At 58.8% G+C, this 115343-nt stretch carries 112 protein-coding genes (2 of these 112 running past the window's edge); 74 read left to right on the top strand and 38 right to left on the bottom strand.

Features of this window, described 5'->3' with window-relative positions; all coding sequences use genetic code 11:
• The 8 genes from GH784_RS06615 to GH784_RS06580 form a co-directional block, all read left to right on the top strand.
• Positions 1-932, top strand: partial view of a D-altritol 5-dehydrogenase gene (locus GH784_RS06615; RefSeq protein WP_065705505.1) — the 3' portion only. The gene continues 79 nt to the left of window position 1, outside the view; 932 of the gene's 1011 nt are visible here — the last part of the coding sequence; its start codon lies beyond the left edge, outside the window; its stop codon occupies positions 930-932.
• A gap of 116 nt (positions 933-1048) precedes the next feature.
• Positions 1049-2062: a LacI family DNA-binding transcriptional regulator gene (locus GH784_RS06610; RefSeq protein WP_019566487.1), complete on the top strand. Its 1014-nt coding sequence runs from the start codon at positions 1049-1051 to the stop codon at positions 2060-2062.
• A gap of 262 nt (positions 2063-2324) precedes the next feature.
• On the top strand, positions 2325-3683 hold the full coding sequence (locus tag GH784_RS06605; protein WP_153793287.1) for an NAD(P)H-dependent oxidoreductase: 1359 nt from the start codon (positions 2325-2327) through the stop codon (positions 3681-3683).
• A 17-nt stretch (positions 3684-3700) separates the two neighbouring features.
• A complete protein-coding gene (locus GH784_RS06600; RefSeq protein WP_065705507.1) occupies positions 3701-4003 on the top strand; it encodes a putative quinol monooxygenase in 303 nt (100 codons plus the stop codon).
• Between the two features lie 12 nt (positions 4004-4015).
• Positions 4016-4918: an NAD(P)-dependent oxidoreductase gene (locus GH784_RS06595; protein WP_065705267.1), complete on the top strand. Its 903-nt coding sequence runs from the start codon at positions 4016-4018 to the stop codon at positions 4916-4918.
• 21 nt (positions 4919-4939) lie between these two features.
• On the top strand, positions 4940-5935 hold the full coding sequence (locus tag GH784_RS06590; protein ID WP_065705269.1) for a DctP family TRAP transporter solute-binding subunit: 996 nt from the start codon (positions 4940-4942) through the stop codon (positions 5933-5935).
• Positions 5936-5990: 55 nt separating this feature from the next.
• Positions 5991-6539: a TRAP transporter small permease gene (locus GH784_RS06585; protein ID WP_065705271.1), complete on the top strand. Its 549-nt coding sequence runs from the start codon at positions 5991-5993 to the stop codon at positions 6537-6539.
• Entirely contained in the window at positions 6536-7816 is a 1281-nt protein-coding gene (locus GH784_RS06580; RefSeq protein WP_153793286.1) for a TRAP transporter large permease, read from the top strand. Before GH784_RS06585 ends, GH784_RS06580 begins: the two co-directional genes overlap by 4 nt.
• Positions 7817-7840: 24 nt before the next feature.
• Here GH784_RS06580 and GH784_RS06575 read toward each other — a convergent pair whose 3' ends face one another.
• Both GH784_RS06575 and GH784_RS06570 read right to left on the bottom strand, forming a co-directional pair.
• Positions 7841-8737 (bottom strand): LysR substrate-binding domain-containing protein, encoded by an 897-nt coding sequence (locus tag GH784_RS06575; RefSeq protein ID WP_111804076.1) that lies wholly within the window; start codon positions 8735-8737, stop codon positions 7841-7843.
• 88 nt (positions 8738-8825) lie between these two features.
• Entirely contained in the window at positions 8826-10022 is a 1197-nt protein-coding gene (locus tag GH784_RS06570) for an MFS transporter (protein ID WP_003517947.1), read from the bottom strand.
• Between the two features lie 123 nt (positions 10023-10145).
• Between GH784_RS06570 and GH784_RS06565 the strand changes: the two genes are divergently transcribed.
• Positions 10146-11000, top strand: coding sequence for an AraC family transcriptional regulator (locus tag GH784_RS06565; RefSeq protein WP_113291887.1), 855 nt, complete (start codon positions 10146-10148; stop codon positions 10998-11000).
• Here the strand turns inward: GH784_RS06565 and GH784_RS06560 are convergent.
• Entirely contained in the window at positions 10997-11887 is an 891-nt protein-coding gene (locus GH784_RS06560; protein ID WP_013761428.1) for a helix-turn-helix domain-containing protein, read from the bottom strand. The genes GH784_RS06565 and GH784_RS06560 overlap by 4 nt on opposite strands.
• 93 nt (positions 11888-11980) lie before the next feature.
• On the opposite strand from GH784_RS06560, the gene GH784_RS06555 reads away from it, so the two are divergent.
• From GH784_RS06555 to GH784_RS06530, 6 genes are all read left to right on the top strand, one after another.
• A complete protein-coding gene (locus GH784_RS06555; RefSeq protein WP_153793285.1) occupies positions 11981-13252 on the top strand; it encodes an ABC transporter substrate-binding protein in 1272 nt (423 codons plus the stop codon).
• A 78-nt stretch (positions 13253-13330) separates the two neighbouring features.
• Entirely contained in the window at positions 13331-14191 is an 861-nt protein-coding gene (locus GH784_RS06550; RefSeq protein ID WP_013761426.1) for a carbohydrate ABC transporter permease, read from the top strand.
• Positions 14188-15024, top strand: a complete 837-nt coding sequence (locus GH784_RS06545) for a carbohydrate ABC transporter permease (RefSeq protein ID WP_153793284.1) — start codon at positions 14188-14190, stop codon at positions 15022-15024. Before GH784_RS06550 ends, GH784_RS06545 begins: the two co-directional genes overlap by 4 nt.
• Before the next feature lie 13 nt (positions 15025-15037).
• Positions 15038-16123 (top strand): ABC transporter ATP-binding protein, encoded by a 1086-nt coding sequence (locus GH784_RS06540; protein WP_153793283.1) that lies wholly within the window; start codon positions 15038-15040, stop codon positions 16121-16123.
• A 37-nt stretch (positions 16124-16160) separates the two neighbouring features.
• Positions 16161-18164, top strand: coding sequence for an aldo/keto reductase (locus tag GH784_RS06535; RefSeq protein ID WP_153793282.1), 2004 nt, complete (start codon positions 16161-16163; stop codon positions 18162-18164).
• Between the two features lie 352 nt (positions 18165-18516).
• Complete coding sequence (locus GH784_RS06530; RefSeq protein WP_111828462.1) at positions 18517-19749, top strand: M24 family metallopeptidase; 1233 nt, start codon at positions 18517-18519, stop codon at positions 19747-19749.
• Positions 19750-19761: 12 nt separating this feature from the next.
• Here the strand turns inward: GH784_RS06530 and GH784_RS06525 are convergent, their stop codons facing one another.
• The 3 genes from GH784_RS06525 to GH784_RS06515 form a co-directional block, all read right to left on the bottom strand.
• Positions 19762-20079: a cupin domain-containing protein gene (locus GH784_RS06525; protein WP_003517929.1), complete on the bottom strand. Its 318-nt coding sequence runs from the start codon at positions 20077-20079 to the stop codon at positions 19762-19764.
• Positions 20080-20120: 41 nt separating this feature from the next.
• On the bottom strand, positions 20121-20858 hold the full coding sequence (locus GH784_RS06520) for a FadR/GntR family transcriptional regulator (protein ID WP_003517927.1): 738 nt from the start codon (positions 20856-20858) through the stop codon (positions 20121-20123).
• 134 nt (positions 20859-20992) lie between these two features.
• On the bottom strand, positions 20993-21790 hold the full coding sequence (locus tag GH784_RS06515) for an NAD-dependent epimerase/dehydratase family protein (protein WP_153793281.1): 798 nt from the start codon (positions 21788-21790) through the stop codon (positions 20993-20995).
• 175 nt (positions 21791-21965) lie between these two features.
• Between GH784_RS06515 and kduI the strand changes: the two genes are divergently transcribed.
• From kduI to GH784_RS06475, 8 genes are all read left to right on the top strand, one after another.
• Entirely contained in the window at positions 21966-22790 is an 825-nt protein-coding gene (gene kduI / locus GH784_RS06510; protein ID WP_153793280.1) for a 5-dehydro-4-deoxy-D-glucuronate isomerase, read from the top strand.
• Positions 22787-23530 (top strand): 2-dehydro-3-deoxy-D-gluconate 5-dehydrogenase KduD, encoded by a 744-nt coding sequence (gene kduD / locus GH784_RS06505; protein ID WP_111828461.1) that lies wholly within the window; start codon positions 22787-22789, stop codon positions 23528-23530. The genes kduI and kduD overlap by 4 nt, the downstream gene beginning before the upstream one ends.
• A gap of 113 nt (positions 23531-23643) precedes the next feature.
• Positions 23644-24555: a 5-dehydro-4-deoxyglucarate dehydratase gene (gene kdgD / locus GH784_RS06500; RefSeq protein ID WP_003517921.1), complete on the top strand. Its 912-nt coding sequence runs from the start codon at positions 23644-23646 to the stop codon at positions 24553-24555.
• A gap of 24 nt (positions 24556-24579) precedes the next feature.
• A complete protein-coding gene (locus GH784_RS06495; RefSeq protein WP_111789101.1) occupies positions 24580-25716 on the top strand; it encodes a D-galactarolactone cycloisomerase in 1137 nt (378 codons plus the stop codon).
• Entirely contained in the window at positions 25713-26591 is an 879-nt protein-coding gene (locus tag GH784_RS06490; protein WP_111789102.1) for an amidohydrolase family protein, read from the top strand. The genes GH784_RS06495 and GH784_RS06490 overlap by 4 nt, the downstream gene beginning before the upstream one ends.
• Positions 26592-26737: 146 nt before the next feature.
• Positions 26738-27715: a TRAP transporter substrate-binding protein gene (locus GH784_RS06485; RefSeq protein WP_003517915.1), complete on the top strand. Its 978-nt coding sequence runs from the start codon at positions 26738-26740 to the stop codon at positions 27713-27715.
• 77 nt (positions 27716-27792) lie between these two features.
• Complete coding sequence (locus GH784_RS06480; protein WP_013761414.1) at positions 27793-28314, top strand: TRAP transporter small permease; 522 nt, start codon at positions 27793-27795, stop codon at positions 28312-28314.
• Complete coding sequence (locus GH784_RS06475) at positions 28315-29595, top strand: TRAP transporter large permease (protein WP_003517912.1); 1281 nt, start codon at positions 28315-28317, stop codon at positions 29593-29595. It begins immediately after the preceding gene.
• A 29-nt stretch (positions 29596-29624) separates the two neighbouring features.
• Here GH784_RS06475 and GH784_RS06470 read toward each other — a convergent pair whose 3' ends face one another.
• Positions 29625-30551, bottom strand: coding sequence for an AraC family transcriptional regulator (locus GH784_RS06470; protein ID WP_076846094.1), 927 nt, complete (start codon positions 30549-30551; stop codon positions 29625-29627).
• A 211-nt stretch (positions 30552-30762) separates the two neighbouring features.
• Here GH784_RS06470 and GH784_RS06465 point away from each other — a divergent pair, with 211 nt between their 5' ends.
• From GH784_RS06465 to GH784_RS06440, 6 genes are all read left to right on the top strand, one after another.
• Complete coding sequence (locus GH784_RS06465; RefSeq protein WP_003517909.1) at positions 30763-31644, top strand: carbohydrate ABC transporter permease; 882 nt, start codon at positions 30763-30765, stop codon at positions 31642-31644.
• A 4-nt stretch (positions 31645-31648) separates the two neighbouring features.
• Positions 31649-32533: a carbohydrate ABC transporter permease gene (locus GH784_RS06460; protein ID WP_019566471.1), complete on the top strand. Its 885-nt coding sequence runs from the start codon at positions 31649-31651 to the stop codon at positions 32531-32533.
• 2 nt (positions 32534-32535) lie between these two features.
• Positions 32536-33636, top strand: a complete 1101-nt coding sequence (locus tag GH784_RS06455) for an ABC transporter ATP-binding protein (protein ID WP_153793279.1) — start codon at positions 32536-32538, stop codon at positions 33634-33636.
• A gap of 43 nt (positions 33637-33679) precedes the next feature.
• Positions 33680-34954, top strand: a complete 1275-nt coding sequence (locus GH784_RS06450; RefSeq protein WP_111828459.1) for an ABC transporter substrate-binding protein — start codon at positions 33680-33682, stop codon at positions 34952-34954.
• A gap of 112 nt (positions 34955-35066) precedes the next feature.
• Positions 35067-36638: a polygalacturonase PglA gene (gene pglA / locus GH784_RS06445; protein ID WP_111828458.1), complete on the top strand. Its 1572-nt coding sequence runs from the start codon at positions 35067-35069 to the stop codon at positions 36636-36638.
• Positions 36625-37719: a glycoside hydrolase family 88/105 protein gene (locus GH784_RS06440; RefSeq protein ID WP_035199329.1), complete on the top strand. Its 1095-nt coding sequence runs from the start codon at positions 36625-36627 to the stop codon at positions 37717-37719. The genes pglA and GH784_RS06440 overlap by 14 nt, the downstream gene beginning before the upstream one ends.
• 45 nt (positions 37720-37764) lie before the next feature.
• On the opposite strand, the gene GH784_RS06435 is transcribed toward GH784_RS06440, so the two are convergent.
• Both GH784_RS06435 and GH784_RS06430 read right to left on the bottom strand, forming a co-directional pair.
• Complete coding sequence (locus tag GH784_RS06435) at positions 37765-39027, bottom strand: ATP-binding protein (RefSeq protein WP_035199328.1); 1263 nt, start codon at positions 39025-39027, stop codon at positions 37765-37767.
• Positions 39024-39785 carry a response regulator gene (locus GH784_RS06430; RefSeq protein WP_065705509.1) on the bottom strand — a complete coding sequence of 254 codons (762 nt, stop codon included), beginning with the start codon at positions 39783-39785 and terminating at the stop codon, positions 39024-39026. The genes GH784_RS06435 and GH784_RS06430 overlap by 4 nt, the downstream gene beginning before the upstream one ends.
• Positions 39786-39958: 173 nt before the next feature.
• On the opposite strand from GH784_RS06430, the gene GH784_RS06425 reads away from it, so the two are divergent.
• The 4 genes from GH784_RS06425 (at position 39959) to GH784_RS06410 (ending at position 44240) form a co-directional block, all read left to right on the top strand.
• Positions 39959-40609, top strand: a complete 651-nt coding sequence (locus GH784_RS06425; RefSeq protein WP_035200549.1) for a hypothetical protein — start codon at positions 39959-39961, stop codon at positions 40607-40609.
• Between the two features lie 126 nt (positions 40610-40735).
• Complete coding sequence (locus GH784_RS06420; protein ID WP_111828468.1) at positions 40736-41032, top strand: hypothetical protein; 297 nt, start codon at positions 40736-40738, stop codon at positions 41030-41032.
• Positions 41033-41054: 22 nt separating this feature from the next.
• Positions 41055-42278 carry an efflux RND transporter periplasmic adaptor subunit gene (locus GH784_RS06415; protein ID WP_035199327.1) on the top strand — a complete coding sequence of 408 codons (1224 nt, stop codon included), beginning with the start codon at positions 41055-41057 and terminating at the stop codon, positions 42276-42278.
• 3 nt (positions 42279-42281) lie between these two features.
• The gene (locus tag GH784_RS06410; protein WP_035199326.1) at positions 42282-44240 is read left to right on the top strand and encodes a MacB family efflux pump subunit; all 1959 of its coding nucleotides are present in this window, start codon (positions 42282-42284) and stop codon (positions 44238-44240) included.
• Positions 44241-44257: 17 nt separating this feature from the next.
• On the opposite strand, the gene GH784_RS06405 is transcribed toward GH784_RS06410, so the two are convergent.
• Entirely contained in the window at positions 44258-44494 is a 237-nt protein-coding gene (locus GH784_RS06405) for an acyl carrier protein (RefSeq protein ID WP_003517889.1), read from the bottom strand.
• 309 nt (positions 44495-44803) lie between these two features.
• Here GH784_RS06405 and GH784_RS06400 point away from each other — a divergent pair, with 309 nt between their 5' ends.
• Positions 44804-45901: an acyltransferase family protein gene (locus tag GH784_RS06400; RefSeq protein ID WP_019566461.1), complete on the top strand. Its 1098-nt coding sequence runs from the start codon at positions 44804-44806 to the stop codon at positions 45899-45901.
• A gap of 268 nt (positions 45902-46169) precedes the next feature.
• Here the strand turns inward: GH784_RS06400 and GH784_RS06395 are convergent, their stop codons facing one another.
• The 13 genes from GH784_RS06395 to GH784_RS06335 all read right to left on the bottom strand — a co-directional run bounded on the left by GH784_RS06395 (position 46170) and on the right by GH784_RS06335 (position 55079).
• Entirely contained in the window at positions 46170-46481 is a 312-nt protein-coding gene (locus tag GH784_RS06395; RefSeq protein ID WP_003517885.1) for a hypothetical protein, read from the bottom strand.
• A 13-nt stretch (positions 46482-46494) separates the two neighbouring features.
• On the bottom strand, positions 46495-46788 hold the full coding sequence (locus GH784_RS06390) for a hypothetical protein (RefSeq protein WP_013761399.1): 294 nt from the start codon (positions 46786-46788) through the stop codon (positions 46495-46497).
• A gap of 639 nt (positions 46789-47427) precedes the next feature.
• Positions 47428-47568 (bottom strand): hypothetical protein, encoded by a 141-nt coding sequence (locus GH784_RS27105; RefSeq protein ID WP_003517881.1) that lies wholly within the window; start codon positions 47566-47568, stop codon positions 47428-47430.
• A gap of 90 nt (positions 47569-47658) precedes the next feature.
• A complete protein-coding gene (locus tag GH784_RS06385; protein ID WP_025595953.1) occupies positions 47659-47943 on the bottom strand; it encodes a hypothetical protein in 285 nt (94 codons plus the stop codon).
• Between the two features lie 147 nt (positions 47944-48090).
• Positions 48091-48306, bottom strand: a complete 216-nt coding sequence (locus GH784_RS06380; protein WP_003517878.1) for a hypothetical protein — start codon at positions 48304-48306, stop codon at positions 48091-48093.
• Between the two features lie 30 nt (positions 48307-48336).
• The gene (gene rpsU, locus GH784_RS06375) at positions 48337-48573 is read right to left on the bottom strand and encodes a 30S ribosomal protein S21 (protein WP_003517876.1); all 237 of its coding nucleotides are present in this window, start codon (positions 48571-48573) and stop codon (positions 48337-48339) included.
• Positions 48574-48600: 27 nt separating this feature from the next.
• On the bottom strand, positions 48601-48891 hold the full coding sequence (locus GH784_RS06370) for a hypothetical protein (RefSeq protein WP_003517874.1): 291 nt from the start codon (positions 48889-48891) through the stop codon (positions 48601-48603).
• A 109-nt stretch (positions 48892-49000) separates the two neighbouring features.
• On the bottom strand, positions 49001-49210 hold the full coding sequence (locus tag GH784_RS06365) for a cold-shock protein (RefSeq protein WP_003517872.1): 210 nt from the start codon (positions 49208-49210) through the stop codon (positions 49001-49003).
• Positions 49211-49689: 479 nt separating this feature from the next.
• Positions 49690-50925, bottom strand: a complete 1236-nt coding sequence (locus GH784_RS06355; protein WP_035199324.1) for a Gfo/Idh/MocA family protein — start codon at positions 50923-50925, stop codon at positions 49690-49692.
• 20 nt (positions 50926-50945) lie between these two features.
• Entirely contained in the window at positions 50946-51767 is an 822-nt protein-coding gene (locus tag GH784_RS06350) for a sugar phosphate isomerase/epimerase family protein (RefSeq protein ID WP_013761396.1), read from the bottom strand.
• Positions 51768-51818: 51 nt separating this feature from the next.
• Positions 51819-52982 carry a dihydrodipicolinate synthase family protein gene (locus GH784_RS06345; RefSeq protein WP_035199323.1) on the bottom strand — a complete coding sequence of 388 codons (1164 nt, stop codon included), beginning with the start codon at positions 52980-52982 and terminating at the stop codon, positions 51819-51821.
• Between the two features lie 10 nt (positions 52983-52992).
• Positions 52993-54135 (bottom strand): Gfo/Idh/MocA family protein, encoded by a 1143-nt coding sequence (locus tag GH784_RS06340; RefSeq protein WP_003517858.1) that lies wholly within the window; start codon positions 54133-54135, stop codon positions 52993-52995.
• 245 nt (positions 54136-54380) lie between these two features.
• Positions 54381-55079, bottom strand: a complete 699-nt coding sequence (locus GH784_RS06335) for a TetR/AcrR family transcriptional regulator (RefSeq protein WP_003517856.1) — start codon at positions 55077-55079, stop codon at positions 54381-54383.
• Between the two features lie 119 nt (positions 55080-55198).
• Here GH784_RS06335 and GH784_RS06330 point away from each other — a divergent pair, with 119 nt between their 5' ends.
• The 4 genes from GH784_RS06330 to GH784_RS06315 all read left to right on the top strand — a co-directional run bounded on the left by GH784_RS06330 (position 55199) and on the right by GH784_RS06315 (position 59481).
• The gene (locus tag GH784_RS06330; protein WP_065705308.1) at positions 55199-56488 is read left to right on the top strand and encodes an ABC transporter substrate-binding protein; all 1290 of its coding nucleotides are present in this window, start codon (positions 55199-55201) and stop codon (positions 56486-56488) included.
• 6 nt (positions 56489-56494) lie between these two features.
• On the top strand, positions 56495-57448 hold the full coding sequence (locus GH784_RS06325) for a carbohydrate ABC transporter permease (RefSeq protein WP_003517854.1): 954 nt from the start codon (positions 56495-56497) through the stop codon (positions 57446-57448).
• Entirely contained in the window at positions 57441-58316 is an 876-nt protein-coding gene (locus GH784_RS06320) for a carbohydrate ABC transporter permease (protein ID WP_013761392.1), read from the top strand. Before GH784_RS06325 ends, GH784_RS06320 begins: the two co-directional genes overlap by 8 nt.
• A gap of 88 nt (positions 58317-58404) precedes the next feature.
• Complete coding sequence (locus GH784_RS06315; RefSeq protein WP_003517850.1) at positions 58405-59481, top strand: ABC transporter ATP-binding protein; 1077 nt, start codon at positions 58405-58407, stop codon at positions 59479-59481.
• Positions 59482-59695: 214 nt separating this feature from the next.
• Here GH784_RS06315 and GH784_RS06310 read toward each other — a convergent pair whose 3' ends face one another.
• From GH784_RS06310 to GH784_RS06295, 4 genes are read right to left on the bottom strand one after another with little or no spacing between them, the layout of a single operon-like run.
• Entirely contained in the window at positions 59696-60472 is a 777-nt protein-coding gene (locus GH784_RS06310; RefSeq protein WP_111828457.1) for a sugar phosphate isomerase/epimerase family protein, read from the bottom strand.
• Positions 60469-61485: a hydroxyacid dehydrogenase gene (locus GH784_RS06305; RefSeq protein ID WP_065705313.1), complete on the bottom strand. Its 1017-nt coding sequence runs from the start codon at positions 61483-61485 to the stop codon at positions 60469-60471. Before GH784_RS06305 ends, GH784_RS06310 begins: the two co-directional genes overlap by 4 nt.
• The gene (locus GH784_RS06300) at positions 61482-63359 is read right to left on the bottom strand and encodes a DUF2264 domain-containing protein (protein ID WP_111828456.1); all 1878 of its coding nucleotides are present in this window, start codon (positions 63357-63359) and stop codon (positions 61482-61484) included. The genes GH784_RS06305 and GH784_RS06300 overlap by 4 nt, the downstream gene beginning before the upstream one ends.
• Positions 63352-64416: a LacI family DNA-binding transcriptional regulator gene (locus GH784_RS06295; protein WP_003517845.1), complete on the bottom strand. Its 1065-nt coding sequence runs from the start codon at positions 64414-64416 to the stop codon at positions 63352-63354. The genes GH784_RS06300 and GH784_RS06295 overlap by 8 nt, the downstream gene beginning before the upstream one ends.
• Positions 64417-64528: 112 nt before the next feature.
• Here GH784_RS06295 and GH784_RS06290 point away from each other — a divergent pair, with 112 nt between their 5' ends.
• The 7 genes from GH784_RS06290 to GH784_RS06260 all read left to right on the top strand — a co-directional run bounded on the left by GH784_RS06290 (position 64529) and on the right by GH784_RS06260 (position 72765).
• The gene (locus GH784_RS06290) at positions 64529-65821 is read left to right on the top strand and encodes an ABC transporter substrate-binding protein (protein WP_153793278.1); all 1293 of its coding nucleotides are present in this window, start codon (positions 64529-64531) and stop codon (positions 65819-65821) included.
• A 169-nt stretch (positions 65822-65990) separates the two neighbouring features.
• A complete protein-coding gene (locus tag GH784_RS06285) occupies positions 65991-66920 on the top strand; it encodes an ArsR/SmtB family transcription factor (RefSeq protein WP_019566450.1) in 930 nt (309 codons plus the stop codon).
• Between the two features lie 123 nt (positions 66921-67043).
• Positions 67044-68555: an arabinosylfuranosidase ArfA gene (gene arfA / locus GH784_RS06280; protein WP_013761387.1), complete on the top strand. Its 1512-nt coding sequence runs from the start codon at positions 67044-67046 to the stop codon at positions 68553-68555.
• A 7-nt stretch (positions 68556-68562) separates the two neighbouring features.
• Positions 68563-69636, top strand: coding sequence for an ABC transporter ATP-binding protein (locus tag GH784_RS06275; RefSeq protein WP_003517841.1), 1074 nt, complete (start codon positions 68563-68565; stop codon positions 69634-69636).
• A gap of 78 nt (positions 69637-69714) precedes the next feature.
• The gene (locus GH784_RS06270) at positions 69715-70989 is read left to right on the top strand and encodes an extracellular solute-binding protein (RefSeq protein WP_025595973.1); all 1275 of its coding nucleotides are present in this window, start codon (positions 69715-69717) and stop codon (positions 70987-70989) included.
• Positions 70990-71056: 67 nt separating this feature from the next.
• The gene (locus GH784_RS06265) at positions 71057-71941 is read left to right on the top strand and encodes a carbohydrate ABC transporter permease (RefSeq protein WP_003517835.1); all 885 of its coding nucleotides are present in this window, start codon (positions 71057-71059) and stop codon (positions 71939-71941) included.
• Positions 71938-72765, top strand: a complete 828-nt coding sequence (locus GH784_RS06260) for a carbohydrate ABC transporter permease (RefSeq protein WP_003517833.1) — start codon at positions 71938-71940, stop codon at positions 72763-72765. Before GH784_RS06265 ends, GH784_RS06260 begins: the two co-directional genes overlap by 4 nt.
• A 25-nt stretch (positions 72766-72790) precedes the next feature.
• Here the strand turns inward: GH784_RS06260 and GH784_RS06255 are convergent, their stop codons facing one another.
• The 10 genes from GH784_RS06255 to GH784_RS06210 all read right to left on the bottom strand — a co-directional run bounded on the left by GH784_RS06255 (position 72791) and on the right by GH784_RS06210 (position 82570).
• A complete protein-coding gene (locus GH784_RS06255) occupies positions 72791-73525 on the bottom strand; it encodes an ABC transporter ATP-binding protein (RefSeq protein ID WP_111828453.1) in 735 nt (244 codons plus the stop codon).
• Positions 73522-74391, bottom strand: coding sequence for an ABC transporter permease (locus tag GH784_RS06250; protein WP_003517829.1), 870 nt, complete (start codon positions 74389-74391; stop codon positions 73522-73524). The genes GH784_RS06255 and GH784_RS06250 overlap by 4 nt, the downstream gene beginning before the upstream one ends.
• Positions 74388-75383 (bottom strand): aliphatic sulfonate ABC transporter substrate-binding protein, encoded by a 996-nt coding sequence (locus tag GH784_RS06245; protein ID WP_003517827.1) that lies wholly within the window; start codon positions 75381-75383, stop codon positions 74388-74390. Before GH784_RS06245 ends, GH784_RS06250 begins: the two co-directional genes overlap by 4 nt.
• Before the next feature lie 149 nt (positions 75384-75532).
• Positions 75533-76861: an LLM class flavin-dependent oxidoreductase gene (locus GH784_RS06240; protein WP_111828452.1), complete on the bottom strand. Its 1329-nt coding sequence runs from the start codon at positions 76859-76861 to the stop codon at positions 75533-75535.
• A 453-nt stretch (positions 76862-77314) separates the two neighbouring features.
• On the bottom strand, positions 77315-78436 hold the full coding sequence (locus tag GH784_RS06235) for a sn-glycerol-3-phosphate import ATP-binding protein UgpC (protein WP_111828467.1): 1122 nt from the start codon (positions 78434-78436) through the stop codon (positions 77315-77317).
• 41 nt (positions 78437-78477) lie between these two features.
• The gene (locus tag GH784_RS06230) at positions 78478-79365 is read right to left on the bottom strand and encodes an ABC transporter permease subunit (RefSeq protein ID WP_003517820.1); all 888 of its coding nucleotides are present in this window, start codon (positions 79363-79365) and stop codon (positions 78478-78480) included.
• 10 nt (positions 79366-79375) lie between these two features.
• Positions 79376-80266 carry a carbohydrate ABC transporter permease gene (locus tag GH784_RS06225; protein ID WP_003517818.1) on the bottom strand — a complete coding sequence of 297 codons (891 nt, stop codon included), beginning with the start codon at positions 80264-80266 and terminating at the stop codon, positions 79376-79378.
• 75 nt (positions 80267-80341) lie between these two features.
• Positions 80342-81685 (bottom strand): extracellular solute-binding protein, encoded by a 1344-nt coding sequence (locus GH784_RS06220; RefSeq protein ID WP_003517816.1) that lies wholly within the window; start codon positions 81683-81685, stop codon positions 80342-80344.
• 260 nt (positions 81686-81945) lie between these two features.
• Positions 81946-82419 (bottom strand): VOC family protein, encoded by a 474-nt coding sequence (locus GH784_RS06215; protein WP_323131469.1) that lies wholly within the window; start codon positions 82417-82419, stop codon positions 81946-81948.
• Complete coding sequence (locus GH784_RS06210) at positions 82385-82570, bottom strand: hypothetical protein (RefSeq protein ID WP_076844795.1); 186 nt, start codon at positions 82568-82570, stop codon at positions 82385-82387. Before GH784_RS06210 ends, GH784_RS06215 begins: the two co-directional genes overlap by 35 nt.
• Before the next feature lie 294 nt (positions 82571-82864).
• On the opposite strand from GH784_RS06210, the gene GH784_RS06205 reads away from it, so the two are divergent.
• The 23 genes from GH784_RS06205 to chrA all read left to right on the top strand — a co-directional run bounded on the left by GH784_RS06205 (position 82865) and on the right by chrA (position 107529).
• Positions 82865-84649 (top strand): methyl-accepting chemotaxis protein, encoded by a 1785-nt coding sequence (locus tag GH784_RS06205; protein ID WP_003517811.1) that lies wholly within the window; start codon positions 82865-82867, stop codon positions 84647-84649.
• Positions 84650-84845: 196 nt separating this feature from the next.
• Entirely contained in the window at positions 84846-85739 is an 894-nt protein-coding gene (locus GH784_RS06200) for a lytic transglycosylase domain-containing protein (RefSeq protein ID WP_323131468.1), read from the top strand.
• Positions 85740-85886: 147 nt separating this feature from the next.
• Entirely contained in the window at positions 85887-86300 is a 414-nt protein-coding gene (locus tag GH784_RS06195) for a hypothetical protein (protein ID WP_019566437.1), read from the top strand.
• Positions 86301-86409: 109 nt separating this feature from the next.
• Complete coding sequence (locus GH784_RS06190) at positions 86410-88284, top strand: sigma-54-dependent Fis family transcriptional regulator (RefSeq protein ID WP_112523272.1); 1875 nt, start codon at positions 86410-86412, stop codon at positions 88282-88284.
• A 176-nt stretch (positions 88285-88460) separates the two neighbouring features.
• A complete protein-coding gene (locus GH784_RS06185; protein WP_013761375.1) occupies positions 88461-89534 on the top strand; it encodes a 2,3-butanediol dehydrogenase in 1074 nt (357 codons plus the stop codon).
• 66 nt (positions 89535-89600) lie between these two features.
• Complete coding sequence (locus GH784_RS06180; protein ID WP_153793276.1) at positions 89601-91400, top strand: NAD(P)/FAD-dependent oxidoreductase; 1800 nt, start codon at positions 89601-89603, stop codon at positions 91398-91400.
• Between the two features lie 199 nt (positions 91401-91599).
• Positions 91600-92580 (top strand): 3'-5' exonuclease, encoded by a 981-nt coding sequence (locus GH784_RS06175; protein ID WP_019566434.1) that lies wholly within the window; start codon positions 91600-91602, stop codon positions 92578-92580.
• Between the two features lie 166 nt (positions 92581-92746).
• A complete protein-coding gene (locus GH784_RS06170; protein WP_003517798.1) occupies positions 92747-93499 on the top strand; it encodes a GntR family transcriptional regulator in 753 nt (250 codons plus the stop codon).
• A complete protein-coding gene (locus tag GH784_RS06165) occupies positions 93496-94281 on the top strand; it encodes a transporter substrate-binding domain-containing protein (protein ID WP_019566433.1) in 786 nt (261 codons plus the stop codon). Before GH784_RS06170 ends, GH784_RS06165 begins: the two co-directional genes overlap by 4 nt.
• A gap of 72 nt (positions 94282-94353) precedes the next feature.
• Positions 94354-95025 carry an amino acid ABC transporter permease gene (locus tag GH784_RS06160; RefSeq protein WP_003517793.1) on the top strand — a complete coding sequence of 224 codons (672 nt, stop codon included), beginning with the start codon at positions 94354-94356 and terminating at the stop codon, positions 95023-95025.
• On the top strand, positions 95022-95681 hold the full coding sequence (locus GH784_RS06155; RefSeq protein WP_019566432.1) for an amino acid ABC transporter permease: 660 nt from the start codon (positions 95022-95024) through the stop codon (positions 95679-95681). Before GH784_RS06160 ends, GH784_RS06155 begins: the two co-directional genes overlap by 4 nt.
• Positions 95659-96384, top strand: coding sequence for an amino acid ABC transporter ATP-binding protein (locus GH784_RS06150; RefSeq protein ID WP_019566431.1), 726 nt, complete (start codon positions 95659-95661; stop codon positions 96382-96384). The genes GH784_RS06155 and GH784_RS06150 overlap by 23 nt, the downstream gene beginning before the upstream one ends.
• A gap of 313 nt (positions 96385-96697) precedes the next feature.
• Positions 96698-97783, top strand: a complete 1086-nt coding sequence (locus GH784_RS06145; RefSeq protein WP_019566430.1) for an ABC transporter ATP-binding protein — start codon at positions 96698-96700, stop codon at positions 97781-97783.
• Between the two features lie 29 nt (positions 97784-97812).
• Positions 97813-99102, top strand: a complete 1290-nt coding sequence (locus GH784_RS06140; RefSeq protein ID WP_003517786.1) for an ABC transporter substrate-binding protein — start codon at positions 97813-97815, stop codon at positions 99100-99102.
• 75 nt (positions 99103-99177) lie between these two features.
• Positions 99178-100089, top strand: a complete 912-nt coding sequence (locus GH784_RS06135; RefSeq protein ID WP_019566429.1) for an ABC transporter permease — start codon at positions 99178-99180, stop codon at positions 100087-100089.
• A gap of 3 nt (positions 100090-100092) precedes the next feature.
• A complete protein-coding gene (locus GH784_RS06130) occupies positions 100093-100908 on the top strand; it encodes an ABC transporter permease (RefSeq protein WP_003517782.1) in 816 nt (271 codons plus the stop codon).
• Between the two features lie 14 nt (positions 100909-100922).
• Positions 100923-101681 (top strand): aspartate/glutamate racemase family protein, encoded by a 759-nt coding sequence (locus tag GH784_RS06125; RefSeq protein ID WP_038493729.1) that lies wholly within the window; start codon positions 100923-100925, stop codon positions 101679-101681.
• 198 nt (positions 101682-101879) lie between these two features.
• On the top strand, positions 101880-102425 hold the full coding sequence (locus GH784_RS06120) for an RNA polymerase sigma factor (protein WP_019566427.1): 546 nt from the start codon (positions 101880-101882) through the stop codon (positions 102423-102425).
• Between the two features lie 20 nt (positions 102426-102445).
• Positions 102446-102859: a hypothetical protein gene (locus GH784_RS06115; RefSeq protein WP_246670449.1), complete on the top strand. Its 414-nt coding sequence runs from the start codon at positions 102446-102448 to the stop codon at positions 102857-102859.
• Positions 102856-103305, top strand: a complete 450-nt coding sequence (locus tag GH784_RS06110; protein WP_003517770.1) for a periplasmic heavy metal sensor — start codon at positions 102856-102858, stop codon at positions 103303-103305. Before GH784_RS06115 ends, GH784_RS06110 begins: the two co-directional genes overlap by 4 nt.
• Before the next feature lie 43 nt (positions 103306-103348).
• Positions 103349-104899 (top strand): DUF1800 domain-containing protein, encoded by a 1551-nt coding sequence (locus tag GH784_RS06105; protein ID WP_111828447.1) that lies wholly within the window; start codon positions 103349-103351, stop codon positions 104897-104899.
• A 2-nt stretch (positions 104900-104901) separates the two neighbouring features.
• On the top strand, positions 104902-106128 hold the full coding sequence (locus GH784_RS06100) for a DUF1501 domain-containing protein (RefSeq protein ID WP_025595996.1): 1227 nt from the start codon (positions 104902-104904) through the stop codon (positions 106126-106128).
• 171 nt (positions 106129-106299) lie between these two features.
• Positions 106300-107529, top strand: coding sequence for a chromate efflux transporter (gene chrA, locus GH784_RS06095; RefSeq protein ID WP_323131467.1), 1230 nt, complete (start codon positions 106300-106302; stop codon positions 107527-107529).
• Here chrA and GH784_RS06090 read toward each other — a convergent pair.
• Entirely contained in the window at positions 107524-108414 is an 891-nt protein-coding gene (locus GH784_RS06090; protein ID WP_111828445.1) for a LysR substrate-binding domain-containing protein, read from the bottom strand. The two genes, chrA and GH784_RS06090, sit on opposite strands and share 6 nt — an antisense overlap.
• Before the next feature lie 133 nt (positions 108415-108547).
• On the opposite strand from GH784_RS06090, the gene ampC reads away from it, so the two are divergent.
• The 6 genes from ampC to GH784_RS06060 form a co-directional block, all read left to right on the top strand.
• Positions 108548-109705: a class C beta-lactamase gene (gene ampC, locus GH784_RS06085; RefSeq protein WP_111828444.1), complete on the top strand. Its 1158-nt coding sequence runs from the start codon at positions 108548-108550 to the stop codon at positions 109703-109705.
• 191 nt (positions 109706-109896) lie between these two features.
• On the top strand, positions 109897-110709 hold the full coding sequence (locus GH784_RS06080) for a FadR/GntR family transcriptional regulator (RefSeq protein WP_111828443.1): 813 nt from the start codon (positions 109897-109899) through the stop codon (positions 110707-110709).
• 78 nt (positions 110710-110787) lie between these two features.
• Entirely contained in the window at positions 110788-112296 is a 1509-nt protein-coding gene (locus GH784_RS06075; protein WP_019566419.1) for an ABC transporter substrate-binding protein, read from the top strand.
• A gap of 67 nt (positions 112297-112363) precedes the next feature.
• On the top strand, positions 112364-113311 hold the full coding sequence (locus GH784_RS06070) for an ABC transporter permease (protein ID WP_003499573.1): 948 nt from the start codon (positions 112364-112366) through the stop codon (positions 113309-113311).
• 11 nt (positions 113312-113322) lie between these two features.
• Positions 113323-114195 carry an ABC transporter permease gene (locus GH784_RS06065; RefSeq protein ID WP_013761355.1) on the top strand — a complete coding sequence of 291 codons (873 nt, stop codon included), beginning with the start codon at positions 113323-113325 and terminating at the stop codon, positions 114193-114195.
• A 22-nt stretch (positions 114196-114217) separates the two neighbouring features.
• Positions 114218-115343: the 5' portion of a gamma-glutamyltransferase family protein gene (locus GH784_RS06060; protein ID WP_025596001.1), read on the top strand. Its footprint extends 659 nt past the window's final position; only the first 1126 of its 1785 coding nucleotides appear in the window; its start codon is at positions 114218-114220; the stop codon falls past the right edge of the window.

The following is a 115343-nucleotide window of genomic DNA, read 5'->3' as shown; positions in this document are numbered from 1 at the left end:
CCCTTGTCCGGGTCAAGGCTTCGGGGCTGTGCCATACCGATATCGACGTGCTGCATGCGCGTTACGGTGACGGTGCCTTTCCCGTCATTCCCGGCCATGAATATGCCGGTGAAGTCGCGGCGGTGGCGGCAGACGTCACAGGCATCAAGGTCGGCGACAGGGTTGTCGTCGATCCCAATCTGCCCTGCGGCACCTGCCCCAGTTGCAGGAAAGGGCTTACCAACCTTTGCAGCACGCTGAAGGCCTATGGCGTTTCCCACAATGGCGGTTTTGCGGAATTCAGCGTGGTGCGCGCCGACCAACTGCATGGCATAGGTTCCATGCCCTATCACGTGGCAGCACTTGCCGAACCGCTCGCCTGCGTCGTCAACGGCATGCAGAGCGCGGGTATTGGCGAGAGTGGGTCGGTGCCGGGCAATGCGCTTGTTTTTGGCGCCGGCCCCATCGGCCTGCTGCTCGCCCTGTCGCTGAAATCACGCGGCATCGCGACGGTGACGATTGCTGACATCAACGAAAGCAGGCTGGACTTCGCTGAAAGTCTTGGACTTCAGACGGCGGTTTCCGGGTCTGAGGCGCTGCTGCGGCAACAGAAGGCGTTCGATTTCGTGGCGGATGCGACCGGCATCGCAGCTGTTGCGGAAGCAATGATCCCGCTGGTCGCGGATGGCGGCACGGCGCTGTTTTTCGGTGTCTGCGCGCCGGATGCCCGTATCTCGGTTGCGCCTTTCGAAATCTTCCGGCGGCAGCTGAAGCTTGTCGGCTCACATTCGCTGAACCGCAACATACCGCAGGCGCTTGCCATTCTGGAAACGGATGGCGATGTCATGGCGCGGCTGGTGTCGCACCGGCTGCCGCTTTCGGATATGCTGCCGTTCTTTATGAAAAAGCCGTCCGATCCGGCCACGATGAAAGTGCAATTTGCAGCCGAATGATCGTTTGGCCGTTGATAACCGTATTCGACCGGCTTTTCGTGCGAAGGCCGGTCGATATAGAGTACCACATGTAATATTTCATGGGGGCAAGCACTTTGGCCAAATCTATCAGGACGATGGAAGAGTTCTCGGAATTCGTCGGCCTTTCCCGCCCGACTGTTTCGAAATACTTCAATGATCCGGCCTCGGTCCGCAAGAAGACGCGGGATGCCATCGAGGATGCGCTGAAGAAGTCGGGCTTCCGACCGAATATCTTCGCCGTCAACCTCAACCGCCGCCGCTCCAATATCATCGGCATCATCATTCCCAACTCAACCGACCCGTTCTACATGGCGCTGACGAGCCGTATCGAACTCATCGCCAACGAGGCGGGGTTCCTTGCCTTCGTGCTGTCGTCCGACGGCAAGGCGGAAATCGAGGATCGGGCCATCCGCACCTTCAAGTCGATGAATGTCGCGGGCGCCATCATCGCTCCGCTCGGCGTCAAGTCCCATCGCGCCACGCTAGAGCAGCTGGCGGCCAGCATACCGATCGTCTATGTCGATTCTCCACTCGACGAAACCTCGGCCTTCGTCGGCACCGACAACCGCCAGAGCGTCGGGCTGATGGTGGATTATCTCTGCCGTTCGGGCGAGCCGCCCTGTTTCTTCGACATGCCGCAGGTCAATACCAACGCCGCAACGCGCCGCACGGCCTATGAGGAGGCGATGCAGCGTCTTGGTTTCGAGCCGCATGTCATCGGTGTTCCCGGCACCGTAACCTGGGATTTCGAGCGTTTCGCCTTTGATGAAGCGACCCGGTTACTGGATGGGGCAGGGCATTTGCCCTCCCGCACTATTTTATGCGCCAATGACCGTATCGCCTTCGGCGTCATCGCCGCCGCCTTCCAGAAGGGCATCAGGGTCGGCCATGGCACGGATTACGATCTCAGGGTAGCCGGCCATGACGATCATCCGCTTTCGCGTTATGCCTGCCCGCCGATTACTACGGTGGCGCAAAATTACAACGAGATCGGCAGGCTATCGATCGAACTTCTGCTGCAGAAGTTGAACGAGGAGGCGGATGACACGACACGGATGCGCGAGCGCATTCTCCTCAGTGCCGATCTGATGCTGCGCAAATCGGCTTGATAGTTTGTTAGAAAAATTAAAAGAAAAATCTGTTTTTCTAAATAGAACTAATATTTGAACGCTCCTACTCTGTTCCCAGGGTTGCTTTGGGAGGCGACCGCGGGAGCCGGCGCAAGTGTGTGCCGGGATCCGGGAGGAACGCAGAAACGTCATGTCTTCGGTGCCGCGAGGGTTAACCCTTCGTAGCCTCGGTATCGCATGGCCTTCGCCGGGCTGACTGGGCACTCTCGCCAGCAATTTCCCCAGCGAAGGATGTCAAAACATGAATCTCTATTCTCTTCTGTCGCAGCGCGCAGCCGGTGGCAAGCCCGTCAGGGTGGGTCTCATCGGTGCCGGCAAGTTCGGTTCCATGGTTCTGGCGCAGGCGCAGCGCATCGCCGGTTTCCACATGGTCGCCGTCGCTGATCTCAATGTCGGCAAGGCGCGGGAATCGTTTGACCGCGTCGGCTGGCCGAAGGAGCGTTATGACGCGACGAGCTGCGCCGATGCGCTGAAGAGCGGCAAGACCTATGTGACCGACGATGTGAACGAACTGTTCGCCTGCGGCGAGATTGAATGCGTGATCGAGGCGACCGGCCATCCGCTGGCTGGCGCGCGCCATGCGCTCGGAGCCATCGACCACAACAAACATGTCGTCATGGTCAATGTGGAAGCCGATGTGATGGTCGGGCCGATCCTGGCCGAAAAGGCGAGGGCCAAGGGTCTTATCTACTCCATGGCTTACGGTGACCAGCCGGCCCTGATCTGCGAATTGGTCGATTGGGCACGCGCCACCGGCTTCGAGGTCGTTTCCGCCGGCAAGGGGATGAATTTCGAGCCGCGTTACCGGTATTCGACGCCTGATACGGTCTGGAGCTACTTCGGCTGGACTGACGAGGAAGTGGCCAAGGGCGACTTCAATCCGAAAATGTACAATTCATTTACCGACGGCACCAAGGCGGCCATCGAAATGGCGGCGGTCGCAAACGGCACGGGGCTGGATTGCCCGGATGACGGTCTGGCCTTCCCGCCCGCAGGCCTGCATGATCTCGCCCGCGTCTTTCGCCCTGCTGCCGATGGCGGCCGCATGTCGCGTTCCGGTCTCGTGGATATTGCCGCAAGCCAGGAGCCGGATGGTCGCGAGGTGTTTAATAACATCCGTTACGGCGTTTTCGTCACCTTCAAGGCGCATAACGAATATGCCCGCGCCTGCTTCAAGCAATATGGACTGCTGACCGATCCTTCGGGCTGGTACGCCTCTATGTGGCGTCCGTTCCACATCATCGGTCTCGAAACTTCGATAAGCGTGCTTTCGGCCGTACTGCGCAATGAGGCCACCGGTTGCTCGAAGGAGTTCCGCGGCGATGCGGTCGCGACGGCCAAGAAGGACATGCAGCCCGGCGAAATGCTTGATGGCGAGGGCGGTTACGCGGTTTGGGCCAATGCCATCCCTGCCACCCGCAGCCTCGACATCAAGGCGCTGCCGATCGGCCTTGCCCATAATGTCAAGCTGAAGCGCGCCATCAAGAAGGACCAGATCGTCAGCTTCGACGATGTGGAACTGGTGCGCGACCTGGATGTGGTGAAGCTTCGCCAAGACATGGAAAACCAGTTCCGTCCGCAAAAAGATGCTGCGGCGTGATGGACGGAGAACGGGACATGCCGAATGGAGCTTTCGTGGTAATCGCGGAATTCCGGGTCAAGCCTGATGCGATGGATGCCTTTCTTAACGCAGCGCAAGATGATGCCACCCATTCGGTTCAGGATGAACCGGGTTGCCGGCAATTCGATGTGGTGCGGCCGGAGACGGGAAACAATGTGGTGTTCTACGAGGTCTATGACGACAGACAGGCTTTCGACGATCATCTGAAAACACCCCATCTCGACCGGTTTCGCGAGGCGTTTCCCGCCCTCATCGAAGAAGAGTTGCCGGTGCGTTTCCTCAACCGGCAATGGCTTTGAAGGATGGAAAAAATGCAGGACATCCGCGAAATCGCTGTCATCGGAACGGGCATCATGGGTGCACCCATGGCGGCGCGTCTGGCTGAGGCCGGTTTCCCGGTCAGGGCCTGGAACCGCAGCGCTGAAAAAGTCTCCATTCTGGTTGAAAAAGGTGTTGAGCCGGTTGCGACAGCTGGCGCGGCGGTGGCGCAGGCGGATGTCGTGCTTTGCATGCTGAGTTCAGGCCCGGTCTGCGACGAGGTTCTGCTCGGGGCGTCGGGTGTCATTTCAGCGATGAAACCCGGCGCGTTCCTTCTTGTAATGAGTTCCATTCCCGTCGACAGCGCACGGGAACAGGCGGAGGCGGCAAAGGCTCATGGCGTCGCTTATGTCGACGCACCGGTTTCCGGCGGTGAAAAGGGGGCGACTGAGGGAACGCTCGCCATCATGGCCGGCGGTGAGCAGCGGGATGTGGACGCATTGCGGCCACTCCTCAATTGCCTCGGCCGCGTCACCCATGTCGGTCCGGTGGGCTGCGGTTCATTGGCCAAGCTGGCCAACCAGCTGATCGTCGCCTCGACGATCTGCGCCGTAGCGGAAGCTTTGACGCTGGTTGAAGCGGGGGGAGCCGACCCGGCGCAGGTGCGCCAGGCTTTGCTTGGCGGTTTTGCCGAGTCCACCGTCTTCCGCCAGCACGGCAAACGCATGGTGGAAGGCGATTTCCACCCCGGCGGGCCGGCGAAATATCAGCTGAAGGATACGTCCACGGCGCTGGCTTTCGCCAAGAGCCGTGGCCTGAAATTACCGGTCGGCGAGGAGGTTGACCGGCTGTTCCGCTCCATGGTCGAGCATGGCGCGGGCGAGCTTGATCACAGCGGTGTGATCCTTGAAGTTAAACGCATGAATGCGTTCGGAGGAACGCTCGAAACTGTTTAGAGACAACAACGGGAGGAACACATGAAAATTTCAAAACTTTACGGGCTGGCTCTCGCCGCCACCATGCTGGTTGCATCGATCGCACAGGCGGAAACGCTCACGCTTTCGACGCCGGATCCGGACAATTCCGAAATTACGCTCGCGGCCAACAAGTTCGCCGAGCTGGTGTCCGCCAAGACAAATGGCGAAGTCACCGTCAAGGTCTTCGCGAACGGCTCGCTTTACGGCGGTGATCCATCGGGCGCCGTCAAGCAGCTGGCGGGCGGATCGCTCGACATGCTGCTTCTGGCGACATCGCTTTATGCGAATTTCGACCCGCGTTTTTCGGCGATTTCCATTCCCTATCTTTTTGACGATGAAGAACAGCTTCGCACCTATCTGGAAGGTGAGCAGGGCAAGGAGTTGATTGCCGGACTAGAAAAGATCGGCATCAAGGCGGTGGATCTGTGGCCGCGCCCCTTCCGCCAGATGACCAATTCCAAGCGCCCGATAACCTCGCCGGATGATCTCAAGGGTTTGAAGTTCCGCGTTCCCAACAATCCGCTCTGGGTGGAATTCTTCAAGAAGATGGGCGCCGCACCGACGCCGCTCGCCTTTGCCGAGGTTTATAACGCCTTGCAGTTGAAGGTCGTCGACGGGCAGGAAAACCCTATCAACGTCCCATTGTCGGCGAAATTCTACGAGGTGCAGAAATACGTCTCGATCACCAACCATATGGGTGACGGCTGGGTTCTGGGAATCAGCCCCGCCAAGTTCAACGCCCTGAGCGATGCGCATAAGGCGGCCGTTGAGGAGGCGGCGAAGGAAGCGGAAGTGTGGAAGGTGCAAAACGACGCCTCGAGCGCGGAAGCGACGATCACCGAACTGCAGAAACACGGAATGGAGATCAATCGCCTGACGCTGGAGCAGCAGAGGGCGTTCGTGGAAGTCTCGAAGGGCCTCTATCCCGTCTTTGCCGGACTGGTGAAGGATCAGGCTTTCTTTGACAAGACCATTACCGCCGTCGGCAAGAAGTAAGTCAATCAGGTCTTCCGGGCCGGCGCGCAGTCGGTCCGGTTGGGAGGACAGGTTTATGGACGAAACGTCATCATTTTTCGGCAGGGTCATCAGATTGGCGACCGACGTGCTGGCCGGTCTGGCCGCTATCGGGGTTCTGGCCGTCGTGCTTCTGCAGGTGTCGACCCGAATGTGGGGCACTCCGGTCTCGTGGACCGAGGAAGCTACACGGTATCTTTTCATATGGATGGTGTTCCTGGGGGTGGCGGGTAGCTTCCGTACCGCCGACATGGCGCGGGTAACGGTGTTCATCGCGCTTATGCCGGCCTTTGTCCGCAGCCTCGCGCTGCTCATCTACGTTCTGTCCTCGGTCGTCTTTTTTAGCCTGATGATCTGGACGGGCTGGACGCTGGTGCGCCAGCAATATGTGATGAATGAAGCCGCCGCCACGCTTGCCACGCCGATGTGGATGATCGGCGTCATCATTCCGCTTAGCGCCGCTCTCGGCATTGCCGCCATCGTGGAATCCCTGCGTCAACATCGCGATCGCATTGAACTGCCGCAGGGCTCGCAGCCTCTTGCCGAAGCCGATCTGGTCGTTGGAAATATGGAGAAACGGCCATGAGCCTGACGCTGCTTGGACTTTTCCTGCTGATGAGCGCCTTCGGCGTTCCACTTGCCGTCGCACTTGGACTTGCCAGTGTGGCCTCCATCGCGCTTTATACGTCGATGCCGATGGACCTTCTGGCGCAAACCATGTTTTCCGGCATGAACTCTTTCCTTCTCGTCGCCGTGCCGCTTTTCATTCTCGTCGGCGTTCTGATGGAACGGGGCAAGGTCGCCGAACGACTGTTTGACTTCGCAGAGGCGATTGTCGGCTGGCTTCCCGGCGGTCTCGGCCATGTCAATGTCGCCTCGTCGGTGATTTTCGGCGGTGTCTCCGGTTCGTCCGTCGCCGATATTGCCTCAATCGGCGCGATCGAAATCAAGGCCATGGAGCGTCACGGTTTTCCGAAGGGATATGCCGTCGGGCTGACGCTCTGCACCTCCACGCTTTCCTCGATCATCCCGCCTTCGATCCTCATCGTCATCGCCGGCTCGGTTGCTAACGCCTCCATCGGAACCCTGCTCGTGGCAGGGCTGGTGCCGGGATTGTTCCTCGCATTCGTGTTCATGGTGTATAATCACATCTATGCGGTGCGAAACGGGTTCAATCCGCCCACGCCGTTCAATGTCCGCCGTGTGGTGACGACCGGTCTTGCGGCCATCCTGCCGATGCTTACGCCGGTGATCCTGCTGATTGGAATTGTCGACGGCTATTTCACGCCGACGGAAGCGGCCGGCATTGCCGTTGTATACACGCTGTTTCTGTCGGTCATCCTTTACCGGACGATCCCATTTTCGGCGCTACTCGGCATCTTCATGGACACGGCGCGGACATCCGGTTCGATCCTCTTCATCGCGGCGACGGCGAAACTGGCGGCTTGGGTCTTCACCTTTGACGGCTTGCCGGCACAGGTTGCGGTTTTCCTTGGTCATATCAGCACCGGCCCGACCATGGCGATGGTTCTGATCTTCCTGTTCCTGATCATCGTCGGCATGTTCATGGATGCGATTGCCGCGATGTTCATGATGATCCCGGTGCTTATGCCGCCAGCCGTCTTGCTTGGGGTCGATCCGATCCACTTCCTGATCGTCATGGTCATCACCCTGACGCTTGGGCTTGTCACACCTCCGGTTGGTGTATGCCTATTTGCGGTGGCGCAGGTGGCGAAAATGTCCATCGAGGATGTGATCAAGGGCTCGCTTGCGCCGATGTCCATCCTGGTCGCGGCAATCTTGGCCCTGGTGCTGTTCCCGGCTCTGACGCTTGGGCCCATCAGGCTGATGGGTCTTTACTGACGCAGAAACGTTTAGCCTGAAGCATCAGACAACGCGACGGGCACGCCACTCGTCGCGTTGTTTTCGCATCCACTCCAGAAACAGCGTCACTTTTCTCTGACGCAGGTGGGAATGCGGGCAAACGATCCATTGCGTGACGAGCTTGATGCGGGGCGCATCGGCCACGGCCGGGATCAGCATTCCGCGTTGCAGTTCCTGCTCCATCATCAACGTGCTTTCCAGCGCCACGCCGATGCCCAGAACGGCGGCGTCGATGGCCATGTGGCTACGATCGAACAGAACGCGACGCCAGCGCTTTTCAGCCGTCACGCCGGAAAGCGGGAACCAGTGGTTCCATTGCGCCTGCGCCTTGACCGAGTGGATAAGCCGCTGGTTCTGCAAATCTTCAGGCAGGAATGTACCGGCACCGGGCATGTCCGGTGAACAGACCGGCAGGAACTCCTCCTCCACGAGCCCTTCCACAAACAGGCCCGGCCAGCGGCCATCGCCATGGCGCAGCTCTATGTCGACAAGCTCCTGCGAAAAATCTGTCGGCTCGTTGGTGCCGTCGAGGCGCACTTCCAGTTCGGGATGCTCCTCCAGAAAGGAGCCGAGACGCGGCAGCAGCCATTTGTTGGAAATGGTCGGGGTTGCCCTGATTGTCAGCGTGGTCACCGAGCGGAAGCCGCGAATACTGTCGGTGGCATCGGTGATCTGCTCGATCTGTGCGGTGATCATCGAGAAGTACCGCTCGCCCGCCTCCGTCAGCGTCACCTTGCGGCCGGTCCGCGCCATCAGCGTCGTGCCAAGCTGGCCTTCGAGCAACTGGATCTGCTGGGAAACGGCTGAAGGCGTAACGCTCAGCTCTTCCGCCGCCCGCGAAATGCTGCCCGCCCTTGCCGCAGCATGAAAGACGAGGATCGATTTTATCGGTATCTGCATGTGGCTGGTCTTCGCTCAACGAATTACGGCAGTCACCGTGATTATCACAGGTGACTGCCGTGACGAAACGCTTGAGAGCGAAGGGTCTTTACCGGTGGCTTGGCAACTTTGGCAAAAGCACGGTCAACAGGCCGAGCAGCGGCAGGTAGGAGCAGATGCGATAGACGAACTCGATGCCTTCCTTATCCGCATAGATCCCGAGAACCGCGGCTCCGATGCCACCGAAGCCAAAGGCGAAACCGAAGAACATGCCGGCGATGAGGCCAACGCGCCCTGGTACCAGTTCCTGCGCGAACACGACGATTGCCGAGAAGGCGGAGGAGAAGACGAAGCCGATGACGACGACGAGAACGGTCGTCCAGAACAGGTTCGCATAGGGCAGCATCAGCGCGAAGGGAATGACGCCGAGGATCGAGAACCAGATGACGACGCGCGAGCCGAAGCGGTCGCCGATCGGGCCACCGAAGAAAACGCCCGCCGCAGAAGCGCCAAGGAAGAGAAACAGCAGAACCTGCGCATCCTGCACGCCCAGCCCGAACTTCTCGATGGTGTAGAAGGTGAAATAGCTGGAAAGGCTGGCGAGATAGGCGTTCTTGGTGGCGGTCAAAACCACCAGCACGGCAAGCGTCATCATCACGGTGCCGCGTGCCAGCGGAAGTGCGCGGCTGGCCGGAGCCTTGCCGACATTCGCGCGGCGGTGGCGGGTATACCAGACGCCGACCCAGGACAAGACGGCAAAGCCCATCAGCGCGATCAGTGAGAACCAGCTGAGGCTGGCTTGACCGAACGGGATGACGATGAAGGCGGCCAGCAGCGGGCCGATGGCCGTGCCTGTATTGCCACCAACCTGGAAGAAGGACTGTGCCAGACCGTGGCGACCACCAGATGCCAGACGGGCAACGCGGGACGCCTCCGGATGGAAGATCGCCGAGCCGACACCGATCAGGCAGGCGCCGATTACGAGCACCTCGAAGCTGTGAGCGAATGCGAGCGTGATGAGGCCGGCACAGGTGGAGAGCATGGCGACTGGCAGGGAGAAAGGCATGGGCCAGCGATCGGTCACCATGCCGACGACCGGCTGCAACAGCGATGCCGTGACCTGAAAGGCGAAGGTGAGCAGCCCGATCTGCATGAAGTCGAGCGCATAATTGGCCTTGAGCAGCGGATAAAGCGACGTCAGCAGCGATTGCATGATGTCGTTGAGCATGTGGCAGAAGCTGGCGGCTGCAATGATTGAAAACGCCGTGCGTTGCGGGCTGAACCCGGTGCTGGTGACGGTGGCCATGATGTATCCTCTCCAGATTCCCCGCGAGAGACGGGAAACGTGTCTTTATTTCTTCCCGCTTTTATTCATATTGTTTCTGGCCTGCTTTCGTGTTCTGGACGAGTTTCTTTGTGAATGGGCCAAATGGCAAAAATCAAATCGCTAAAACCCGCCCGTCTGGCGGTTGACGACCATGAACGCAGCCTGAAATTGATCGACGGCACCAACGAGCCGGTGCTGGCGCTTCACCGTGCCTATCCGACAGGACACCGTACCCCTGTCCACAGCCATGGCCGGGTGCAGATATGGTGCGCACGCCAGGGCGTCGTGCTGGTCAGCACCGCCGCCGGGCGCTGGATGATACCGCCCGGTCACGGGCTTATCATTCCAGCCGGGCTGAAACACGAGGCTGAGATCATCTCAACGGTGGAGATGCATTCAATCTACGTTCACCCCGATCTGTTTCAAGCCGAGGCCCCAAGGGTGGTGGAAATTACCGCCCTTGCCTCCAGCCTGATTTCGGAATTGCTGGGCGAGGAGTTGCAACCTGCCGCTTTTCACCGGCAGGGACTGGTGCGGGCGCTTCTGCTTGATGAGGTAAACCGTCTGCCGGAACGCCCGCTCGGATTACCCTTTCCCGATAATTCGCGTCTTGCCGGTCTTTGCCGCGAGTTCCTGAAAAAGCCTGTGGCCAGAGTGGAAATCGATGACTGGGCCGCCGCCATGGGCATGAGCCGGCGCTCCTTTACGCGGTTATTTCGTAAAGAGTTGGGGGTGAGTTTTGTCACCTGGCGTCAGCAGGCCTGCATTTTTGCGTCTCTGCCAAGGCTTGCCGCGGGCGAGGCGGTGACCAATGTGGCGCTGGATGCCGGTTATGAAAATATTCCGGCTTTCACCACCATGTTCCGGCGAATGCTCGGCAATTCGCCCCGCGCCTATCGCAAGGCGGCAGATCAGCGCAGTGCCGGCTACTCCGATTTTGAAGAGGCGGAAAATTAAGCCGCCGTCGCGCGCATGTCGCGGCGGAAATCGGAAGGCGACATGCCGGCGATCTGACGAAACGCCTTGTTGAAGGCGCTGACGGAGCCGAAGCCACTTTCCATGGCAATCTGCAGAATATTGTCCTTGCCGTTCATCAGCATCGCCTGGGCGCGAGAAAGCCTGAGCAAGGTCAGGTATTTGATCAGCGTCATGCCGGTGGATTTGCGAAACAGGTTCATCGCATATTTCGGATGAAGCGAGGCGGCGCGGGCAATTTCGGTCGCGTCGATGTCGTCTAGAAAATTGGCGGCAATGAAATCGCACATGCGCACCACGCCGATTGAGGGCGCCATGCTCTCGTCGTTCTCTTCCCGTTTGCCGCTGACGGCGGAGGATATGACGGTATAGGGTTCGAGGAACATGCGCTCCACCCGCAGCAGCAATTCCTCCACCGCGTGCTGCGCCTTGGCCGGATCACCCGACGTAACGTAACGGAACCAGCGGCCGAAATTTTCCTCGTCGGCCCGGTCCGTCTGCGCACTCACCATCGTTGCGCCGCCCATCAGCAGGCTGGAAACCGCAGCCGGCAGCCGCATGCGGAAAAAATGGACGAGCGGAAGATGCGCGCCCGCATAAATCGAATCATCGGAGGAACGGTCCATCTGGTGCGGCTGGCCGCCCCAGAAAATGCACATCTGGCCGGCATCGAGCGAAAGGTCGTGGTCGCCCATCCGGTAATGTACGGATCCCGACATCACATAGTTCACCTCCACCTGCGCATGCCAGTGCGGCCTGAGCATGATGGGCGGGTGGTTGTAAAAAAGCTGGAGCGTGGTCGGCATGCCTTCGATGCTGCTTGCACCCGGCTGGTAGAAGGCTCTTTCGGCAATCTTACTTTCCGCCAAATCGATGTTCCCTTTGTACGAGACAGATTTCCTGCCGCCGGTAATGTGCCCATGTTCGCTAAAGAACGGCAATTGAAAAAAGGGAGGTTTTCAATGTGCTTTAAATTTCTTGGCGCGTCGACGGCTCTGGTGCTCCTTGCGGCACCGGTAATGGCGCAATCCGAGACCGTAACCATCTGGAGCTGGAATGTCGCCGCATCGGCGCTTAAGTCCACTGTCGAAGGGTTCAATAAGCAAAATCCTGACATCAAGATTGTTGTTGAAGACCTTGGAAACGATCAGGTTTTCGACAAGACGCTGGCGGCTTGCGCAGCGGGTGGCGACGGCCTCCCGGATATTGTAACGGTCGAAAATTTCGAGGCGGAACTGTTCTGGAGCCGGTTCCCGGATTGTTTCACGGATTTGACTGCACTTGGCTATACGCCTGAAAAACAGGCGCTTTTTCCTGACTTCAAGCGCACGGAACTGGAGGTCGATGGCGTAGCTTATGCGGTGCCTTGGGATTCGGGTCCGGTGGCCGTTTTTTACCGGCGCGATTTCTACGAAAAGGCTGCTGTCGATCCGGCCACCATCAAAAGCTGGGATGATTTCATCGCGGCTGGCAAGAAGGTCATGACCGCCAATCCGGGCACCGTGATGGCGCAGGCCGATTTCAACGGCGACAGCGAGTGGTTCCGCATGATCGCCAACGAGCAGGGATGCGGTTACTTTTCGACCGACGGCCAGAACATCACCATCAACAAACCTGCCTGTGTCGCGACGCTTGAAAAGATCAAGCAGATGAAGGATGCCGGCATCATCACGGCTGCAATCTGGGATGAGAAGATTCAGGCCAATACTGCCGGCAAGGCCGCGAGCCAGATGTATGGCGCCTGGTATGAAGGCACGGTTCGCTCCGGCTCTCCCGGTCTTTCGGGCAAGTGGGGTGTCTATATGATGCCGAGCCTTACGCCTGACGGTCCGCATGCAGCCAATCTCGGTGGCTCTTCGCTGGCGATAAGTTCGGCGTCCAAGCAAAAGGAAGCCGCCTGGAAGTACATCGACTACGCGCTGACCACCAATGAGGGGCAGGTGACGATGTTGAAGTCCTTCGGCCTCGTTCCCTCGCTTCTCTCCGCCATCGATGATCCTTTCGTCAAGGAAAAGCAGCCCTATTGGGGTGGGCAGGCGGTCTGGACCGATATTCTGGCGACTCTGCCGAAAATCGTGCCCAGCCGTGGTACCGCGTTCCAGTCGGATGCAGATGCGATCTACAAGGCGACGCAGACCAAATATTTCGCGGGTGGTTATCCCGATGCGAAAGCAGCTCTTGACGATGCCGCAAAGCAGATCGAAACGGCCACGGGGCTGCCGGTCGCGGAATGAAGTTCTCGGATGGCCGGCCTTGCGGTTTAGCAGGACCGGCCTCTCCAAGCTTTCCAACCATCGCATCTGGAGGTCGTCATGCCGTCAAGGAACAGGATCGCTTATGCGTTCCTTGCGCCCTATCTTCTGATTTTCGCGACGTTCTGGGTCTGGCCGATCGTCAGCTCGTTCATGCTGTCGTTTCAGAACACCCGCATCAATCCCTGGCGGTTTGCGCCCTCCATGAACTGGGGGAGGCTGGTCTCCGATCCGGCGTTTTATAACGCGCTCTACAATACGCTGATCATTCTGGTCATTCAGGTGCCTGTCATGATCGCGCTTGCGACCGTCATGGCGGTACTTCTGAACTCGCCACTGTTGAAGGTACGCCCGCTTTACCGTTTTGCCTTCTTCGCACCCGTCGTCGTCGGAGAAGTCGCTTATGCAGCAGTCTTCCGGCTGATGTTCAGTGCCGATTTCGGCATCATCAACAAGCTCATCACTTCCGTTGGCCTTTCGCCCATCTCGTGGTTCGACAATGCCAATGCGGCCATGGCGCTGGTCATCATCGCCGTAACATGGCGCTGGGCGGGGTATAACGCCATCATCATTCTGGCCGGCCTGCAATCCATCCCCGGCGATGTCTATGAGGCGGCGACACTGGACAAGGTGAACAAGCGGCAGCAGTTCTTCCACATCACACTGCCGCTTTTGAAACCCATCATCCTTTTCTGCGTGGTCCTGTCCGTCATCGGCACCATGCAGCTTTTTGCCGAGCCTTTCCTCATCACCAACAGGGGTGGTCCGGGCGGCGGTACGGAAACGCTGGGCCTGTTCCTTTACCGGCAGGGCTTCACTTCGCTCAATTTCGGCTACGCCTCGGCCATCGCCTACACCATGGCGGCGCTCGCCATCGCCATTTCGCTTCTTAATCTCTGGGTCGGGAGGGAGCCGAAATGAGATCGAAATCCAGATCGCTTCTCTGGCAGAAGATCGCGCTGCATGCGACGCTGACGCCGCTTGCCCTCATCTGGCTATTTCCGCTGTGGATGATGCTCGTGTTCTCGACAATGCCTGATTTTGGCATTTTCAGCCCCGACATCGTGCTCGTCCCGTCCACCAATTTCATCGAGAACTTCAAAAACCTTCAGGCGGATACCAACTTCCTGCGGGCGATGTTCATATCGATCACCGTTGCGGTCATCTATACGGTCCTCTCGGTGTTTCTGACCTCTATGGCGGGCTGGGCACTGGCGCGCTATCGTTTTGCGGGACGCTCGGTGGTGATCGCCATCATTCTCGGCACCATCACCTTGCCTTTTGCAGTTGTCGTCATTCCCCAATTCATCATGGTTGCGCGCGAATTCAAGCTCGCCAACACCTGGGTGGCACTCATCGTGCCGCCACTGTTTAACTCGCTCGGCGTGCTGTTCATGCGGCAATCCTTTTCCATGATGCCAACGGAGCTTTTCGATGCGGCAAGGGTCGAGGGCGTCAAGGAATGGCAGATATTCCTGCGCATTGCCCTGCCACTGGCGCGCCCCACCATGGCGGCGCTGTCGATCATCCTCTTCCTCGCTTCCTGGAATAATTATCTCTGGCCGCTGCTGATCAACTCCCGCCCGGAAATGATGACCGCACCCGTTGCACTTGGCACCCTCATCGGGCTCACCAAAGTGTCATGGGGCGGCATCATGGCCGGTGCAGTTCTGCTTACCGCACCCATTCTCATCGTTTTCGTGGCTTTGCAGCGCCACTTCATCGCCGGCATTTCCGCCGGGGCAGTCAAGTAAGGGGAGAGACCGCATGGCGGAACTTTCGCTCAAGAATGTCGTCAAGCGCTACGGTGCGCTGAAAGTCATCCATGGTGCAGATCTCGATATTGCCAATGGCGAGTTCGTGGTCTTCGTCGGCCCGTCCGGCTGTGGCAAATCAACGCTTCTGCGTATGATCGCGGGGCTGGAGGATATATCGGACGGCGATATCAGTATCGGCGGCAGAACGGTCAACGATGCCGATCCGGCCGATCGCGGCATCGCCATGGTGTTTCAATCCTATGCGCTTTATCCGCACATGACGGTTGCCGAAAACCTGTCCTTCGGCCTGAGGATGAACGGTAATCCCAGGGCCGACACGGAAAAGCGTGTCAGCCGCGCCGCCGAAATCCTGCAGATCAACGAGTTGATGGAACGCCGGCCAAAGCAGCTTTCCGGCGGGCAGCGGCAGCGTGTCGCCATCGGCCGCGCCATCGTGCGCGAACCGCAGGTCTTTCTGTTCGACGAGCCCTTGTCGAACCTCGATGCGGAACTTCGGGTGCAGATGAGGGTGGAAATCTCGCGGCTGCACAAGCAGCTTGGCACCACGATGATCTATGTCACCCACGACCAGACCGAGGCGATGACGCTGGCCGACAAGATCGTGGTTTTGAGGGCGGGCAATATCGAACAGGTCGGTGCCCCGCTCGATCTTTATGACGACCCTGCCAACCGTTTCGTTGCCGGTTTCGTCGGTTCGCCGAAGATGAATTTTCTGGAGGCGACCGTCATCGGTACAGGTGGACAAAGCGTTACGCTGTCGCTCGACAGCGATCCTGCCGTGCGGCTGACCCTGCCGATCAAGGACCGGCTCGATGAGGGAAGCAAGGTCTCGCTCGGTATCCGGCCCGAACATTTTGCCGATGTCGGGCAGGGCGATGCCGATCTCACCGTTCACGTCGATGTCGCCGAGCACCTCGGCAATACCAGCTATGTCTATGCCCGTACGGAAGGCGGTGAGCAACTTGTCATCGAGCGGCCGGAATCGCGAGACGTCGCCAATCGTGACCGGCTGACGGTCGGTCTTTCCGCCCGCAAGGCATTTCTTTTCGACAGTCAGGGCAATCGCCTGCGCTGAACCCTTTCCCAAGCACGCAAGTCAAGACGAGGATTTCATGACGACCGACCAACCGATCCGCTGGGGCATTATCGGCCCGGGCACCATCGCCAAGACCTTTGCGGACGGCATTGCCCATTCCCGCACGGGTAAGCTCGAGGCTATCGCCACCCGCAATCCGGACAAGCCCGGCCTTGCTGACGCCTTTCCCGGCGCGCGCATCATCCATGGTTACGATGCGCTGCTTTCCGATCCCCATATCGACGCCGTCTATATCGCCACGCCCCATACCGGCCATGCGGAATGGGCGATCAAGGCGATCCGTGCGGGCAAAAACGTGCTGGTGGAAAAGCCCATCGCGCTTTCCGCCTATGACGCCGATGCCATTTTCCACGAAGCGAAAAAGGCTGATGTCTTTGCGGGCGAGGCCTATATGTACCGCCTTCATCCGCAGACGGCAAAACTGGTGGAGTTGATCACGAACCGTGCCGTTGGCGATATCCGCATCATCCGCTCCAGTTTCGGTTTCAACATGGGGTCTTTCCGTGCCGATCATCGTCTGTTTTCCAATGAGACGGCAGGCGGCGGCATTCTCGATGTCGGCGGTTATCCCGTATCCATGGTGCGGCTGATTGCCGGTGCAGTCGATGCAAAACCCTTTGCTGAACCCGAAAAGATTGTAGGTGCGGCCCATCTCGGCCAGTCGGGCGTCGATGAATGGGCTTCGGCCGTTCTGAAATTTTCGAACGGTATCGTTGCCGAAGTCTCGTGCTCGATCATGGCAAGCCAGGACAATGTGCTGCGCATCATCGGTTCGGAAGGCCGCATCGAAGTCAAGGATTTCTGGTTCGCCGCCGGCCACAAGGGTGGCACCGGCCGGATCGATATTTTCAGGGGCGACAAGGTCGAAACCATCGAATTGCCGGAAGACCGCTGGCTCTATTCCTTCGAAGTCGATGCGGCAGGTGAGGCGATAAGGCAGGGCAAGCAGGAATTCGGCGCGCCCGGCATGGGCTGGGCCGACAGTCTCGGCAATCTACGTGTCATGGACCAGTGGCGTGCCGCCGTTGGCCTGGAATACAGCGTCGAAAAAGCAACTTCTCGCATCACGAATATTGCCGGTGGCAAGGTTGTGGCAGGCAATGCGGTTCCGAAGCGGCAGATACCCGGCCTCACCAAACCCGCTTCGGTGGTTGCGCTCGGTTTCGAGTTCTTCCCCAATTTCGCCTCCGCGTCCCTGACGCTCGATGCCTTTTATGAGGCGGGCGGCAATCTGTTCGATACGGCTTATGTCTATGGCGGCGGCAAGACGGAAGCCATATTCGGTGACTGGCACACCAGCCGCAACGTGCCGCGCGAAGAAATCGTGCTGATCGGCAAAGGCGCGCATTCGCCCCTCTGCTATCCGGACATGATCGCCAAGCAGCTCAACCAGTCGCTGGAGCGGCTGAAGACGGATTATGTCGATGTCTATTTCATGCATCGAGACAATCCCGACGTGCCGGTCGGCGAATTTGTCGATGCGATGGATGCCGAAGTCCGGCGTGGTCGCATTCGGGGCATTTTCGGGGGATCGAACTGGACGCGCGAGCGTATGGACGAGGCCACCGCCTATGCGCAAGAGAACGGCAAACAGGCGCCGGGCGCACTTTCCAACAATTTCTCGCTTGCCGAAATGCTCGATCCCATCTGGGCGGGGTGTGTGGCGGCATCGGACGATGAGTGGAAGGCATGGCTCCAATCGCGCCAGATCCCGAATTTCGCCTGGTCGAGCCAGGGGCGCGGCTTCTTCACCGACCGGGCGGGGCGGGACAAGCGAGATGACGAGGAAATCGTCCGCGTCTGGTATTCCGACCGCAACTTCGACCGCCGCGACCGGGCGATCGAGCTTGCCCGGAAACTCGGCCGCCATCCGATCCACATCGCGCTCGCTTATGTCATCGCCCAGCCTTTCCCGGTCATTCCGCTGATCGGGCCGCGCACCATTGCCGAACTGGAGGACAGCCTTTCTGCGCTGGATATCAAATTGACGGCTGAGCAGGTTAAGTGGCTGGAGGCGTGACGCGACACGAGGCGGCGGGTTTTCCGCGGTCTCCGGATGGACGATTAAGTCGGCTACCTCTCCTGCGTCATGCCGGGCTTGACCCGGCATCCGGCTACGGTGTGTCAGCGCCGTGGCCGGAGCCTTTTGCAATCAAGGGATTGACCGTGCTGGACCCCGGACCTCGTCAGGGTGACGGAATGCGGATGCTGTGGTGGTGCTAAAGCACTGTTCTATAGGAGGACTATCCCCAACCTCCTACCTTATCTTGTTTTCCTGCTTCTTTCTCTCAGCAGCCGCTGATAAATCGGAATCTTGATATAATTGCGCCCGCCTGAAAACACGGCGGGTGAAACAATCTACCGGGGTTCTTATGGGCGATATCGATCGAGGCCGTGCGCAGCAGTTGATGGGTGAGGCGGGCATGGATGCGCTGGTGCTTTTCCAGCCCGAAGCCTTCCGTTATGCGGTTGGAGCACATGCCGGTGTTGCGACGATGTGGGGCAGGGCGGGGTCGGCGATTGCGCTTGTGCCAGCCGATGCTGCGTCCGGGCTTGCCGCCGTCGTCAGCGATCACGCCGCACCTCTTGTCGAGAAGGCCGCGCCTGATGTCGATCTGCGCCGGCATCGCATCTGGATCGATATGGTCGATATGTCGGGTGTCGAAAACGTCTCGCAGGTAGACGGTGCCTATCGCCGAAACAATTCCGGCGGACAGAGGCCGGAGACATTCGATCGCGCCGCCTGCTTTGTTTTGCTAGCCGACCTTCTGCAGGAACGCGGGCTGTCTGCGGCGCGCATCGGTGCCGATCTCGAATTCATGCCGGCCGCCGATTTTTCGGCTCTTCGTGAGGCGACGCCCGCTGTGACCTGGGTTGATGGTTCGACAGTGCTGAAACGTCTGCGTGCGGTGAAATCCGTGCGCGAGATTGAACTTCTCAGGCGGGCCGCAGCGGGCGCTGAGGCCGGGCTGGTCGAGATGGCGGCGGCCGTGCGGCCGGGCGTGGCGCTCAGCCAGCTTTCCAATGCGTGGAAAGCCGGCGCTCAGTCGCATGCCCTGAAGTCGGGTTTTTCGCTGAGCGGTCATTGGGACTATATATCGGTTGGTCCGGTCCTGTCGGATATGACGGCGGTCGTCGCGCCCGGTGCCCTGATCAAGGCCGATGTTGGCACGCTGGTCGATGGTTATTCGTCGGATGGCGCGCGGACGTTTTCATGGGGGCCGGTCTCTCCGCTCGCGGCCAATATTTTCAAGGCGCTGGAGGCAGCTTTTGCCAGCGGGCTGGAAGCGATTCGTCCCGGCAATACATTCGGTGCGGTGCACGCCGCCATGCTGGCTTCGATGCGCAAAGACGGATTCAGCGAATATTATCGCGGTCACTTCGGCCATTCCGTCGGCGGCGGCGTGGGCATCGAGGAATGGCCATTCTTTTCCCATGACAATGAGGAGGTCATTCTTCCGGGCATGGTCGTGGCACTTGAAGCGCCGTTTTACGGCGAAGGTCTGGGCGCGCTAATGATCGAGGACCAGTTCCTCGTTACTACAGCAGGGGCAGAGTGCGTGAACAGCCTGCCACGCACCCTTCGGGATTTGTCCCGGGCCTGAGGCCGGCCAGGTTCAGAGAAAGTCGTCGCGGCGCGGGGTGAAGCAGTCGATCAGCTCGCCCTCTTCCAGGCAGAGGCAGCCGTGCTCGACATGGCCGGGAATGATGAGGCTGTCGCCTTTCTGCAGGTCGTAGGCTTCGCCATCGCGGTAAAAGCGGAAGCTGCCGCTGGCGACATAGGTGGATTGCACATGCGGATGGTTGTGCAGCTTGCCTTCGGCGCCGGTCTTGAAGCGGAACGAAACCACCATCAGCTCCGGCGCTTCGGAAAGCACGGTGCGTTCAACACCATCGTCGGGTGAAACGGTGGGGAATGTCGGAAGCTGCTGCATGTCGTTCTCCTCGGTCATGCGATGTCGTTCAAGCTTGAAATTCAGCGCGGCGCGCGCAGCATGGCGCGGTAACGCGTCTGACTGCTTTTCAGGTGGTGGCGCATGGCGCTTCTTGCCGCCTCTTCGTCGCCGTCCTGTATAGCAATCAGGATCGCTTCGTGCTCACCGACAAGCCGGTTGAGGTCAGCGGGCGAAAGCACGGTTTCCTTGCCGTTTTCGGCAACGGCGCGGCGCGGAATGAGCGTGGGGCCAAGCACCTGTAGAAACTCGCTGAAGCGCGGATTATTGGTCGCGTCGGCAACAGCCAGGTGAAAAGCGAAGTCGGCCTCTGCTGTCGGAATGCCCTTGGCGGCGCTGGCGCGGAAGGCATCGAAGGCTTCGATGATTTTCTCCTCCTGCGCCGGGGAGCGGCGAACGGCCGCAAGACCGGCGGCATCACCTTCCACGGCGGTGCGCAGTTCGAGCATTTCGATCAGGGACGAGACGCGGGCAAGATCGACATTATGGAACGGCCGTCGCTCGACAGGCGCTGGCTCCAGCACGAAGACGCCCGCACCCTGACGCGGCTCGACCAGCCCGTCGGACCTCAGTGAGGCGATGGCCTCGCGCACCACGGTGCGGCTTACGCCGAATTCCTGCGTCATCTGCGCTTCGGAAGGCAGGCGCTCGCCTGTCTTATAACGGCCCTTGGCGATCTGGCTGCGGAGCTCCTCGGAAACCTTCACCACAAGCGTCTTGGCTTGCGGAGCTGCCGGTTCGGAGGTTATCGCTTTTGTCATTGTCATCGCCGTTCTAAAAAAGGGTGCAGGTTAGCGTCCGGTATTCCTCGATACGTCATTCGCGGTCCGGCTTGCAATCCCGCTGCACGCGCAGGAAAGACCGGTTATCATGCCTGTCGGTCCCGAATGGCATTTCACGTCGCCTTGAAGATCGGATTGTCGATGAAAACGCCGCCCTGAAAACGCGCCACCGCATCTTTAGGGTCTGGTTGCGGTGTTGTCTCGGCAATGTGCTGCCGGAAAGTCTCGGCGTTGTCCTTCGGTTTCCAGCCAAGCCAGCCGAGGTGGGAATTGTCCCACCAGCCCGCGTCATTGGCCGATGTGCCCCAGATGACCGGGCAGCCGAGCACCGGCGCGCGGAAAACCGCCTCGATCAGCGATACGAAATCATCCTGCGAAAACCAGGTCGACAACATACGGTGATTTTGCGGTTCCGGCGTGCATGAGCCGATACGGACCAGCGCCGTTTCCTGGCCGAATTTTTCGAAATACATGCGGGCGAGGCTTTCGCCGAAACATTTGGACACGCCGTAAAGACCGTCCGGCCGGAAGGGAACGTTGGGGCCAAGCCGCTCTGTCTGGGAATAATAACCGATCGTGTGATTGGAGCTGGCGAAGACGATTCGCGGCTGCCCATGGGCGCGGGCCGCCTCATAGAGGTTATAAAGCCCGATGATATTACCGTGAAGGATTTGCTCGAAAGGCCGCTCCACCGATATGCCGCCAAGATGGACGATGCCGTCACAATCGGCGACCATCGCATCGACGGCGCTGGCGTCGGCCAGATCGCATTGCACGCATTCCTCGTTCGGCCCGGCAGGATCGAGCGGCGAAAGATCGGCAAGACGCAATATCTCGGCCATGGGTGCGAGGCGCTTGCGCATGACGCGGCCGAGTTGGCCAGCCGCACCGGTAACAAGAAGCCGTTTCATTGCAATTCTCCCTAAACGAATGGACTGCGGATCATCGAGGCTGCGGGAAACCCCATTCAACGTCTCCGGCGTGGTCGAGATACCCAGGTTCCTCTTGACCTTGTCATACAGATCGTACAAAAAGCGGATAACATATATTATGTCCTATACGCAACAATCATGAAGGATGAGTTTGATGCTGACCGTCGAAACAAGGCAGGCCGTCAACCCGGAATATGCAAAAACGCTCGATACCGATGGGCTTCGCAAGCATTTCCTCGCCAACGACATGTTCCGTTCCGGCGAAATCAGGCTGATCTATACCCATTACGACCGTTTCGTCATGGGCGGCGCGGTGCCTGATGGTGCCCCGCTGATGCTGGACAAGGTCGAGGAAACCAAGACGCCGTCGTTCCTTGACAGGCGCGAGATGGGCATCGTCAATATCGGCGACACCGGCACCGTCAACGCTGGTGGCGAGACGTTTACGCTCAATCGTGGCGACGTTCTGTATCTCGGTGCGGGAAGCGGTGCGGTGACCTTCGATGGCGCGGGCCGGTTCTACGTCACTTCATGCCCGGCGCATCGCAGCCTGCCGGCAAAGCTCGTCAGCCTTGCCGACAGCAAGGAGGTCAAGCTTGGTGCGACCGAGACCTCCAACAAGCGCACAATCAACCAGTTCATCCACCCGCTGGTCATGGAAAGCTGCCAGCTGGTGCTCGGCTATACGACGCTCGAGGACGGCTCCGTCTGGAACACCATTCCGTCGCATATTCATGATCGCCGCATGGAGGCCTATCTCTATTTCGGCATGGATGAAAAGTCGCGCGTTCTGCACCTGATGGGTGAGCCGCAGGAAACGCGGCATCTCTTCATTTCCAACGAAGAGGGTGCCATTTCTCCGCCCTGGTCGATCCATTCCGGCGCTGGCATCGGCTCTTACACGTTCATCTGGGCCATGGCTGGGGACAATGTCGATTATACCGACATGGACTTCATTCAGCCGGGGGATCTGAAATGAAAAATCCCTTTTCGCTTCAAGGGCGTAAGGCGCTGGTGACGGGTGCCAATACGGGGCTTGGTCAAGCAATAGCCGTCGGCCTCGCCGCGGCCGGCGCGGAAGTTGTCTGCGCCGCCCGCCGCGCGCCGGACGAGACGCTGGACATGATCGCGACGAACGGCGGCAAGGCCGCCGCATTGTCGATTGATTTTGCCGATCCACTCGCCGCCAGGGACAGCTTTGCCGACGCCGGTTTCGATATTCTCGTCAACAATGCCGGCATCATTCGCCGCGCCGATTCCGTGGAGTTTTCAGAACTCGACTGGGATGAGGTGATGGACGTCAATCTCAAGGCGCTGTTTTTCACCACGCAGGCCTTCGCCAAGGAATTGCTGGCGAAAGGTCGTCCGGGCAAGGTAGTCAATATCGCCTCGCTACTGTCGTTTCAGGGCGGCATCCGCGTGCCGTCTTATACGGCGGCGAAGCATGGCGTTGCCGGTCTGACCAAGCTTCTGGCAAATGAGTGGGCCGCGAAGGGCATCAACGTCAATGCCATTGCGCCCGGTTACATCGAAACCAACAATACCGAGGCGTTGCGGGCGGATGCTGCCCGCAACAAGGCCATTCTGGAGCGCATCCCGGCAGGCCGCTGGGGGCATTCTGAAGACATCGCCGGGGCGGCGGTTTTCCTCGCCTCGCCGGCGGCCGACTACGTGCATGGCGCCATCCTCAATGTCGATGGTGGCTGGCTGGCGCGCTAATGCGCGCCGGTTTTCAAAATTCATCATATAACTTGTATGATGACTTGTTGACAAATATGCGGCAAGCGGTTTAGGTGGCTTCCAGTCAGTGAACTTGCAGAGGAATACGGATTATGAACCCTGAACAAATCAAGGCGGCGCTTGGCTCCGGCCTGCTCTCCTTCCCGGTAACGCATTTTGATTCCGAGGGTCGTTTTGCGGCCGATAGCTACAGGGCGCATGTCGAATGGCTTGCCGGTTACAAGGCGCCGGTGCTGTTTGCCGCCGGCGGTACGGGCGAGTTCTTCTCGCTAAAGCCGGATGAAATCCCTGCTATCGTTTCGGCTGCCAAGGAAGTGGCCGGTGAAACGGCAATCGTTTCCGGCTGCGGCTACGGCACCGAAGTTGCGGTTGATATCGCACGCTCGGTGGAAAAAGTCGGTGCTGATGGCATCCTGCTTCTGCCGCATTACCTCATCGATGCGCCGCAGGAAGGCCTTTACGCGCACATCAAGAAAATATGCCAGTCGGTCGGCATCGGCGTCATGGTTTATAACCGCGACAATTCGGTGCTTCAGGCGGATACGCTGGCGCGTCTCTGCGATGAGTGCCCGAACCTCGTCGGCTTCAAGGACGGCACCGGTGATATCGGTCTCGTTCGCCAGATCACCGCCAAGATGGGTGACCGCCTGATGTATCTCGGCGGCATGCCGACGGCGGAACTGTTTGCCGAAGCCTATCTCGGCGCCGGTTTCACGACCTATTCCTCGGCCGTCTTCAACTTCGTGCCGGGCCTTGCCAACGAGTTCTATGCGGCGCTGCGGGCCGGCGAGCGCGCCACCTGCGAACGCATCCTGACGGAATTCTTCTATCCGTTCATGGCGATCCGCAATCGCGCCAAGGGTTACGCTGTCTCCGCCATCAAGGCTGGCGTTCGCCTGCAGGGCTTTGATGCGGGTCCGGTGCGCGCGCCGCTGAAGGATCTGACGAATGAGGAAATCGGCATGCTCGATGCCCTGATCGGCACGCACAAGCGCAAGGTGTGATCAAGGTATAACGGGAGGGGAACGATGAAGATCACAGCGGTGCGCACGCATCTGCTCGAACATCGGCTGGCCACGCCGTTTGAAAGCGCATCCATGCGCTTTGACCGGCGTGCCCATGTTCTGGTCGAAATCGAATGCGATGACGGGACCGTCGGCTGGGGCGAATGCCTCGGTCCGGCGCGACCGAACGCCGCCGTGGTTCAGGCCTATTCCGGTTGGCTTATTGGCCAGGATCCCCGCCAGACCGAAAAGATCTGGGCTGTGCTTTACAATGCCCTGCGCGACCAGGGCCAGCGCGGCCTCAGCATTACCGCCCTGTCCGGTATCGATATCGCGCTGTGGGATATCAAGGGAAAGCATTACGGCACCTCCATCTCCATGCTGCTCGGCGGGCGCTGGCGCGAAAGCGTGCGCGCCTATGCCACCGGCAGCTTCAAGCGTGATGGGGTCGACCGCATCTCCGACAATGCCAATGAGATGGCGGAGCGCCGTGCAGAGGGTTTTCACGCCTGCAAGATCAAGATCGGTTTCGGCATCGAGGAGGATCTTGCGGTCATTGCCGCCGTGCGCGAAGCGATCGGGCCGGATATGCGGCTGATGATCGACGCCAATCACGGCTATACCGTTACCGAAGCCATCGCGCTCGGCAATCGTGCGGCTGAATACGGCATCGACTGGTTCGAGGAGCCGGTGGTTCCGGAGCAGCTCGATGCCTATGCTCGCGTGCGGGCGGGCCAACCAATCCCGGTTGCGGGAGGCGAGACCTGGCACGGGCGTTACGGCATGTGGCAGGCGCTTTCCGCCGGTGCCGTGGATATTCTCCAGCCCGACCTCTGCGGCTGCGGCGGCTTTTCCGAAACGCAGAAGATTGCCACGCTTGCCACGCTGCACGGCGTACGCATTGTGCCGCATGTGTGGGGCACGGGCGTGCAGATCGCCGCTGCCCTGCAGTTCATGGCCGCGATGGTGCCCGATCCGGTGCGGGTAAACCCCGTCGAGCCGATCATGGAATTCGATCGGACGCATAATCCGTTCCGTCAGGCCGTGCTGCAACAGCCGATAGAGGCGGTGAACGGTGTCGTCGCCATTCCCGATGGTCCCGGTCTCGGCATCGAGATCAACCGCGACGCACTCGTTGAATTCAGGATGCCACAGCCATGAGCGAACTTGTCAGAAAACTAAGCGGGACACCGCCGCAGCCAGCGTTCCCAAAAGGGGCGGTCGATACTCAGATGCATATGTATCTGCCCGGTTATCCAGCCTTGCCGGGTGGGCCGGGCCTGCCGCCGGGTGCGCTGCCGGGGCCTGAGGATTATCGCCAGCTCATGCAATGGCTCGGCATCGACCGCGTCATCATCACCCAGGGCAACGCCCAACAGCGAGATAACGGCAACACGCTAGCCTGCGTGGCAGAAATGGGCGAGGCAGCCCGCGCGGTGGTGATTATCGATGAGAACACGACTGAAAAGGACATGGAACGACTTGCCGCTGCCGGTGCCGTGGGCGCCCGTATCATGGATTTGCCGGGCGGCGCGGTGAACCTATCGGAACTGGAAGTGGTGGATCAGCGTGCCCATGCGGCCGACTGGATGGTGGCGGTTCAGTTCGACGGCAATGGGCTTCTCGATCATCTGCCGCGTCTTGAAAAAATCCGTTCGCGCTGGGTCTTCGACCACCATGGAAAATTCTTCAGGGGTATCGACACGGATGGCCCGGAAATGGCGGCACTTTTGAAGCTCATCGATCGCGGCAATCTCTGGTTCAAGTTTGCCGGTGTTTATGAAAGTTCGCGCGACGCCTGGCCCTACGAAGATGTTGCAGCCTTTTCGCGCCGTATCGCTGCCCATGCGCCGGAGCGGATCGTCTGGGGGACGAACTGGCCGCACAATTCGGTCCGTGAGACGGCTGCCTATCCGGATGATGCCCGCCTTGCGGAGCTCACACTCGGCTGGCTGCCGGACGATGCGGCCCGTCACCGAGCGCTGGTGGAAAATCCAGAAGCCCTGTTCAAGCTGCCGCCACTCAAGGCGGTGTAGTTTCAATTCGGGATAGTTGGGGAAAGGGAGGTCCCCATCATCCTTTGCAGATGAAAGGTCTTTGCATGCCGGCCCGGATGGGCGTGAAAAATTCGGTCCGTTAGCCTTGGAGGGGTGGGGCCGTTGTTACAACGGAGGAGGAAGAAATGAAAAAGATTGCAAGCATGATGTGCATCGCGATGGGGATCGCGCTGTCAGGCGTTTCCGCCAAGGCGCAGGAAATCACCCTGCGCTCGGCCGATATTCATCCCGACGGTTATCCGACGGTTGAAGCCGTGAAATATATGGGCGAACTTCTGTCGGAACGCTCCAATGGCCGCATCAAGGTGCAGGTCATGAACAATTCGGTTCTCGGCGGTGAGAAGGATACCATCGAGCAGACCCGCTTCGGCGTCATCGACATGAACCGCGTCAACGCTGCGCCTTTCAACAATCTCGTCAAGGAAACCACCGTTCTCGGCCTGCCTTTCCTGTTCCGTTCGACGGAACACATGCACAATACCGTAGACGGCCCGATCGGCGATGAGGTTCTGGCAGCTTTCGAACCGCACGGCCTAATCGGTCTTGCCTTTTACGATTCCGGTGCGCGTTCCTTCTACACAACCAAGAAGCCCATCGAAAAACTGGCGGACCTGAAGGGCCTCAAAATCCGCGTGCAGCAATCGGATCTGTGGATATCGATGATGCAGGCGTTTGGCGCCAACCCTACGCCGATGCCGATGGGCGAGGTTTACTCCTCGCTTGAAACAGGCGTTGTCGATGGTGCGGAAAACAACTGGCCGTCCTACGAATCCGCCCGTCACTATGAAGTGGCGAAGAACTATTCGCTGACGGAACATTCCCTCAATCCGGAAATCCTCGTCATCTCCAAGATTTCCTATGACAAGCTGTCGCCGGAAGATCAGAAGCTGCTGCGTCAGGCAGCCAAGGATTCCGTTGGCAAGATGCGTGAATTGTGGAGTGCGCGCGAAAAGGCCTCGGAAGAAAAGGTGCGCGCCGGTGGCGCCAACGTCATCAAGGTCAACAAGGAAGAATTCGCCGCCGCGATGGGGCCGGTCTACGACAAGTTCGTCACCGATCCGAAAATGAAAGACCTTCTTGAGCGGGTAAAAGCCGTCAAGTGACATAGGAAAAACCGGCTCTGGCAACAGGGCCGGTTTTCTTTTGTCGTCATTGGTCTGAGGTTGGAGGAGGAAGGCAAATGCGAAACTTCATGCGGGCGATCCGCCCATTTCTCGGCGCGCTCAGCCGTGCGTCACTTTACATCGCCGGCGTCGGCATGGTCGCCATGACCCTTATCGTCGGCTGGCAGGTGTTTGCCCGTTATATCCTGAATGATTCACCAAGTTGGTCCGAGCCGCTGTCGCTTCACCTTATGTCATGGTTCATCATGCTGGGGGCGGCGGTGGGCGTGCGTGAAAGCGTGCATCTGGGGCTGGATATTCTGCGCTATATGATGCCGCCGCGCATACAGGCGGCAATGGACCTGACCAGTCTGGCACTGATCTTCTTTTTCGGGGTTGGCATGTGCTGGTACGGAACCGTCCTCTCTGCCGGAACATGGACGGCGACGATCCCTGTTCTTGGATGGCCGGGCGGCATGGATTTCTTCCCGCTGATCGGTGGCGGTTTTCTGATCGCGCTGTTTGCAGCCGAACGCTTTATCGATCTCGTCATCGGCGAGGAAATCGCGGCGGATGTGTTTGTGCAGGAGGCCGCGTAAATGGCTTACACAATCCTCTTCGGTGTCTTCACCCTTCTGATGCTGATCGGTACGCCGATTGCGTTCTGCCTCGGCATTGCCTCCTTCGCCACCGTTCTTTATCTCGGCCTGCCGCCCATCGTGGTCTTCCAGCAGATGAACTCCGGCATGAACGTGTTTGCGATGATGGCGATCCCTTTCTTCATCTTCGCGGGTGACCTCATGGTCCGCGGCGGTATAGCCCATCGTCTGATCCGTTTTGCGGCCGGTCTTGTCGGTCATCTGCGCGGCGGTCTGGGGCAGGTCAACATCGTCGCTTCGACATTGTTCGGCGGCATTTCCGGCTCGGCTGTCGCCGACGCCTCGGCCGTTGGTGGCCTGATGATCCCGCAAATGGCCAAGCGCGGTTATGACCGGGATTACGCCGTCAACGTCACTGTCAACGCCGCCATCATCGCGCTGATGATCCCGCCTTCGCACAATATGATCCTTTATTCGATCGCGGCGGGTGGCAATGTTTCGGTGGCAGATCTCTTCACTGCCGGCATCATTCCAGGCCTGCTGCTTGCTGCGGCCCTGATGGTCACCGCCTATATCGTCGCGCGGCGCAAGGGTTACCCGTCCGAGCCGTTTCCCGGCTTTTCGAAGCTGATGTATTATCTTCTGGCGTCCTTTCCCGGCATTCTGTTGATCGGCATCATCTTCGGCGGCGTTCGTTCGGGTATCTTCACCGCGACGGAGAGTTCCTGCATTGCCGTTCTCTACGCTTTCCTTGTTGCCATGCTTGTCTATCGTGAGCTGGACTGGAGCGGTTTCGTGGAAGCGGTGATGGGGGCGGTTCGTACGACAGCGATGGTTCTGCTCGTCATCGGCACGGCTGCGTCGTTCGGCTGGTTGATGGCGTTCCTGCAGGTGCAGACACTGATGATCGCGACAATCAGCGCAATTTCGGACAATCCGATTATCGTGCTTCTGGTCATCAACGTCATTCTGCTCTTGCTCGGCACTTTCATGGATATGGCACCGATGGTCATCATTTCCACGCCGGTGCTTCTGCCTGTCGTGAAGGCCTTCGGCATCGACCCCGTGCATTTCGGTGTCGTGATGATCCTGAACGCCGGTATCGGTCTCAATACGCCGCCGGTCGGAACGGTGCTCTTCGTGGGATGTGCGGTTGGCGGCATAACGATACGGGAAGCGATGCGAACGATCTGGCCGTTCTTCGGCGCCAGCATAGCCGTGCTGCTCGCCGTCACCTACATTCCGTCGCTTTCACTCTGGCTGCCGTCACTTTTCCGGTAGTTCCAAAGCTTTATCGCAAGAAGGCCCCGCTATGCCGGGGCCTTTTCCATTTCGGTGGCAAGCAGCCTCTGCTGTTCGTGCTCGTCAAACGCCATCAGATTGCCGTGCCTGCTGCGGCGTATCCTGTTCATGTGGTCGCGGGGGCTCAACCCCAATGTGCGCTTGAACATCCGCGAAAAATAATAAGGATCTCCATAACCCACTTCTGCCGCCGTAGCCGCAACTGAAAGCCCGGCTTCAAGAAAATGCATGGCACGTTCCATGCGTTTGAATTCCTGATATTTCCTCGGCGTGCGCCCCACCCGTTTCTGGAACTCACGCAGGAAATAGTCGCGATTATAGGGGGCTGCGTCGGTCGCCCTTGCGGCGATTTCAGGGTCGAGCGGATTGGCGGAAATCATCGTGATCGCTTTCATGACAGCCAGATCCAGGGCTTCGGCACCTTCCGGCTGGAAACTTGGACGGTCGACCCATCCGAGAAATGCATCATCGATAAATGCGATCAGCAACACCATGAACAGGTGATGCTGGCCAAGCGTGACAGAGGAGGGCGGAGCGCTCTGCCGATAGTGGCGCACCAGCGGCTCCAGCAGCGGCCAGCGGCTCAGCGAAAGTTTCGGCTTGAGGTCCATCTGCGCGACAAGGTTGTGGCGACCGTAAATATCCAGCGTGAAATGCTGTGCCACTCCCCGATAGGTGACGGCCTGTTCATTCCAGCCGATAAAATGCTGCCCCCTGAAAATCAGCATGGCGTCGCCAGGCTCCAGCACCCGTGCTTCACCGTCCACGAGATAATGCCCGCGACCCTCCAGGCAGATAATGAGATCGTCCACCTGATTGGATTTGTCGATCTGCCAGGTGCGGGAGTGCTCCATCTTGATCGTGGCGCGCGTGAGATTAAGCGTGAGCGCCGCAGGCGGAACGGACGAGAGAATGCCACCTTCGATTTCGTCCATCTTTTTCCTCATCTTTGTTAATTCACCTTGGCTCGGAAATTTGGTTTTGTCACCTCACAAACTGCTAATGCGCGCCGTATCAATGAGGGAGGAGATCGGCTGCGGCGAGAAATCGCGCCATCATGCGCCCGCCGTCAGCCGTTCCGGGAGAATCACTTGCACGAAATTGTATTCTGTTATCCGCGCCTTTCCGGGGTGGGGGAGGAGCGTCATGAAATCTAATCGCTTCCTCGGGCTGGGATATCTGACGCCCTATATCATCGGACTTCTGGTTTTCACGGCGATCCCGTTTCTGGGTTCCCTGTATCTCAGCTTCACCCGCTACGACCTGATGAGTGACCCCACATGGGCGGGACTGGCCAATTACGAGCGGCTCTTCACCCGTGATCGCACGTTCATGAAATCCCTGAACGTCACCCTGTTTTATGTGTTTCTGACGGTGCCGTTGAAGCTTGCCTTCGCGCTGTTCATCGCAGCGATACTCAATTACAAGCTGCAATTCATCAATTTTTTCCGCACCGCCTTTTACGTTCCGTCCATCCTCGGCGGTTCGATCGCGATTGCGGTGCTGTGGCGCTACATCTTCGCCAGCGAAGGGCTCGCCAACATGGCGCTGGCGGCAATCGGCCTGTCGCCGGTGGACTGGTTTGGCGATCCCGCCAATGCGCTTTTTACAATTACGCTGCTGCGCTGCTGGCAGTTCGGTTCGGCCATGGTGATCTTTCTCGCCGCGCTGCAATCCATCGACAAGTCGCTTTATGAGGCAGCGGCAATCGACGGCGCAGGCAAGGTAAAGACGTTCTTTTTCATCACCCTGCCGCTTCTGACGCCGGTCATCTTTTTCAACCTGATCATGCAGATGGTGCAGGCATTCCAGGAGTTTAACGGGCCTTACATCATCACCCAGGGCGGGCCGTTGAAGTCTACCTATCTGCTGCCTCTCTATATTTACGATGAGGCTTTCAAGAAGTTCAACATGGGCTATGCCTCCGCCATCGCCTGGGTTCTTTTCACCATCATCACCGTGCTGACCCTCGTGGCCTTCTGGTCCTCGAAAAAGTGGGTCTATTACGCCGGCGACAAGCGGAATTGATGCCATGACCGATATCGCAACCTTAAACGACATGCAGGCCGCCCGCCGGGCAAGGCTCCGGCTGTTATCGACCTCTGTCCGGTACACGCTGCTGTTCGCGGTCGGCTTCATCATGCTCTACCCGCTGATCTGGCTGGTCGGCGCAAGCTTCAAGACCAATTCCGAGATCTTTTCCGGTGCAGGTTTCATTCCTGAGACGCCAACACTGGACGGTTACATCCGCGGCTGGGAGACCTCCACGCCCTACACCTTCGGCCGGTTTTTCTGGAATTCGTTCCTGATCATCCTGCCGAAGGTCATCGGAACGGCGATTTCCTGCACCATGGCGGCCTATGCCTTCGCGCGCTTCGATTTTCCGCTGAAGAAAATCCTGTTTGGCTCGGTCATCGCCATCCTGCTTTTGCCCAATGTCGTAACCCGCATTCCGCAATATATCCTGTTCCGTGACCTCGGCTGGCTGGATAGTTTCCTGCCGCTATGGGTTCCCTCGGCACTAGCTGGTGATGCCTTTTTCGTCTTTATGCTTGTGCAGTTCCTGCGCTCGCTGCCCTCGGATATGGAGGAAGCCGCCCGTGTGGATGGCGCCAACAGTCTGCAGACGCTGGTCTACATCGTCGTGCCGATGCTGGCGCCGGCGCTGATCTCGGTCTGCCTTTTCCAGTTCATGTGGACGATGAACGACTTTCTGGGACCGCTGATCTACCTGTCCTCGGTCGATAAATATCCGGTGAGCCTGGCGCTCAAACTCTCCATCGACACCACCGAAGCCTTCGAATGGAACCGCATCCTGGCGATGTCGGTGCTGACGATCGCGCCTGCGCTCGTCGTGTTTTTCGCGGCGCAACGGTATTTCATTGAAGGGATCTCGTCTGGCGGGGTCAAGGGCTGAAAATGGCAAGCGTTCAACTTAAAAATCTCGAAAAAGTCTATGGCGGCAGCTTCCAGGCCGTGCACGGCATCAATCTCGAAATCGAGGACGGCGAGTTCATGGTCTTCGTCGGCCCGTCCGGCTGCGCCAAATCCACCACGCTGCGCATGGTGGCGGGGCTGGAGGAAATCACCGGCGGTGAAATCCTCATCGGAGATCAGCGCGTCAACGACCTGCCGCCCGGCAAGCGCTCCATTGCCATGGTGTTCCAGAACTATGCGCTCTATCCGCATATGAAGGTGCGCGGCAATCTTGCTTTCGGCCTCAAGATTGCCGGTGTTGCCAAGCCCGAGATCGAGAAGGCAATCGACAATGTCGCGCGCATTCTCGAAATCGAGCCCTTGCTGGATCGCCTGCCGAAACAGCTTTCCGGCGGGCAGGCGCAACGTGTTGCTTTGGGCCGTGCCCTCATCAAGAAGCCGGGCGTGTTCCTGTTCGATGAGCCCCTTTCGAATCTCGATGCGAAGCTGCGCGCTTCCATGCGTGTGCGCATTACCGATCTGCATCGCCAGCTGAAGGCGGAGGGCCTGTCTTCGACCGTCGTCTACGTGACGCACGATCAGACGGAAGCCATGACCATGGGCGACCGTATCTGCGTCATGCAGGCCGGGCGCATCATGCAGGTCGCCACGCCGAAGGAACTCTACAACCGGCCCGCCAATCTGTTCGTCGCCGGTTTCATTGGCATGCCGGAAATGAACCTTGTGGATGTGGCGATTGACGGGGCGGAGTTCGTCATCGGTGCGCAACGTCTTCCGATAGGCGACCATCTGGAAAAGCGGCTTTCAGCCAGACCGGCGGACGCCGTCATCGGCATCCGTCCGCAGCATCTTTCGCTTGCCGGTGAGGCCGATGGGCCGGCGCTGCAGGCGAAACTGACCAATGCCGAATTCATGGGGCACGAGGTCTATCTGCATGCCGATCTGGGCGGACAGAAGCTCGTGAGCGTGGTGGGAGCAGCCGAATTCGAGGCGCTTGGGCGCGACGGCATTCTGCGACTGAAGCCGGACCCCGAGAAGCTGCATATTTTCGACAAGGCCGATGGCCGAAATGTCTCGCTGTGAGGAGGGGACGAGCGTGCCTGATTTTTCGAGGAGGAGAAGAACAATGAAGAAGACGACGATGACGAGAACAATGGCGATGCTGGCCGGTGCTGCCTATCTGGCCACGGTGGCTGCGCCTGCGGCGGGTGCCGCGGAACTGCGTATGTCGTGGTGGGGCGGCGAAAGCCGTCATGTCGCCACCCAGAAGGCAATTGCCGCCTGCGGTGAAAAATACGGCCACACGGTCAAAGGTGAGTTTACCGGCTTCGATGGATATCTGGAAAAACTGACCACGCAAATGGCAGGCAAGACGGAGGCTGATATCGTTCAGGTGAACTGGCCATGGCTGCCGCTGTTTTCCAAGAATGGTGAAGGTTTTGCTGATCTGCGTCAGCTGAAACCTCTCGATCTTTCGCAATGGGCCGAGACGGATCTGGAAGCGGGTTCTATGAACGGGGTGCTTCAGGGCCTTTCAGTCTCCACCACCGGCCGCGTGTTTTTTTTCAACGCCACCACCTTTGAGAAGGCTGGTGTTGAAATCCCCAAGACATGGGATGAATTCTTCGCGGCAACAAAAACCATCAAGGAAAAGCTCGGCAAGGATCATTACACCTTCAACGCCGTAAAGGAGACTGCCCAGCTTCTCGTGACACTCGCCGTGGTGCAGAAAACCGGCAAGGATCTGGTCGACCCCAAGACCAACCGTGTCGCCTGGACGCCGGAGGAATTGGCGGAAGGTATCTCGTTCGTCGGCAAGCTGGTGGAAACCGGCTCCATTCGCTCCCAGAAAGAGGAAGCGGCCGATGGCAACGTCAATCTTTATGAAAAGCCGTCCTGGTCCGAAGGCCGTATCGCTGGTTCCTATGAATGGGATTCCACCTATTCGAAATATGCCGATCCCCTGAAGGATGGGCAGGTGCTGAAACCCGTGCCGATGCTGAAGCTCGCCGATGCCGTAACGGAAGGCGTTTATCGCAAGCCTTCCATGGTCTTTTCTATCTCGAAAAACTCGAAGAACCCTGAAGCGGCCGCGCAAATCCTGAACTGCCTGCTGAACGAGCCTGAGGGCATCGATGCGCTTGGCACGTCTCGCGGCCTGCCTGCTTCCAAGGCTGCGGCGCAGCGTCTGGGCGACAAGGGTGAGCCGGAAGTGCGCGCCGCCAACGCCATCGTCATGGCGGCATCTGGACCGGTAGTTTCGCCCTTCAACGAACATCCGGAAATCCGCTCCGGCTTCATCGATACGCTCGAGGAATATGCCTATGGCCAGCTGACGGCGGAAGAGGCGGCTGAGCAGATCATCGATACCACCAATGACGTTCTGGCCAAATTCGATTGACGACAATAGCCCGCCGCCCCTGTGGCGGCGGGCTCTTTATCCGGTTGCTGGGTGACATGGGCATTCCCGCCGATTGTTTTCGCGGGACATGCACGAACAACGAGAAACGAGCATGAACGAACCCTCTATCATCGCGCTTTCGGCGCGAACGGCGGCGCTTTGCCTCGCCGTACCCGGTGCGCGATATCACCTGCCGCAGACGGCATGGCGGCTGACTTCGCAAGATGGTGATCTACGAACCGGAAAAACCGCCACCGTGGTGACGCTGCTGCATGATCTGCGTCCGGATACGCGGTATGTGTTCGAAGCGGATGGGTTCGCAAGCCTGGAGTTCAGGACAGCGCCCTGCGCGGGGCTTGTCGAGGCGATGGCATTTTCGCTGACGCCGGATATTGCGCTTGACGACGAAGCCGGCGCACGCGCCAATGCTCGCGCTCTGGAAGAGGCAGTTGCCGCCGTGCCTGCGGGCGGCACATTGCGAATTGCTGCCGGCCTCTGGACAGCGTTTCCCGTGCGGTTGAAAAGCGACATGACGTTTCATCTTGCGGAAGGGGCCGTGCTGCGCGCACCCTCCACCCGCAAGGGTTGGCCGATCCTGCCTGCCCGCGATGAGACGGGCCGCATGCTCGGCAGTTGGGAAGGGCTACCGGATGCATGTTTCGCTGCGCCGGTCCATGCCATCGGCGCAGACAATCTCGTGATCGAAGGCACAGGCGTCCTCGATGGTTCCGGCGACAGAGGCGACTGGTGGAGTTGGCCGAAAGAAACCCGTGACGGCGCGCGCCGACCGCGCGGCCTGCATCTCGTCTCCTGCCGCAATGTCGGGCTTTTCGGTTTCACCATTCGCAATGCACCGTCCTGGACGGTCCATCCACAGGGGTGCGAGACCCTGAAAGCGGCGGGTCTCACAATCAGCGCTCCGCATAACAGCCCCAATACCGATGGTTTCAACCCGGAAAGCTGTCGCAACGTGACGATATCAGGCGTGCGCTTTTCAGTCGGCGACGATTGCATTGCTGTGAAGGCAGGCAAACGCGGGCCGAACGGCGAGGACGACCATCTGGAGGAAACACGCTGCGTCAGCGTGCGCCATTGCCTGATGGAGCGCGGCCATGGCGGGCTGGTGATCGGCTCGGAAATGTCGGGTGGCGTGCATGACGTAACGGTAGAGGACTGCGACATGGTTGGCACGGATCGCGGCTTGCGTCTCAAGACGCGGCGGGGCCGTGGCGGTCCAGTCAGCAATGTCACCATGCGCCGGGTGTTGCTGGATGGCGTGCAGACCGCGCTTTCCGCCAATGCTCATTACCATTGCGATGCCGATGGGCATGACGGCTGGGTGCAGTCGCGAGACCCTGCACCTGTAGACGTCGGGACTCCGTCTATCGACGGAATTACTGTCGAAGATGTGGAAATCCGCCATCTGGCCCATGCCGCCGGCGTATTTCTCGGTTTAGCGGAGTCCCCAATCCGCAATATCGCCATTCGCAATCTCACCATCGTCTCGCGTGATCCTGCAGCCGTGGCCACACCGCCGATCATGGCCGATGGGGTGCGCCCCATGCTGCATGAGGGGATCGTTTTCGAACAGGCTGAAATCATTTGCGACGATCCTGCGCTGCTGAGCGCCTCTGCCGTTTCCCACTCACAGATTTCAATCGAGAAAACCCATGAAAGCCACTGATTATTTTGATCAATTCACCAGCCGATATAGGCACTACAAGGGCGGAAGCTGGTGTTATGAGGATGGCTGTGTCTATCGGGGTTTGCAGCACCTGTTCGAAGCGACCGGCGAGCGTCGCTGGAACGAACATCTGCATCGTCTGGCTGACACCCAGATAGCGGCAGACGGAGTGCTCGCCGGTTACGATCCGCAGGAATACAATATCGATCACATCCTTGCCGGTCGCATTCTGTTTCCTCTGGCAGCGGAAACGGGCGATCCGCGTTATCTCGCTGCGGCGGAACATCTTGCGGGCCAACTCCGCAGCCATCCGCGTACGGGCTCCGGTAATTACTGGCACAAGAAGCGTTATCCGCATCAGGTCTGGCTGGATGGCCTTTATATGGGACTTCCTTTTCAGATCGAATATGCGCAGGCGACTGGTGACGCCGAACTGATCGACGATGCGCTACAGCAATTCTCAACCGCACTCACGCTGACGGCGGATGCCGGTGGGCTCTATGTCCATGGTTATGACGAAAGCCGCAACCAGCGCTGGGCCGATCCCGTGAGCGGCCAATCCCCGGCCGTATGGGCCCGCGCCGTCGGCTGGCTCGCCATGGCGCTGGTCGATGCGTTGGTGATGTTGCCGGCTGATGGCGCAACGATCGAACTTCGGGAACGCGCGGGCTCACTTCTGGCCGGTATTGTTGCCCGGCAGACTGAAACCGGTCTCTGGATGCAGGTGCTGGACAAACAGGATCTTGCCGGAAACTACGAGGAAACCTCCGCTTCGGCGATGTTCGCCTATGCCTTACTGCGGGCTGCGCGGCTGGGGCTTTTGCAAGGCAAGGAGGCAAATGCGGCTCTTTCGGCGGGCCGGTCCGCGCTTGAGGCCCTGCTTGAGAGACAGCTCAAGGTGGACGAAAAGGGTATCGTCCGTCTCACCGGCATCGTGCATGTCGCGGGCCTTGGCGGTTTCGAGGGCAATTATCGCGATGGGTCTCCGGATTATTACCTGACCGAGCCGGTTGTATCCGATGACGCCAAAGGCGTCGGGCCGCTGATGATGGCCTATGCCGAAAGCCTGCTTTTGGCATGACGGCGCGGTCATCTTAACGGGCACAGGGTGTTTTGTGGCATGAGATCATGCCACTTTTGCCAAGATCACCGTCTGGATCAGGCCCTGTTTTTTGTGGTTCGCGATTGTGATCTTGCCACCGAAGCGCTCGATGATTTCTCTGGCGATGGCTAGACCCAACCCCACCCCAGGGATCGACTTTCGCCGCCCGAGATCGACCCGAAAGAAGGGCTCGAAAACCCGGCCGATCAGTTCCTGCGGAATGCCAGGGCCTTCATCGCGGATTGTAACGACGACCTCGCTTTCGTCCTCGGTTAGATCGATCCGTGCCGTTTTGCCATGGGTGACGGCATTGAGGATGAGGTTGCGCAAGGCTCTTTTAAGCGCAAGTGGAGCGGCCTTGATGATCATGGCGGCTTCCGGTTTCATAAAGTCGAGGGCATCAGCGTAACCGAGATCAGAAAGTTCGCTGACGATTTCGCCGAGAAGCCTGCCGATATCGATCATCTTGACGGTATCCTGGCTCACTTCCTCGCGCACAAGCAGAATGGCGCTATCCGCGATGGCGTTCAGTTCCTCGAGGTCCGCCAGCCATTTGCCCCGCTCTTCGTCGTTTTCGATGAATTCTGCCCGCAGGCGCATGCGGGTCATTGGGGTTCTCAAGTCATGGCCAGCGGCTGCGACGAGACGCATTCGGCTTTCCATTGCCGCCTTCAGGCGGCGGGCGAGTTCGTTCAAGGCTCGCGCCGTGGCGCGGATTTCACCCGGACCTGTTTCCGACAAATGGGGTAGCGAACCATCGGGTCCGATGCTTGCAGCGGCGTTTTCCAGCATGTCGAGGGGGCGGGTGATTTTTCTGGCGGCAAAAATGGAAACAGCAGCACTGCCAAGAATGATCAGCCCGATCCACATGCCGAAAATCTTCCAGCCGCCCGGGGGAGGGCCCATATGCGGAATTTCCGCGACCAGCCACCCGCTTTTTTCCAGCGCTATAGCCGCCACCGGGGCATTACTTCCCGGCGCGCGGATCACAATTGCAGTGCGCGGCTCGCCAACCTGTGCAAGGGCCTTTTCTAGAAACTCCGAAAGCATTCCGTCGAGATCACCTTCAGGCGGCTTCTGTTCGATGCGGAAATAGCCGGGTTGTTGCAGCGAGGGATCGCGTTCGGCCATGGTCACGGCAAAGGCAAGGCTGCGGGCAACGGGCTCGATGGTGGCATCTGGCGGCGGCGGCTGCAATGTCTGATCGGCCACCACAGTTGCAAGCGCGATGACCGCGATGATGGAGACGATCAATAGTGCGGCGATACGGTTTCTGAGCGAGCTCATCGATGCACCGGCAGGGTTCTGACCTGAACCGTCATCTGGTAACCGCCATTGCGAACGGTCTTGAAGATCGGAGCCCGGGCATCGGTTTCGAGCTTCTTGCGCAACCGGCTCATCAACACGTCGACGGAGCGGTCGAACGGTCCCCGGTCCTTGCCCTGCGTGAGATCGAGCAGCTGATCGCGGGAAAGAAGCCGGCCGGGCCTGTCGAGGAAGACTTTCAGCAGATCGAACTCCGCCCCCGTCAGCTCGATCCTCTCACCGCCGGCGTGGATGACGGAGCGCTGTTCCGGATCGGCGGTGAAGTCCGCAAAACCATAAGCGGTGGATGAGCCGCGAGGTACTTCCTGAGGTAATGCGCGGCGCAGCACGGCCTTGATCCGCGCCGTTAGTTCTCGCGGATTGAAAGGTTTGCCAAGATAGTCGTCGGCGCCGATTTCCAGCCCGACGATCCGGTCGACATCCTCCTTGAGCGCTGTCAGGAGAATGACGGGCGTGCGCGGCCGGCGGCCTTGCAGATCACGGCAGATATCGAGGCCGGAACCATCCGGCAGCATCACGTCGAGCACGATGAGATCCGGATCGGAGCAGGCGAACTGTTCTTCGAACTCACGCCTGTCGGCTGCCATCGAAACGCGAAACCCCTGCGAGCCGAGATATTTCGCTAGCAATGTGCGTATCTCCGGATCGTCATCCACGATCAAAATATGTGTCACCGAAACTGTCGCCATATCGTCCAACCTTTTGATGCCACTATACATAAGCGGCGCAAAGAAACGGCGGATTTTTGCAACGAAAGCTTGCTGCGGCCGCTCTGGCAACATTCGGTTACAAATAGGCCGCGCGTGGAACAAGACCCGCAACATTCGGACCAAAGCCGGAAACGCTTAGCTCCTATCGTCTTCTCAGGTTGGAAAACGAAAAGGAAGGTAAGATGAGAAACGCTCTAATCGCCACCGCCGTCGTCGTGACAACTGCTCTTGGCGCTTCGGCCACCTCCCGGGCTGCGGAGCAGGGTGAACCAGTGCCGCAGGCATCGGAACAGGCCGTGCCGCCGCTGGCCAGTCCTGACTTCGGTTCGAATAGTGGTCCGGAGCAAAGGCTGCCGCATGGCCGCAAGATGGCCGGGCCTGAGATGCTACGCCCGGATATGATGGGGCCGGATATATTGGGGTTGGCGACGAAACTTTCGGCAGCGGAAATCTATCTCGGCGTCACACCTGAACAGCTTGGTCCGTGGCGCGCCTATGCCACTGCGCTGATCGATCTTGTTTTGCCCACTTCGGAACTCAAGCCATTGCCGCCGAAGGGACCGGGTGCGACGGGGCTAGAGCCGCGTCTTGCCGGTGAGGAACTGGCCGGCATCACAATGAAAAAGGCAGAACAGGCTAAAGCACTTCAGGACGCAGCGGCTACGCTGAAACCGAAACTTTCGCCGCAGCAGGTGCAGAAGCTTGCTCAACTCGAACGCGCATTGATGCCGCCTCCGCCTCCCGTCCCGCATTATGGCCGTGGACGAGACGGTCGTATCGAGCCTCCGCATGGCGACATGATGCCGCCGCTGCCTCAGGCAGAGCGGGGCTGACGCCACTCTTCAAAGTTTCCTCCTTTAATAGCCCCCCAGCAAAGGAGGAAATCAGCCGGAAACGGCTGAAGCCGGGGGATCGCTCGCCTGCGATCCCCCGCGTGATTTTCAAGCGAGAAGATGATGATGAGATATTTCTACCTGATGCTGGCGACGGTTTTTGGTTTGAGCTTCGTCTGGTCGGTCGCTGCGGCCGGTGACAGGCCGGTGCGAGATCCAGCGGCGAAATCCCGGCAGGAAGAACAGTGGCGCCAACCCGTCTGTGCCAAGGAACGGCGCGAAAATGCACACGGCAAACGTCGTCACGACACCTGCCGCAAGGCATCCGCCAGAAAGTCTGTTGCCGCCTATGAATGGATCGAAGCAGACAACGGCTTCATCCTTGTGAAACACGACATGAGGTCGGTTTCTTCTTTTGAGTAGACCGGCCGGACAGGACAGGACGATGAAAATGGTTTGCAAAGCAGGTGTGGCGCTGACGGTTGTCGCGCTCGCCCTGGGTGGCTACTGGTTTTCGTCACAATATACGCGGGCCGCAACGCCCGGTTATATCACCTCGTCTGTGAAGCGCGGTGATATCGAGCAGACTGTTCTGGCGACTGGAACGCTCAAACCCGTTCGTCTGGTGGCCGTCGGCGCGCAGGCCTCCGGTCGCATCACCGCCGTCAAGGTCGCACTTGGAGATACGGTCAAGGCGGGCGATCTCATTGCCGAGATCGATTCCGTTACCCAGAATAACAGCCTGCGCACGGCGCTGGCAGCGCTTGCCAACGTGAAGGCGCAGCGGGTGGAAAAGCAGGCGACACTTGTTCTCAACCGCCAGAGCCTTGTCCGCCAACAGGAAATGGTGTCGAAAAATGTCGCCTCCCGTGCGGATTTCGAAAGCGCCACTGCAGCGCTCGCAGTCACCCAGGCGCAGATCGAAGCGATCGACGCCCAGATCGAGGAGGCACAGGTCGCTGTCGAAACGGCAAAGGCCAATCTCGGCTATACGAGGATCACCGCGCCCATCGAAGGCACTGTTCTGTCTATCGTCAGTCAGGAAGGGCAGACCGTCAACGCCACGCAGTCCGCGCCGACTATCGTGATCCTAGGCCAGCTCGACCGGATGACGGTGCGCACGGAAATCTCCGAAGCAGATGTGACGCGCGTAAAAGCCAGTTTGCCAGTTTACTTCACGGTGCTGGGTGAGCCGCAACAGCGTTACGACGCGACGCTTACGTCCATTGAACCGGCGCCTGAATCAGTGCGCAGCGACTCCAGCTTCAGCTCCTCGACGTCTTCCTCGACCACATCGTCCTCTTCCAGCACCTCGTCGTCGGAGGCGATCTATTATAATGGCGTGTTCGAAGTGCCGAACCCGGACGGCAAGTTGCGCACCTATATGACGGCGGAGGTCCATATCGTCCTTGGTGAAGCCAAGGACGTGCTAACCGTTCCGGCGGCGGCCCTTGGTAGCAAAGGCGCCAACGATGACTATGCCGTGCGTGTGGTAGACACCGATGGCAGAATTTCCGAACGCAGGGTCCAGATCGGTCTGAACGACAAGGTAACGGCGGAAGTGCGGTCCGGCCTTGCCGAGAACGAGCGCGTGGTGACCGGCGAACTTTCCATCGACACCACCAAAAACGCCGTGCCGGGGCCTGGTGGCCCGCCGATGGGTTTTTGAACAATGGCTGATCCTCTGATTTGCCTTAAATCCGTGCGGCGGGATTATCCGTCCGGTGAAGGTACGATTACCGTACTCAAGAATATCGACCTCATCATCGAGGCCGGCGAGATGGTGGCGATCGTCGGCGCTTCCGGATCGGGCAAGTCGACGCTGATGAATATTCTCGGTTGCCTCGACCGGCCGACCTCAGGGAGCTACAGCATCAGGGGCCGGGAGACGGGCAATCTCGATGCAGACCAGCTTTCGGAATTGCGGCGAGAAAACCTCGGTTTTATTTTCCAGCGTTACCATCTGCTTGTCGAACTGACAGCGCTCGGCAATGTCGAAATTCCGGCGATCTACGCCGGAAAGTCACAAAGCGATCGCAGGAGCGATGCCGCCAGGTTGCTCGGTCGCCTTGGCATGGCGGACCGCCTCGATCATCGTCCGGGCCAGCTTTCCGGCGGCCAGCAGCAACGCGTTTCCATCGCGCGCGCCCTTATGAACGATGCCGAAATCATTCTTGCCGACGAGCCGACCGGTGCGCTCGACAGCGCGAGCGGCGACGAGGTGTTGCGCATCCTCGACGAGCTGCATGCCGAAGGGCGCACTGTCGTTATCGTCACGCACGATATGTCAATTGCACGACGTGCCGAACGGATCATCGAAATCAGCGACGGCGCCATCATTTCCGACCGCAGGGCGGATGCCGCGCCGGTTCGGAAGGATGACGCCAAACCCTCTATGGTTTCCGGCGGGGCCTCCAGTCTCGCTGGTCTCGTATCCTCGCTGCGGGAGGCATTGCGCATGGCGCTCCTGTCGATGCAGGCGCACAAGCTGCGCAGCTTTCTCACCATGCTCGGTATCATCATCGGCATCGCCTCGGTCATCAGCGTCGTGGCGCTGGGGCAGGGGTCACAGCAGCGCGTGCTGCAGAATATCTCAAGCCTCGGCACCAACACGCTGGAAATCTTCGCGGGCAAGGATTTTGGCGACATAAGATCTGGCAAGATCACCACGCTGGTCGTCTCCGACGCCGAGGCACTTGCCAAACAATCCTATGTCGCGGCTGTGACGCCCACGGTCTCGACCTCCAGTACGGTGCGTTTTGGCGCGAAGGAGGCGAATGCGCTTGTGAATGGTGTCAGCGAGCGGTATTTCGTCGCCAAGGGCACGAAGCTGTCACAAGGGCGCTTTTTCGATGCCGCAAGCGTCGCGCAGAAAGCCCAGGAGGTGGTGATTGATGAGAACACCCGCAAATCGTTGTTTGCGGATTTCGACGGCAGCCCCATCGGTCAGGTCATCCTCATCGGCAAGGTGCCGGCCCGCATCGTCGGCATCACGCAGGCGCAGCAGGGCGGTTTCGGTTCAAGCCAGAACCTTTCACTTTATCTGCCCTATACTGCCGTCCAGTCACGCTTTCTCGGCAGCCTGTCGCTGCGCAGCATCACGGTGCAGGTGAGTGACGATATTGACGCCGCAATTGCCGAACAGGCGGTGACGGTTCTTCTCACCCAGCGGCATGGAACGCGGGATTTCTACATTCTCAACACTGACGATATTCGCCAGACCATCACCAGTACAACGCAGACCATGACGCTGCTGGTTGCGGCGATCGCGGTGATTTCGCTTCTGGTCGGCGGCATCGGGGTGATGAACATCATGCTCGTTTCCGTTTCCGAACGTGTATCGGAAATCGGCGTGCGCATGGCAGTCGGCGCACGGCGCAGTGACATACTGCGCCAGTTCCTGATCGAGGCAGTGCTCGTCTGCATCATCGGCGGAACGCTGGGAATTTTGGGCAGCTTCGGCTTCGGGGCGCTTTTCTCCGCCTTCAGCAGCAATTTCGCCATGGTCTATTCCACGGTGTCGATCATTGCTGCCTTCGTCTGCTCGACACTGATAGGCGTCGTTTTCGGCTATCTGCCGGCCCGCAACGCATCGAACCTCGATCCTGTTGCGGCCCTGTCGGCGGGTTGATATCCCGCCGCTGCCGGTCAAGCCTTGTTTTTTTCGATGAAGCGGATGGCGTCGCCAACGGTCAGGATTGTGCTTGCGGCCGAATCGGGGATTTCCACTCCGAATTCTTCCTCGATTTCCATGACAACCTGAACCACTTCGAGGGAATCGGCACCGAGATCGTCGACAAAATTGGCGTCATCGACAACCGTGCCGGGATCTGCGCCAAGCTGGTCAACGATGATTTTTTTAATACGGTCGGCGATGGTGGACATGGTGGGACTCCGCGAAAGTTGTTTGCCGCCGAACAACCCGTTTGAATTTGCGCCCAGGACACTTGCTAAAATCGAAACCGGTTTTTGCGAGGCGTGGTACACAGAGTCAGAAGGTCAAAGCATCGATGGCATTCGGACGTAGCATGCCTTTGACGGCTGCGAAAGAGCGTGGCTCATGGGGAAGTGCCCATAAGAATTCGGGGTATGTTTGACGTTGAACAGTTTTTGACTGGATGCGATGAACCGCTGCGCTGTAAACCTCGTTTTCGTGAAGTAATTATAATCCAGTCCTGTCGAGCATCAACGCCCATGGTCCAGTCTTCCCCGGAACGCTTCATATTGCTCGATGGCATAAGGGGCGTAGCTGCGCTCTTCATCGTGCATCGCCATGCCGAACAGTTTTTCGGGAGAGACGACGCTTCGAGCTATCTCGCCGTCGATTTGTTCTTCGCCTTGAGCGGTTTTGTGCTGGCGCATGCCTACAGCATGAAACTGCGCGAAGGGGCGATTACGCCAGGCTTCTTCATGAAGGCGCGCCTCGCGCGACTTTATCCACTGTATGGGCTGGGGCTGGCGTTGATGGCGTCCTATTTCATCTGCCTCTACCTGTTGGGCCTGCCGACGCCGATCGATGATCTTCATCGCCACATCAATCCGGGCGAACTCGCGATCGCGTTGTTGACCGGGCTTCTTTTTGTTCCGGCACCCTTCACGCTCACATTGAACGGCGCATTGTTTCTGGTGAGCCCGGCATGGTCGCTTTTCAACGAGCTGGTGGTGAATGCGGTTTATGGCCGGTGGGGTGTGCGGGCGACTACGAAACAGACAATCGTGGTGCTGGCTGTCAGCGCCTGCGTCCTTGTCGTGGCGGCTGCTGAGTTTGGGAAGTTGCATGCGGGGTTTCGATGGCACGAAATGTATGCCGGCATGGGAAGGGTGTTTTTCTCGTTTTTCGCAGGCGTGCTGGTTTACCGCTTCCGCAATCGCATAACCGAGCTGAAGCCCATCCAGGCGGCCCTCTGTCTTATGCTGGTCTGCGTCATCCTCGCCGTGCCAATTTCGCGTGAGCTTCGGCCCTTCTTTGATCTCGCGGTGGTTCTGCTCGTCTGGCCGACGGTATTGTTCGTAGCCAGCAGGATAGTGCCGGGTCGCAGGGTGGGAATCTTGTCGACGTTTCTCGGCACAGCTTCCTACGCCGTCTATGTGCTGCATATTCCGCTGCTGGCCTGGACGGATTTTCTGATGCCTGCCGTTGATAGGGAAAACATCGCTTTGCCGGTCGGTGTCGCTTTCCTGATAGGGACGACGTGTCTGTCATGGTACCTGACGGTCCATTTTGATCAGCCAGTGCAGACATGGCTCAAAGGTCGCCTGAGAAAGCGGGCAGGGGTGGGGCAACCGGTGTGATCGCGTCTTGTCGCTGCAGGCTTCAGTAATGCGCGAAGATTGGAGCCGTGATAACAAAGGCCGCGACGAGACTGATGATCGTCAGTTTCGCGGCACGCATGCGGCGCATTCTGCGGCCGCTCCAGTCATACGTCATACTCACCCTCCACGCAGACGCAAACTCTCGGACTGATGTCCGACTAAGTCAGTTTCTCCTGATATATCTCATTTGCCAAGTCATTATTGTTACCAGTGATTTTGGCGAACACCGTCCGCTTCGGGAGGCGCTTCAGGGGAAAAGCCGGATAAGTTGATTGTCTTTGAGTTTCAGGCGGCTTGCCTCATCGGAAGAAATGCAATGCTCTATGTTCTTTCGCAAGTCGTCGGGAACTATCGGCCCGCCTGCCTTCAAAAGCTTTTCGGTCATCGAAAAAAGAATGCCGAACTGGGTCTCGCATTCGGCCGATGTCAGCAGCAGCGGTAGTGACGGAACGGTGTTCGCCGTAAAGACGCTATCTGCCGTATCGTACATGGTGACGAGGTACCAGGTCAGAAATAGCCCCAGCCACAGGCCGGTGCTGACCATGATATATTCGCGCATCTGCTCTCTCCCCTCAATGGCGGTGGTAAAGCAGTGGCAGGCCCTGGATTGCATATCGGGGGAGCGGCTTCCACGGCTTGATGCGGTCGTGTTTCTGCACGCCGAACAGGAAGCGCATTTCGTCGGTGAGGTCTGCCGGATCGGTCAAACCATCCTGATATAATTCAATGACCTTGCGGGCGGCTCTGTTATGGAGCTTTTTGTCATCATCGTCGGAGAGGTGATTAAAACCGATGCTCTCGAGGACCAATTGGAGCATTTCGAGATCTTGAGAGGAGATCAGGCAGTTACGGGGCGCAGAAGACATGATGGCCTCTTTTCTTACTGGTTCAGAAAGCCGAAGCCTCGCGCGCGCCCTTAAAAGGCTGCACGGGACGCTCCAACGCTTTGAAACGATACGCCGGTGCGGTCGATGACCGTTGCCGGTTTTCGGGGGGCATGTGCCTCAACGCGCCCTGGGAAATTCCGCACGGGGCGCTGTAGAAGGGAGGCATGTGCAAATGGGGCTTGAGACGGCAAGGATGCCTGACGGCGGTAACGCCCTTTAAGTACCGATGGGGAAGGGTGCGCTCTTTGCGCGCAATAGGCAAGTTAATTCCACAGCCCTTGACGAGTATGTGACCGGTGCGGCGACATTCTTTATCTCACCAGGGCAGACAACAAAAAAGGCCGGGGCAATATTGCACCGACCTTCCTCATATCGCCATTAACACCAGTGCCAGTACATCCGTGGTCAAAAGTCTAAAGCGACGGAAACAACTGCGAACGACATATCTTGCGCTCACCAGCAGTTGCTGTATGAACCTTATAGAAGAGCAATGTGGCCAAAACAAGTCCGCATTTCCATTACATGTTTTATTTGTCGCGACCCTTTGCGTATCGGGTCGCGGTTTGGCAATTCGTGCCGGGACGTCGCGCTGTTATGAGCGGGATGTCCGGAACAATCCTACTTCTTCTTGCCATCCGCAGTTGTGGAGTTTGCGAACTTGACCTGCGTGCCGGCAGCTGGTGCCGCAGCCGGAGCCTTCGTCTTGTCCTTCTTCGGTTTGCGGACTTCTTTGTTGCTGCGTACTTGACCCTTGGCCATGGTGTCCTCCTGGTATTGAACTGATATTGGATATTGTGTGGTCCGGGGCATGATCGCGCGCCGCAGGCAGGCTGCGGGGCGGTTTCATCGTCAGGGGAAAGGCAGTCCGTTAAGCGGAAGTTTCCCGAAGGGAAGGGTCGGTTTGGAGAGGCGGATACGCCCTGCGTAGAAGGTTCTCCGCACCATGTCGGGCTGGAGGCCAAAATCAGGAAACGCCGCAAAGCCGGAGGATGCGCCGCGATCCTGATCTAGGCGCATGGCTGTTTCTTCGGCGGCACTGAGAAGCAGGCGAAGCGATGCGTTTTCCCGGTAACCCAAACCGCCGGTGCGGACGAGGTTCCGTGAAAGGCTTGATGAATAAAACTCGGAAGACATCTCGTCCTCCTTTCGTTTGGGGGCGAGGACACTCTGCCCTCAAACACCAGCACTCTTCAGCGGATTGCTGACAGGCGAAGCGTGCGCCTGTTGCGTGTCAGGTTCAAGAAGTTTTTCGGAAAGGCGACGTCAAAAAGTGCAACCGGGTTATTTCTTGCCGGATGACTTTTTGGTGCGGGTGGGTGGAGGGGCGGCGATTGCCGCCTCCTGAGCTTCGCGAAGTTGGCGAAGCCGTTCCGTCTTCTTGGCGCGCTGGTCGGATTCGGCGGTTATGATCTGTTTCGCCGCCTTGTCCGTTATGGATGCCTTGTCCTGCGAGGACAGCTTTCCGGGTTTGAAAACAGCCTCTTTAGTCGCGGTCATGGCATTCTCCTTTGCGGAGCGAATTGACAGTTATCGAGCGCGGGCAACCTTTTTGGGAGCAGGAAGCAATCCCTCGCGCTGCAATTTTTTCTTCGCCATCTTGCGGTGGCGGCGCACAGCTTCGGCTTCTTCGCGGATACGCTTTTCCGACGGCTTTTCGTAAGATTCCCGTGCGCGCATCTCACGGAAGATACCCTCGCGCTGCATCCTCTTTTTCAAGACGCGGAGGGCTTGCTCTACATTGTTATCCCTGACGAGTACCTGCAACTTATCTCCTTAACGCAGCCATCGCTGCTATTTTTTGATTCTGATCGTATTCGAATTGATCCAGCTCGATCCCGCAACGCGCGAAGACGAGCCTTCGATTTCCACGGGCCGCGATGAAGACGCAGCCACATCGATTTCATCGAGCGCTATATTACGTTCGAAGTTCTCGTGCTGGAAACGCACCCTGTAGCGAACCGCACCTTGTTGTGTCTCTGGCAGAGCCGTTACGACCCGGCCTGGACCTTTGGGCTGGTTGGCCCCAAGTACGCCCGCCTTCAGAAAGATAGCATCGCCGGAACGATAAGGATTTTTGCGCATGAGAGCCTCCCCATGGCCAAAAAAACAAAAGGCCGGGATTTAACCCGACCTCTCACAATCACTCAGCGCCACTGCTGGTACATGCGTAGCCAGCGGGGCCGATGACAAATCAAGCTGCGCGAAGGTTGTCAGCGGAGCTCTTGCCGGACTTGCGGTCCTGCACGATGTCGTAGGTGATCTTCTGGCCGTCGTTCAGCGAACGCAGACCTGCGCGCTCAACAGCCGAAATGTGAACGAAAACGTCCGTGCCGCCGTTGTCAGGCTGAATGAAGCCGAAGCCCTTGGTGGCGTTGAACCACTTTACAGTACCAGTGTTCATAACGATTTCCTTTCGTAGTAATCGTTGTTGGTTTCCGCGATACCTTGCGGAATTAGATCGATTATTTGAGAGGAAATCCGACGGGAACGTAGAGTCCCAGGAGCGACGTCACAAGCAATTGTCGATTTGCCGAATATAGCCTCAATTTTTGATTTTGCAATGGGCCGATGCGGAAAAATGCGCCATCTGGCGATTGCACTTGTCGGTTCCGATGTCTCTTCCTGCGTCAGCGGCGCGATTTCGGTTTTTTCTCTTCCCTGTTCATATCACGCCCCACCCATTTGAAAAAAAGGATCAGGCTGGTGCCGATGATGATGAGCGGAATGAAGGATTCGAAACTGGACATGATTAACTCTTTCTTCCCCCGATCGTCGTTTTACCGGTATGGAGGAAGCGCGTAATCTGCAGAATGTTATCTGTTCTTTTTTGGCAATTGCGGCCTGCGGACCGACGTTGAAAGCACCGCAGGCCGAAAATATCTAGATGGGCAGGGATTTCACCGCCGCTGCACCACCCTCGCGGGCGCTTTTCAATGCGGCTACGCCGCAGAGCACGGATATGGCGCCGGCGCGCGAACCCGCCCGCTGCCGCAGCCGGTCGTTCGAACCGGGCTTGAAGATCATGTCGCGCATGCGATTGTCGCCGCCATAATGGCCGCCCGGCTCATGCGGCACCCAGATACGCTCGACACCGCCACCGAAACTTTTCACCAGCAGGATTTCGTCGGCGGGGGGCTCAGTCCACGGCTGCTTTTCATATTGGCGCATCTCGATGCGTCCTTTATGGCCGTTAAACGCGATGTGGTGTCCCTCGATCGGCATATAGGTATTGAGCGAATAGGAGACCTGCACGCCGTTCGCATAGCGAATCGAGGCACTCATCGTGTCAGGAATGTCGATCTCCTCGCGAAAGACGCAGGCGTCACGCATATAGCCATCCAAAGTCGACGGGTCCTCGTAAAGCGCGTCCAGGAACGGGTCGGCCCCGAGATCCATGAAATAGTCGCATTCGCCCTTGTGCGGACAGGTACGACAGCGCGTTCCCCGGAACGGTCCGTTCTTACCATAATGCAGCAATTGCCCAAAGCCCTTCACTTCCACCGGGTCGGAATCGAGATACCAGTTCAGAAGATCGAAGTGGTGCGTCGCCTTGTGGACGAACAGGCTGCCTGAATGTTCGGTGAAAGCGTGCCACCGGCGGAAATAATCCGCACCGTGCTGGTTATCGAGATACCAGTGGAAATCTACCGAGGTAACGGTGCCGATCGCGCCGTCGTCGATCAGCTCCTTGATGCGCGCCGCCGTCGGTGAAAAGCGATAATTGAAGGAAACGTCGACACGGCGGCCGCTTTTGGCCTCCGCCGCGCGGATGCGGTCAATCTTTTCCGGGGTGGTGGTCATGGGTTTTTCGCTGATGACATCGGCACCGCCCTCGAGCGCGCGGATAATGATGTCGTCATGAGTATCGTCGGGCGTGCAGACGATTACCAGTTCCGGGCGTTGCTCGGCCATCATCCGGTCGAAGTCGTCATAAAGCGGAGCCGCCGACCCCATCATGGCGCGGGCCCGTTCTGCGCGCATCAGGTTCAGGTCGCAAATGCCGACCAGTTCGACATAGTCGCTCCACCCGGCCAGAAGTTCGCGCCCCCACATGGTGGTGCCACGATTGCCGGTGCCGACCAGTGCATAACGTTTGCGTTTCACCCTTTCAGGCATTTCCTTACTCCCGAACCCAATCAACAAACGGTTTTAAAACGCTCGACGACGGTGGACAGAACCTCGTCCACCGGGCGTGCCTGCCAACGATGCGAAAAAATCTCGACTTCCTGCGGACCGGAAAAGCCGGCGGCCTCGATCATGGCGCGAAATGCCTTCAGGTCAATCACGCCATCGCCCATCATGCCGCGATCGTTGAGCGGATCGGTGGTCGGCACCAGCCAGTCGCAGATATGGTGTGCCAGTATCTGCCCGTTTCGCCCGGCGCGCGCCACCTGTTCCTCCAGCTCCGGGTCCCACCAGACGTGATAGACGTCGATGGCCACACCGGTTCCGGCACCTAGCCGGTCGCAGAGGTCGAGCGACTGTTTCAAAGTGTTGAAGCAGGCGCGGTCGGCGGCATAAAAGGGGTGCAACGGTTCAATGGCGAGCGGCACGCCGGCTGCCCTCGCATAGGGAAGAAGTTCGGCCATGCCGTCCTCCACCATCTGCCGTGCACCTTTCAAGTCTCGAGAACCGGCGGGCAGGCCGCCCACGACAAGCACTAGGCAATCTGCCTTCATGGCGGCGGCTTCGTCCACGGCGCGTTTATTGTCCTCAATGGCGCGGCTGCGGCCTTCTGCATCGGGGGCGGGGAAAAAGCCGCCCCGGCAATGGCCGCTGAGACGAAGGCCGTTCTGCTCGACAATGCGTGCTGCTTCAGCAAGGCCTGCAGCGTGAACCTGCTCGCGCCAAGGAGAGATGGTGGTGATGCCATGCGCAAGGCATGCATCCACGATTGCCCCGAAGGAACGTCCCTGCCGCACGGTAGCAAAATTTATTGAAAGGCCCTCAACGCCCATAACGGTACTCCTCCCTTTTGCGAAGGCCTCCAGCCACCTTCGCTCTCGCGCTTAACCAATGCCTCTGACAGCCAGAAACTGCTTCATGCGATGCGTCGCCACATCCGGTTCGGCAAGCACATTGGCCTTGTCCGCCAGCCGGAAAAGCTCGGCGAAATGCCGCGTGGAGCGGGCGCTTTCCTGCCCGCCAACCATGGTGAAATGGTCCTGCAAGCCGTTGAGATAGGCGAGAAACACCACGCCGGTTTTGTAAAAGCGGGTCGGCGCCTTGAAGATATGGCGCGAAAGAGCCACCGTTGGCTCCAGAATGTCGAAGAATTCATTATCCGCACCGCGCTTCAGGCTGGCGAGCGCCTTGGATGCCGCCGGAGCAATGGCATCGAAAATGCCGAGCAACGCGTCCGAATGACCTTTTTCGTCACCGGCGATCAGTTCGGCATAATTGAAGTCGTCGCCGGTATACATGCGAACACCAGCGGGCAGGCGGCGGCGCATGACGATTTCCTTTTCCTTGGATAGAAGCGAAATCTTGATGCCGTCGATCTTGTCTGCATTCTCCTCGATCATGGCAAGGCAGGTGTCCATCGCCGCCATATGGTCGCGGGCACCCCAGTAGCCCTCAAGCGCAGGATCGAACATTTCTCCCAGCCAGTGGATAACCACCTTGTTCTCGGCACGGGAAAGAACCCTGGCATAGGCCTCGAGATAATCGTCCGGGGAGCGGGCGGCAGCGGTGAGCGCCCGGCTTGCCATCAGGATCACGCGACCGCCTTCTCCCTGAACAAAATCAAGCTGTTCCAGGTAGGAGTCGATAATCTGCTTCAGGTCATATCCGCCGCCGTCAAGATGATCCGTGCCGACGCCGCAGGCGATCAGCGCATCCTTGCGGGTGGCCGCTTCCTTCAGCGAACGGGAGATCAGTTCCTGCGCCTGCGGCCACGCCAGTCCCATGCCGCGCTGGGCCGTATCCATGGCCTCCGCAACACCCAGGCCGAGGTCCCAAAGGCGGTGACGGAAGCGCAGGGTAGCGTCCCAGTCGATGGCGGGCGTCAACCATGGATCGTTGTCGGCGAGGGGATCGGCCACCACATGGGCGGCAGCGAAGGCGACTCGATTGAAATCCGCCGCACTTCGTTTCTCGATGGCGACCGGCGCGCCTGATAGCCTGTAGACCTCGATGCTGCGGTCGTCCTTTGGAAGCTTGAGTTCGCTCACTGTCGCCTCCTCAGGAAAGTGCGGGAACGTCGAGCCAGCGGCGTTCCTTCCATGATCTCAGCCCCAGTTCGGCCAATTGCACGCCCTTCACGCCCTCCATCAGCCCATAGGGCCATGGGTCGTTGTCGACGAGGTGACGCACGAACATTTCCCACTGCGCCTTGAAACCGTTGTCATAAGTGACGTTGTCAGGCACTTCCTGCCAGGTCTTGTAGAAGTCGATGGTCTGGGGCTGGTCAGGGTTCCACACCGGTTTCGGCGTATTGGTGCGGTGCTGGGTCCAGCATTTGGTGAGACCCGCTACGGCCGAACCATGCGTGCCATCAACCTGAAACGTGACGAGATCGTCGCGGCGCACACGCACCGCCCAGGAAGAGTTGATATGGGCGATGGCGCCGCCTTCCAACTCGAAGGTGGCGTAGGCGGCATCGTCGGCATCCGCCGCATAGGCGTGGCCCTGTTCATCGAAACGCTCGGGGATATGGGTGGCGCCGAGGCAACTTACGGATTTCACCGGTCCGAATAGATTATCGAGCACATAACGCCAGTGGCACAGCATATCGAGGATGATACCGCCGCCGTCCTTCAGGCGGTAATTCCACGAAGGACGCTGCGCCGGCTGCCAATCGCCTTCGAAAACCCAATAGCCGAACTCGCCGCGCACCGAGAGGATCTTGCCGAAAAAGCCGCTGTCACGCAGCATCGCCAGCTTGCGAAGGCCGGGCAGGAACAGCTTGTCCTGCACCACGCCGTGTTTGATACCGGCGCTTTCGGCCAGTCTGGCAATTGCCAGCGCCTCTGCCACGCTGTCGGAAATCGGCTTTTCGCAATAGACGTTCTTGCCCGCCTTGATGGCTTTTTCGAGCAGGCTGCCACGCATCTGCGTCGTGCCGGCGTCGAAGAAAAGCGTGTCATCCGGGTTCGCAAGGGCGGCGTCGATGTCGGTCGTCCAGCGCGCGACATTGTGCTTTTTAGCGATTTCCTCGATTTTCGCACCGTTTCGGCCGACCAGAATGGGGTCGAGCATGACCTTTTCGCCGCTCTTCAAAACCACGCCGCCCTGATCGCGAATGGCGAGAACGGAGCGCACGAGGTGCTGGTTGTAACCCATGCGGCCGGTGATGCCGTGCATGATGACGCCGATACGTTTCATGAATTTCCTCCCAAGGCGGCCTTTTCCCGAAAGCCGCTTCCGTCAAACATGGCAATTTGTAACCATTTGGTTATTTGTGGTCGTGAAGGATGCGATCTGTCAAGGTGTTTTTGGCAGGAAATTCACATGCACTTGCGGCGGCAGAAATCACGGGTTTGTGCCGCGCCGCAAAAGGAAAAGACGCGCTTCGCGGATGCGAATTGCGCGTCGTCGCTGTTGTTAAAGGGAAATTCGGTTTTTACGGCTCAGACCGGCCGCACCGCAGCAAGCAGGGTATCGACGATATGCTGGCCCCAGCGTTCAAGTTCGGCGGGGTCGGTCAGGTCGCGCTGGAAGATCGTCGACAGCGTGAATCGGTTCGAAAGATAAAAGGCGCCGAGCGAGGCGATCGTCAGATAGACGTCGATCGGATCGAGACCGTCACGGAATTCGCCAGTATCGCGGCCGCGCCGCAGCACGTCCTCAAGCTCGGAAATGAAGTTCGAATGCATCGCCGCAATCGTAGCGGATTGCCTGAGATATCGGGCTTTATTGAGGTTTTCTGTTGCGAGAATGCTCAGAAATTCCGGGTGATCCAGAAAATAATGCCAGGTGAAAAGCGCAAGTTCCCGCAAGCCTTCCGAAGGCGCCTTGCGGGTCAGGTCCAGCCGCCGTTCGGTGTGGCGGATGTGGCGATAGGCGTCCTCCAGAACGGCGAGATAAAGCGCGTCCTTGTCGCCAAAATAATGGTAGATCATCCGCTTGTTGGTGCCGGCACGCCGCGCCACGACATCGATTCTCGCGCCCGCCAGGCCCTTTGCGGCCACCTCGCGGCGGGCGGCTTCAAGAATGGCGGCGCGTGTTCTCTCCGGGTTTCGCACCTGTGCCGCCCCGCGTTTGCGCTTGGGGGCAGGCGTTTCCTCGACGGCCGGATCGGGCAGCTGGTTTTTCGTCGTTTCGTCCATCTTAGCACCCGCTTGACAATGTTGGCGATCGGTGTTCCCATGTAACCAATTAGTTATAAAACGGCAATAGTCGTTTACCCCCATCATTAATTTGGCAGTCAATTAGGGAGGAGTTGCCAATGCCCGTGATGCTTCACAGGAGAAGTGTGCTTTCAGCAGGGCTTGCGGCCCTTTCACTCGCAACATTGGGAGGTGGCTCGGCGCAGGCTCAGGCCGCGCGGCTGCGTATGTTGTGGTGGGGATCGCAGGAGCGTGCGGATCGCACCAACAAGGCGATCGCCGCATATAAGCAAATCAAGCCGGATCTCGATATTGCCGGGGAATTTGCCGGCTGGAGCGACTACTGGCCGCGCCTTGCCACGCAGGTGGCAGGCCGCAACGCGCCTGATCTGATCCAGATGGATTATCGCTACATCTTCGAATATGGCCGGCGCGGCGCCCTTGCTCCCCTTGATGACTATATTGGCAAGGGCCTGAAGATAGAAGATTTCGGCAAGATGAACATCGACTCCGGTCGGGTCGACGGCAAGCTTTACGGGGTTAATCTTGGCGTGAATTCCAGCGCTGTCTTCTTCGACAAGGCGGCCTGGGAAAAATCCGGCGCGACCCCGCCAGCGATCGGGCAGACCTGGGAAGAGTTTGCCGAAAACGCCGCCAAGCTCAGCAAGAACAAGCCCAAGCCCGGCTATTACGCCACGGCCGATGCCAGCGGCGTCGAGCCGAGCTTCGAGAACTGGCTGCGTCAGAACGGCAAATCACTCTACACACAGGATGGCGGTATCGGTTTTGATCCGACCGACGCGACCAAATGGTTCACCATGTGGGCGGATTTGCGCAAGAGCGGTGCATGCGTGCCGGCCGATATTCAGGCGCTCGACCAGTTGAATATTGAAACCAACGCGCTGACGACGGGCAAGGCGGCAACGGCATTTGCCCATTCCAACCAGTTTGTCGGTTATCAGGCACTCAACAAAGCAAAGCTGGCGATTACCTCCTATCCGAAAAGCAAGAAGGATGGTCCTTCCGGTCACTACCTGAAACCATCCATGCTCATCAGCGTCGCCAATGGCAGTGCCGGCATCGAGCAGGCGGTCGGTTTCATCAACTTTCTCGTTGCCGAACCACAGGGCGTCGATGTTCTGGGTGTGGAGCGCGGCGTTCCGGCGTCGGAATCGATGCGTAACGCGCTGACCGCCAAGCTCGATGCCGTCAGCAAGAGCATGGTGGAATATATTGCCGAGATTACCCCCGGCGTTGGCGATCTGCCGCCGGCACCCCCTCCGGGTGCAGGCGAATTCGCCTTCGTCCTGAAACGTACAGCGGAAGAGATCGGCTTTGGCAAGATTTCGGCGGCTGAGGGTGGTGACCGGCTCGTCAAGGAATCCGAAACCGTCATTAAACGGAAGTGATGGCAGATGGCCTTTCGATCTGAAACTCTCGTGGAGGAGAGCCGTGGCGCGGCTCTCCCGAAGCGGGCAGGCGTGAAGCGGCTTTTGGACCGCAACGTTCACGCGTACCTGTTTCTCCTGCCGTGGCTGATCGGTTTCTTCGGTCTCACCCTCGGGCCTGCGCTGGTGTCGCTTTATCTGTCCTTCACCAATTATGACCTGCTTCAATCCCCGGACTGGGTGGGGGCGGCCAATTATGTGCGCATCGCCACTGCCGACCCTAAATTCGCCGCCGCCATGCAGGTCACCTTTACCTATGTGCTGCTTTCGGTGCCGTTGAAGCTGATCTTTGCGCTGCTGGTGGCGCTCGCCTTCAATCGCGGCATAAAGGGGCTCACGCTTTACCGGGCGATCTTCTATCTGCCGTCGCTGCTCGGTTCCAGCGTGGCGATCGCTGTTCTCTGGCGGCAGCTTTTCGCGTCAGATGGCCTCGTCAACATGGTCCTGTGGCAGGTTTTCGGTTATGAGGGGCCGAGCTGGATTTCCAATCCGGACTACTCGCTCTACACGCTGGTGATCCTGTCCGTCTGGCAGTTCGGCTCGCCAATGATCATCTTCCTCGCAGGGCTCCGGCAAATCCCGCAGGATATGTACGAGGCCGCCGATATCGACGGCGCGAGCAAGATGCGGCAGTTCTTCCGTATTACGCTGCCGCTGTTGACGCCGGTGATCTTCTTCAACGCCGTGATCCAGACGATCGATGCCTTCAAGGCCTTCACGCCCGCCTTCATCATTTCCGAAGGCACGGGCGGGCCGATCAACTCGACGCTGTTCTACACGCTCTATCTCTATCAGGAAGCCTTCGGTTTCTTCCGCATGGGATATGCCTCGGCGCTTGCCTGGATTCTTGTGATCATCATCGCGCTGTTCACGGCCTTCTCGTTCCTCAGCGCGAAATACTGGGTGCATTACGATGACTGACGCTGTTACCGCTCCCCGGCCGGGACAAGGCCCGCAACGCTCACCGCTAATGTCGGTTTTGCTGCATGCGGCGCTGATCCTTGCCTCCTTTGCGATGCTTTATCCGATCCTGTGGATGATTTCGGGTTCGTTCCGCCCGCAGGACGAGCTGTTCGGTTCCTCCTCGCTCATTCCTTCGTCGGTTGATTTCGGCGGCTATATTCGCGGCTGGACCGGGCTTCAGGTCAGTTTCGGGCAATTCTTCTGGAACTCGTTCTTCATCTCGGTGCTCGCCACCATCGGCAACGTCGTTGGCTGCTCACTTGCCGCCTTCGCTTTCGCCCGCCTGCGGTTCGGTGGGCGCAATTTCTGGTTCGCGCTGATGCTCGGCACCTTGATGCTGCCCTATCACGTTGTGCTCATCCCGCAATATATCCTGTTTCTGGAAATGGGTTGGGTGAATACGTCGCTTCCGCTGATCGTGCCGAAATATTTGGCAACCGACGCCTTCTTCATCTTCCTGATGGTGCAGTTCTTCCGGGGTATTCCGCGTGAGCTTGATGAGGCAGCGGTGATGGACGGTTGCTCGCCCTTCCGCATCTACTGGAAGATCATGCTGCCCCTCTCTCTGCCGGTTCTGGCAACGGCCGCGATCTTTTCCTTTATCTGGACCTGGGACGATTTCTTCGGTCCGTTGATCTATCTGAACGACATCAACACCTACACCGTGCAGCTCGGCCTCAGATCCTTCGTGGATTCCACCGGCAGCTCGGATTGGACGTCGCTTTTCGCCATGTCCAACCTGTCGCTGGTACCGGTCTTCCTGTTCTTCCTGTTCTTCCAGCGGCTGCTGATTGAAGGCATCGCTACCACCGGAATGAAACGCTGAACGGACGAAACGGGACCGAAAACGAATTGCAGAACATCAACACCGTCGCGGCTGCCTTGTCTGCAGCGCGACGGTCGGGAGAAACAGCATGGCAAGCAGCATTACTCTGGAAAAAATCGTCAAGCGGTTCGGCGCCTTTCCGGTCGTCCACGGCATCGATCTCAAGATCGAGCCGGGCGAGTTCACCGTTTTCGTTGGCCCCTCGGGCTGTGGCAAATCCACGCTTCTGCGCATGATCGCCGGTCTGGAGGAAATCTCCGAGGGTGATCTTCGCATCGATGGCGAAAGGGTCAACGAAACAGCCGCTTCCAAGCGCGGTATCGCCATGGTGTTCCAGTCCTATGCGCTTTATCCGCATATGAGCGTTTACAAGAACCTCGCTTTCGGGCTGGAGACGGCGGGTTACAAGAAACCGGAAGTCGAGGCGCGGGTGCAGAAAGCTGCCGATATCCTGCAGATCGGCCCGTTGTTACAGCGCAAGCCGAAGGCGCTTTCTGGTGGCCAGCGCCAGCGTGTCGCCATCGGTCGGGCTATCGTCCGCGAGCCGAAAATCTTTTTGTTCGATGAACCCCTGTCCAACCTCGATGCGGAACTGCGCGTGCAGATGCGTGTCGAAATTGCCAAGCTGCACCAGACGCTCGGCAGCACCATGATCTATGTGACGCATGACCAGGTGGAGGCCATGACGATGGCCGACAAGATCGTGGTCCTGCGTGACGGCCGCATCATGCAGGTCGGCCGCCCGCTTGATCTCTACAACAATCCGGCCAACCAGTTTGTGGCGGGTTTCATCGGTTCGCCAAAGATGAACTTCCTTTCCGCGAAAGTGGCTTCAGGCGACAGCTCCAACCGTACCATTGAGGTCGCCGGCCAGCGCATTCTGCTCGAAAAGCCGGTCGCGGCTGAGGAAGGCGAGCCACTCACTTTCGGCATTCGTCCCGAACACGTAAACCCACAGGCGCAATCGGCCTCGCTTGGCGATGCGTCCATCCAGCTCGTTGAACATCTCGGCGGCTCGACGGTGGTTTATACCAGCACCCCAGATGGCCAGCCCGCCACCCTGCTGCTGGACGGCCAGCGCCATATCCGCATCGGCGAGACCATTCCCTTTGCGTTTGATCTGGCGAAGACGCATCTGTTCGGGGCAGATGGGCGGCGAATATAAGAGGAAAAACCGGGGGGAGGAACAGACCTTCCCTTATTCCTGTGCGTGTCACAGGAGTCCAGCTGACGCGTCTGCGCGGCGAGGAAATCAATCAGCCCAAAGACTTGGGCTGGCTGGTTCCCTATAGGGGATACAGGGATGAGGGCAGCGGGCGGTTGTGATGGATAGCGAATTTTAGTCCGCCGCGTCGGTTTTCGATAAAAAACAAGCGGTTCTAAGAGCCGGCGAGAATCCCGCTCAGCACCGCCGCATCTTCCGAGAACTGGGCGGCGTTGTCACCTTTGACGAACTCCAGCATCGCATAAGCCGGTTCCATCCAGTCGCTTGCTGGCAAGGCATCAACGCAAGCCCGCCAATAGTCCGCGCGCTCGCCGAGCGGCAGGCGGCTGGCATCGGTGAGCCACGCGAAGACGTGCAGGTGGCAGATGCGCGAGCCGAGCGCGGATATTTCCGCAAGGGCGTCATCCAGCGGTAGACCTGGGGCTGGCTGCCAGTAAAAGAACAGGTTAGGCATCGGCAAATCCTGCATGAGCTGCAAGGCCGAGGTCAGCGTGTCGGTCAGCGAATTGGGGTGATATTCGAGGCCGATTGTCATTCCGTGGTCGTCTGCCCGCCGGGAAAGTGCCGCCAACGCGTCGGTCGCCGCACGGCGTTCCTCTGGTGAATAATCCGCGGATGGGCGTTTGCGGCTGCCGGGCCAGATGCGGATATGGCCGGTGCCGAGCGCTTTCGCGGTTTCCAGAACTGCGGTCACATCCTCCGGCGCAAAATCCGGTGCGAAAATGTAGGATCCGTAGGAAGAGACGGTAAGACCGGCTTTCACCGTACGCGCCGCCACATCCCTTGCATTTTCTAGGTCGCCAGGTGGCACATGGATATCGGCACCCCATTCTATCGCCTTGATGCCATTTGCGACGGCAAGGTCAATCACGGCCTGCTGCGTCATGGACCTGAAGGTGACAGAGCAGAGGCCCGGCTCGAAAATTCTCATGCGATCAGTTCCAGATGTTCCGGACGTACCTGCTGTTGCAATGGTTCTGCGCGGCAGAAGCGTTCGATCTCGGCAATCGCCATGTCGCCGAGCCGGGCGCGTTCGAGGCCGACGGCGCCGGCGATATGCGGCGTCAGGAACACGTTCGGAAGGCTGTAAAAGGGCGAATCCGGTGACGGCACTTCCGGATCGGTCACGTCGATGACGGCCTCTATGCGTCCGGTTTTCAGTTCCGCCAGCAGAGCGTCTTCATCCACCAGCGCGCCGCGGGCCGTGTTGATCAAGGTCGCTCCGTCCTTCATCAGGGCAAGCGCGTCGGCGCCGATCATATGCCGGGTTTGCGGCAGGGATGGCGCGTGCAGGGAAATGACATCGCTTACCGCCATAAGCTCGCGGAGCGATACGAGACGCACACCGAGCTTTTGTGCCTCCACCGCGCTTAAAAACGGGTCGAAAAGGATGAGATCGAGATCGAAGGGCTGAAGCAGATTGATGACCCGACGTCCGATGCGTGACGCCCCGACAATGCCGACGGTCAGGCCGAGATTGCCGATGACCTGCGACTGCAGGCGGTCGACGTTTCGCCGTGCGCGATCCTCTCCGTAGATGCGCCGGAAACCGAAGGTACGCTTGCCGGAAAGCAGGATCATTGCCAGCGTAAACTCCGCGACCGGCTGCGCATTCGCCTCGGCCGCGCTGCACACCGTAACGTTTCGTTCGAAAACCGCCTGGGACAGGAAGTATTTCACCGTCCCGGCGGCATGTGAAATCAACCGAAGGTTCGGCATCATTGCCAGTTCCCGCATGTCGATCTCGGGACAACCCCAGCCAGTCAGAAGAATATCTGTTCTCTCCAACTGCGCAGTCACAGCTGGGTCGTGAAAATCGGAGATCGGCCGGGTATCGAGGATGTCGACGCTCTGCGACAGCTTTTCAAGCGCCTGTGGCGTCAGCACATGCTGCGTCCGCTCCGGGTCCATGGCAAGGCTGAGACGCGGACGCGGGCTTATCATTGCGGTTCTCCCGCCGCCGCCATGCTGCTTACCGGAACACCGCGCTCAACAAACAGGCGGTCAAGCGCTTCCATGTCCGGAAGTGCGGGAACTGTCGCCAAAGCTGTTTCGCTTTCAGGTCCCGCCAGTCCCACAAAGACGGCGCAGGCGAGCAGGGTTTTGCCCGCTGGAATGTCGCCCCGCAATTGCGGCACAGTGGTTTTGGCATTGATGAGATTGGTATTGGGCAGCGCCTTCAGCGCCACGCCCTGGCGGGATGCGCTGGAGCCGAGATCGATGATGGCGGATATGTCGGTGCCGCAATCGGCCGTTGCCCGGCCGCTGTCTTCGATCACCGCATCGCGGTCGCCATCGTTGCGGTTTATCGCAAAGCCGCCTTCGGTGACAAAAAGTGGCCGCGCGGAAGTAATCCGGTGCAACCGGATATGCCACTCTCCCGCGGCAACCAGCGTCGTTTCGACCTCGACATCGGGGAATGGGTTCCAAGTCGCTCGAAGATTGGTGCCAGCCAAGAGCACAGTGCGGTTGGTTTCGCGCACCCGGTAGTGGCGGCCATCTTCGGAAAAGGCCAGCATATTGTCGAAACCATTGGTCTTGAAACCGCGCTCGTCCACTTCCACGCCGAAAGCGTAACGCGAGGAATATGCGAATTTGGCGTATTTCTCCGGCCCGCCGCGCATGGACAGGTTTTCCTGCCCACTCGTCAGCGCCGTGACGTTACTCTTACTGCGCATCATCACCATGCCGGGATGAACGAGCGGCCGTGGTTTTGTGGATGTGTCTGGCAGCTTTTCCTCCGCCTGCCAGAAGGGGTGGCTTTCCGGCAAGGCGAGCGGCAGGAAAGCCTTGAAGGCCCAATAGGGTGAACCCGCCGAATTATAGCTTTCCGACATGGTCAGTTGCGGATAGGCGTAACCGATGGAAAGCACGCCGTCGCGGTCGGCAATCGGCTTTCCCGCCCACCAGCGCAGATGTTTCAGATAAAGCCCCTTGATCTCCCCCCAGGGCATCGCTTCCTCATCCGCGAAGGCGAGGGCACCCCAGAAGCCGCCGCAGGCGAAACGGTAGGTCATGGAGCGGCCAAAGGCCAGCGCGCCACCATCCTCATCGAACCAGCTTGCGAAATCCCCGGCAAACAGGCGGGCACGTTCCCGGTAGCGTTCGGCGTATGCATCATCCGGTTTGCTGATTTTCGCGTAGATCAGCCCGTAAAAATGCATGGCGAAGGCGATGTAGTGGTCGATGCGGCGATAGTTGCCGTCGCGATACCAGCCGTCGGCGATGTAAAATCCGTCCAGCTCTTTCAGATATGTTTCGGTGAGGCTCCGGTCGAATTCGATACCGAGATGATCGAGCGCCGCATCGACCATCACCCGGAAAAACTTCCAGTTATTGTCGGCATAGATGCGCTCGCGCGCCGCCAGAAGATAATGGCGCACATTCGCCTTTTGCGCTTCGGACAAGGGTTCCCACAGATGTTGCGGCGCAAGCCGAAGCGCAAAGCCGAGGGCGGCCAGTTCCACCAGCCGCTGATCCTTCTGCCGCACGTCGCCCCAGTAATCGGCATGGGCGGGATCGGTGCCATTGGCGATGCCTCTGGCCAGAAGCGGCCAATGGGCGAAGGCATCGCCGCTGAGCGCAAGCGGCGCGATGCCCCAGAGTGGTCGCGCAAATCCTTCCAGATCGGCCGCTGCCCGGTCAAAATGCGCGGCGGTGCCGCTTAGCGTCACTCTTGCGCCGCTCTCTGAGAAATAGGGAAGCAGCGGTGCGAAACTGTCGTCTAATGCCCGTCTGACGTCGGCGCGGGTCTTGAGTGGATTGCCGTAAAGCGGATTGAAGCGGGTCACTGGATCATGGTTTGCTGGCTTATGCATCGCGCGCCGCCTTTCCCGTCTTTTTTGCTCGACCGGCGGTCTGTCCTTCCACAAGCTGTACACCCAGCTGAACCTGCCGGGCATTGGCCGATGGCTCCGCCAGCCGGCGGCGCATCAGCTCCACCGCCTCGCGGGCAATCTCGCGGCGGTCTACCCGGATTGTGCTGAGCCGGGGAGTGGAAAGTTCGGCGAAGGGCAGGTCGTCGAAGCCAATGATGGAAAGATCGTCCGGTACCCCGAGGCCAAGCTCTTGTGCTGCTCCCAGCGCGCCGAGCGCGATCGCATCGTTCATGCAGAAAATGCCAGTCAGATCGGGGTTTTTGGCCAGCAGCTGACGAACCGCATCACCGGCCTGCCCGAAGCCGCTATCCGCCGTGGAAAGCAGAAACTCCTCATAGGTGGCACCCTCTTCCTCGATGATAACCTGCCGAAAGCCCCGCATGCGCTCTCTTATAGTGTGACGGTGTTGCGGACCGATATAGGCGACCTTGCGGTGCCCCAGTTCCAGCAGCCGCCGCGCCGCCATCGCCCCGCCGTAAAAATTGGAGGGCGAGACGCAATCCAGCATCATCGAGGGATCGGCGCTATTGACGAGAACCGGTTGCAGCACACCCTGCGTGATGCGGTGGATTATCTCCTCTTCGGGGTCAAGACCAATGGCGAGAAGGCCATCGACCTCGCAGACCCGCTGTGTAAGGGCGTCGTCGATCTGCCTCTGGTGCAGCAGCCGGATATCGAGTTCGAAACCCTCTGTCTGGGCAAGGCTGCGCAGCATGTCGAAAATATCGTGATAAAAGGCGCCGATATCGCCGGTCGCTCGTTCGGCGGACATGAGGGCGAGGATTTTCTTGCCCTCCAGCGAGATGCCGCCGGTCTGGCTCGTGACTGGCCGCAGCGGATAACCAAGTTCCGCCGCCACGCCCAGAACCTTGGTCTGGATCGATGCGCTGATGCCTTTTTCCCCGGCGAGAACCCGTGAGACCGTGCTGATGGAAACCCCTGCGCGCTGGGCGATATCCGACTGGCGCGGGCGGCTGATGTCGGGCGTATCGTTCATGTCTTCTCCTGCGCTTGCAAAAAATTCTATTATGATGCAAATATTGCAAATAATGAAAATTTGCAAGAATTTAAGTGATGAATGAGAAATTTGCAAAACGCGGGAGGAGCAGATGCAAACTATCGATAGACGCGGATTTTTGGTGACGGCGGCACTGGCGGGTCTTGGCGCGGCGGCGGGCGGTTTCCGCGCGATGGCGGCCGAAACCCGGCTTCGTTGCGTATGGTGGGGTTCGGCTGACCGCAACAAGCGCACCAATGATGTGATTGCCCTCTACCAGAAGGCAGATCCACAAACGGTAATCAGCGGCGAGATGATCGCCGGTTCCGACTATTGGACCAAGCTTGCGACGTCCATGGCGGGACGTAACGTCGCCGATATCTTTCAGCTCGAGCCTTCCACCATTGCCGATTATTCCGGCCGTGGGGCCTGCATGGAACTTGACCAGTTTGTCGGCTCGTCGCTTGATCTTTCCAATTTCGGCAAAAGCGAAGTCGATCTTTGCCGCATCGACGGCAAGCTTTACGGCGTCGGTCTCGGGCTGAATTCGTTCTGCATGATGTATGATGCAGAGACGCTGAAGGAGGCCGGCGTCTCCGTGCCGAAGGAGCAGATCACCTGGAAGGGGCTGGCGGAACTGGCGCGCGATTTCAAGAAGAACGCTCCGGCGCGGCGCAATTATTGGGCGGTGCCCTATGGCGCTCGTTATCACTACGTCTTCGATGTCTGGCTGCGCCAGCGCGGCAAACTCCTGTTCCAGGACGGCACCATCGGTTTCAACAAGGAAGATGCCAAGGAATGGTTCGCCTATTGGGAGGATCTGCGCGAGAACAAGCTTTGCGTCTCTGCCGATATCCAGACGCGCGATGACAATACCATCGAATCCAACGCGCTGACCTTTGGCAATTCCGCAATCGGCTTTGCCTATTCCAACCAGCTTGTCGGTTACCAGGCGCTCAACAAGAAGACGCTGTCCATTGGCATGCTGCCGGGCGAGGGGGCGGGAAAACCGACCGGGCATTATTACCGGCCGGGGCTTATCTGGTGCATTTCGTCCACCTCCACCACTCCGGAAGCTGCGGCGAAGTTCATCAACTTCTTTGTCAACGATCTGGAAGCGGGCAAGGTTCTCGGTGTCGAACGCGGCGTGCCGCCGGCGAAGAGGGTACGCGAAGCTGTGTTGCCAAGCCTCAACGAGACTGAACGCAAGACGGTCGATTACATCGAGAGCCTGTCCGGCAAGCTCGATACCTATCCGGAGCCTGCCCCCATCGGCGCCAATGAGTTCGACCGTGGGGTAATGCGTCCGATTGCCGACTCACTCGCCTTTGGCCGCGCCACTGTGGATGAGGCAGCGCAGAATCTTGTCGATACCGGCACCCGCACGTTGCGCAAGCGCGGGTAAGGAAAAAGAGGCAGCGCATGCGGTATCGAAACCGCCTGCGCTGCCTTCATTCGCAATCCTTCCTTGCGTGTCTGACTTTGAATATATCGACACGACAAACAATGCTGGACAGCATAAGATATTTAAGCCAGAAATTCTGATCTAGATCGCTAAATCTGAAGATTAGACAATGGCTCCCAATTTCCTACTTATTGACGCTGAAAAAGAATTCGATGTCTTGAAGGCGGCGGCGTCGCTGATCCGTGTGCAGATATTGAAGCTGCTGCACGAGGCCAACGGTCTCAATGTCAACGAGATCGCGCAGAGGCTGGATCTTCCCCAATCCACCGTGTCGGCCGGTGTGACCGTTCTTGAAGAGGCGGGGCTGCTGCGAACCGAAACGCGCAAGGCGCGCAAGGGCAGCCAGAAAATCTGTTTTGCGACCTGCGACGAGCTTATCGTTTCGTTTCGAAGCCCCGAGACGCCGGCTGTATCCAACTACATTGCCGTCGCCATGCCGCTCGGCCTCTATACGCAAAGTTCGGTGACCGCGCCTTGCGGCATCTGTTCGCCGGAGGGCATTATCGGACTTCTGGATGTCCCTGATACCTTCATGGATCCCGACCGCATGAAGACTGCACTTTTGTGGTTCACATCGGGTCATGTCGAGTATCAATTCCCCAATAATGCCAAGATTCAGGGGCGAAACGTCGAGGAAGTCGAGTTTTCGATGGAGGTCAGTTCCGAGGTGCCAGGAACGCACAGCAACTGGCCGTCAGACATTACCCTCTCCGTCAACGGCAAGGAGATCGGGGTCTGGACCTCGCCCGGCGATTTCGGCGACAAGCGGGGTACGTTTACGCCCGACTGGTGGAAACTGTCCGGCTCGCAGTATGGAATGCTTAAAACCTGGCGCATTACTGCCCAGGGAACCTATGTCGATGGTACGCGCATTTCCGATGTGACGCTTGCGGATATAGATCTGTCCAGCCACCGCTCAATCCGTCTGCGGATCGAGGTAAAGGCGGATGCAAAGCATCCGGGCGGGCTCAACATCTTCGGCCGGGGCTTTGGGAATTACGATCAGGACATCGTATTGCGTCTGCGCACCGCAGACTGATCGGGCCAATTTCATAAAGTATGGATTTTCGCGGTTGACAGGCGCGGCTTCCATTGGCAACTATATTATGAAATGTGGTGTATATCATATTGTACGATATAAATGCGCATGGGAGGAGAGCCTATGAAAGCGCGGGTTTCAGTCCACCGGGACTTCCGGATTGGGCGTATCGACGATCGCCTATATTCCGCCTTCATCGAACATATGGGGCGGGCGATCTATGGCGGGATTTACGAGCCCGGCCATCCGCAGGCGGATGAAAACGGTTTTCGCAAGGACGTGCTGAAATTCGTGCAGGATCTGAAAATTCCGGCGATCCGTTATCCCGGCGGCAACTTCGTTTCGGCCTATCGCTGGGAAGACGGCATCGGCCCCCGTGACAAACGGCCCGTGCGGCTTGATCTTGCGTGGCGCTCCAAGGAAACCAACCAGATCGGCGTCAACGAGTTCGCAGACTGGGCGTCGATGGCAGGCATCGAGATGATGCTCGCCGTCAACCTCGGTTCCCGTGGTCTGGATGATGCCCGCAACTTTCTCGAATACGTGAATTTTCCCGGCGGCACCGAGCTTAGCGACCTTCGCCGCAGCCACGGCGCCGAAAAGCCGCATGGCGTGAAGATGTGGTGCCTCGGCAACGAGATGGACGGCCCCTGGCAGATTGGCCACAAGACGGCGGTGGAGTATGGCCGGCTGGCCAACGAAACCGCGAAAGCCTTCAAGGGTTTCGACCCCACCATCGAGGCAATCGTCTGCGGAAGTTCCAACGACGGCATGCCGACCTATCCCGAATGGGAGCGCGAGGTGCTGGAAGAATGCTACGAGAATGTGGACCACATCTCGCTGCATAAATATTTCGGCAATAACAGCCGCGACACGCTGAATTACTTCGGCAAGATCGAAGAAACAGGGCGTTACATTCAGACTATCGCCGGTGTCATCGATTACGTGAAAGCCAAGAAGCGCGCCAAGAACGATGTCTCCATCTGCTTCGACGAGTGGAATGTCTGGTACCATATCCGCGAAGACGACGGTAAACGCATCAAGAGCTGGGACTGGCCGGAAGCGCCTGCACTTCTGGAGGAGACCTACAATTTCGAGGATGCTCTCTTCGTGGCCGGGTTGCTCAACGAGTTCATCCGTCGCTCGGACAGGGTGCGCATCGCCTGCATTGCCCAGCTCGTCAATGTCATCGCCCCCATCCGCGCTGAAAAGAACGGACCGGCATGGCGCCAGACCATCTATTATCCCTATCAGTTCGCCTCGCTTTATGGTCGCGGCGTTGCACTGAACATTGCCGTCGATTGCCCGACCTACGACTGCAACGCGGCCGATGACGTCAAATATCTCGATGTCGCCGGCGTGTTTGATGAGGACGAGGGCGTGGTGACGCTGTTTGTCCTCAATCGTCATCTGACCGAAGCAGCAGAGCTCAATGTCGGTCTCACCGGCTTTTCGCCTGTGTCACTCAGCCTGCATCTTTCCATGGCGGGATATGATCTGAGGATCGGCAACGGTCCGGATCAACCCGACCGCGTCGTGCCGGTGCCGGGCAGCGGCATTGGTGTCGAGGATGGGGCGCTCAAAGGCTCTGTGCCGGCGCTGTCCTATCATGTTCTGCGCGTGAAGGTTCAGTGAGGCGGTGATGGGTGTCCGTCTCAGCAATATCGCCAAGTCCTTCGGCTCCTTTGCAGCCATCCGGGACGTTTCGATGGAGATTCCGACGGGCAGCTTCGCGGTTTTCGTGGGGCCATCCGGTTGCGGAAAATCCACCCTGTTGCGCATGATCGCCGGTCTTGAGGAAACCAGCGGCGGTCACATCGCCATCGACGAGCGCGACGTCACCGCTGTCGAGCCGGCGGATCGCGGCGTTGCCATGGTCTTCCAGAATTATGCGCTTTACCCGCATCTGACGGTGTTCGAGAACATGGCTTTCAGCCTGCGTCTCGCCCGACGGCCGAAAGCGGAGGTGAATGAGAGGGTGGGTGAAGCTGCCCGCATCCTCCAGCTCGAGGACAATCTGCACAAGAAGCCATCGCAGCTTTCCGGCGGCCAGAGACAGCGCGTGGCCATAGGCCGCGCGATCGTGCGACAGCCGAAGGTGTTTCTCTTCGATGAACCCCTGTCGAACCTGGATGCGGAGCTGCGCGTGCAGATGCGGCTGGAACTGACCCGGCTTCACCGCAAGCTCGGCGCCACGATGATCTACGTCACGCATGACCAGGTGGAGGCCATGACGCTTGCGGACAAGATTTTCGTGCTGAAGGGCGGCATCGTGCAACAGGCCGGCGCGCCGCTCACCCTTTACGACGATCCGGACAATCGTTTCGTCGCTGGATTCATCGGATCGCCCGCGATGAATTTCCTTGCCGCCGACATCGTCGGGCAGCGGGACGGTATCGTGACGCTTACGCCTGAAGGTGGTGAAAAGCACCTCGAAGCCCGGCTTTCGCATCCGGTTTCCCCCGGTCAGCGGGTCGAAATCGGCATAAGGCCCGAGCATCTGGTGATCACGCAAGAGGGTGCTTTGCCTGTCAATGTCGAGGTGGCGGAGGAGCTTGGCGACCTTTCCTATCTCTATACCCGAACGCGTGCCGGGAAAGAACTTGTCGTGCAGCGGCAGGGCTCGCGCGAGCGGCTGGATGGCCGGTCCGTCTCACTGAGTGCCTCGCCCGATCACATCATGGTTTTCGGCAGCGACGGCAAAAGGTTGCGATAGGCGCGAGGAGGCGCCTTTCGATGCAGTAGCAGACCGCCCCTTGAACGGGGTGTTTCCAACAAACGGGAGGAATGAACGATGCGACTGATCAAGACATTGCTTGTTGGTACGGTTCTGGGCCTGAGCGCCCTGCCGGCACTGGCGAAGCAGGATATCGTCTGGTGGGACTTTCTTTCGGGCGGCGACGGCGTGCGCATGAAAGCGCTGATTGCTGCCTTCAACAAGGAACACCCTGACATTCAGATCAAGGGAACGACGCTAGAGTGGGGCGTTCCGTTCTATACCAAGGTGCGCACGGCGTCCGCCGTGGGTGAGGGGCCTGATGTCATGACCTATCACCTGTCGCGCGCGCCGCTCGGCCTTGATGAAAAAGTATTGAGCGAAATTACCACAAAAGACCTTGATGATGCCGGGTTGAAGACCAGCGACTTTTTCAGCGCACCCGTCGAGGCAGCAACCCACGACGGCAAGCTTTATGCGGTGCCGTTCGATATCCATGCCCTTATTCTCTACTACAACGCCGATCTTCTGAAAGGGTCTCCCTATCTCGATGCCGAGGGTAAGTTGACCGGTATCAAGACGATGGAGGATTTCGAAAAGGCGCTGGCCTGGGCGAAGGACAAGGGCGTTCAGACGCCGGTTACCTATCAGTCGGGTGGCGAAGCCGGTGTCTGGCGTGTCTTTTATACACTGTTCTCACAACAGGGCGGCGAGCTGGTCACCAATAACGAGGTGCTTGCCGGCGACAATGCCGAAAAGGCTGCCAAAGCGATCGATACCATGTCGAAATGGCGGGAAAACGGATGGGCGCCCGAGCAGGCGGAATATCCGGCGTCCGTTGCTCTCTTCTCCGCTGGCAAATCAGCCTTCCAGCTTAATGGCGTCTGGGAAGTTCCGACCTACAAGGATCTGGAAAAGAACGGCAAGCTGGGCTTCAAATGGAGTGCCGTCGAAGTGCCGCCTTTCATGGGCAAGCGCGCCACCTGGGCGGATTCGCACGCCTTTGCGATCCCCAACCAGGGTGACAAGACCGTTTCCGGCGAGAAACGCGCCGCTGTCATGACGGTTATTGGCTGGATGGAAAAACACGCCATCAGCTGGGCCGATGCGGGGCATATTCCGGCCTATAAATCGATCACCGAAAGCAGCGAATACAAGGCGATGCAGCCGAATGCCACATATGCCTCGCTGGCGGAGGCGGCAGTGTTCGATCCGAAGACCACGATTACCGGAGTTGCCTCACCCGCTTACGATGCGGCGCTTAATATCATCGCTCCGGCCATCCAGGGCTACATGAGCGGCGCGGATGCGGTCGAGCAGATCAAGTCCGAGCTTCAGGGCAAGCTCAAGTAATCCGAGACTGCCCTCTGGCTGTCAGCCGGAGGGCAGCGTGCAATGCGGGAGGTCCCGGAGGCATTCCATGGCTATGATTGAAAACCGGCGCAAGAAGTCGCTGATCGCACTGTCGATGGTGACGCCATTCATCGTGGTCTTCGCCACGTTCTTTCTTTACCCCCTGATCGAGATGATACGCATCAGCTTCACGGATGCGCCGCTTATCGGCGACGGCAACTGGGTCGGCCTGCAGAACTACATAAAATTGCTGAGCGACCGCCTGTTCGTCACCTCGCTCAAGAATAACGGCTATTTCGTGCTGCTGACGGTGGTGCCAACAACGGTCATCGCCCTGTTGATTGCGCTTGCGGTCAGCCGATTGTCCGGCATCAAGCAGACAATCGCCATGAGCCTGTTTTTCCTGCCTTATGTCCTGCCGGTTTCGGTTGTCACCGAGATCTGGGCCTGGATGCTCGACCTGCAGTTCGGCATTCTCCAACCGGTCATTTCGTTGCTGGCGGGCAAACCCGTCGCGGTTTTCAAGAACCCCAATTGGGTCATGCCGATGGTCGCCGTCGTCACCATATGGTGGACGAACGGCTTTAACGTTCTGCTCTTCATTGCCGGCTTGCGAAACATTCCGACCGAGCTTTATGAGGCCGCAGCTCTTGATGGCGCAACGACATGGCAAAAGTTCCGGCGCGTCACATGGCCGCTTCTGTGGCCGGTGACCGCGCTGATCCTGACGCTGCAATTGATCCTGCAACTGAAGATATTCGACCAGATCTACCTCTTGAGCGGCGGCGGACCCTTCAATTCCAGTTTCGTGCTTCTCCTTAAGGTCTACCGGGAGGCCTTCCAGATGAACAATGGCGGTTATGCATCGGCCGTGGCGACCGTGCTCTTCCTGTTGATCGTCATCGTATCCGTTCTCCAGTTCCAGTTGCTACGCATCCGGAGGAATTCATGAGCCTGACCAAAAGACTTGAGAACGTCGTCCTGACCCTGCTGACATTTTCGGCAGCACTGGTATGGATTTTCCCGCTTTACTGGGGGTTCGTGACGTCGTTGCGCTCGGACGAGAATGTTGCGGGCAACACGTCGCTACTGCCTGATGAGTTCCAGCTTGGTGCCTATGTGAATGCCATCTTCAATACGCGGCTGTTGACCTGGTATGTGAACTCCATTGGCACTGCCGCGATCGTCACGGTCTCTGTGCTCATCATTTCGATGTTATGCGCCTATGCGCTGTCGCAGATCCGCTTTCCGGGACGGCGACTGCTCTATGGCATCGTGCTCGCGAGTTTCATGGTGCCCGCGCAGACGCTTGTCGTGACACAGTTCATCCTGATGAAGAACCTCAACCTCATCAATACCTGGGCGGGCATCATCCTGCCGCAACTGATCACGCCAATCGTCATCATTGTCTACAAGCAGTTCTTCGACAGCGTGCCCAAGGAGATGCGGGAGGCGGTGGTTCTGGATGGTGGCGGCGAATACACGATCCTGTTCAAGGTGTTTCTGCCGCTGAACTGGGGCATTACGACCGCCATGGCGATCGTGACCTTCATTACGGTGTGGAACGCCTTCTTCTGGCCTTTCCTCGTCATCACGTCCGAAAACATGATGACGATCCCCGTCGGCATCACGCAGGTCAACGACACCTTCGGCATCGTTTATGCACGCCTGATGGCGATTGCCATGCTGGCGGCTCTGCCGGTCATCGTCGCCTACGTCATCTTCCAGCGGCGCGTGACGGAAGCCATCATGATTTCGTCCGGCGTGAAAGGGTGAGGGCGGCGAAAGATGCCGGCGCCAGTCAGATGACGTGAGCGTTGTGCAGGGCAGTCAGCACCTCGTTCTTGAGGGTGGCGAGTTGCAGCGACCTTCTGTCGCGCGGGCGCGGCTCGTCCACTTCTATCCGCTGCTGGATACGGCCGTCATGGGCACCCATCATGTAAATGCGGTCACCGAGATAAAGCGCCTCGTCAATATCGTGGGTGACGAGCAGGAAGGAAATGCCGCGCTGTTCGACGAGTTTCAGGACAAGGTCCTGCAATTTCATCCGCGTGAAAGCATCGACCGCGCTGAAGGGTTCGTCGAGCAGCAAGATGCGCGGCCGGGTATAGAGCGCTCTTGCTATGGCGACACGCTGCGCCATGCCGCCTGAAAGGGCTTTCGGTAACGCGCTGCCATGGCCGCTCAAGCCCACATCGTTGATCAGTCCTTCTACCCGCTCGACATCATATTTCTTGCCGGCCGCATAACCGATGTTTTCGGCAACTGTCAGCCACGGCATCAGGCGGGGTTCCTGAAAGACAAAGGCGATGGGCGGTGAGTCCGATGCCTGAACTTCCTTTGCCTGCTGAACCTTCACAGCGCCTGAGAAATGCCGATCGAGGCCGGCGGCGATGCGCAGCAAGGTGCTTTTTCCGCACCCACTTGGTCCGAGAAGAACCGCCGCTTCACCATCGCCGAGCGTCAGGTGAATATCCTGAAGGACAACCGTGTCTCCGAAGGCTTTTTCGCGAACATCGACATTGAGCAAACTCATCGCAGGCGCCCTCCTTGCTGAAGGGGATAAGTGTCGCGCCATCTGAGGCAACGTTCCTCGACTATCTTGAAAAGGCTGTCGGAAATCTTGCCGAGGACGGCAAGGCAGATAATCGCTATCATCACCAGATCGGGTCGGGAGAGTTCCCGCCCATCGGATAGCATGTAGCCGATGCCCTCGGAAGCCGCCAGAAGTTCCGCTGCGACAACGCTTAGCCAGGCCAGCGACAGGCCGTAACGCAAGCCCGTGAACAGATGAGGCAAGGAGGCGGGAATGAAAATCCGCCAAACCAGCACTGGCAGCGGCTGGCGATACATCTCGCCCACTTCCACCAACTTGCGGTCGACATTCCTGATGCCGGAGAAGAGGTTGAGATAAACAGGGAAAAACGCGCTTTTGGCGATCAGCACGATTTTCGAGGTTTCGCCAATGCCGAACCAGATCATCAGCAGCGGCACCCAGGCGAGGCTCGGAACCGCGCGTAGCGCCTGAAACGTCGGTTCAAGGTAACGCTCGGCGGCAACGACCAGCCCGACCAGCGAACCGACGACGATTGCAAGAAGGGAGCCAATGACGAAGCCGACAAAGACACGGGCGGTACTGGCTGCGACATTCGTCCACAAAGGACCCTCGGCGAGCCTTAGAAACGTGTCATAAAGCTCGGAGGGCGGCGGCAGCACATAGGGACTTACCCAGCCCACGCGCACAAAGAATTCCAGCAGCAACAATGAGCCGACCGGCACGATCGCGCCGCGCAGGTCGAACCGTCCCAGGAAATTCCCCACTCTTTGCACCAACGGCAGTCGGGAAGGAAGTTGTTTCGCAGTCTGCTTCACGCGCTGAAATTCGCGCGGATGGGAATTCATGCTCCCAGCGCCTTTTTCGCCGGTGCCGGATCGATCAGCGATGAAAGGACGCTGTCGACATTGACGCCAGGACGCAGCACGTCGTCGCCAAGCAACGGGGTCACGATACGGATCGAGTTCAGCAGTTCCTCGCCTGGAACAGGATCCTTCCAGTCGCGCTTTTCGATCGTCAGCTTGGTGATCTGGGGATCGTTGCCGGTGACCTTCGTGACGAAATCGATGAATTCGCCGTTGTTTTCACGGATCCATCTTTGTGTCTCGACCCAGACACCCAGGAGGCGTTCGACCGCTTTCGGGTATTTCGCCAGAAACTCCTCGGAAACGCTGAAGACGCTGCCGTCGCGCCAGCTACGCTCATCGAAAATCGCCCTGTCACCGGCAAGTTCTGCCTGGGATGTGTGTGGATCGATGCCGACCCATGCATCAACCTGTCCCTGCTGAAGCGCGTTGAATCCTTCCGGATGCTGCAGGTTCACGACCTTGAGGTCATCGATCGAAAGCTTGTTTTGGGCAAGGGCGCGCAGGAGGGTGAAATAGGGCGCGGTACCCTTGGTGACCGCAATGGTTTTGCCCTTGAGATCGGCGACGGTCTTGACCGGCGAATCCGGGCGAACCTGTATGATGGAAGAACCGCCCCAGCTTGCCACATAGATCACCTTCAGCGGCACACCATTGGCGCGGGCCAGAAACGCGGAAAGTGCTGCCGAACCGGCAAAATCCGTCGAGCCGACCTTCAGGAATTCAAGCGAATTGTTGCTTCCGCGGGATTGTACCCAGGTGATCTTCGTGCCGACATCCTTGAATGCTTCCTCAAGCCAGCCCTTGTTCTTTATCAGCAGCGTGTGTGAGGAGTAAAATCCCCAATCCAGCTTCAGCTCAGCAGGAAACTCCTGTGAGCTCTGGGCCAGCGCGCTGCCCGTGGCAAAGGGTGCTGCGAGAGCCCCGGCAATGCTGAGTTTCAGGATCTGGCGGCGAGAATGTTTAGCCTTCATAATAGTGTACCTAATTTATGTAATTTGTGTATTTAAATGGTATGGGCCGGCGTTTATGAGGTCAATCCAGCCTTCTGGAACCTCATCCCAAACTTAAGGGCGGGCGTGGAAAATCTCCCTACCGCTGGCCGGATCGGCGCGACGGCGCGTTATTCAGGGAAAAAACGACTGGCCGGACGTTGCAAACCGAGATGATCGCGCAATGTCGTTCCCTCATAGTCCTTTCTAAACAGGCCGCGCCTTTGCAGTTCGGGCACAAGCAGGGTCGTGAAATCGTCAAGTCCGGCAGGCAGGAACGGGAAGGTGACGTTGAAGCCATCCGACCCCTCTTCGTATAGCCATTGTTCCATCTCGTCGGCGATGGTTTTTGCCGTGCCGACAAATGCGAGACCCCCATAGCCACCCAGCCGCTGCGCCAGCTGGCGCACCGTCAGCCCCTCGCTCCTTGCAAGTTCGATCACCCTCTCGCGGCTGGATTTGCTTGCATTGGTTTCGGGAATGTCAGGCAAGGGGCCATCGGGATCGAAACTCGAAGCATCGTGGCCGAGCGCAATCGAAAGCGAGGCTATCGCGCTTTCATAATGGACGAGGCTGTCGAGCCTGGCGCGTTTGGCCTTGGCTTCTTCCACGCTATCGCCGACCAGAACGAAAGCGCCCGGCAGGATGACAATGCCGTCGCGGGAACGGCCTGCCGCAACGGTTCTGTCCTTGACGTCCCTGTAGAACGCTTTTCCCGCCGCAAGCGTGGGTGTTGCCGCAAAAACGACCTCGGCAGTTTCGGCTGCAAGCTGGCGCCCCGGCTCTGAAGCCCCGGCCTGAACGATGACGGGCCAGCCTTGCACCGGACGCGCTATATTGAGCGGACCGCGCACGGAAAATTCCGGTCCCTTGTGATTAAGCACATGCATTTTTTCAGGGTCGAAGAACAACCCGCTATCGACATCCCGGAGAAAGGCATCATCGGAAAACGAATCCCACAGCCCGGTAACGACGTCGTAAAATTCCCGCGCTCTTCCATAACGCTCCGTGTGGTCAGGCTGTTCGTCCCGGCCGAAATTAAGCGCCGCATCCGGATTTGCTGTGGTGACGATGTTCCAGCCGGCGCGACCATTGCTGAGGTGATCGAGTGAGGCGAAACGCCGCGCTACGTGGTAGGGTTCATCGAATGTTGTAGAGGCGGTGGCAACCAGCCCGATGCGGGAGGTGACGGCGGCGAGCGCCGAAAGCAGGGTGAAGGGTTCGAAAGACGTGACGGTATGGCTGCGGCGCAGTGCTTCCGTCGGCATGTTCAGCACCGCCAGATGATCGGCCATGAAAAATGCATCGAATTTCGCGGCTTCAAGCTGTTGCGCAAATCGCGCCAGATGGCCAAAATTGAAGTTCGCGTCCGGGAAGGATCCGGGATAACGCCACGCACCCGTGTGAAGACTGACGGGCCGCATGAAGGCGCCGAGGTGCAGTTTGCGATCGTTTGCCATTGGGCTTCACTCTTTCGTTGAAGTTTTGACCCGAGCGTTTTCTCTGTCGGCCGCCAAGGATCGAAGACCGGCTCGGTCCTCATCGCGACGATAGCCTTGCTGGCGGCTCGGTGCGGCAAAGACTATTGCGATTATGATTTCCAAACAGAAAGATTTTTCCTGAAATCATTCATTTCGCAAGATCGCTTTGCCTGCAACGGGTTTGCCTCATCGTATTGACGTAATATCCGGCAAGCGATGTGCTTCACATGGTGATCGCCAAGCAAATTTCGACGTATTTCGCGCAGTGATTCTAATGAGAAAATGTCGTAAATTCAGAATATTGGTCGATATAGCTAATCTATTGGATGATTTCGAAATCGCAGTTCGAGATCGAAAACGTCGTTTGGAAATCCGGCGTGGTTGGGACACCCCCAAACCGCGCCGGACTGATCCGTGCTCAAACGTCCGCCATCAAACTGCCAGCAGCTTTTCGTTGCCGATGCGGGTTGTCTCAATGGCACCCTCCGTTTCGATGCGCTTGCCGGTGGCCGGATCGAAAAAGTGGAGGTGGGCCGAAGGCAGTTCGAAGTGGATGCGCTGGCCGGGTTTGACCAACAGATCTTCGCCTATGGCTGCGGAGAAAGTTTCGCCGGCGATTTCCGCATGTACGATGCGGCCGGAACCCAGCTCTTCTACAAAGTCCACGGTTGCGGGCACGCCCGCACCCTCGATGCTGACCAGGCATTGTTCAGGGCGAATGCCGACTGTCACGTCGCGCCCGCGCAGCTCCAGCGCGGTCTCGGGGAAGAGTTTCACCGGCTGGCCGCCCAGCATGACGGATGGAGATTCGACCTCCACCCGCGTGTTGAAAAGGTTCATCGCCGGTGAGCCGATGAAGGAGGCTACGAAGGTGCTCGCGGGGCGGTGATAGATATCGAGCGGATGACCGACCTGCTCCACATTGCCCTTGTTCATCACCACCAGCCGGTCGGCCAGCGTCATGGCTTCCACCTGATCATGGGTGACGAAGACGGAGGTGGCCGACAGGCGCTGGTGCAGTTTGCGGATTTCGGCGCGCATCGTCACACGCAGCTTTGCATCGAGGTTGGACAGCGGTTCATCGAACAGGAATACCTGCGGTTCGCGGATGATTGCGCGGGCCATGGCCACGCGCTGGCGCTGGCCACCGGAAAGGGCGGCAGGCTTGCGTTCGAGATAGTCGGAAAGGCCAACGATCTTGGCCGTTTCCTCGATGCGGCGCAGGCGCTCAGCCTTGGGAACGCCTGCGACCTTCAGCGCATAACCGATATTGCCTGATACCGTCATATGCGGATAAAGCGCGTAGTTCTGGAACACCATGGCGCAACCGCGCTCGCGCGGCTCCAGCGTGTTGACGACGCGCCCGCCAATGGCGATTTCACCTGACGTGATATCCTCCAGCCCAGCGATCATTCGCAGAAGTGTGGACTTGCCGCAGCCCGAGGGGCCGAGGATGACGACGAATTCCCCGGTTTCGAAAGTGAGATCCACGCCGTGCAGGGTCGGGGTCTTGCCATAGGATTTGCGGACCTGCCGAATATCGATCTGAGCCATGATATTAAGAACCTTGTTGTTGAGAGCCAAGCGTCGCGTCGTCACTTGTCGGATGACACGAGACCGCGCACGAACCAGCGTTGCAGGAACGCCACGACGAGAAGCGGCGGCATGATGATGATGAGGGAACCGGCAAGCGTGACGTTCCAGTCCGGCGTGCCGTCCTCCGAAGGCAAAAGGGCACGCAACGACATCATCACCGTCTTGTAGGAGGGATCGGTGACCATCAGCAGCGGCCACAGATACTGGTTCCACGAGGACACGAAGAGAATGGTGGTGAGGGCCAGCATGTTGGTGCGCGAGAGCGGCAGCAGCACGTCGAAAAAGAAACGCACGGGGCCGGAGCCATCCATGCGCGCCGCCTCCGCAAGTTCATCAGGCAGGGTCATGAAAAACTGCCGGTAGAGAAAGGTGCCGGTGGCCGTGGCGACAAGCGGCAGCGACAGGCCCGCATAGGAATTCAGCAGGTTCCATTCGATGTTGACTTCGACACCGCTCACCAGCGCTATAAGGTAACGGAACGGCTGGAACACATCCGCTGCCACGGCATAGGTCGGAACGGCGCGAATTTCGAGCGGCAGCATCAGCGTGATGAAGACGGACCAGAAAAACAGGTGTTTCAGCGGCGAGCGGAAAAACACGATGGCGAAGGCGGTCAGAGCGGAAAGGGCTACCTTGCCCGCTGTGACGAGCGAGGCCATCACTAGGCTGTTGAACATGGCGTTGCCCAGATTGGCGCGGTTCCAGGCGGTGCTGAGATTTTTGAAAAGCTCGCCCTGCGGCATGAAGCTGAAGGGCGTGTGGTTCACCTGCTGCACCGTCTGGCTGGCGCCTGCCAATACCACGATGAAGGGGCCGATAAGAAGCAGAAGTCCCGCGACCATGACCACGTAGGTAAAGGCGTCGGCGTAGGGCGTGCGCTGTATCATCTCTCAGGCCTCACTTGTAATGGACGCGCCGCTCGATGAAGCGGAACTGGATGAAGGTGAAGACCATGATGAGGCCGATGAGGACGATGGTTTGTGCCGAGGCGCCGGAATAGTTCAGCCCTTCGAAGGCCTCGGTGACGATGCGGTAAACCATCACATCGGTGGCGCGGTTGGGGCCGCCCGCCGTCAGCGAATGCACGATGCCGAACGTGTCCTGGCCGACGAAACCCTCGGTCATCATCGTCACCATCAGGAAGAACAGCGTGGGTGCGAGCAACGGCACCTGAATGTCTATGGCGCGGCGGATCGGGCCGGAGCCATCCATCGCCGCAGCTTCCGTCAGCGAACGGGGCACGGATTGCAGGCCGGCAAACAGGAAGATGAAGGTGTAGCCCGCCCATTTCCAGATAAAGATGGCGATGACGAGCGCCAGTGCATGTTCGCCGTATTTCGCCGGGTTCCAGATATCTGGCCAGGCGGCGTTGAGTGAAGCGGCCAACCCGCGTTCCGGCGACAGGATGAAGCGGAAGGCCATGCCTGCGGCGGGACCTGCGATGGCGAAGGGCAGGATATACAGAACCCGGAAAAATCCGGAGCCGGGAAGCTGGCGGTCGACGGAGAGCGCCAGGGTGAGGCCGATGAGGATGGCGACGAAGGGGCCGACGGTCGCGAAGATCAGGCTGACGGTAACGGAATGCCAGTAGAATGGATCAGAGAAGACTTCCTGGAAATTGGCGAAACCAACGAATTCTGCCGCGCCGCCGAAGGGCGGCTGGAGGGTGAAGGCCCAGTTGATCACCGCCGCCACGGGCCAGTAGAAGAACAGGAGGATCAGTGCCAGCTGCGGCAATGCGAACAGCAGCGGCAACCATGTGCTTTTGAAAACGGCGCGCTTTTCCATGAAATATCCGAAACAGAAAATGGCATTAAGGGTTTGCCCGCGCGGAGACGGGCAAACCCAGGCGAAAAGGACCGCTTAGTTCAGCTTGGCGCCGGCATAGGTCTTTTCGAAGCGGCGCAGGCCGGCATTCGAGCGCTCGACAGCCTTGTCGAGTTCGGTCTGAATATCGGCGTTCTGCATGAAGATGGCTTCGAGCGAGGTCGAGACTTCCTTGCGGATCTGCGTGAAGCCGCCGAGGCGGATGCCGCGGGTATATTCGGACGGCGGCGTAAACGTGAGGCTTTCGATTGCCTTTTCACGGCCCTTGTAGGGCGCCTTGTCGTAGAAGCCGTTGGCCTTCATGGCGTCGAAGCCGGTCTTGGTGACCGGGATGTAGCCGGTAACGGTCGACCACCACTCAACCATATCAGGCTGCGCGATGAAGTTCAGGAATGCGGCCGCACCCTTGTATTCAGCTTCCGGACGACCAGCCATGACCCAGAGCGAAGCGCCGCCAACCAGCGAGTTGTGGCGCTCGGTGCCCTTCCAGATCGGCAGCATGGCGACGTCCCACTTCACGCCCTCAGGCATGGTCTTGCCGACGGTCCCGTGGCCCGCAATCGAGGACATGAACATCTGGCAGGTCTGCGAGGTGAAAGCGGGCAGGATGTCCATGCCGAGCTGCTTGGTCTTGACGACGAACAGCTTCTCGTCCTGCATTTTCTTGAAGAATTTGACCTGATCAACGAACTTCGTCTTGTTGATCGTCAGTTCGGCGTCGAGGCCCTGATAACCGTTGCCCTTGGTGGCGATTGGCTGGTTGTGGATGGCAGAGAACTGTTCCATCAGCATCCAGGTGTCGAAATTAAAGGCCAGCGGGCATTCGAAACCGGCCGTCTTGAGCTTCCGGGCGGCTTCTTCAACCTGTTCCCATGTGTCTGGCTTGAAGGTGATGCCGGCTTTTTCGAAAGCGGTGACATTGTAATAGAAGACCGCGGTGGAGGAATTATAGGGGAAGGAGTTCAGCTCGCCGTCAGCCGTTGCATAATAATTGGCAATGCCGGGGAAATAGTTGTTCCAGTCGATCTTGTAGCCGTTGTCGGCCATCAGCTTCTTGGCGGGAACGAAAGCCTTGGACAACATCATGTCCAGCGTGCCGGCATCGTAGATCTGGGTAATGGCGGGCTGCTTCTTGGCGCGGTAGGCGGCAATGGTGTTCTGCAGCGTGGCGTCGTAGTCGTTCTGCGACGTGCAGACGATTTCGAATTCAGCCTGGGAGTCGTTGAACTTCTTGCAGGTTTCCTGAACGCGGTCGCCGAGATCGCCGGAAAGGCCGTGCCAGAATTCGAATTTGGTCTTTTCTGCGTGGGCAGCCGTGGCGCCGAAGGCGGCGGCAATGGCAACGCCTGCCACGAAAGAGGTCAGAGCGGAAGATTTCATAAGTTGAGCCCCGTTGATGGAGTAATGGCATGACCGGCGAGGACGTCACGTCCCCAACACGAAGCCACGGGCTCTGCTAGCAGCCGTCTTTGACGGATCGCTTACACTTTGTTGAACGTTTTGTGATGAGTGAAGGTACAGGCGCGCATAGGCGTCCAGGGAAAATCAGATAAACGGGTTTTATCTGATTTTCCGTTGCTTTTCAGTTCTTTACTTGAAATGTCTTTCTTCGCTACTTGTCGCTGAATGACTTGTTAGCATCAACCCCGACGTGCCGCCTCGATGGTGGCGACGTCGATTTTCTTCATATCCATCATTGCCGCGAAGGCACGTTTGGCCTCGGCGCAGCCGGCGGACATTGCTTCCATCAGCACCCGCGGGGTGATCTGCCAGGAGATGCCCCATCGGTCCTTGCACCAGCCGCAGGCACTTTCTTCTCCGCCGTTGCCGACGATGGCATTCCAGTATCGGTCCGTCTCTTCCTGATCCTCAGTCGAAATCTGGAACGAGAAAGCCTCGGTGTGCTTGAATGTCGGCCCACCGTTGAGGCCGATACAGGAGACGCCTGCCACCGTGAATTCCACCATCAGCACGTCCCCCTCCTTGCCGGAGGGGTAATCGCCCGGCGCCCGATAGACGGAATTGACGGTACTGTCGGGAAAGGTCTCGGCATAAAATCTGGCTGCGGCCTCGGCATCCCTATCGTACCAGATGCAGATCATGTTCTTCTTCACGGCGTGTTCCTCCCAAAAGAAAGCCCCATTCGGTAAACAATGTCGCCATGCGCCGATCGTTCCGAAAGGAGGCGGGAAGGTGCAATTTTGCAAAGGAATAAGGGTTGTGCGTCATGACGGTGCCGGCGCGATGATCAAACACGACGCGCATGGATATTTAAATCCAGCTCCTCACCCTTCGGCGATAGGCATCATATGCCGGGCCCAGCCGCGCCCGTTCTGAAGAATAAATATGAAACAATGTCTCTTTGTAACGTGAAGCGCGTGCTTGACCTAATATGCAGATTTTTGCGGCAGGAAGACGCGTATTGCCCAAATTTCGCCCGTACCATCAACTCGCGTGATCAACGTCAAGATTATCCTTAAATATTATTTAATAATGTAATCATATTGTTGGTGAACGATTTTCAGTAGAAACCGTCCAGCTGCCATCGGAGGATCGCGCGTGAGTTTTCTTGATCGTGGTGCCAATGCTTTCGCGGTTCTTGCCGCGCTCTCCAAATCTCAAGCCATCATCGAATTTGATATGGCCGGAAAGATTCTCGCCGCCAACGAGAATTTCTGTCGTGCGCTCGGTTACGAGCTGGCGGAAATAGTCGGCAGACATCACAGCATGTTCGTTGAACCTGAAGTCGTGTCATCGCAGGACTACAAGGCCTTCTGGTCAAAGCTTTCGGCCGGCCAGTTCGATCAGCGGCAGTACAAGCGCATTGGCAAGGGTGGCAGGGAAGTCTGGATCGAGGCCTCCTATAATCCGGTGTATCGTCGCGGCAAGCCGGTGAAAGTGGTCAAGATCGCCACGGATATTACCGAGCGCAAGCTGAAGGCGGCGGAAGATGCGGGCAAGATCGACGCCCTGTCGCGGGCGCAGGCCATCATCGAGTTCTCTCCGAACGGCGAGGTCCTGACGGCCAACGAGAATTTTCTGGCGGCGCTCGGCTATTCGCTCGCCGAGGTGCAGGGAAGGCATCATTCGATGTTCTGCGAACCCGCCTACACACAGTCCCCGCAATATGCGCAATTCTGGAAAAGGCTTGCCGGCGGCGATCTGGTGGCGGATGAATTCATGCGGCTTGGCAAGGGCGGTCGCAAGGTTTTCATTCAGGCCTCCTATAATCCGATCTTCGATTTGTCCGGCAAGGTGTTCAAGGTTGTCAAATTTGCCACCGACGTGACCGGACGTGTTGAAAATGTCGAAAAGCTCGCGCAGTCCCTGACCAATCTGGCTGACGGTGATCTTTCGCAGAGCATCGACAAACCCTTTATCCCCTCGCTTGAAAGATTGCGGTCCGACTTCAACGCAGCCTCGAAAAAGCTCAAGAAGGCCATGACGCTGGTCTCTGAAAATGCCGGCGCCATTTCTTCGGGGTCGAATGAAATAAGATCCGCGGCCGACGATCTCGCCAGACGTACGGAACAGCAGGCCGCCTCTATCGAGGAGACGGCTGCGGCCCTCGAGGAGATCACCACCACCGTCAATGATTCAAGCCGCCGGGCGGAAGAGGCTGGAAAAATCGTCGGCCGTGCCCGCGACCACGCCGAACATTCAGGTCAGGTTGTGCGCGATGCGATCAGTGCCATGGACCAGATCGAAAAATCGTCGCGTGAGATTTCGAATATTATCGGCGTTATCGACGAGATTGCCTTTCAGACCAATCTGCTTGCGCTGAATGCAGGCGTGGAAGCTGCCCGCGCAGGCGAAGCAGGCAAGGGTTTTGCCGTGGTCGCGCAGGAAGTTCGCGAACTTGCGCAACGCTCGGCGACGGCCGCAAAGGAAATCAAGAGCCTGATCAACGCGTCTGGTACGCAGGTTGAAAACGGCGTTGGCCTTGTTACCAAAGCGGGCTCTGCCTTGCAGGAAATCGCGGAACAGGTGCGCGACATCAACACAAATGTCGTAGCGATCGTCGATGCCGCGCGCGAACAGTCGACCGCGCTCGCCGAGATAAATCAGGCGGTCAACACCGTTGACCAGGGAACGCAGCAGAACGCCGCGATGGTTGAGGAGCAGACGGCTGCCAGCCACAGCCTTGCACGGGAAGCGGCAGCGTTGTTTGAGCTTTTAGGGCAATTCCGGTTCGATGACGCATCGCACTCGACATCGTCGTCGCGGAGCGGCTTCGAGCAGCAGGCTACCTTTGCCACTCCGCGTCGCCCGGCATCCCGCCCGCTTGCGGTGCGCGGTTCCGCTGCAGTTGCCGTCGAACATGAGGATTGGCAGGACTTCTAAGCACACAAGATGGCCTTGCCGACGCGGAAATGCGACCTTTATTCTGGACGCATGGAAGCCTCGGCAAGGCCCAAACCGAAGCTTCCATTGAAGAAGAGCCATAGGTCTGGGCATATCTTGCAGAATGCCTGATAATCGGCGTATCGGGCGTGGGATTTGCGGGGAGTTTTGCTTGGCGGGGATATCGACACGCTGCGTGAGTCTTGCTCTGTGGTTGCTGGCGCTTGCCAGTGGCACGACCGGGGCCGAGGAGAAGGCCGATGGCAAAGTCTCCTGCGCCTACACCCATGATGTCGCGCCGGAATTGTGCATCCGTGTCGAAAGCTACAATAACGACCTCTGTCACGCCATCGAGGTTCTGGCCGGGCGCCACGCCGTTCCGCCGGATTACTTCGCCCGGCTCATCTGGCGGGAAAGCCTGTTCCGGGCCAATGCGGTCAGCCCGAAGGGCGCGGAAGGCATAGCACAGTTCATGCCTGGAACCGCAAAGCTGCGTGGTCTCAAAGACAGCTTCAACATAATCGCCGCACTCGAGGCCTCTTCCCGGTATCTGTCCGAGTTGAATAAGCAGTTTGGCAATTTCGGTCTCGCCGCCGCAGCTTATAATGCGGGCGAGGCGGGATTGCGGAATTTTATCGCGACCGGTCGGCTGCCGACGGAAACCCGGGATTATGTGTTTGCGATAACGGGATATCCGGTTGAGAAATGGAAGGACAACCCGCCGGAAAAGGCGGCCCCGGCATTGGATGAGACCCGCTCTTTCATCGATGCCTGTCTGCGTCTGGCCGATACGCGAACGATGAACGATCCTGTACTCATCTCGTCGGCCGACTGGGCGCCCTGGGGCGTGCAGCTTGCCGCGCATTATAATCCGGCGGTGGCGAACCGGCTTTTTACCCGCGCCATTGGCCAACTATCCGGGCCGCTTAATGCCGAGCGGGCTTTGATCGTGCGGCAGCGAGGCGGCAATTTCGGTTCGCGCCCGCGTTATGCCGCCCGCATCGGCCGCAATACACGCGCCCAGGCCAACGAGCTTTGCGGCGAAATCCGCCAGGCCGGCATTCCCTGCACCGTGTTCCGCAACAGATGAGAACACCTGTATGACCCTGTCGATCATAACAAGTTGATCAGCATCTGGGTCGCACCTCCTTTCAGAGCAAAATTATCGAGCCTAGATTGCAACGCTGACGACGGAACGTGTCGGCTGATGGTATTCTGTGAGGGAAGAAAACTGAAAATGAGATGGCTTGAAACGGGATGTCTGGTCGGCGTGCTGGCCGCCATTTCTGGGTGCGCCACGACCGGGCAGACGGACGCATCGCAAACGGTGGCGAGCCTCGTGGGCCAGCCCCTGGATGCGGCTATCGCCAGACTCGGCCGTCCTAACAAGGTGATCATCGACAAGGGCGCGACGGAATCCTATTGGCTGAAGGTGGATGTTGAGACCTATGCCGGCCTCTCCAACAAGCGGGAAATCCGCACCTTGAACGGGCAGGTGCGGATATCGGAAACGGAAGGCATGAAGATCAAGGAGCATCGCCGCGACTGCATCATCAAGATCACCGCGGATCCCGCTTCCACCATCAAGACCAGCGAAATCATCGGCAATCCGGCCAATTGCGAGAACATTATCAATCGCCCAAACACCTGAGGCGGTCGCATTCGAGACTGTTACATCGCTTCGAACGACCGAACCACCGTAAGAGGTGGATTGTGGGCGATCTCCTAATATGCGACCATTCGTGCCGGAGGATGCGTGCATGGTATCGACGCTGTCGCATATACGAGAGATCGAACGTGTCGGCATGGGCGCGGTCAGCCCCCGTGATACGCCGGTCATCCAGTCCTGGCTGCGCTGCCTCAATGACTACAAGCTCGACCCAACGATCGCGCAGGAAGCCTATATCGTGCCCGAGCTGAAGCTTCGGGAGCATCGCGAGCAGGCCGAGGAGCTCATCCGTATCGGCCGCTCCGGTCTCGAAGCCCTGTTCAACCAGATTGCCGAGCAGAATTACGTCCTGTTGCTGTCGGATGCCCGCGGCGTTACCGTCGATTTCATGGGCGACCCGACCTTCGACAACCAGTTGCGGAGGGCGGGGCTTTACCTTGGCTCGGAATGGTCGGAAAACCGGGCCGGCACCTGCGCTGTTGGCGCCTGCCTCGTTTCCGGCGAGCCGGTGATCATCCATCAGGATGACCATTTCGATACCAGCCATATCGGGCTGACCTGCACTGCGGCGCCCGTCTTCGATACGCTCGGCGATCTCACCGCCGTGCTCGACATTTCCCAGCTGCGCTCGCCGACGGCCAAGGCCAGCCAGCAACTGGCGCTGCATCTCGTTGCCTCCACCGCGCGGCGCATCGAGCTTGCCAATCTCATGACCCGCACCCGCAATGACTGGGTGTTGCGTCTTGCCCGTTCACCTGAGTTTCTTGACGTCGATCCCGATGCGGCGATCGCCCTTGATGGCAGCGGACGTATCACCGGCATGACCCATGGTGGCTTCGGGGCGCTGGCGCGCTCCATGAACATGCACGGCCTTGCCACCCGCGATTTTCTCGGCCAGCCGATTTCCTCGGTCTTCGATATCGATGTGGACGACCTGCCGCGCTTTATGCGCGGGCGGCCGAATGGCGAGCGGCTTTTGCGCGCCCGCAACGGTCTGGTGCTTTTTGCCAGCGCGATCGCGCCCGCCGTCAGCATTCGCGCTCCTGTCACGCCTGAGCCACGCTTGCCGCGAGCGCTGAGGGACATGAGCAACGGCGATCCGGCGATGGAAAAGGTGCAGGCACGGGCAGCAAAGCTTGCCGCCCGCGATATTCCCATCCTCATTCAGGGTGAGACGGGCAGCGGCAAGGAATATCTGGCACGGGCGATCCATGACAGCTGCAACAGCGACGGTAATTTCGTTGCCGTCAATTGTGCGGCAATCCCGGAGCATCTGATCGAATCCGAATTGTTCGGTTACACACCCGGTGCCTTCACCGGCGCCAGCCAGAAGGGCAAGCGCGGTCTCATCGAGGAGGCAAGTGGCGGCACTTTGTTCCTGGATGAGATTGGCGACATGCCGCTCTCTCTTCAAAGCCGCCTGTTGCGCGTGCTTTCGGAAAACGAGGTGCAGCCGGTTGGCGCATTGAAAGCCAAGCCGGTGCGTCTGAGAGTACTGTCCGCATCGCACCGCGATCTTGCCGAGCTGGTGAAGGAAGGCCGTTTCCGGCAGGACCTCTATTATCGCCTGAACGCCGCAACGGTGACGCTGCCGGCGCTGCGGGAGCGCGAGGATCTCGGCTGGCTGATCGATCAGTTTCTCCGCCGCATCGAGAAGGAAAACGGCGAGACCTACAGGATCGATAAGGCGGCACGGGCAATTCTGCTTGACCATGACTGGCCGGGCAATCTGCGCGAACTTTTCAATGCACTGCGGGTTGCAGCCGCGCTTTCCGATGGCGGCAAGATCGATCCGGGTTGCCTGCCTGAACACCTCTTTGCCGAAGTCTCCACCGATGATGCATTACGCGATGACGACGATCTGCGCCGGGCGCTGAAGGACTGCGGCAACAACGTCTCGGCGCTGGCGCGAAGCCTCGGCGTCAACCGCTCCACCATTCACCGCCGTCTCAAACGCCTGAATTGACTGCGTCCGAACCGGTGCGACCATTGCAACACCTGTTGCACGGAACCTGTTGCATTCTGCCGGCGAGCCTCAGAGCTGAATTTGTAACCAATTGAAAATACTTCAAGATATGGCGCAAGCCATTCTGGCATGCCGCTTGCTGATCCTTCTGTGCAAGAACTACAGGAGGAAATGCAATGAAAGCACTGCGCTTTCACGCCGCCAAGGACCTACGCATCGAGGATGTGGATATGCCGCCCGAGCCCGGACCGGGTGAGGTGCTCGTCGAAAACAAGTTCTGCGGCATCTGCGGCACGGACCTGCACGAATATGCCTATGGCCCGATCTTCGTGCCGAAGGAGCCGCATCCTTTCACCGGCGCGCACGGGCCGCAAATTCTCGGTCATGAATTCGGCGGTGTCGTCAAGGCCGTAGGCGAGGGCGTTAGCCATGTAAAGCCCGGCGACCGGGTATCGATCCAGCCGCTCATCATGCCGCGCCATGGCGACTATTATGCTGATCGCGGTCTTTATCACCTGAGCACAAATCTCGCTCTCGCCGGTCTGTCCTGGCATTCCGGCGGCATGGCGCAGGCCGCTCTTCTCAACGACTATAACGTCCAGCCGATACCCGATGCGCTTTCCGATCAGGAAGCGGCCCTCATCGAGCCGACAGCAGTCGCGGTTTATGCCTGCGATCGTGGCGGTGTCACGGCCGGCAGCAGCGTGCTTGTGACCGGTGCCGGGCCGATCGGCATTCTCGTCGCCATGGCGGCCAGGGCGGCCGGTGCCTCGCAGATATTTCTTTCCGATCTCAACGACACGCGTCTGGCGCTGGCGCGGGCGGCGCTTGGCGAGGTGCGCACGATCAATCCCAAGACGGAAAAGGTGGGCGATGTCATCCGCGCCGAGACCGAAGGCAATGTTGGCTGCGATGTCGCCATCGAATGCGTCGGCAATGAATATGCGCTGAAGAACTGCGCCGATGCAGTGCGCAAGCAGGGCGTTGTGGTGCAGACCGGCCTCCACCCCGGCGAAAACCCGCTGAACTGGTTCGACGTGACTTTCAAGGACATCGATATCCGCGGCTCCTGGGCCTATCCGACTCACTACTGGCCGCGTGTTGCCCGGCTGATTGCCAGCGGCCAGATCCCGGCGAGCCGGATCGTTACCAAAAACGTCTCACTCAGCGAGGCGGTCACGGAAGGGTTCGACCAGCTGCTCGACCCGGCCGGCAAGCATCTGAAGATCCTGATCGACCTGTCGCGATAGGCCGATTTGAAGTGCGGGGCGGTTGAGGAGCCGTCCCGTTTCCACATTGAGCAGGAGGAGGAATACATGCTCGACAAGACCCCCACCACGCGCCTTCAGGCGCTTCTCGATACGTTCGGGGCAGCACTCGAAGCTGGCCGCATCGATGATGCCGTTAATCTGTTTGCCGAGGATTGCTACTGGCGCGACCTCGTTGCCTTTACCTGGAACATCAAGACCGTTGAAGGTCGCGATCAGGTGCGCGACATGCTGCAGGCGCAGCTTTCGACTGCCAGACCCACAAACTGGCGCATCGCTACCGGCGAGGAGGCGACGGAGGCGGATGGTGTGCTTGAAAGCTGGATCACCTTCGAGGCGGCGACAGGGCGCGGCTACGGCCTCGTGCGCTTCAGGAACGGGCAGATATGGACGCTGCTGACGGCGCTTTCCGAACTGAAGGGCCATGAGGAAAAATCGGGCTTCACCCGCCCGCTCGGCGCAAGGCACGGCCAGAACCTTGGTGCCAAAACCTGGATGGAGGAGCGCGAGGAGGAAGCGCGCACGCTCGGTTATGACAAGCAGCCCTATACCGTCATCATCGGCGGTGGACAGGGCGGCATCGCGCTCGGCGCCCGGTTGCGCCAGCTCGGCGTGCCGACGATCATACTCGAAAAGAACGAGCGGCCGGGTGACAGCTGGCGCAAGCGCTACAAGTCGCTCTGCCTGCATGACCCGGTCTGGTACGACCATCTGCCTTACATCGATTTTCCGAAGAACTGGCCGGTCTTTGCCCCCAAGGACAAGATCGGTGACTGGCTCGAATTCTACACCAAGGTGATGGAACTGAACTACTGGACCCGCTCCACTGCCAAATCCGCCAAGTGGGACGAGGCGGCGAAGGAATGGTCGATCGTCGTCGATCGCGATGGCGAGGAAGTCGTGCTCCGGCCAAAGCAACTGGTCTTTGCCACCGGCATGTCCGGCAAGGCTAATATTCCGGATTTCAAGGGGCGCGAGCGCTTCAACGGCGATCAGCACCATTCCTCGCAGCATCCGGGGCCGGATGGGTACAAGGGAAAGAAGGTCGCCGTGATCGGTTCCAACAATTCGGCCCATGATATCTGCGCCGCACTCCACGAAGCGGGTGTCGATGTGACCATGATCCAGCGCTCGACGACCCATATCGTCAAATCCGATACGCTGATGGATATAGGGCTCGGTGCGCTCTATTCCGAACAGGCCCTGGCGAATGGGGTGACGACGGCGAAGGCCGATCTCATCTTCGCGTCGCTGCCCTACCGGATCATGCATGAGTTCCAGATCCCGCTTTACGACAAGATGAGGGAGCGCGACGCTGATTTTTACGCCGCACTGGAAAAAGCCGGGTTCCAGCTAGACTGGGGTGCGGATGGCTCGGGCCTCTTCATGAAGTACCTGCGGCGCGGCTCCGGTTATTATATTGATATCGGCGCCTCGCAGCTGATCATCGATGGCAAGGTGAAGCTTGCCGCCGGTCAGGTGGACGAGATCACCGAAAATTCGATCAAGCTCGCTGACGGCAAGGAGATCCCTGCTGACGTCATTGTCTATGCGACGGGATATGGTTCGATGAATGGCTGGGTCGCCGATCTCATCGATCAGGAAACGGCAGACAGGGTCGGCAAGGTCTGGGGTCTCGGTTCGGATACGCCGAAAGACCCGGGGCCGTGGGAAGGCGAGCAGCGCAACATGTGGAAGCCGACGCAGCAGGAGGCGCTGTGGTTCCACGGCGGCAACCTGCACCAGTCGCGGCATTATTCGCAATATCTCGCCTTGCAGTTGAAGGCGCGCATGGAGGGGCTCCCTACACCTGTCTATGCATTGCAACCGGTTCACCACACACGCTGACCACGGGTATTTCGATCGATAAAGGTAATGCAGAAAGGGGGCGGAACATTCCGCCCCTTTTCTGAATCCAATGCGGGCAATGCCAAACGGACGCCGCCCGGTTTCTGTGGATCACGGCAACCGCTGTTGTTAGTGTGAGCCTCTGCGCATATGTTGGAAAACTCAATATCGATTTCCGGCCAAAGCGGACAGAAGAACAATGACCTCCCAGTTGGATTTTTTTGCTTCCGCGACGGTGCGGCTTCCTCAGGCTGAGCGCGGGCGAAAAGCGGGTGGTCGTGAAACGATGCAGAAATCGGTTCCTGATGATGAGGCCTTGGTCGGATATCTCGAATCCACAGGCAATTACCGCGTCCTGCGCAAGTTGCAGCCGCGCGCGATATGCGAGCAGCCGCGACCGGGGTTTCCACGTCAGGGCGTGATCCTCGACACCGAGACCACGGGCCTCAACCACCGAACTGACGAGATCATCGAAATCGGCGTCATTACCTTCACATTCGACGATCAGGGCACGATCGGCGATGTCACCGGGGTCTATGGCGGTCTGCGACAGCCGGGCACTTCCATTCCGGAAGAAATCACGCGCCTGACGGGTATCACCGATGAAATGGTTGCCGGACAGACGATAGACATCGACCGGCTGACCTCCCTGGTTGAAGGTGCTGATCTGATCATTGCCCACAATGCCGGCTTCGATCGTCCGTTTTGCGAGGCCTTCTCGCCGATCTTCCGCAATAAGGCCTGGGCCTGCTCCGTCTCTGAGGTTGACTGGAGTGGTCGGGGTTTTGAGGGCAGCAAGCTCGCCTACCTCATCGGGCAATCCGGCTATTTTCATGACGGCCATCGAGCAGTCGACGATTGTTTTGCTCTGCTGGAGGTGCTGGAACAGGTACGCGCCGGCCAAAGCGGGACGCCCTTCATGGAACTCCATGAAGCCAGCCAGCACTCCCGGGTTCGCATTTACGCGGAGAACAGCCCGTTCGACATGAAGGATCATCTGAAAAAGCGGGGCTATCGCTGGTCTGATGGTTCCGATGGCCGGCCCAAATCCTGGTGGGTGGAACTGGCGGAGGAAAAGCTCGAGGAAGAGCTGCATTTCCTCCGAACCGAAATTTACCGCTGGGACGCCGATCCCACGGTCAAGTATCTGACGGCATTCGATCGGTTCAAAGCCGGTTAGAGAGAAACCGCGACGGCCATACCGTCAAGTTTGCACAGCTCTGCGTTTTTTTTGATGTTTGTCGATTTTCTTGCTCAAAATTTGAGCGAGTACGCGCGAGCTTTTTCGCGGCATTTTGATTTTAAAACAATATCTGTTCTGGCACGGGCCTTGCTTTCAGTCTTGTATGCAAGATTTACATACCAAGCAGGACCGTCAGATAAACATCGAAGAAGCCATCGTTTCCGGCATTCTTTCGGCGCGCATCCGGCCGGGCACGCGGCTCAGCGAAAATCAGCTGGCTGGACTCTTCTCCGTTTCACGTACGCGGGTACGGGAGGCGATGATGCGGCTGGAAACACGTGGCATCGTCCATGTCAGCGCGCGGCGAGGGTGGTTCGTCGTCGAGCCCTCCGCCGAGGAGGCGATGACCATCTATGAGGCGCGGCGGATTATCGAATCCGGATTGCTTCGCAGCATGCGGATGCTGTCGGAGGAGGGGCGCAAGGTCCTCGTCGCGCATCTTGAGGAAGAGAAAGTCGCAATAGCCGCAGGTGACCGCCAGCGCCTTACCTGCCTCATGGGCGATTTTCATATCCGCATCGCCGAGCTTTGCGGCAATGCCGTGCTCATCGAGCTGCTACGCGATCTGACCGCCCGGACAATTCTGATCTCCATGCTCTACCAGTCGGAGTTTCATGCCCTCCAGTCCCATGAGGGGCATTGCCGTATCTTCGACGCGATGGCTGCGGGCGATTTCGTGAGGGCGGCGGAGCTTTCCATCGAGCATCTGGACGAGGTGGAAACCGGCCTCGACCTCACTCGACGCCCCGATCCTCTCGCCGGCCTTCGCCGGTCGCTCGCCCTACCGGAAATGAATGGCGGCGATCCGGATAAAATTCACATGCAACACAATCAACACAAGGAGAATGACATATGATCTTCAGACGGACCCTCATCGCTGCCGCCGCCATGGCTGCCGCCTTTGGTTTTTCCGCGCCCGCCAAGGCGGATGCCCTTGCCGACATCACCGCACGCGGCACGCTGCGTGTGGCCGTACCGCAGGATTTCCCGCCCTTCGGCAGCGTTGCTGCTGATATGACCCCGCAGGGTTATGACATCGACATGGCCAAGATGATCGCCGACAAGCTGGGCGTGAAGGTGGAACTCGTCCCGGTCACCAGTGCCAACCGTGTTCCCTATCTCCAGACCAACAAGGTCGATCTCGTTATCTCCAGCCTCGGCAAGAATCCAGATCGTGAAAAAGTTATTGATTTCTCTGATGCTTACGCGCCTTTCTTCAACGGCGTTTTCGGCCCGGCCGACGTCGCGATCTCCAAGGCCGAAGATCTTAAGGGCAAGACCATCGCCGTCACGCGCGGTGCCGTCGAGGACCTGGAACTGACGAAGGTCGCGCCTTCGGACGCCACCATCAAGCGTTACGAGGACAATAACGGCACCATCTCGGCCTTCCTTTCGGGCCAGGTGGAAGTTGTCGCGACCGGCAACGTGGTTGCAGCCGCCATCCTCGCCAAGAACCCGCCGAAGCGTCCGGAATTGAAGTTCCTCATCAAGAACTCTCCCTGCTACATCGGCCTCAACAAGAACGAGCCGGCCTTACTGGAAAAGGTCAACGCCACCGTAGCTGCAGCCAAGGCCGACGGCTCGCTGAATGCGATCGCCACCAAGTGGCTTGGCCAGGATCTGCCGAAAGATCTTTGATCATCGTTTGCCATGGTCATCCCGGATCCGCCGGGATGACGCCTTTCTCCACCGGCGCAAGGGGACTGTTTCTTGAGCTATCAATTTGATTTCCTGTGGCTTGGCGAATATTGGCCACAAATTGCCAAAGGCATCGCCATTACCAGCCAACTCACGCTGGTCGGCGGCGTGGTCGGCGTTTCACTTGGCATCGCCTGCGCCTGGGCCCGGGCGCTCGGACCTTCATGGTTGAAGCCCATCGTCGGCACCTATGTGGAGCTCATCCGCAATACGCCTTTTCTGATCCAGTTGTTTTTCATCTTCTTTGGCCTGCCTTCACTTGGTTTCAAGCTTACAGAGCTGACCGCGGCCAATCTGGCGATGATCGTCAATCTGGGCGCCTATAGTTGCGAGATCATCCGCGCCGGTATTCAGGCGACGCCGAAGGGCCAGTTCGAGGCGGGCGCGAGCCTTGCCATGACGCGCTTCGAAACGTTTCGCCATGTGGTGCTCACACCTTCGCTGCAACGCATCTGGCCGGCGCTTTCCTCGCAAGTGGTGATCGTCATGCTCGGCTCGGCCGTCGTCTCGCAGATTGCGGTGGAAGACCTGACCTTTGCGGCGAACTTCATCCAGTCGCGCACGTTCCGCGCCTTCGAAGCCTACATCCTGTCAACTGTCATCTACCTGCTGCTCGCCATCTTGTTGCGGCAGGGCATGCTGGCGCTCGGCAGCTTTCTTTTCCCGAGGAGGGCGGCACGATGACTGAATTCACCTTTTGGGACATTCTGCGCAACCTGCTGCTCTCCACCCGCTGGACGCTGTTGCTATCGCTCGTTTCCTTCATCGGCGGCGGTATGGTGGGCATCGTGCTTCTGTGGTTGCGCATCAGCCCGCGCCGGGCTTTGAACCGCGCTGCCCGCATCTATATCGAAGTCTTTCAGGGCACCCCGCTGCTAATGCAGCTTTTCATCGCTTTTTTCGGCCTCGGTCTCCTCGGGGTTGATGTTCCGGCCTGGCTTGCGGCTGGCGTGGCGCTTATCCTCTGGACCGCTGCCTTCCTTGCGGAAATCTGGCGTGGCTGCGTTGAGGCGATTGCGAAGGGCCAGTGGGAGGCGTCCGCCAGCCTTGCCATGGGCCGCCTGCAACAGATGCGTTACGTCATCCTGCCGCAGGCGCTCAAGATCGCCATTCCGCCAACGGTCGGTTTTTCCGTGCAGGTCGTCAAGGGCACAGCACTCACCTCCATCATCGGTTTCGTTGAACTGTCCAAGGCCGGCACGATCGTCACCAATGCCACCTTCCAGCCCTTCACCGTCTATGGGCTGGTTGCTCTCATCTATTTCGCCCTCTGCTGGCCGCTGTCGAAATCCAGCCAGTTCCTAGAAAGGAAGCTCAATGTCGCTCATCGAAATCACTGAAGTCCACAAGAGCTTTGGCGACAATGAGGTGCTGAAGGGCATAAATCTGGATGTCGAACCCGGCGAGGTGATCGCCATCATCGGCAAAAGCGGCTCTGGAAAATCGACGCTGCTTCGCTGCATCAACGGACTGGAGACGATCAGCGCCGGCTCGATCCAGGTGGCAGGTGCGCAGTTGCTGGACGATGAGCTGCATCTGAAGGCATTGCGGCTGAAGGTCGGCATGATCTTCCAGCAATTCAACCTCTTTCCGCATCTGACGGCCGGCGGCAATGTCATGCTTTCGCAGATGGTGGTGAAAAAGGTCACCAAGCCGGAGGCCGAGGTGACGGCGCGCAGGATGCTGGAGCGTGTCGGGCTGGCGCACAAGTTCGATGCCTATCCGGATGAACTGTCCGGCGGCCAGCAGCAGCGCGTGGCGATTGCCCGCGCCCTTGCCATGCAGCCTATCGCCCTTCTCTGTGACGAGATTACCTCGGCGCTCGACCCCGAACTCGTGTCTGAGGTGCTAGCCGTCGTGCGCGAACTGGCAAAGGAAGGCATGACCCTGTTGATGGTGACGCATGAAATGAAGTTTGCCCGCGACGTCTGCTCGCGCGTCGTCTTCATGCATCAGGGCCGCGTGCACGAGATCGGCCCGCCGGAAGATGTTTTTGCCAATCCCCAGACGCCGGAACTCAAGCAGTTCCTTGGCATGATCTAAGCACAGTACCGACGCACGCGACCGGAGCGGTGCGTGCGTCGGCAGTAGCCTTTGTGTTGTGTTTGCCGGGAAAATGTCCGCCATTCCAGTGGTGTCAGCCAGTTCGTTTCGATGGCACTCTTTTCCCGATTTCATGTTTCGCTGTCGGTCGCTCAGATCGCATACAATTTCCGCACCAAATCGAAAACAATCGATGTAAATTTGAGCAGGCCGGTGACGGGACCGGTGGGCACATCGAAATTCCCTTTTTATATCAATGGCAAAGCCGATTGGCACGGCTCCTGCATGACAAAGACGTCGCAGGAGAGTGTTCATGAGCAAAGCCGCAGCAATCGACATCGCTTCCGTTTCCAAGATTTATGGCAACACCACCGCGGTGCATGCCATAAGCCTCAAGATACCGGCAGGAAGTTACTGCTGCCTGCTTGGTCCTTCGGGCTGCGGCAAGACCTCGACACTGCGAATGATCGCCGGCCACGAAAGCATTTCAAGCGGCGATGTCAGGCTTGGTAATGTGGTCGTCACCGATCTGCCGCCCGCCAAACGCGGCACGGCAATGATGTTCCAGTCCTATGCGCTGTTTCCTCATCTCGATCTCGTCGACAACGTTGCCTTCAGCCTCAAGATGAAGGGGGTGGACAAGGAAGCGCGCCGCGCCAAGGCGCTGGAGATGCTGCGGCTGATGCAGCTCGAACCCTATGCCACCCGGCGCCCGGCCCAGCTTTCCGGCGGGCAGCAGCAGCGCGTGGCGTTGGCTCGCGCGCTTATCACCGACCCCGAGGCGTTGCTGCTGGATGAGCCGCTTTCGGCACTCGATCCTTTCCTCAAGATCCGTATGCGGGCCGAGCTGAAGAAGCTGCAAACCTCGCTCGGCATCACCTTTGTTCACGTCACACACAGTCAGGAAGAGGCAATGGCGCTGGCCGACGTCATCGTCGTCATGAATGACGGCCGCATCGAGCAGGCAGCGACACCGCGCGAGTTGTTTGAGCGCCCGGCCACCGCTTTCGTCGCCCGCTTCATGGGCGATCACAATGTCATTTCCGGCCGGTTCAAGGAAAAGAACGGCGATCTCGTCACGCTGGAGGTTGCAGGCGGCGGCACCTTCACGGCGGGCGGCGTTGCCCCGGATGACGGCGCGGTCGATATCGCCGTTCGTACCGACCGTGTGCGCGTCGGCGAGGCGGATCAACCCGGTTTCGGTTTTACCGGCATCGTCTCGAATGTCGAATATCGCGGTGCAAGCGTGAAGATCGCCGTGACCGGCGCGGGCATTGAGGATTTCAACGCCATCCTCAGCGACGTCGCCTTCTTCGAAAAGCCGGTAAAGACCGGCGACGCCATACCGCTTTCATGGAATGCGGCCGATGCCATCGTGCTCGGCCGGGTAGAGAAGTGACCCCAAAAATAACCAGAGGAGAACTTTAAATGACCGACAACTCCAACAGCAACAAGGGCCTGTCCCGCCGCGGCCTTCTAAAGGCAGGTGCCGCGGCAACAGGCGCGGCCATCGGCTCCGGCCTTGTCACCGGTTTCCCGACCATATGGGCGCAGAACCCGATCACGATCCGCCAGTTCGGCACGGGTGTTTCGAACCTCAATGCGATTGCCGAAAAGTGCAAGGCTGATCTCGGTATCACGCTGGAGATGACGGCGACGGATTCGGATGCGGCCGCGCAGCGCGCCGTGACCCAGCCGAACTCCTACGATATCGCCGACATCGAATACTGGATCCTGAAGAAGGTCTACCCGGCGGGTGTCATTCAGCCGATGGAAATCAAGAAGCTGAAATATTACGACAAGATCGTTCCGCTGTTCAAAAACGGCAAGCTGACGCCCGATAGCGTCGTGGCCCAGGGTACCGCCCCGCACACGGTCGGTTTCGTCGAAAAGCCCGGCGACAAGAAGTTTGCGAAAAGCGAAACCGATTATTTCACCATGGTTCCGACCATCTACAATGCCGATACGCTCGGCATTCGCCCCGATCTCGTCGGCCGCGATATCACCAGCTGGGCCGATATCATGGACCCCAAGTTCAAGGGCAAGGCCTCTATCCTCAACATCCCCTCCATCGGCATCATGGATGCGGCGATGATCATGGAAGCCATGGGCAACATCAAATATGCCGACAAGGGCAACATGACGAAGGAGGAGATCGACAAGACCATCGACTTCCTCATCAAGGCCAAGAAGGACGGCCAGTTCCGTGCCTTCTGGAAGAGCTTCGATGAAAGCGTCAACCTCATGGCGTCGGGTGAAGTCGTGATCCAGTCCATGTGGTCGCCCGCCGTCGCCGCCGTTCGCTCCAAGGGCATCGCCTGCAAATACCAGCCGCTCAAGGAAGGTTATCGCTCGTGGGGCGGCGGCCTTGGCCTTGCCAAGCACCTCTCCGGTGCCAAGCTGGATGCGGCTTACGAGTATATCAACTGGTACACGTCCGGCTGGGTCGGCGCCTACCTCAATCGTCAGGGCTATTACTCCGCCGCCATGGATACGGCCAAGGAACATATGTCGGCCGACGAGTGGGGTTACTGGGTCGAAGGCAAGCCCGCGCAGGGCGATATCATCGCGCCTGATGGCAAGGTCATGGAAAAGGCCGGTGCAGTGCGCGACGGCGGTTCGTTCCAGGAGCGCATGGGCAAGGTCGCCTGCTGGAACTCCGTCATGGACGAGGACCGCTACATGGTTCGTCGCTGGAACGAGTTCATCGCGGCCTGATCTTCTCACCTTTCGCAGACATGAGGCCGCGCCGACGCGGCCTCTCTTTCACAGGCAGCCAGCAGGAGAAAAGCCTTGGTGACAGTCAGATTCATCGGCGTGAGCGAAAAAAAGGACAAGCCGTCCCGCAGCTTCGCCCTGCCGCAGAAGCTTGTGTCCTATATTCAGGCCACACCGCTTTTCCTGATCCTCGGCTTTTTCCTGCTTTTACCGATCGTCATGATCGCCGTCGTCAGTTTCTGGGATTATGATTTTGCCCAGATGTATCCGGGTTTCGTGACCTTCAACTATACCGAGACGCTTGGTTCCTGGGTCACGTGGCAAACATATATCAACACGCTGAAATTCGCCGCCATCGTCTGGGCGATCACGCTGTTCTGCGGTTTCTGGGTCGCTTATTTCCTCGCTTTTCATATCCGCACCACCACCATGCAGATGGTTCTGTTCCTCGTCTGCACCGTGCCTTTCCTGACGTCGAACATCATCCGCATGATTTCCTGGATTCCCGTTCTCGGGCGCAACGGTCTGGTCAACAGCGCGCTGGTCAGCGCCGGCATCGTACCTGCGCCAATCGAATGGCTGCTCTATTCGGATTTTGCCGTGGTGCTGGCCATGGTGCATCTTTATACGCTTTTCATGGTCACACCCATCTTCAACACGCTGATGCGCATCGACAAATCGCTGATCGAAGCGGCGCGCGATGCCGGGGCCACTGGCTGGCAGACCCTCTGGAACGTTATCATTCCGCTTGCCAAACCTGGCATGGCGATCGGCAGCATCTTTGTCGTGACGCTTGTCATGGCCGATTTCTCCACGGTTCAGGTGATGTCCGGCGGGCAGAGCGCGTCGGTGGCACTGATGATGAAGAACCAGATGTCGCTGCTGCAATATCCCGCGGCGGCCGCAAATGCCGTCATCCTGCTCATCCTCGTTCTTCTGATGGTCGCGGGCATCCTGCGCATCGTCGATATCCGCAAGGAGCTGTGACCCATGCATTCGGAAAAACGCGGCCGTGAATTCTATGTCCTCGCCTTCTTTTTTCTGCTCTTCGTGCTGTTCCTCTACGGCCCGCTGTCGGCAATCCTCATCCTGGCCTTTCAGGGGCCGAATGGCGGACTGACCTTTCCACTCAACGGTGTTTCGCTGCACTGGTTCGGCAATCTTTTCGAACAGCAGGCGGTCGGCGATTTTGGCGGCTCGTTCCGCCGTTCCTTCGGGCTTGGCGTCATGGTCATGGTCGTCACGGTGCTCGTCTCGCTTTTGGCGGGTCTCGCTTTCCGGCGCAAATTCATCGGCGCGACGCCGCTATTCTATCTTTCCGTCGCAAGCCTCGTGGTGCCATCGATCATCATATCACTCGGTATCGGCGTTCTTTTCCAACAACTTGGGCTGGAACCTTCATGGTATACATCAGCATTTGGCGCGCATCTGACCTGGACGCTGCCATTCGGCGTGCTCATCATGTTGGCGGTTTTCAACCGTTTTTCTCCATCCTATGAAGAAGCCGCCCGCGATCTCGGGGCATCCGCCTGGCAGACGTTTGCCCATGTGGTGCTGCCGATGATTGCACCGAGCCTGATAGGCGTCGGCCTGTTCGGCTTTACGCTTTCCTATGACGAATTTGCCCGTACGCTGATGACGTCAGGCACCTACAACACCCTGCCGCTGGAAATCTACGGCATGACCACCAACGTCACGACGCCAGTGCTTTACGCGCTCGGAGCCGTCACTACCCTTTTCTCCTTCCTGGTTATTGCGGCCACGCTTGGCCTGATCGTTACTCTGAACCGTCGCCATTCGCGTTGATGAAAAAACAGAACATGCGCATCCTCGTCATTAATCCGAATACGACGCAATCCATGACAGCGACGATCGCCGACGCGGCGACGCGGGCGGCCAGTTGCGATACGGAAATCCTGGCAGTGACCTCTTCCATGGGGCCTGTCTCCATCGAAGGATATTACGATGAGGTTTTCGCGGTACCCGGCCTGCTGCTCGAGCTTGCCAAGGCGCCGACGCTTGGTGCCAGAGCAGCCGTCATCGCCTGTTTCGACGACACCGGGCTCGATGCGGCCCGCGCGCTCGCCGACATACCCGTAATTGGGATTTGCGAAGCGGCGGTTTCAGCCACGGCATTCATCGCGCAGAGGTTTACGATCGTTACGACGATGGAGCGTTCGCGGCTGCCGCTCGAACATCTCGTTCACCGTTACGGCATGTCTGCCCGCTGCAATGTGCGTGCCGCCGATATTCCCGTCCTGTCGCTGGAAGATCCGGCATCAAATGCCAGGGAGAGGCTGCGGGAGGAGATTTCACTGGCCCTGCGTCAAGATCGCGCCGAAGCGATCGTGCTTGGCTGCGCCGGTATGGCGGATCTCACCGCCGAGCTGCGCAGCGAATTCGGCGTGCCTGTTATCGATGGCGTCGCTGCGGCGGTGAAACAGGCGGAATCGCTGGTATCGATGGGGCTTTCGACCGCCAAGCGCGGCGCCTATGCCACGCCACTCGCCAAGCCCTATCGCGGATTGCTTGAAGCGTTCGGGCCGGACAGGCTTGCCGGGGTATCTGTGGACGGTTGAAACAGCCGTTCCAATGTGTTCGTGCGGTGCCGCGGTCTGCCGTAAAATGCACGCGAATATTTCCCAGAAATCGGCGACGGATTTTGCGCGGGTCTGCGTTAAAGTGGCAAGGTGCGGGACATCCTCACTGAAGCCGCCGTCATTCCGCATGGATTTCGCCCGTGTCCGACAGGACAATACGGAGACAAAGCCCGATACATGGTAAGCGATCCGGATGCAGATTTGGTGGCGGATGTCGCTGCGGGAGATGTCCGCGCGATGCAGGCTCTGGTGACGGCCAAACTGCCGAGGATCATGGCGCTTGCCACGCGTATGCTGGGTGATCCGGCAGAGGCGGAAGACATCGCGCAGGAGACCTTCCTGCGCATATGGAAACATGCAGGCACGTGGCGGCAGGGGCGTGCGAAATTCGACACATGGATCCACCGGGTGGCGCTGAACCTCTGTTACGACCGGTTGCGAAAGCGCCGGGAAATATCGGTTGCTGAGCCGCCCGAACAGATTGACGGCAGTGTGCTGCCCGATGCCGCCCTGCCATATGATGGTGACGAGAGCGGTGCCGTGGCGCGCGCCTTGCAGGCCATACCCGCGCGACAAAGGGAGGCGATCGTTCTGGTCTATTATCAGGAGATGTCGAACCGCGAGGCGGCTGATGTCATGCATGTCAGTGTGGACGCACTGGAAAGCCTTCTGGCGCGTGGCCGCCGGGCACTCCATGCGATTTTGAATGAGGGCGACCAATGAACGGGGCGAAGAAGACGCTTATGGATAACAAGGTTTTTTCCGATCTTGTGGCGGCCTATGGTGCCGATCCACAACGCTGGCCGGAAGACCGGCGGCCGGAGGCCATGGCTTATGCGGAGACGGCAGACGGCAGGCGCCTGATTGCGCAGGCGGCACCTCTCGATTTTACGCTGTCGGCATATCGTCTTCACGACCCTTCGGCCATGCTCAACGCGAAGATCATGGCGCAGGCAAAGGCGCAGACCACCAGACGCAGATGGATCGTCCGGTACGGGCTGGGTGCGGGCATGATCGGCATCAGCCTTGCGGGTGCGCTGACGGGAGCGGTTGCCGTCATCAACCTCACGCCACCGCCCGCCCTGACATTGGGCGATACGTTGACCGCGTTCGGAAACCTGCAAACCGAAAACGAAATGACCGAGGAGACGAAATGAGCGATCAGAATTTCCGCTGGATAGTCGTTGTCCTTCTCGTCGCGAATACGTTTCTTGTCTGCGCGCTTGCCGGCGCAGGGTTCGTTTATCTGCGGAACGACCCGGCCGCTGCCGCTGCCCGCATGCCGCTTGCGGGCGAACAATTGCCAAAGACCGAAAGGGAGGCCTTCCGGCGCAGCCTTAGCGATGCACGCAGGACCATGCGGGAAACCTCCGCCGAGGCGCGCCAGGCGCGTATCGAGGCGGCGTCCCTGATGGGGGCAGAAACGCTTGACCCGGAGGCATTGTCCGCAGCGCTTGAGCGTGCCCGCAAGGCGGAATATGAGGTCCGCGCCGCAACCGAGATGCAGGCCGTGGAGTTCGCCCGCACATTGTCGCTAGAGGCGCGGCGCCGGTTGGCGGAAGGCTTGCTCGCCCGTGAGGCGCCGAAACCGGCCACGAAATAATCACATTTCAACAGCGACGGATTTTGGCCCTGGCGCCCGTTGAATGGTCGATAACGAAACGGAGTTCGTATCGGCCATGTCAAATTCCAGGGAATTGGATGCAGCACTCTGTCTGTGGCGTTTCGGCCTCGGCGCGCGTGAAGGCGATATCCAGGCGATCAAAGACGACCCGCGCGATCTGTTGCGGCTGGAAATTACCGAACGCGCCACACCAATTCCTGTCGGCGCACAGCTTCATTCCAGCGCCGATCTTCTGATATCGCTGAAGGCGTATAACAAGGAGATCAAGGCCGAGCGTGAAAAACCTGCTGTCCTCACAGTCGCGGCCACCACCGGCGCCGCAGGTGCGACCGCAGGGGCCATGAGCCCACCATCGCCGGCAATGGCAACTGCCGCAAACGCTATGGACAATGCGGGCATGGTGCCGCCTGCCAGTGCTTCACAGGACAAGAAGCAGGACGTGCCGGCCACCAAGCGCCCCTATTTTCCCCAGCAGATACTGCTTGCGGAGGCGGACGCCCGCTTCAACGGCACGATACGCCAGCCGCTGATCGGTTTTGGCGAGCGGTTGGCAATGTTCTGGGCCAACCACTTCGCGGTTGCCACCGGCAAGGGCGGTGATGTGCACATTCTCGCCGGCGCTTTCGAGCGTGAGGCGATCCGTCCGCATGTCTTCGGCAATTTCGAGGATATGCTGGTCGCAGTCGAGACCCATCCCGCCATGCTGTATTTTCTCGACAATCAGCAATCGATCGGACCGAATTCGCAGGCCAACAGGAATGGCAAGCGCGGGCTCAACGAAAACCTCGCGCGCGAAATCATGGAACTGCACACGCTCGGGGTGGATGGCGGCTATAGTCAGGCCGATGTTACAGCACTTGCCCGCATCATCACCGGCTGGAGCGTCTATCGCGACGAGAAGCGTCCGGGCCCGCTTGGCCGATTTTCCTTCAACGCCAACAACCATGAACCCGGCGACCATGCCGTGATGGGCATCACCTATGGTGAAGCGGGGGTAGAGCAGGGGCGGCGGGCGCTGCGAGATCTCGCGCATCATCCGGCGACGGCCAGCCATCTCGCTTACAAGCTGGTACGGCATTTCGTTAGCGACCATCCACCACCGGAACTGGTGGCGAAACTTGCTGCCGCCTACACCAAGAGCCACGGCGATCTTTCTGCCACCTATATGGCACTGATCGAGGCTGAACAGTCTTGGAGCCCGGCGCTGACCAAGCTCAGACCCCCGTTAGATTTCGTGACGACCGTCATCAGGGCGAGTGGAATAGTGCCAAAACCCGAGCAGGTAATTTCCGTGCTCAACGCGTTGGGACAGCCGCTGTGGAACCCCTCCGGACCGAACGGTTTTGCCGATGTCACCGATAGCTGGGGTTCTTCCGAGGGGCTGGCGACGCGTATCGATGCCGCCAGTCTGTTCGCCCATCAGGTTGCGGGTTCAATCGATCCGCGCGACTTCGTCGCAGACCGGCTGGGGCCACTTTTGTCCGAGGAGACGAAAAAGGCCGTGCAGCGGGCTGAGAGCAAACCGCAGGGACTGACGATTGCTTTCCTTTCCCCCGAATTCCAGAGGCGTTGACCATGCTGTGTGAACATCTTTCCCCAACCCGCCGCGCTCTTCTTGGCACAGGCGGCGCGCTTTTTGCCTGGGCCTTCATGCCGCGTTTTGCTTTTGCTGCCGGCGGGCGCGACCCACGTTTCGTCACCATCATCCTGCGCGGCGCGCTCGACGGGCTGACCGCCGTGCCGCCCGTCGGCGACCCCGACTATGAGGCGCTAAGGCAACAGATCGCCATGCGCACTGAAGGCGACAATCCAGCCCTCGCGCTGGATGGTTTCTTTGCGCTCCATCCATCCCTTCGCAATTTCCAGCGGCTGTACCGGAAGGGCGAGGCAGCGGTGGTCCACGCCAGCGCCACCGGTTATCGTGACCGTTCGCATTTTGATGGCCAGGATGTGCTGGAATCTGGTTTTCCGACCCCCGGCCATGTCGAGACGGGTTGGCTGAACCGTCTGCTCGAACAGTTGCCGGCGGGTGAAACCATCAATCCAGCTGCGGCCGGGCAGCGGGTGAGCGGCCTTGCCATTGGCGCCAGCGCTCCGCTTGTCATTCGCGGCAAGGCACCGATATTGGGATGGGCGCCATCCGTTCTCAAACCCGCCGATGGCGATCTCGCTCCGCGCCTTGCCGATCTCTACGGCCAGACGGACCCGATGCTGGCGGCATTGCTTGCCGAGGGCATCGAAACCGGCAGGATCGCCTCCGGCGTCGATATCAAGGCGCGCGGTGGTCCGGGTGATCCTGTTGGCATGGAGCAGATGGCGCGGGGTGCAGCACGGCTGATTGCGCACCCGGAAGGGCCGCGCGTTGCGGCGCTGGCTTTCGAGGGTTGGGACACCCATGCCCATGAGGTCGACCGCCTTTCAAAATTGTTGAGCGGGCTGGACAATGCGCTTGCCGCCTTCGAGCAGGAGCTGGGGCCGGTCTGGAAGGATACGGCAATATTGGTCGCGACGGAATTTGGCCGTACCGCCCGTATCAACGGTACGGAAGGAACTGACCACGGAACGGCAACAACGGCCTTTCTCGCCGGCGGCAGCATCCGTGGCGGGCGTGTCATCGCCGATTGGCCCGGCCTCAAGCTCGCGCAGTTGCGGGATGGGCGGGACCTTGCGCCCACGACGGATATTCGCGCGATCATCAAGGGTCTCGCGGTCGATCATCTCGGCGCAAGCGCTGCCATGCTCGACAAGGCGGTCTTTCCCGGTTCGGAGGCCATCCGGCCCATGAAGGGACTGATCGTCTGAGGCTCGAAATGACGTAAAAACGAAGATATGGAGCGCGTCGAACGATCCCGGCCATTCCGGATGCGCTCCCGCCTCTTCATATCCCTGTCATAATAGTGTCTGATATCGATATCGTTTTTGATACGGACATTGTGTAGACGAACAGCCGTTGCACGCTCAGGGAGCTTTTTCGTGAAATCGTCAACGCAAACCATCCGCACTGAAGCGGCCACCCCTCGAAGCGGCACGCCCGGCGAAGTTTTTACGGCGTTCCTGAAGCTCGGGGTCACCTCCTTCGGCGGTCCCATCGCCCATCTCGGTTATTTTCGCGATGAGCTGGTTGTGCGGCGCAAATGGATCGACGAGGCGGGTTATGCCGATCTCGTGGCGCTCTGCCAGTTCTTGCCGGGGCCGGCCTCCAGCCAGGTCGGTTTTGCACTTGGGTTGCTGCGGGCAGGGCCGCTCGGTGCGCTGGCGGCCTGGACGGCCTTCACCCTGCCGTCCGCCATTCTTCTCTTGCTATTCGCCATGGTTGCGGCGTCCATAGAAGGACCTGTCGGCAACGGCCTGTTGCATGGCCTCAAGATCGTTGCGGTCGCCGTGGTGGCGCAGGCTGTCTGGGGCATGGCAAAGAGCCTTGCCCCAGATAGACAGCGTGCCAGCATCGCGCTCGTCGGCATCATCTGCGTCGTGTTTGTCGCGGGGGCTTTTGGCCAGATTCTGGCGCTTGCCGTGGGCGCCATTGCGGGGCTTGTCTTCTGTCGCACTGATACCGTGCAGGAGGCTACTCATCTCGCATTCCGGGTGCCGAAAAGTGTCGGATACATTGCGCTTGCTACTTTCGCGCTCCTGCTGGCCTTCCTGCCGGTCTTCGTGGCGATGGCCGGCTCGCAAGGCCTCTCATTGTTCGATGCGTTCTATCGTGCCGGCGCCCTTGTCTTTGGTGGCGGCCATGTGGTGCTGCCGTTGCTCCAATCGGCAGTGGTTTCCACGGGCTGGGTGACGGAAGATGCGTTTATCGCCGGTTACGGTGCAACCCAGGCCGTTCCCGGCCCGCTGTTCACCTTCGCGGCCTACCTCGGCGCTGTGGTGGGGCCGCACCCGAACGGTATTGCGGGAGCAGGCATTGCGCTTGTCGCGATTTTTTTGCCGGGCATGCTACTGCTCGTCGGTGCGCTGCCCTTCTGGGAGGGCTTTCGCAAGCACCTTCTGGCGCAGGCTGCCATGCGCGGCGCAAATGCCGCCGTCGTTGGCATTCTCGGGGTCGCGCTTTATGATCCGGTGTGGACAAGCGCCATATTCATGCCGAAGGATTTTGCACTTGCGCTGACGGGTTTCATCCTGTTGACGGTGTGGAAGACGCCGCCATGGATCGTGGTGGCCATCTGCGCGATTGGTGGCGTTCTGCTCGCCCTGTCATAGGCCGTCTTGCGCAGGACCTATATTGGTAAACATCCAGTCCGAGAAGGCCTGCATGGCTGGTGTCGGCGGCTTTGATTGCAGCCTCGTCAGCCAGTAGCTGCCAAGCGATATGGTGACGGGGAAGGGCTGGACGATAGTCCCGGATGCCAGATGCCGCGAGAACATCGATGGCGGGGCGAGCGCTACGCCGAGCCCTTGCAATGCGGCCTCCATCATGCCGAGCGAGGTATCGAAAACGATGCCGGCATTCACCTGCGCCACCGGTGTTACGCCAGCCGCTGCAAACCACGTGGCCCATTCGTCAGACCTGTAGCTGCGCAACAGCGTGGTGTCCGCGAGATCAGCGGGGGATTTCAATGTCTCCGCCAGTTTCGGCGTACAGAGAGGCGAAAGGGGCGCCTCGAAAAGCCGGAATGCATCCGTGCCATGCCAGGAGCCCTGGCCGAATCGAATGGCGAAATCCAGGCCTTCGGCGGCCATGTCCACGCGGTTGTTGTTGGTGGAAACGCGCACGTCGATGAACGGGTGCCGCTTTTGAAATTCCCTCAGCCGCGGCAGCAGCCAGCCCACGGCAAAGGTTCCCACGACGCCCAGAAACAGCAGTTCGCGCACCTGACCGGCTTCGATCCTGTCGAGCGTGATCGCCATCTGGTCGAAAGAGCTGGTGACCGTCGGTAGCAGGGCTTCGCCTTCCGCGGTGATTTTCAGGCCTCTTGGAAGCCGTTGAAAAAGGGAAACCCCCAGTCGTTTTTCGAGGCCCTTCACCTGTTGGCTCACAGCCGCCTGCGTCACGCAGAGTTCTATGGCCGCGCGGGTGAAACTGAGGTGCCGCGCTGATGCCTCAAATGCCCTCAAGCCGTTCAGTGGAAGAAATTGCCGAACCATTCAAGACCTAGATTTTGTTATGCCTCGTCCGAGATATCATGATTTGTTCGTGCAATGTAGGGCGGTTAAACGTCTTTCGCTGGGGACGGCGCAGGCGCCGAAAATCCACTTGAGGTTTTGGAGAACGCGAAAGATGAAACTTAATCGCAGACATATTGCATTGGCCACATTGATCTCGACGAGCCTGTTCACGCAGACTTTTGCCGCTGATGATGCCAGGCTGAAAGCGATAACAGATGCAGCGATCAAGCCGGTGATGGAGAAGAACGGTATTCCGGGTCTGGCCGTTGGTATCAGTGTCGATGGCGAAAATCACGTCTTCACCTACGGTGTCATGTCCAAAACTACGGGCCAGCCGGTTACCCCGCATACGCTTTTCGAGCTGGGTTCCATCAGCAAGACATTCACGGTCACGCTCAGTACCTATGCGGAGACGCAGGGCAAACTGTCACTATCAGGCAAGGTCGAAGACTATCTTCCCTCCATGAAGGGCAAACCGTTTGGCGATGTCACGCTGATGCATCTTGGCACCCACACCGCCGGCGGCTTTCCGTTGCAGGTGCCGGACAATGTCAAGACGGAGCCGCAGCTTTTGGCCTATCTCAAGGCCTGGATGCCCGCATACAAGGCGGGAACGCACAGAACCTACGCCAATCCCAGCATCGGAATGCTCGGATACGTCACCGCAAAGGCCATGGGCCAAAGCTATGACAGCGCTATGCAGGACGTACTGTTTCCGGCGCTTGGATTGAAGAACACCTTCACCGTGGTGCCCAAGGCAAAGATGGCCGATTATGCGCAGGGTTATAAGAGAACCGGCGAACCGGCCCGCATGACGCCAGCCATCCTCTCATCGGAGGCTTACGGGGTCAGATCGACGGCGACCGACATGATCCGTTTCGTCAATGCGAATATGGGGCTGGAAAAGCTGGACGGAAAACTCCAGCAGGCGATCGCCAACACTCATACGGGATATTTCAGGGTTGGCGCGATGACGCAGGATATGATCTGGGAGCAATATGCCTACCCAGCCGCGCTGAAAACACTGATCGAAACGAACTCCGGCGCCTTGCTCAAGACGGTGCCGGTATCGGAAATTTCGCCGCCGATGAAGCCGCGTGGCGATGTCTTCATCAACAAGACCGGCTCCACCAACGGTTTCGGCGCCTATGTGGCGTTCATACCGGAGCAAAAACTCGGTATCGTCATTCTGGCCAATAAAAACTATCCCAATGAGGATCGTGTTGCCGTGGCTTACGAGATTTTGAACGGACTCAAAAGCTCCGAATGATGTCAATGCTGGCGTAAACGCGTACAGGACAAGGGTGGCATTTCGGTCGTATTTCATTTGCTCGCCGACATTGTCTTCCTTGCCCTGAAAGCATGCATTTCCGACCCTGAAAATCGGCGTATGCCCATATTTTGAGCGCTTGTAATCAAGGCTCAAAAATGGGCTTGACGTCTGCCGAAATTTCTCACCAAATGAACCAATGTTCGATTGGTTCACGCAAATGGTGCGGCTTGGCGACAAACCCTAACGACAATTCAAACTACGCTCTGGCAAAGCTTCGCGAGTATATTCAGACGAAGAATCTCGCGAATGACGGCCGCCTGCCGACGGAGCGGGCATTTGCCGAGACCTTCAATGTCGGCCGCCGGTCAATCCGCCGTGCTCTGGAGGTTCTGGAGGCCGAGGGTCTTATCTGGCGTCGCCAGGGGGCCGGAACATTTGTGGGTGAAAAGCCGGACGATTGGTCCACCCAGGTGACCGAAATGGTCGCCAGCACCGATATCATGGAAATCATGGAAGTCCGCCTGCGCATCGAACCGCAACTGGCGCAGCTTGCAGCCATGCGCGCCAAGCCCGCCGAGGTGGAGCGCATGCGCGCGCTCGTCAAGAAGACCGGCGAAAGCACGGATGCCGATGCCAAGGAATTGTGGGACGGCTCGCTCCACCGCCAGATAGCCCAGAGTGCTGGCAACAAACTGTTCCTGTCGATCTTCGATGTCGTGAACCGTATTCGCCAGGACGATGCCTGGCAGTCGATACGCGAACTCGCCCGGCGCAGTGGCACGAATGGCAAGGCGTCTTTCGAACAGCATGTCGCCATCGTCGATGCCATTGCCGATCGCGATCCGGCGCGTGCCGGAGAGGCGATGCGCCAGCACCTTCTCATGCATCAGGAACAATTGATCCGCGCCACTTCGCTCGGGTTTCAGGAGGAGAGCGCTGCGGAAGACCGTGCGGCGAAGAGCATCAACGAAGCCGACAATCCGCTTACTCCGGCCTCATAGGCCGCGGACGAAAACCCGCCGGTCCTTCGGGGCTGGCCAATGACAAAAGTCAAAGAAAACCAGACCAGAGGATCGAACATGAAGAAAATCTACACACTGACTGCGGCGCTGTTGGCAAGCGCGTTTCTGACCGCACCAGCCATGTCTTCCGAATTGCGCATCGGCCTCAACGATGACGCGGACGTGCTTGATCCCGCGCAATCGCGCACCTTCGTCGGCCGTATCGTCTACACCTCCATGTGCGACAAGCTGGTGGATATCTCGCAGGACATGAAGATCGTTCCCCAGCTTGCCACCGAATGGGCCTGGTCCGAGGGTGGCAAGGTGCTGACGATGAAAATTCGCGACGGCGTGAAGTTCCACGACGGCGAGACGCTGGATGCGGCCGCCGTCGTTGCCACCATCGAGCGCAACATGACCCTTCCGGAATCTCGCCGCAAGAGCGAGTTGTCCTCGGTTGAAAAGGTTGAGGCCACCGGGCCGCTGGAAGTCAAGTTCACGCTGAAGACGCCCGATGTCACGCTGCTTGCCCAGCTTTCAGATCGCGCCGGCATGATCGTCGCGCCGAAGGCCGCCAAGGAACTGGGCGCGAATTTCGGCTCCAAGCCGGTTTGCGCCGGACCGTTCAAATTCGTCGAGCGCATCCAGCAGGACCGTATCGTCCTCGAAAAATTCGCGGATTATTGGGACAAGGACAAGATCAAGGTCGACAAGATCGTCTACCTGCCAATTCCCGATACCACTGTGAAGCTTGCAAACCTCCGCTCTGGCGATCTCGACATTGCCGAACGTATCTCGGCGTCCGATGCGGAATCCGTCAAGAATGACCCCAAATTGACCTATGCGGACGTGATCGGTCCGGGCTACATGGCCATGTATGTCAACATCAACAACGGCGCGCGCGCTGACAATCCGCTCGGCAAGGACAAGCGCCTGCGTCAGGCCTTCTCCTATGCGATTGACCGCGAAGCGATCGGCCAGATCGTGTTTGAGGGTACGTCCAAGGCCGGCAATCAGTCATTCCCGCCGACAAGCCCCTGGTTCAACCAGAACCTGCCGGTGCCGCCCCGCGACATCGACAAAGCCAAGCAGCTGATGAAGGAGGCTGGCTACGAGAAGCTCGATATCGAACTTCAGCACGCCAACAACACCACGCAGACGCAGATGATGCAGGTGATCCAGTCCATGGTGGCGGAGGCTGGCTTCAACGTGACGCTGAAGGCCACCGAATTTGCGACGCTTCTTTCCGAACAGACCGCCGGCAACTATCAACTCAGCCGTTCCGACTGGTCTGGTCGTATCGATCCCGATGGCAATCTTCACCAGTTCGTCACCTGCAAGGGCGGCATCAACGATGTGAAATATTGTAATCCTGAAGTCGACAAGCTGCTGAACGAAGCACGCGCCTCGACTGAAGATGCGGTCCGCAAGGAGAAATACGATGCGGCAAGCGTCATCCTAAACGACGACATGCCGATCATCTATCTCGGCCATCAGCCCTATGCCTATGCCATCTCCAAGAAGGTCAAGGGCTGGGAGCCTTCGCCTGATGGCATGATCCGCCTTCTCGGCGTCAGCAAGGACTAAGCGCTTCAAATCCGCCGCACGGCTTGCCGTGCGGCCCTCCAGAACGTGCACGAACGGGGGCAATGCCATGCCTGTCTATATCGGCAAGCGACTGCTGGTCGCGATCCCGACGCTTTTGATCATCTCCATCTTCGTCTTCTCGCTGCAGAAACTGTTGCCGGGTGATCCGGTTCTCGCCATGGCGGGTGAGGAGCGTGATCCGGCGACGATTGAATTCCTGCGGGAGAAGTATCGCCTGAACGACCCGGTACCGCTCCAGTACATCAACTGGCTGGGCGGCGTGGTGACCGGCGATTTCGGTATTTCGCTGAGGACCAACCAGCCGGTGCTGGAACTGATCGGCCAGAAGCTGCCGGTCACCATTCAGCTGGCTGTGATGGCGATGTTCTTTGCGATGGTCATCGGTATTCCGATCGGCATTCTGGCCGCCGTCAAGAAAAACACATGGATCGACTACACCGCCAATATCGTGGCGCTTTCCGGCCTGTCGATCCCGAATTTCTGGCTCGGTATCATGCTGATCCTGCTGGTTTCAGTGAAGCTCGGCTGGCTGCCGGCATCCGGATATGAATCGATATTCGTCGACCCCGTTCGCTCCATCGAGACGATGATCATGCCCGCCTTCGTGCTCGGCAATGCGCTTGCGGCAACGTTGATGCGCCACACGCGTTCGGCAATGGTTGCGGTTTTGAGTTCAGACTATATCCGCACCGCCCGCGCCAAGGGGCTTTCGCCGCGCGAGATCATCCTGTCTCACAGTTTTCGCAACGCGCTTCTGCCCGTCATCACGCTGTTGGCACTGCTTTTCGGTGAGTTGCTGGCCGGTGCGGTTCTGACGGAGCAGATATTCACCATTCCCGGCTTCGGCAAGATGACCGTCGATGCGGTCTTCACCCGCGATTACGCCGTCGTCCAGGGCATCGTGCTCTGCACCGCGGTCGGCTTCATCCTCATGAACCTGCTGGCGGACATTGCCTATGTCCTGCTTAACCCTCGCCTCAGGGCGACGATCTGAGGCCTGATATCATGACCGCTCTCGATCAAAACCTGTCCGTACCGGTGCCGCGGCAGGAAAGCCGCGCCTGGAAGAAAATGAAGCGCAACAAATCGGCGCTCGCCGGTCTGATTATCGTGCTTTTCTTCACGGTACTTGCCGTTGCAGCACCGATCCTGCCGATTGCTGACCCTATTGCGACCAGCTGGTCGGCCATCCGCAAGGCGCCGTCCGCCGCCCACTGGCTTGGCACCGACGATCTTGGCCGTGATATCCTTTCGCGCATGATTTATGGCGCGCGCGCCTCGCTGATGGCGGGTGTTGTCTCCGTCATGATTGCGGTGGTCATCGGCGTGCCCTTCGGGTTGATCGCCGGTTATTTCGGTGGCTGGGTGGATATGGTCATCTCGCGCATCACCGAAGCGCTGCTGGCTATGCCGTTCCTCATCATGGCTATTGCCCTTGCGGCCTTCCTTGGCCCGAGCCTTACCAATGCGATGATCGCCATCGGGCTTTCCGCCATGCCGATTTTCGTTCGGTTGACCCGTGGTCAGGTGCTGGCGGTCAAGATGGAAGATTATGTCGAGGGGGCAAGGTCGATTGGCCTCAACCACTTCGACATCATGACACGATACATCCTGCCAAATGTCTTTGCTCCCATCATCGTGCAGGCAACCTTGACGGTTGCGACGGCCATCATTGCGGAAGCGAGCCTTTCCTTCCTCGGCCTTGGCCAGCAGGCACCGGCGCCGTCGTGGGGTTCCATGCTGAACACCGCTAAGAACTTTCTGAGCCAAGCGCCGTGGATGACGATGTGGCCCGGGATTGCAATTTTCCTCGTCGTCATAGGCTTCAATCTCCTGGGCGATGGCCTGCGTGATGCGCTCGATCCGCGCGAAGCATGATTTCTCATAAGGAACTGACTGAATGACCGAATTTACCACACGCCCCGAGATCCTTGGCACATTCGGCGTCGTCACCTCGACGCACTGGATCGCATCGGCCGTGGGCATGGCAATCCTCGAAAAGGGAGGTAACGCCTTCGACGCAGCGGTTGCCGCCGGCTTCGTGCTGCAGATCGTCGAACCGCATCTCTGTGGCCCCGGCGGCGACATGCCTGCCGTCTTTTATTCAAAGAAGAAGGACAAGGTCGAAGTCATCTGCGCGCAGGGGCCTGCTCCGAGTGGCGCTACCATCGAGCACTATACCTCGGAGGGGCTTAAGCTGATCCCCGGCGATGGTCTGCTTGCAACCGTCATTCCCGGAGCCTTCGATGGCTGGATGTTGATGCTGCGCGACTACGGCACGATGAGCGTGCGCGAGGTGCTGGAACCAGCCATCTATTATGCCGAATACGGACATCCGACTCTGCCGCGCGTTTCCGCCACCATCAAGGGGCTGGCGGAATTCTTCGAGAAGGAATGGCCGACATCCTACGAGACCTGGCTGCCGGGTGGTGCCGCACCCGAGCCGCACGCCCTTTTCAGGAATCCTGTACTTGCGGAAACCTACAAGCGGATCGTCACTGAATCCGAAGCGCGTTCGGGTCGCGAAAACCAGATTGAAGCCGCACGCGACGCTTTCTATCGGGGTTTCGTAGCGGAAGCCATCGACACTTACGTCAAGACCGCTGAAGTCATGGATGCAAGCGGCACCAAGCACAAGGGCGTGCTGACGGCGCAGGATATGGCGGACTGGAGCGCGACCATCGAAGCGCCGCAGACGCTTGATTATCATGACTGGACGATTGCAAAGACGCCTGCCTGGGGGCAGGGACCGGTTTTGTTGCAGTCGCTCGCCCTGTTGAAAGGCTTCGATCTTGCGGCCATGGACCCGTCCGGCCCCGATTTCATCCACACCATCGTTGAGGCCATGAAGCTCGCCTTTGCCGACCGTGAGGTCTATTACGGCGATCCTGATTTCGGCCAGATTCCGACGGAATATCTTCTCTCTGAAGGCTACAATGCCGGGCGTCGTAAACTGATCGGCACAGAGGCATCGCTCGATCTGCGTCCCGGCATCGTGCCGGGTTACGAGAAGCAGGTGGACGCCA

The organism is Agrobacterium tumefaciens (assembly GCF_009649785.1).
Classification (GTDB): Bacteria; Pseudomonadota; Alphaproteobacteria; order Rhizobiales; family Rhizobiaceae; genus Agrobacterium; species Agrobacterium tumefaciens.
The sequence above is the reverse complement of the archived record's forward strand: the minus strand, read 5'-3'. Positions and strand labels throughout refer to the sequence as shown.

Bases quoted from the DNA above. Each gene is read 5' to 3' on its own strand.
- GH784_RS06610 (WP_019566487.1), top strand. From the start codon at position 1,049: ATGGAAGAGTTCTCGGAATTCGTCGGCCTTTCCCGCCCGACTGTTTCG.
- GH784_RS06605 (WP_153793287.1), top strand. From the start codon at position 2,325: ATGAATCTCTATTCTCTTCTGTCGCAGCGCGCAGCCGGTGGCAAGCCC.
- GH784_RS06600 (WP_065705507.1), top strand. From the start codon at position 3,701: ATGCCGAATGGAGCTTTCGTGGTAATCGCGGAATTCCGGGTCAAGCCT.
- GH784_RS06595 (WP_065705267.1), top strand. From the start codon at position 4,016: ATGCAGGACATCCGCGAAATCGCTGTCATCGGAACGGGCATCATGGGT.
- GH784_RS06590 (WP_065705269.1), top strand. From the start codon at position 4,940: ATGAAAATTTCAAAACTTTACGGGCTGGCTCTCGCCGCCACCATGCTG.
- GH784_RS06585 (WP_065705271.1), top strand. From the start codon at position 5,991: ATGGACGAAACGTCATCATTTTTCGGCAGGGTCATCAGATTGGCGACC.
- GH784_RS06580 (WP_153793286.1), top strand. From the start codon at position 6,536: ATGAGCCTGACGCTGCTTGGACTTTTCCTGCTGATGAGCGCCTTCGGC.
- GH784_RS06575 (WP_111804076.1), bottom strand. From the start codon at position 8,737: ATGCAGATACCGATAAAATCGATCCTCGTCTTTCATGCTGCGGCAAGG.
- GH784_RS06570 (WP_003517947.1), bottom strand. From the start codon at position 10,022: ATGGCCACCGTCACCAGCACCGGGTTCAGCCCGCAACGCACGGCGTTT.
- GH784_RS06565 (WP_113291887.1), top strand. From the start codon at position 10,146: ATGGCAAAAATCAAATCGCTAAAACCCGCCCGTCTGGCGGTTGACGAC.
- GH784_RS06555 (WP_153793285.1), top strand. From the start codon at position 11,981: ATGTGCTTTAAATTTCTTGGCGCGTCGACGGCTCTGGTGCTCCTTGCG.
- GH784_RS06550 (WP_013761426.1), top strand. From the start codon at position 13,331: ATGCCGTCAAGGAACAGGATCGCTTATGCGTTCCTTGCGCCCTATCTT.
- GH784_RS06545 (WP_153793284.1), top strand. From the start codon at position 14,188: ATGAGATCGAAATCCAGATCGCTTCTCTGGCAGAAGATCGCGCTGCAT.
- GH784_RS06540 (WP_153793283.1), top strand. From the start codon at position 15,038: ATGGCGGAACTTTCGCTCAAGAATGTCGTCAAGCGCTACGGTGCGCTG.
- GH784_RS06535 (WP_153793282.1), top strand. From the start codon at position 16,161: ATGACGACCGACCAACCGATCCGCTGGGGCATTATCGGCCCGGGCACC.
- GH784_RS06530 (WP_111828462.1), top strand. From the start codon at position 18,517: ATGGGCGATATCGATCGAGGCCGTGCGCAGCAGTTGATGGGTGAGGCG.
- GH784_RS06525 (WP_003517929.1), bottom strand. From the start codon at position 20,079: ATGCAGCAGCTTCCGACATTCCCCACCGTTTCACCCGACGATGGTGTT.
- GH784_RS06520 (WP_003517927.1), bottom strand. From the start codon at position 20,858: ATGACAAAAGCGATAACCTCCGAACCGGCAGCTCCGCAAGCCAAGACG.
- GH784_RS06515 (WP_153793281.1), bottom strand. From the start codon at position 21,790: ATGAAACGGCTTCTTGTTACCGGTGCGGCTGGCCAACTCGGCCGCGTC.
- kduI (WP_153793280.1), top strand. From the start codon at position 21,966: ATGCTGACCGTCGAAACAAGGCAGGCCGTCAACCCGGAATATGCAAAA.
- kduD (WP_111828461.1), top strand. From the start codon at position 22,787: ATGAAAAATCCCTTTTCGCTTCAAGGGCGTAAGGCGCTGGTGACGGGT.
- kdgD (WP_003517921.1), top strand. From the start codon at position 23,644: ATGAACCCTGAACAAATCAAGGCGGCGCTTGGCTCCGGCCTGCTCTCC.
- GH784_RS06495 (WP_111789101.1), top strand. From the start codon at position 24,580: ATGAAGATCACAGCGGTGCGCACGCATCTGCTCGAACATCGGCTGGCC.
- GH784_RS06490 (WP_111789102.1), top strand. From the start codon at position 25,713: ATGAGCGAACTTGTCAGAAAACTAAGCGGGACACCGCCGCAGCCAGCG.
- GH784_RS06485 (WP_003517915.1), top strand. From the start codon at position 26,738: ATGAAAAAGATTGCAAGCATGATGTGCATCGCGATGGGGATCGCGCTG.
- GH784_RS06480 (WP_013761414.1), top strand. From the start codon at position 27,793: ATGCGAAACTTCATGCGGGCGATCCGCCCATTTCTCGGCGCGCTCAGC.
- GH784_RS06475 (WP_003517912.1), top strand. From the start codon at position 28,315: ATGGCTTACACAATCCTCTTCGGTGTCTTCACCCTTCTGATGCTGATC.
- GH784_RS06470 (WP_076846094.1), bottom strand. From the start codon at position 30,551: ATGGACGAAATCGAAGGTGGCATTCTCTCGTCCGTTCCGCCTGCGGCG.
- GH784_RS06465 (WP_003517909.1), top strand. From the start codon at position 30,763: ATGAAATCTAATCGCTTCCTCGGGCTGGGATATCTGACGCCCTATATC.
- GH784_RS06460 (WP_019566471.1), top strand. From the start codon at position 31,649: ATGACCGATATCGCAACCTTAAACGACATGCAGGCCGCCCGCCGGGCA.
- GH784_RS06455 (WP_153793279.1), top strand. From the start codon at position 32,536: ATGGCAAGCGTTCAACTTAAAAATCTCGAAAAAGTCTATGGCGGCAGC.
- GH784_RS06450 (WP_111828459.1), top strand. From the start codon at position 33,680: ATGAAGAAGACGACGATGACGAGAACAATGGCGATGCTGGCCGGTGCT.
- pglA (WP_111828458.1), top strand. From the start codon at position 35,067: ATGAACGAACCCTCTATCATCGCGCTTTCGGCGCGAACGGCGGCGCTT.
- GH784_RS06440 (WP_035199329.1), top strand. From the start codon at position 36,625: ATGAAAGCCACTGATTATTTTGATCAATTCACCAGCCGATATAGGCAC.
- GH784_RS06435 (WP_035199328.1), bottom strand. From the start codon at position 39,027: ATGAGCTCGCTCAGAAACCGTATCGCCGCACTATTGATCGTCTCCATC.
- GH784_RS06430 (WP_065705509.1), bottom strand. From the start codon at position 39,785: ATGTATAGTGGCATCAAAAGGTTGGACGATATGGCGACAGTTTCGGTG.
- GH784_RS06425 (WP_035200549.1), top strand. From the start codon at position 39,959: ATGAGAAACGCTCTAATCGCCACCGCCGTCGTCGTGACAACTGCTCTT.
- GH784_RS06420 (WP_111828468.1), top strand. From the start codon at position 40,736: ATGAGATATTTCTACCTGATGCTGGCGACGGTTTTTGGTTTGAGCTTC.
- GH784_RS06415 (WP_035199327.1), top strand. From the start codon at position 41,055: ATGAAAATGGTTTGCAAAGCAGGTGTGGCGCTGACGGTTGTCGCGCTC.
- GH784_RS06410 (WP_035199326.1), top strand. From the start codon at position 42,282: ATGGCTGATCCTCTGATTTGCCTTAAATCCGTGCGGCGGGATTATCCG.
- GH784_RS06405 (WP_003517889.1), bottom strand. From the start codon at position 44,494: ATGTCCACCATCGCCGACCGTATTAAAAAAATCATCGTTGACCAGCTT.
- GH784_RS06400 (WP_019566461.1), top strand. From the start codon at position 44,804: ATGGTCCAGTCTTCCCCGGAACGCTTCATATTGCTCGATGGCATAAGG.
- GH784_RS06395 (WP_003517885.1), bottom strand. From the start codon at position 46,481: ATGCGCGAATATATCATGGTCAGCACCGGCCTGTGGCTGGGGCTATTT.
- GH784_RS06390 (WP_013761399.1), bottom strand. From the start codon at position 46,788: ATGTCTTCTGCGCCCCGTAACTGCCTGATCTCCTCTCAAGATCTCGAA.
- GH784_RS27105 (WP_003517881.1), bottom strand. From the start codon at position 47,568: ATGGCCAAGGGTCAAGTACGCAGCAACAAAGAAGTCCGCAAACCGAAG.
- GH784_RS06385 (WP_025595953.1), bottom strand. From the start codon at position 47,943: ATGTCTTCCGAGTTTTATTCATCAAGCCTTTCACGGAACCTCGTCCGC.
- GH784_RS06380 (WP_003517878.1), bottom strand. From the start codon at position 48,306: ATGACCGCGACTAAAGAGGCTGTTTTCAAACCCGGAAAGCTGTCCTCG.
- GH784_RS06370 (WP_003517874.1), bottom strand. From the start codon at position 48,891: ATGCGCAAAAATCCTTATCGTTCCGGCGATGCTATCTTTCTGAAGGCG.
- GH784_RS06365 (WP_003517872.1), bottom strand. From the start codon at position 49,210: ATGAACACTGGTACTGTAAAGTGGTTCAACGCCACCAAGGGCTTCGGC.
- GH784_RS06355 (WP_035199324.1), bottom strand. From the start codon at position 50,925: ATGCCTGAAAGGGTGAAACGCAAACGTTATGCACTGGTCGGCACCGGC.
- GH784_RS06350 (WP_013761396.1), bottom strand. From the start codon at position 51,767: ATGGGCGTTGAGGGCCTTTCAATAAATTTTGCTACCGTGCGGCAGGGA.
- GH784_RS06340 (WP_003517858.1), bottom strand. From the start codon at position 54,135: ATGAAACGTATCGGCGTCATCATGCACGGCATCACCGGCCGCATGGGT.
- GH784_RS06335 (WP_003517856.1), bottom strand. From the start codon at position 55,079: ATGGACGAAACGACGAAAAACCAGCTGCCCGATCCGGCCGTCGAGGAA.
- GH784_RS06330 (WP_065705308.1), top strand. From the start codon at position 55,199: ATGCCCGTGATGCTTCACAGGAGAAGTGTGCTTTCAGCAGGGCTTGCG.
- GH784_RS06325 (WP_003517854.1), top strand. From the start codon at position 56,495: ATGGCCTTTCGATCTGAAACTCTCGTGGAGGAGAGCCGTGGCGCGGCT.
- GH784_RS06320 (WP_013761392.1), top strand. From the start codon at position 57,441: ATGACTGACGCTGTTACCGCTCCCCGGCCGGGACAAGGCCCGCAACGC.
- GH784_RS06315 (WP_003517850.1), top strand. From the start codon at position 58,405: ATGGCAAGCAGCATTACTCTGGAAAAAATCGTCAAGCGGTTCGGCGCC.
- GH784_RS06310 (WP_111828457.1), bottom strand. From the start codon at position 60,472: ATGAGAATTTTCGAGCCGGGCCTCTGCTCTGTCACCTTCAGGTCCATG.
- GH784_RS06305 (WP_065705313.1), bottom strand. From the start codon at position 61,485: ATGATAAGCCCGCGTCCGCGTCTCAGCCTTGCCATGGACCCGGAGCGG.
- GH784_RS06300 (WP_111828456.1), bottom strand. From the start codon at position 63,359: ATGCATAAGCCAGCAAACCATGATCCAGTGACCCGCTTCAATCCGCTT.
- GH784_RS06295 (WP_003517845.1), bottom strand. From the start codon at position 64,416: ATGAACGATACGCCCGACATCAGCCGCCCGCGCCAGTCGGATATCGCC.
- GH784_RS06290 (WP_153793278.1), top strand. From the start codon at position 64,529: ATGCAAACTATCGATAGACGCGGATTTTTGGTGACGGCGGCACTGGCG.
- GH784_RS06285 (WP_019566450.1), top strand. From the start codon at position 65,991: ATGGCTCCCAATTTCCTACTTATTGACGCTGAAAAAGAATTCGATGTC.
- arfA (WP_013761387.1), top strand. From the start codon at position 67,044: ATGAAAGCGCGGGTTTCAGTCCACCGGGACTTCCGGATTGGGCGTATC.
- GH784_RS06275 (WP_003517841.1), top strand. From the start codon at position 68,563: ATGGGTGTCCGTCTCAGCAATATCGCCAAGTCCTTCGGCTCCTTTGCA.
- GH784_RS06270 (WP_025595973.1), top strand. From the start codon at position 69,715: ATGCGACTGATCAAGACATTGCTTGTTGGTACGGTTCTGGGCCTGAGC.
- GH784_RS06265 (WP_003517835.1), top strand. From the start codon at position 71,057: ATGGCTATGATTGAAAACCGGCGCAAGAAGTCGCTGATCGCACTGTCG.
- GH784_RS06260 (WP_003517833.1), top strand. From the start codon at position 71,938: ATGAGCCTGACCAAAAGACTTGAGAACGTCGTCCTGACCCTGCTGACA.
- GH784_RS06255 (WP_111828453.1), bottom strand. From the start codon at position 73,525: ATGAGTTTGCTCAATGTCGATGTTCGCGAAAAAGCCTTCGGAGACACG.
- GH784_RS06250 (WP_003517829.1), bottom strand. From the start codon at position 74,391: ATGAATTCCCATCCGCGCGAATTTCAGCGCGTGAAGCAGACTGCGAAA.
- GH784_RS06245 (WP_003517827.1), bottom strand. From the start codon at position 75,383: ATGAAGGCTAAACATTCTCGCCGCCAGATCCTGAAACTCAGCATTGCC.
- GH784_RS06240 (WP_111828452.1), bottom strand. From the start codon at position 76,861: ATGGCAAACGATCGCAAACTGCACCTCGGCGCCTTCATGCGGCCCGTC.
- GH784_RS06235 (WP_111828467.1), bottom strand. From the start codon at position 78,436: ATGGCTCAGATCGATATTCGGCAGGTCCGCAAATCCTATGGCAAGACC.
- GH784_RS06230 (WP_003517820.1), bottom strand. From the start codon at position 79,365: ATGATACAGCGCACGCCCTACGCCGACGCCTTTACCTACGTGGTCATG.
- GH784_RS06225 (WP_003517818.1), bottom strand. From the start codon at position 80,266: ATGGAAAAGCGCGCCGTTTTCAAAAGCACATGGTTGCCGCTGCTGTTC.
- GH784_RS06220 (WP_003517816.1), bottom strand. From the start codon at position 81,685: ATGAAATCTTCCGCTCTGACCTCTTTCGTGGCAGGCGTTGCCATTGCC.
- GH784_RS06210 (WP_076844795.1), bottom strand. From the start codon at position 82,570: ATGCGCGTCGTGTTTGATCATCGCGCCGGCACCGTCATGACGCACAAC.
- GH784_RS06195 (WP_019566437.1), top strand. From the start codon at position 85,887: ATGAGATGGCTTGAAACGGGATGTCTGGTCGGCGTGCTGGCCGCCATT.
- GH784_RS06190 (WP_112523272.1), top strand. From the start codon at position 86,410: ATGGTATCGACGCTGTCGCATATACGAGAGATCGAACGTGTCGGCATG.
- GH784_RS06185 (WP_013761375.1), top strand. From the start codon at position 88,461: ATGAAAGCACTGCGCTTTCACGCCGCCAAGGACCTACGCATCGAGGAT.
- GH784_RS06180 (WP_153793276.1), top strand. From the start codon at position 89,601: ATGCTCGACAAGACCCCCACCACGCGCCTTCAGGCGCTTCTCGATACG.
- GH784_RS06175 (WP_019566434.1), top strand. From the start codon at position 91,600: ATGACCTCCCAGTTGGATTTTTTTGCTTCCGCGACGGTGCGGCTTCCT.
- GH784_RS06170 (WP_003517798.1), top strand. From the start codon at position 92,747: ATGCAAGATTTACATACCAAGCAGGACCGTCAGATAAACATCGAAGAA.
- GH784_RS06165 (WP_019566433.1), top strand. From the start codon at position 93,496: ATGATCTTCAGACGGACCCTCATCGCTGCCGCCGCCATGGCTGCCGCC.
- GH784_RS06155 (WP_019566432.1), top strand. From the start codon at position 95,022: ATGACTGAATTCACCTTTTGGGACATTCTGCGCAACCTGCTGCTCTCC.
- GH784_RS06150 (WP_019566431.1), top strand. From the start codon at position 95,659: ATGTCGCTCATCGAAATCACTGAAGTCCACAAGAGCTTTGGCGACAAT.
- GH784_RS06145 (WP_019566430.1), top strand. From the start codon at position 96,698: ATGAGCAAAGCCGCAGCAATCGACATCGCTTCCGTTTCCAAGATTTAT.
- GH784_RS06140 (WP_003517786.1), top strand. From the start codon at position 97,813: ATGACCGACAACTCCAACAGCAACAAGGGCCTGTCCCGCCGCGGCCTT.
- GH784_RS06130 (WP_003517782.1), top strand. From the start codon at position 100,093: ATGCATTCGGAAAAACGCGGCCGTGAATTCTATGTCCTCGCCTTCTTT.
- GH784_RS06125 (WP_038493729.1), top strand. From the start codon at position 100,923: ATGCGCATCCTCGTCATTAATCCGAATACGACGCAATCCATGACAGCG.
- GH784_RS06120 (WP_019566427.1), top strand. From the start codon at position 101,880: ATGGTAAGCGATCCGGATGCAGATTTGGTGGCGGATGTCGCTGCGGGA.
- GH784_RS06115 (WP_246670449.1), top strand. From the start codon at position 102,446: ATGGATAACAAGGTTTTTTCCGATCTTGTGGCGGCCTATGGTGCCGAT.
- GH784_RS06110 (WP_003517770.1), top strand. From the start codon at position 102,856: ATGAGCGATCAGAATTTCCGCTGGATAGTCGTTGTCCTTCTCGTCGCG.
- GH784_RS06105 (WP_111828447.1), top strand. From the start codon at position 103,349: ATGGTCGATAACGAAACGGAGTTCGTATCGGCCATGTCAAATTCCAGG.
- GH784_RS06100 (WP_025595996.1), top strand. From the start codon at position 104,902: ATGCTGTGTGAACATCTTTCCCCAACCCGCCGCGCTCTTCTTGGCACA.
- GH784_RS06090 (WP_111828445.1), bottom strand. From the start codon at position 108,414: ATGGTTCGGCAATTTCTTCCACTGAACGGCTTGAGGGCATTTGAGGCA.
- ampC (WP_111828444.1), top strand. From the start codon at position 108,548: ATGAAACTTAATCGCAGACATATTGCATTGGCCACATTGATCTCGACG.
- GH784_RS06080 (WP_111828443.1), top strand. From the start codon at position 109,897: ATGAACCAATGTTCGATTGGTTCACGCAAATGGTGCGGCTTGGCGACA.
- GH784_RS06075 (WP_019566419.1), top strand. From the start codon at position 110,788: ATGAAGAAAATCTACACACTGACTGCGGCGCTGTTGGCAAGCGCGTTT.
- GH784_RS06070 (WP_003499573.1), top strand. From the start codon at position 112,364: ATGCCTGTCTATATCGGCAAGCGACTGCTGGTCGCGATCCCGACGCTT.
- GH784_RS06065 (WP_013761355.1), top strand. From the start codon at position 113,323: ATGACCGCTCTCGATCAAAACCTGTCCGTACCGGTGCCGCGGCAGGAA.